At 62.1% G+C, this 114367-nt stretch carries 103 protein-coding genes and 1 other RNA gene (1 of these 104 running past the window's edge); 48 read left to right on the top strand and 56 right to left on the bottom strand.

The features are described from left to right. Nucleotides 1-113 precede the first annotated feature (113 nt). Complete coding sequence (locus RYH70_RS13665; protein WP_022995198.1) at nt 114-1766, top strand: methyl-accepting chemotaxis protein; 1653 nt, start codon at nt 114-116, stop codon at nt 1764-1766. Here the strand turns inward: RYH70_RS13665 and RYH70_RS13660 are convergent. The 3 genes from RYH70_RS13660 to RYH70_RS13650 all read right to left on the bottom strand — a co-directional run bounded on the left by RYH70_RS13660 (nt 1683) and on the right by RYH70_RS13650 (nt 6697). Then, on the bottom strand, nt 1683-2738 hold the full coding sequence (locus tag RYH70_RS13660; protein ID WP_316308321.1) for a 3-deoxy-7-phosphoheptulonate synthase: 1056 nt from the start codon (nt 2736-2738) through the stop codon (nt 1683-1685). The two genes, RYH70_RS13665 and RYH70_RS13660, sit on opposite strands and share 84 nt — an antisense overlap. A gap of 493 nt (nt 2739-3231) precedes the next feature. Then, a complete protein-coding gene (locus RYH70_RS13655; protein ID WP_317009262.1) occupies nt 3232-5502 on the bottom strand; it encodes a nitric-oxide reductase large subunit in 2271 nt (756 codons plus the stop codon). Nucleotides 5503-5599: 97 nt separating this feature from the next. Beyond that, on the bottom strand, nt 5600-6697 hold the full coding sequence (locus RYH70_RS13650; RefSeq protein ID WP_317009261.1) for an NnrS family protein: 1098 nt from the start codon (nt 6695-6697) through the stop codon (nt 5600-5602). Between the two features lie 91 nt (nt 6698-6788). Between RYH70_RS13650 and RYH70_RS13645 the strand changes: the two genes are divergently transcribed. Beyond that, entirely contained in the window at nt 6789-7961 is a 1173-nt protein-coding gene (locus RYH70_RS13645) for an NnrS family protein (RefSeq protein ID WP_284455850.1), read from the top strand. Continuing rightward, on the top strand, nt 7961-8401 hold the full coding sequence (locus RYH70_RS13640; RefSeq protein WP_063139905.1) for an Rrf2 family transcriptional regulator: 441 nt from the start codon (nt 7961-7963) through the stop codon (nt 8399-8401). Before RYH70_RS13645 ends, RYH70_RS13640 begins: the two co-directional genes overlap by 1 nt. A gap of 9 nt (nt 8402-8410) precedes the next feature. Here RYH70_RS13640 and RYH70_RS13635 read toward each other — a convergent pair whose 3' ends face one another. Next, the gene (locus RYH70_RS13635) at nt 8411-8860 is read right to left on the bottom strand and encodes an RrF2 family transcriptional regulator (RefSeq protein WP_317009260.1); all 450 of its coding nucleotides are present in this window, start codon (nt 8858-8860) and stop codon (nt 8411-8413) included. Between the two features lie 60 nt (nt 8861-8920). On the opposite strand from RYH70_RS13635, the gene RYH70_RS13630 reads away from it, so the two are divergent. The 3 genes from RYH70_RS13630 to RYH70_RS13620 all read left to right on the top strand — a co-directional run bounded on the left by RYH70_RS13630 (nt 8921) and on the right by RYH70_RS13620 (nt 11247). Further along, a complete protein-coding gene (locus RYH70_RS13630; RefSeq protein WP_317010172.1) occupies nt 8921-9307 on the top strand; it encodes a SirB2 family protein in 387 nt (128 codons plus the stop codon). Between the two features lie 441 nt (nt 9308-9748). Further along, a complete protein-coding gene (locus tag RYH70_RS13625) occupies nt 9749-10114 on the top strand; it encodes a GreA/GreB family elongation factor (RefSeq protein ID WP_167374857.1) in 366 nt (121 codons plus the stop codon). A gap of 380 nt (nt 10115-10494) precedes the next feature. Next, complete coding sequence (locus tag RYH70_RS13620; RefSeq protein WP_317009259.1) at nt 10495-11247, top strand: Crp/Fnr family transcriptional regulator; 753 nt, start codon at nt 10495-10497, stop codon at nt 11245-11247. Between the two features lie 10 nt (nt 11248-11257). Here RYH70_RS13620 and RYH70_RS13615 read toward each other — a convergent pair whose 3' ends face one another. The 7 genes from RYH70_RS13615 to RYH70_RS13585 are packed head-to-tail and all read right to left on the bottom strand — an operon-like array spanning nt 11258 to nt 21809. Further along, the gene (locus tag RYH70_RS13615) at nt 11258-11635 is read right to left on the bottom strand and encodes a putative zinc-binding protein (protein ID WP_055099226.1); all 378 of its coding nucleotides are present in this window, start codon (nt 11633-11635) and stop codon (nt 11258-11260) included. Continuing rightward, entirely contained in the window at nt 11632-12408 is a 777-nt protein-coding gene (locus tag RYH70_RS13610) for a peptidylprolyl isomerase (protein WP_063139907.1), read from the bottom strand. Before RYH70_RS13610 ends, RYH70_RS13615 begins: the two co-directional genes overlap by 4 nt. A gap of 3 nt (nt 12409-12411) precedes the next feature. Further along, nucleotides 12412-13101: a respiratory nitrate reductase subunit gamma gene (narI, locus tag RYH70_RS13605; protein WP_022995212.1), complete on the bottom strand. Its 690-nt coding sequence runs from the start codon at nt 13099-13101 to the stop codon at nt 12412-12414. A 4-nt stretch (nt 13102-13105) separates the two neighbouring features. Beyond that, nucleotides 13106-13864 (bottom strand): nitrate reductase molybdenum cofactor assembly chaperone, encoded by a 759-nt coding sequence (narJ, locus tag RYH70_RS13600; RefSeq protein WP_022995213.1) that lies wholly within the window; start codon nt 13862-13864, stop codon nt 13106-13108. Further along, nucleotides 13857-15413: a nitrate reductase subunit beta gene (gene narH / locus RYH70_RS13595; RefSeq protein ID WP_317009258.1), complete on the bottom strand. Its 1557-nt coding sequence runs from the start codon at nt 15411-15413 to the stop codon at nt 13857-13859. Before narH ends, narJ begins: the two co-directional genes overlap by 8 nt. After that, nucleotides 15410-19156, bottom strand: coding sequence for a nitrate reductase subunit alpha (locus tag RYH70_RS13590; protein WP_317009257.1), 3747 nt, complete (start codon nt 19154-19156; stop codon nt 15410-15412). Before RYH70_RS13590 ends, narH begins: the two co-directional genes overlap by 4 nt. Nucleotides 19157-19166: 10 nt before the next feature. Continuing rightward, nucleotides 19167-21809 (bottom strand): nitrate/nitrite transporter, encoded by a 2643-nt coding sequence (locus RYH70_RS13585; protein ID WP_233916602.1) that lies wholly within the window; start codon nt 21807-21809, stop codon nt 19167-19169. 140 nt (nt 21810-21949) lie between these two features. Here RYH70_RS13585 and ubiT point away from each other — a divergent pair, with 140 nt between their 5' ends. Then, entirely contained in the window at nt 21950-22417 is a 468-nt protein-coding gene (gene ubiT, locus RYH70_RS13580) for a ubiquinone anaerobic biosynthesis accessory factor UbiT (protein ID WP_116027226.1), read from the top strand. An 84-nt stretch (nt 22418-22501) separates the two neighbouring features. On the opposite strand, the gene RYH70_RS13575 is transcribed toward ubiT, so the two are convergent. The 7 genes from RYH70_RS13575 to cydD form a co-directional block, all read right to left on the bottom strand. Then, nucleotides 22502-23212 carry an anaerobic ribonucleoside-triphosphate reductase activating protein gene (locus RYH70_RS13575; RefSeq protein ID WP_317009256.1) on the bottom strand — a complete coding sequence of 237 codons (711 nt, stop codon included), beginning with the start codon at nt 23210-23212 and terminating at the stop codon, nt 22502-22504. Then, the gene (gene nrdD / locus RYH70_RS13570; RefSeq protein ID WP_022995219.1) at nt 23205-23396 is read right to left on the bottom strand and encodes an anaerobic ribonucleoside-triphosphate reductase; all 192 of its coding nucleotides are present in this window, start codon (nt 23394-23396) and stop codon (nt 23205-23207) included. Before nrdD ends, RYH70_RS13575 begins: the two co-directional genes overlap by 8 nt. Nucleotides 23397-23441: 45 nt before the next feature. Continuing rightward, complete coding sequence (locus tag RYH70_RS13565) at nt 23442-25172, bottom strand: ribonucleoside triphosphate reductase (RefSeq protein WP_022995220.1); 1731 nt, start codon at nt 25170-25172, stop codon at nt 23442-23444. Between the two features lie 278 nt (nt 25173-25450). Beyond that, nucleotides 25451-26338 carry a U32 family peptidase gene (locus RYH70_RS13560; protein ID WP_284455856.1) on the bottom strand — a complete coding sequence of 296 codons (888 nt, stop codon included), beginning with the start codon at nt 26336-26338 and terminating at the stop codon, nt 25451-25453. A gap of 11 nt (nt 26339-26349) precedes the next feature. Continuing rightward, nucleotides 26350-27357, bottom strand: coding sequence for a ubiquinone anaerobic biosynthesis protein UbiU (gene ubiU, locus RYH70_RS13555; RefSeq protein ID WP_317009255.1), 1008 nt, complete (start codon nt 27355-27357; stop codon nt 26350-26352). An 88-nt stretch (nt 27358-27445) separates the two neighbouring features. Further along, the gene (gene cydC, locus RYH70_RS13550) at nt 27446-29101 is read right to left on the bottom strand and encodes a thiol reductant ABC exporter subunit CydC (protein WP_022997142.1); all 1656 of its coding nucleotides are present in this window, start codon (nt 29099-29101) and stop codon (nt 27446-27448) included. Then, nucleotides 29094-30794: a thiol reductant ABC exporter subunit CydD gene (cydD, locus tag RYH70_RS13545; protein ID WP_317009254.1), complete on the bottom strand. Its 1701-nt coding sequence runs from the start codon at nt 30792-30794 to the stop codon at nt 29094-29096. The genes cydC and cydD overlap by 8 nt, the downstream gene beginning before the upstream one ends. Before the next feature lie 378 nt (nt 30795-31172). Between cydD and RYH70_RS13540 the strand changes: the two genes are divergently transcribed. Genes RYH70_RS13540 through cydX form a run of 3 tightly spaced genes read left to right on the top strand, consistent with a single transcriptional unit; the run spans nt 31173 to nt 34030 of the window. Continuing rightward, entirely contained in the window at nt 31173-32753 is a 1581-nt protein-coding gene (locus RYH70_RS13540) for a cytochrome ubiquinol oxidase subunit I (RefSeq protein WP_022997139.1), read from the top strand. Nucleotides 32754-32766: 13 nt separating this feature from the next. Next, complete coding sequence (cydB, locus tag RYH70_RS13535) at nt 32767-33897, top strand: cytochrome d ubiquinol oxidase subunit II (RefSeq protein ID WP_022997138.1); 1131 nt, start codon at nt 32767-32769, stop codon at nt 33895-33897. 10 nt (nt 33898-33907) lie between these two features. After that, complete coding sequence (gene cydX, locus RYH70_RS13530; protein WP_317009253.1) at nt 33908-34030, top strand: cytochrome bd-I oxidase subunit CydX; 123 nt, start codon at nt 33908-33910, stop codon at nt 34028-34030. Nucleotides 34031-34416: 386 nt separating this feature from the next. Here the strand turns inward: cydX and RYH70_RS13525 are convergent, their stop codons facing one another. The 9 genes from RYH70_RS13525 to RYH70_RS13485 all read right to left on the bottom strand — a co-directional run bounded on the left by RYH70_RS13525 (nt 34417) and on the right by RYH70_RS13485 (nt 42058). Next, the gene (locus tag RYH70_RS13525; protein WP_022997137.1) at nt 34417-35025 is read right to left on the bottom strand and encodes a hypothetical protein; all 609 of its coding nucleotides are present in this window, start codon (nt 35023-35025) and stop codon (nt 34417-34419) included. 44 nt (nt 35026-35069) lie between these two features. Further along, entirely contained in the window at nt 35070-35789 is a 720-nt protein-coding gene (locus RYH70_RS13520) for an RNA polymerase sigma factor (protein ID WP_179746524.1), read from the bottom strand. Between the two features lie 281 nt (nt 35790-36070). Further along, nucleotides 36071-36448 (bottom strand): DUF488 domain-containing protein, encoded by a 378-nt coding sequence (locus RYH70_RS13515; protein ID WP_022997135.1) that lies wholly within the window; start codon nt 36446-36448, stop codon nt 36071-36073. A 9-nt stretch (nt 36449-36457) separates the two neighbouring features. Then, a complete protein-coding gene (locus RYH70_RS13510) occupies nt 36458-37471 on the bottom strand; it encodes an NAD(P)H-dependent flavin oxidoreductase (protein WP_317009252.1) in 1014 nt (337 codons plus the stop codon). Beyond that, nucleotides 37459-37839: a DsrE family protein gene (locus RYH70_RS13505; RefSeq protein WP_022997133.1), complete on the bottom strand. Its 381-nt coding sequence runs from the start codon at nt 37837-37839 to the stop codon at nt 37459-37461. The genes RYH70_RS13510 and RYH70_RS13505 overlap by 13 nt, the downstream gene beginning before the upstream one ends. A 5-nt stretch (nt 37840-37844) precedes the next feature. Further along, nucleotides 37845-38258: a DsrE/DsrF/TusD sulfur relay family protein gene (locus RYH70_RS13500; RefSeq protein ID WP_022997132.1), complete on the bottom strand. Its 414-nt coding sequence runs from the start codon at nt 38256-38258 to the stop codon at nt 37845-37847. A gap of 8 nt (nt 38259-38266) precedes the next feature. Further along, nucleotides 38267-38593, bottom strand: coding sequence for a DsrE family protein (locus RYH70_RS13495; RefSeq protein ID WP_022997131.1), 327 nt, complete (start codon nt 38591-38593; stop codon nt 38267-38269). Between the two features lie 14 nt (nt 38594-38607). Continuing rightward, nucleotides 38608-40305, bottom strand: coding sequence for an NADPH-dependent assimilatory sulfite reductase hemoprotein subunit (locus RYH70_RS13490; RefSeq protein ID WP_284455859.1), 1698 nt, complete (start codon nt 40303-40305; stop codon nt 38608-38610). Nucleotides 40306-40315: 10 nt separating this feature from the next. Continuing rightward, nucleotides 40316-42058, bottom strand: coding sequence for a diflavin oxidoreductase (locus RYH70_RS13485; protein WP_163126079.1), 1743 nt, complete (start codon nt 42056-42058; stop codon nt 40316-40318). A 121-nt stretch (nt 42059-42179) separates the two neighbouring features. Here RYH70_RS13485 and RYH70_RS13480 point away from each other — a divergent pair, with 121 nt between their 5' ends. Then, entirely contained in the window at nt 42180-43025 is an 846-nt protein-coding gene (locus RYH70_RS13480; RefSeq protein ID WP_026949516.1) for a LysR family transcriptional regulator, read from the top strand. On the opposite strand, the gene RYH70_RS13475 is transcribed toward RYH70_RS13480, so the two are convergent. After that, entirely contained in the window at nt 43017-43649 is a 633-nt protein-coding gene (locus RYH70_RS13475) for a response regulator transcription factor (RefSeq protein WP_022997127.1), read from the bottom strand. The genes RYH70_RS13480 and RYH70_RS13475 overlap by 9 nt on opposite strands. Continuing rightward, a complete protein-coding gene (locus tag RYH70_RS13470) occupies nt 43646-45961 on the bottom strand; it encodes a PAS domain-containing sensor histidine kinase (protein WP_063139918.1) in 2316 nt (771 codons plus the stop codon). The genes RYH70_RS13475 and RYH70_RS13470 overlap by 4 nt, the downstream gene beginning before the upstream one ends. 154 nt (nt 45962-46115) lie before the next feature. Here RYH70_RS13470 and RYH70_RS13465 point away from each other — a divergent pair, with 154 nt between their 5' ends. From RYH70_RS13465 to RYH70_RS13435, 7 genes are all read left to right on the top strand, one after another. Continuing rightward, nucleotides 46116-47744, top strand: a complete 1629-nt coding sequence (locus RYH70_RS13465; protein ID WP_022997125.1) for an acyl-CoA synthetase — start codon at nt 46116-46118, stop codon at nt 47742-47744. A 153-nt stretch (nt 47745-47897) separates the two neighbouring features. Beyond that, nucleotides 47898-49253: a solute carrier family 23 protein gene (locus RYH70_RS13460; protein WP_022997124.1), complete on the top strand. Its 1356-nt coding sequence runs from the start codon at nt 47898-47900 to the stop codon at nt 49251-49253. Between the two features lie 94 nt (nt 49254-49347). After that, entirely contained in the window at nt 49348-50526 is a 1179-nt protein-coding gene (locus tag RYH70_RS13455) for an acetyl-CoA C-acetyltransferase (protein WP_022997123.1), read from the top strand. A 231-nt stretch (nt 50527-50757) separates the two neighbouring features. After that, on the top strand, nt 50758-51645 hold the full coding sequence (locus RYH70_RS13450) for a LysR family transcriptional regulator (RefSeq protein WP_063139921.1): 888 nt from the start codon (nt 50758-50760) through the stop codon (nt 51643-51645). A 94-nt stretch (nt 51646-51739) separates the two neighbouring features. After that, nucleotides 51740-52519, top strand: a complete 780-nt coding sequence (locus RYH70_RS13445) for an aldolase (protein ID WP_063139922.1) — start codon at nt 51740-51742, stop codon at nt 52517-52519. 47 nt (nt 52520-52566) lie between these two features. Continuing rightward, entirely contained in the window at nt 52567-53895 is a 1329-nt protein-coding gene (locus tag RYH70_RS13440; protein WP_233916614.1) for an MFS transporter, read from the top strand. Continuing rightward, complete coding sequence (locus tag RYH70_RS13435) at nt 53892-54509, top strand: 2-hydroxychromene-2-carboxylate isomerase (protein WP_080531231.1); 618 nt, start codon at nt 53892-53894, stop codon at nt 54507-54509. Before RYH70_RS13440 ends, RYH70_RS13435 begins: the two co-directional genes overlap by 4 nt. 74 nt (nt 54510-54583) lie before the next feature. On the opposite strand, the gene RYH70_RS13430 is transcribed toward RYH70_RS13435, so the two are convergent. The 6 genes from RYH70_RS13430 to RYH70_RS13405 form a co-directional block, all read right to left on the bottom strand. Beyond that, nucleotides 54584-55156, bottom strand: a complete 573-nt coding sequence (locus RYH70_RS13430; RefSeq protein ID WP_317009251.1) for a hypothetical protein — start codon at nt 55154-55156, stop codon at nt 54584-54586. A gap of 115 nt (nt 55157-55271) precedes the next feature. After that, complete coding sequence (locus tag RYH70_RS13425; RefSeq protein WP_316308278.1) at nt 55272-56825, bottom strand: acyl-CoA synthetase; 1554 nt, start codon at nt 56823-56825, stop codon at nt 55272-55274. 22 nt (nt 56826-56847) lie between these two features. Further along, nucleotides 56848-58182: a TRAP transporter large permease gene (locus RYH70_RS13420; RefSeq protein WP_022997120.1), complete on the bottom strand. Its 1335-nt coding sequence runs from the start codon at nt 58180-58182 to the stop codon at nt 56848-56850. An 82-nt stretch (nt 58183-58264) separates the two neighbouring features. After that, on the bottom strand, nt 58265-58807 hold the full coding sequence (locus RYH70_RS13415; RefSeq protein WP_233916615.1) for a TRAP transporter small permease: 543 nt from the start codon (nt 58805-58807) through the stop codon (nt 58265-58267). 3 nt (nt 58808-58810) lie between these two features. After that, nucleotides 58811-59902 carry a TRAP transporter substrate-binding protein gene (locus RYH70_RS13410; protein WP_022997118.1) on the bottom strand — a complete coding sequence of 364 codons (1092 nt, stop codon included), beginning with the start codon at nt 59900-59902 and terminating at the stop codon, nt 58811-58813. Between the two features lie 226 nt (nt 59903-60128). Then, complete coding sequence (locus tag RYH70_RS13405; protein ID WP_081744297.1) at nt 60129-61220, bottom strand: TRAP transporter substrate-binding protein; 1092 nt, start codon at nt 61218-61220, stop codon at nt 60129-60131. A gap of 217 nt (nt 61221-61437) precedes the next feature. Between RYH70_RS13405 and RYH70_RS13400 the strand changes: the two genes are divergently transcribed. The 8 genes from RYH70_RS13400 to RYH70_RS13365 all read left to right on the top strand — a co-directional run bounded on the left by RYH70_RS13400 (nt 61438) and on the right by RYH70_RS13365 (nt 69895). Next, on the top strand, nt 61438-62184 hold the full coding sequence (locus RYH70_RS13400) for a DUF4336 domain-containing protein (protein ID WP_026949522.1): 747 nt from the start codon (nt 61438-61440) through the stop codon (nt 62182-62184). Nucleotides 62185-62323: 139 nt separating this feature from the next. Beyond that, nucleotides 62324-63361 (top strand): dihydroorotase, encoded by a 1038-nt coding sequence (gene pyrC / locus RYH70_RS13395; protein ID WP_026949523.1) that lies wholly within the window; start codon nt 62324-62326, stop codon nt 63359-63361. 2 nt (nt 63362-63363) lie between these two features. After that, nucleotides 63364-64362, top strand: coding sequence for a CobW family GTP-binding protein (locus tag RYH70_RS13390; protein WP_233925336.1), 999 nt, complete (start codon nt 63364-63366; stop codon nt 64360-64362). A 28-nt stretch (nt 64363-64390) separates the two neighbouring features. Then, nucleotides 64391-64966 (top strand): DUF2796 domain-containing protein, encoded by a 576-nt coding sequence (locus RYH70_RS13385; RefSeq protein WP_181950531.1) that lies wholly within the window; start codon nt 64391-64393, stop codon nt 64964-64966. 25 nt (nt 64967-64991) lie between these two features. Then, complete coding sequence (locus RYH70_RS13380; protein ID WP_022997112.1) at nt 64992-65675, top strand: ABC transporter ATP-binding protein; 684 nt, start codon at nt 64992-64994, stop codon at nt 65673-65675. Beyond that, nucleotides 65660-66916 carry an ABC transporter permease gene (locus RYH70_RS13375; RefSeq protein WP_284456075.1) on the top strand — a complete coding sequence of 419 codons (1257 nt, stop codon included), beginning with the start codon at nt 65660-65662 and terminating at the stop codon, nt 66914-66916. The genes RYH70_RS13380 and RYH70_RS13375 overlap by 16 nt, the downstream gene beginning before the upstream one ends. A 92-nt stretch (nt 66917-67008) precedes the next feature. Further along, entirely contained in the window at nt 67009-67533 is a 525-nt protein-coding gene (locus tag RYH70_RS13370) for a DUF3299 domain-containing protein (protein ID WP_022997110.1), read from the top strand. A gap of 196 nt (nt 67534-67729) precedes the next feature. After that, nucleotides 67730-69895 (top strand): acetyl-CoA hydrolase/transferase C-terminal domain-containing protein, encoded by a 2166-nt coding sequence (locus RYH70_RS13365; RefSeq protein ID WP_317009250.1) that lies wholly within the window; start codon nt 67730-67732, stop codon nt 69893-69895. A 147-nt stretch (nt 69896-70042) separates the two neighbouring features. Here RYH70_RS13365 and RYH70_RS13360 read toward each other — a convergent pair whose 3' ends face one another. The 5 genes from RYH70_RS13360 to RYH70_RS13340 form a co-directional block, all read right to left on the bottom strand. Next, the gene (locus RYH70_RS13360) at nt 70043-70582 is read right to left on the bottom strand and encodes a DUF4282 domain-containing protein (protein ID WP_022997108.1); all 540 of its coding nucleotides are present in this window, start codon (nt 70580-70582) and stop codon (nt 70043-70045) included. After that, nucleotides 70576-71613: a DUF2804 domain-containing protein gene (locus RYH70_RS13355; protein ID WP_022997107.1), complete on the bottom strand. Its 1038-nt coding sequence runs from the start codon at nt 71611-71613 to the stop codon at nt 70576-70578. Before RYH70_RS13355 ends, RYH70_RS13360 begins: the two co-directional genes overlap by 7 nt. Continuing rightward, nucleotides 71591-72367 (bottom strand): DUF1853 family protein, encoded by a 777-nt coding sequence (locus tag RYH70_RS13350; protein ID WP_022997106.1) that lies wholly within the window; start codon nt 72365-72367, stop codon nt 71591-71593. Before RYH70_RS13350 ends, RYH70_RS13355 begins: the two co-directional genes overlap by 23 nt. A gap of 49 nt (nt 72368-72416) precedes the next feature. Further along, nucleotides 72417-72959, bottom strand: coding sequence for a PadR family transcriptional regulator (locus RYH70_RS13345; RefSeq protein WP_022997105.1), 543 nt, complete (start codon nt 72957-72959; stop codon nt 72417-72419). Nucleotides 72960-73193: 234 nt separating this feature from the next. Beyond that, the gene (locus RYH70_RS13340; protein ID WP_317009249.1) at nt 73194-73871 is read right to left on the bottom strand and encodes a hypothetical protein; all 678 of its coding nucleotides are present in this window, start codon (nt 73869-73871) and stop codon (nt 73194-73196) included. A 181-nt stretch (nt 73872-74052) separates the two neighbouring features. Here RYH70_RS13340 and RYH70_RS13335 point away from each other — a divergent pair, with 181 nt between their 5' ends. The 10 genes from RYH70_RS13335 (at nt 74053) to RYH70_RS13290 (ending at nt 82696) form a co-directional block, all read left to right on the top strand. After that, nucleotides 74053-74523 carry a YbjN domain-containing protein gene (locus RYH70_RS13335; RefSeq protein WP_022997103.1) on the top strand — a complete coding sequence of 157 codons (471 nt, stop codon included), beginning with the start codon at nt 74053-74055 and terminating at the stop codon, nt 74521-74523. A gap of 174 nt (nt 74524-74697) precedes the next feature. Continuing rightward, nucleotides 74698-75294 (top strand): 2OG-Fe(II) oxygenase, encoded by a 597-nt coding sequence (locus RYH70_RS13330; protein WP_022997102.1) that lies wholly within the window; start codon nt 74698-74700, stop codon nt 75292-75294. A 199-nt stretch (nt 75295-75493) separates the two neighbouring features. Further along, on the top strand, nt 75494-75910 hold the full coding sequence (locus RYH70_RS13325) for an Hsp20 family protein (protein WP_080531218.1): 417 nt from the start codon (nt 75494-75496) through the stop codon (nt 75908-75910). 203 nt (nt 75911-76113) lie between these two features. Continuing rightward, nucleotides 76114-76632: a hypothetical protein gene (locus tag RYH70_RS13320; RefSeq protein ID WP_014995344.1), complete on the top strand. Its 519-nt coding sequence runs from the start codon at nt 76114-76116 to the stop codon at nt 76630-76632. A gap of 66 nt (nt 76633-76698) precedes the next feature. Next, nucleotides 76699-76795, top strand: an RNA gene (gene ffs / locus RYH70_RS13315) — signal recognition particle sRNA small type. A gap of 409 nt (nt 76796-77204) precedes the next feature. Beyond that, the gene (gene dnaX / locus RYH70_RS13310; RefSeq protein ID WP_317009248.1) at nt 77205-79115 is read left to right on the top strand and encodes a DNA polymerase III subunit gamma/tau; all 1911 of its coding nucleotides are present in this window, start codon (nt 77205-77207) and stop codon (nt 79113-79115) included. A gap of 34 nt (nt 79116-79149) precedes the next feature. Then, the gene (locus RYH70_RS13305) at nt 79150-79470 is read left to right on the top strand and encodes a YbaB/EbfC family nucleoid-associated protein (RefSeq protein WP_026949535.1); all 321 of its coding nucleotides are present in this window, start codon (nt 79150-79152) and stop codon (nt 79468-79470) included. Between the two features lie 12 nt (nt 79471-79482). Continuing rightward, complete coding sequence (recR, locus tag RYH70_RS13300; protein ID WP_022997097.1) at nt 79483-80100, top strand: recombination mediator RecR; 618 nt, start codon at nt 79483-79485, stop codon at nt 80098-80100. Nucleotides 80101-80183: 83 nt separating this feature from the next. Next, a complete protein-coding gene (locus tag RYH70_RS13295; RefSeq protein WP_022997096.1) occupies nt 80184-81338 on the top strand; it encodes an iron-containing alcohol dehydrogenase in 1155 nt (384 codons plus the stop codon). A gap of 215 nt (nt 81339-81553) precedes the next feature. Then, nucleotides 81554-82696: an acyl-CoA dehydrogenase family protein gene (locus RYH70_RS13290; protein WP_026949197.1), complete on the top strand. Its 1143-nt coding sequence runs from the start codon at nt 81554-81556 to the stop codon at nt 82694-82696. A 63-nt stretch (nt 82697-82759) separates the two neighbouring features. Here the strand turns inward: RYH70_RS13290 and RYH70_RS13285 are convergent, their stop codons facing one another. Next, complete coding sequence (locus tag RYH70_RS13285; protein WP_026949196.1) at nt 82760-83755, bottom strand: putative solute-binding protein; 996 nt, start codon at nt 83753-83755, stop codon at nt 82760-82762. Nucleotides 83756-84014: 259 nt separating this feature from the next. Beyond that, the gene (locus tag RYH70_RS13280; protein ID WP_022996415.1) at nt 84015-85016 is read right to left on the bottom strand and encodes a lipase family alpha/beta hydrolase; all 1002 of its coding nucleotides are present in this window, start codon (nt 85014-85016) and stop codon (nt 84015-84017) included. Nucleotides 85017-85381: 365 nt separating this feature from the next. Between RYH70_RS13280 and RYH70_RS13275 the strand changes: the two genes are divergently transcribed. Then, nucleotides 85382-86386, top strand: a complete 1005-nt coding sequence (locus RYH70_RS13275) for a lipase secretion chaperone (RefSeq protein WP_022996416.1) — start codon at nt 85382-85384, stop codon at nt 86384-86386. 34 nt (nt 86387-86420) lie between these two features. Here the strand turns inward: RYH70_RS13275 and gpmA are convergent, their stop codons facing one another. Next, nucleotides 86421-87167 carry a 2,3-diphosphoglycerate-dependent phosphoglycerate mutase gene (gene gpmA / locus RYH70_RS13270; RefSeq protein WP_055099251.1) on the bottom strand — a complete coding sequence of 249 codons (747 nt, stop codon included), beginning with the start codon at nt 87165-87167 and terminating at the stop codon, nt 86421-86423. Between the two features lie 138 nt (nt 87168-87305). On the opposite strand from gpmA, the gene rnd reads away from it, so the two are divergent. From rnd to RYH70_RS13245, 5 genes are all read left to right on the top strand, one after another. Continuing rightward, complete coding sequence (rnd, locus tag RYH70_RS13265; protein ID WP_022996418.1) at nt 87306-88370, top strand: ribonuclease D; 1065 nt, start codon at nt 87306-87308, stop codon at nt 88368-88370. After that, nucleotides 88367-88675 carry a YcgL domain-containing protein gene (locus RYH70_RS13260; protein ID WP_022996419.1) on the top strand — a complete coding sequence of 103 codons (309 nt, stop codon included), beginning with the start codon at nt 88367-88369 and terminating at the stop codon, nt 88673-88675. Before rnd ends, RYH70_RS13260 begins: the two co-directional genes overlap by 4 nt. Further along, on the top strand, nt 88672-89130 hold the full coding sequence (locus RYH70_RS13255) for a YcgN family cysteine cluster protein (RefSeq protein ID WP_022996420.1): 459 nt from the start codon (nt 88672-88674) through the stop codon (nt 89128-89130). Before RYH70_RS13260 ends, RYH70_RS13255 begins: the two co-directional genes overlap by 4 nt. Nucleotides 89131-89228: 98 nt before the next feature. Continuing rightward, nucleotides 89229-89591 (top strand): hypothetical protein, encoded by a 363-nt coding sequence (locus RYH70_RS13250; protein ID WP_231504719.1) that lies wholly within the window; start codon nt 89229-89231, stop codon nt 89589-89591. Next, nucleotides 89578-90048, top strand: coding sequence for an HIT family protein (locus tag RYH70_RS13245; RefSeq protein WP_022996422.1), 471 nt, complete (start codon nt 89578-89580; stop codon nt 90046-90048). The genes RYH70_RS13250 and RYH70_RS13245 overlap by 14 nt, the downstream gene beginning before the upstream one ends. A gap of 26 nt (nt 90049-90074) precedes the next feature. Here the strand turns inward: RYH70_RS13245 and RYH70_RS13240 are convergent, their stop codons facing one another. The 7 genes from RYH70_RS13240 to RYH70_RS13210 form a co-directional block, all read right to left on the bottom strand. Continuing rightward, a complete protein-coding gene (locus tag RYH70_RS13240) occupies nt 90075-90818 on the bottom strand; it encodes a class I SAM-dependent methyltransferase (protein ID WP_055099253.1) in 744 nt (247 codons plus the stop codon). Further along, nucleotides 90811-91155 carry a PilZ domain-containing protein gene (locus RYH70_RS13235; RefSeq protein ID WP_022996424.1) on the bottom strand — a complete coding sequence of 115 codons (345 nt, stop codon included), beginning with the start codon at nt 91153-91155 and terminating at the stop codon, nt 90811-90813. Before RYH70_RS13235 ends, RYH70_RS13240 begins: the two co-directional genes overlap by 8 nt. 5 nt (nt 91156-91160) lie before the next feature. After that, nucleotides 91161-91319 (bottom strand): hypothetical protein, encoded by a 159-nt coding sequence (locus RYH70_RS13230; protein ID WP_014995326.1) that lies wholly within the window; start codon nt 91317-91319, stop codon nt 91161-91163. A gap of 85 nt (nt 91320-91404) precedes the next feature. Then, nucleotides 91405-93777 (bottom strand): TRAP transporter large permease subunit, encoded by a 2373-nt coding sequence (locus RYH70_RS13225; RefSeq protein ID WP_317009247.1) that lies wholly within the window; start codon nt 93775-93777, stop codon nt 91405-91407. A gap of 136 nt (nt 93778-93913) precedes the next feature. Further along, complete coding sequence (locus tag RYH70_RS13220; protein WP_317009246.1) at nt 93914-96259, bottom strand: TRAP transporter large permease subunit; 2346 nt, start codon at nt 96257-96259, stop codon at nt 93914-93916. 164 nt (nt 96260-96423) lie between these two features. Continuing rightward, a complete protein-coding gene (locus RYH70_RS13215; RefSeq protein ID WP_163126017.1) occupies nt 96424-97437 on the bottom strand; it encodes a putative solute-binding protein in 1014 nt (337 codons plus the stop codon). 72 nt (nt 97438-97509) lie between these two features. Then, nucleotides 97510-98535, bottom strand: a complete 1026-nt coding sequence (locus RYH70_RS13210) for a hypothetical protein (protein ID WP_163126015.1) — start codon at nt 98533-98535, stop codon at nt 97510-97512. A 426-nt stretch (nt 98536-98961) separates the two neighbouring features. Here RYH70_RS13210 and RYH70_RS13205 point away from each other — a divergent pair, with 426 nt between their 5' ends. Next, complete coding sequence (locus RYH70_RS13205; protein ID WP_205475416.1) at nt 98962-100320, top strand: ABC1 kinase family protein; 1359 nt, start codon at nt 98962-98964, stop codon at nt 100318-100320. A gap of 7 nt (nt 100321-100327) precedes the next feature. On the opposite strand, the gene RYH70_RS13200 is transcribed toward RYH70_RS13205, so the two are convergent. The 6 genes from RYH70_RS13200 to RYH70_RS13175 form a co-directional block, all read right to left on the bottom strand. Beyond that, nucleotides 100328-101386, bottom strand: a complete 1059-nt coding sequence (locus RYH70_RS13200; RefSeq protein ID WP_022996430.1) for a putative solute-binding protein — start codon at nt 101384-101386, stop codon at nt 100328-100330. Between the two features lie 22 nt (nt 101387-101408). Then, nucleotides 101409-102590 carry a putative solute-binding protein gene (locus tag RYH70_RS13195; protein ID WP_063139833.1) on the bottom strand — a complete coding sequence of 394 codons (1182 nt, stop codon included), beginning with the start codon at nt 102588-102590 and terminating at the stop codon, nt 101409-101411. A 185-nt stretch (nt 102591-102775) separates the two neighbouring features. Continuing rightward, nucleotides 102776-103552: a YciK family oxidoreductase gene (locus tag RYH70_RS13190; RefSeq protein ID WP_022996432.1), complete on the bottom strand. Its 777-nt coding sequence runs from the start codon at nt 103550-103552 to the stop codon at nt 102776-102778. After that, nucleotides 103549-104229 carry an HAD-IA family hydrolase gene (locus RYH70_RS13185; protein ID WP_026949181.1) on the bottom strand — a complete coding sequence of 227 codons (681 nt, stop codon included), beginning with the start codon at nt 104227-104229 and terminating at the stop codon, nt 103549-103551. The genes RYH70_RS13190 and RYH70_RS13185 overlap by 4 nt, the downstream gene beginning before the upstream one ends. A 15-nt stretch (nt 104230-104244) precedes the next feature. Next, nucleotides 104245-104958: a bifunctional 2-polyprenyl-6-hydroxyphenol methylase/3-demethylubiquinol 3-O-methyltransferase UbiG gene (gene ubiG / locus RYH70_RS13180; RefSeq protein ID WP_022996434.1), complete on the bottom strand. Its 714-nt coding sequence runs from the start codon at nt 104956-104958 to the stop codon at nt 104245-104247. Beyond that, the gene (locus tag RYH70_RS13175; protein WP_317009245.1) at nt 104955-106283 is read right to left on the bottom strand and encodes a TRZ/ATZ family hydrolase; all 1329 of its coding nucleotides are present in this window, start codon (nt 106281-106283) and stop codon (nt 104955-104957) included. Before RYH70_RS13175 ends, ubiG begins: the two co-directional genes overlap by 4 nt. A 380-nt stretch (nt 106284-106663) precedes the next feature. Between RYH70_RS13175 and gyrA the strand changes: the two genes are divergently transcribed. From gyrA to RYH70_RS13150, 5 genes are all read left to right on the top strand, one after another. Continuing rightward, nucleotides 106664-109363 (top strand): DNA gyrase subunit A, encoded by a 2700-nt coding sequence (gyrA, locus tag RYH70_RS13170; protein WP_022996436.1) that lies wholly within the window; start codon nt 106664-106666, stop codon nt 109361-109363. Nucleotides 109364-109439: 76 nt separating this feature from the next. Continuing rightward, nucleotides 109440-110519 carry a 3-phosphoserine/phosphohydroxythreonine transaminase gene (serC, locus tag RYH70_RS13165; protein ID WP_026949179.1) on the top strand — a complete coding sequence of 360 codons (1080 nt, stop codon included), beginning with the start codon at nt 109440-109442 and terminating at the stop codon, nt 110517-110519. Nucleotides 110520-110715: 196 nt separating this feature from the next. Further along, entirely contained in the window at nt 110716-111798 is a 1083-nt protein-coding gene (gene pheA / locus RYH70_RS13160) for a prephenate dehydratase (RefSeq protein ID WP_022996438.1), read from the top strand. A gap of 39 nt (nt 111799-111837) precedes the next feature. Then, entirely contained in the window at nt 111838-112950 is a 1113-nt protein-coding gene (gene hisC, locus RYH70_RS13155; protein ID WP_022996439.1) for a histidinol-phosphate transaminase, read from the top strand. Then, on the top strand, nt 112950-114367 hold the 5' portion of the coding sequence (locus tag RYH70_RS13150; RefSeq protein WP_022996440.1) for a bifunctional prephenate dehydrogenase/3-phosphoshikimate 1-carboxyvinyltransferase. It continues 826 nt past the right edge of the window; only the first 1418 of its 2244 coding nucleotides appear in the window; its start codon is at nt 112950-112952; its stop codon lies beyond the right edge, outside the window. The genes hisC and RYH70_RS13150 overlap by 1 nt, the downstream gene beginning before the upstream one ends.

The raw sequence follows: 114367 nt of genomic DNA, 5'->3' as shown, positions 1-114367 counted from the left end.
TCTCCATGGTCCTCTCCATACAGAAAAGGGCTGAGATCGGGTTCAACGGTTACCGTTCCGTCACATTGAGTCTCTATCCTTCCTTCTTCCTGGATTTTGAGTAAGGGGAAAGAATGAAATGGCTCGATGACATGACGGTGAAGCGCAGCTGGGACTGGGTGCTGCTTGGCTTCAGCGTGATGATTCTGGTGCTTGGTGGGGTGAGCCTGTACGCCTCCCATTTCAGCCGCCAGGCATTCGGTACCCTGGAGCAGATTCACGTCCGCCAGACCAGCGCCCTGAACCGCACCTACATTGATCTGCTACAGGCCCAGGTGGCCATGGATCGGGCGGCGGAGTTGATCCGCGTGCCGTCCTTCGATGAACCGGAGCCGGTGATCGACGAGGCCGAGTCCTTGATGAAGGACGCTCGTCAGGCGTTCCAGCGCTTTTTGGAAATCCCCCCGCAACCGCAACAGCAGGAGGCCATCGATGCGTTGTCCGAGCAGTTGTACGCGTTGCTCAATGTTGGCCTGAGTCTGCAATTGACGGTGCTCAAGGAAGGGGATTTCGCCAGTTATCGCTCCGGTCGCGGTCGGGTCAGCGACATGAATTACGCTTTCGCCACTGGCGCGGACGCTTTTCTGGAAGCTTCGGAGGAGAGCGCCCGGCGTCTCACCGAAGGTTTCGAAGGACTGGTGCGACAGGGCGTGGCGGTGTTGGCGGTGACCGTGGCGGCGGCGCTGCTGCTGGTTTTGCTGGTGCGCTGGGGCGTGACAGTGAACGTGATCCGGCCGCTGCAGCGTTTATTGACGCATTTCGAGCGCATTGCCGAAGGGGATTTGTCCGCCCGTCTGGAACGTCGTGGCGGTAACGAAATCGGCCAGTTGTACTCCGGCCTGAGCGCGTTGCAATCGGGATTGGCCAATATCGTGGAGCGGGTGCGCAAAAGTTGCGAGACGCTGCACCGGGGCAGCGCCGGTATTGCCAACGGCACCGGCAATCTGTCCTCCCGCTTCGAGCAACTGGCCACGTCATTGGAAGAGACCGCCTCCAGCATGGAACAGCTTACCGCCACGGTGCGGCGCAATGAGGACCACGCCCGCCAGGGGCATGGCCTGGTCCGCGATGCGCACCGGGTGGCTTCGGAGGGTAGTGAGGTGATGGGCGCGGCGGTGAATCGCATGGAGCGTTTGCGCGCCGCCGCCGGGCAGATCGCCGAAACCACCAGCGCGATCCAGGGGATTGCCTTGCAGACCAGTATTCTGGCGCTCAACGCTTCGGTGGAGGCGGCCCGGGCCGGGGAAGAGGGCAGCGGTTTCGCGGTGGTGGCCAAGGAGGTGCGGGATCTGGCGCGGCGCAGCGCCACTCTGGCGAAGGACATCGAAACCCGTATGGAGCAAGCCCTGGTGGAAGTGGACGATGGTGTGGCTCTGGTGGGCAAAGCGGGAGGCACCATGGAGCACATTGTCGAGGCGGTGACGCGGGTCACCACCATCATGGATGACGTGGCCGTGGCTTCCACTGAACAGGCTCGGGGGATCGAGCAGATCGGCGAAGCGGTGGCGCAGATGGATCAGGTCACCCAGCAGAACGTTTCGGTGGTGGCCCGCGCCGCTGACCACGCGGACCATCTGCGCCGCCAGGCGGATGAGCTGATGGCGGCGGTGGCGTCCTTCACCCTGACGTCCGACGGCCCGGCGTCACCCCCGGGCGAGCTGGAGCAGCCGCGCCTCGGTGTCCGCCCAGCTCAGGCACGCATCGGTAACGGAAACGCCGTAGCGTAGCGATTCGGAAAGGGGTTGGTTGCCGCCGTTGAGGTGGCTTTCCAGCATCACCCCGACCACCGTGCTGTCACCCTGGCGCCGCTGGCGCAGCACCTCTTCCAGCACCAGCGGCTGGCGGGCCGGGTCCTTGCCGCTGTTGGCATGGCTGCAATCGACCACCAGGCGTGGATTGAGGCCGGCGCTTTCAAGGGCGTTACGGGCGGCCAGTACCTGTTCTTCCTGGTAGTTGGGGCCCTGATGGCCGCCGCGCAGCACCAGGTGCGTATCGGCATTGCCCGGTGTTTGCACCAGGGCCGGATGGCCGTGATCGTCCAGCCCCAGGTGGGTGTGGCCGTGGGCGGCGGCGCCCATGGCGTCGCGGGCCACGGTGACGCTGCCGTCGGTACCGTTCTTGAAGCCCACCGGCAGCGGCAGGCCGCTGACCATTTCCCGATGGATCTGTGATTCGGTGGTGCGCGCGCCGATCGCCGCCCAGGCCAGCAGATCGCTCAGGTAGGAGGCGGCCAGCGGGTTCAACAACTCCGTGGCCAGTGGCAGACCGAGCCGCGCCAGGTCGCGCAGCAGCTCCCGGGACAGACGCAGCCCCGTGGCCAGGTCGTGGCGGCCATCCAGATGCGGATCATAGAGCAACCCTTTCCATCCCACCGTGGTGCGTGGCTTCTCCACGTAAGCGCGCATGACCAGCAGCAATGAATCGCTCACCTGCTCGGCGAGGCCGGCCAGCCGCTGGCCGTATTCGAGAGCGGATTCGGGATCGTGCAGGGAGCAGGGGCCGGTGATCACCAGCAGGCGATCATCCTCGCCGTTGAGGATGGCGCGGACTGCCTGGCGTTGCTGGCGGATGCGAGTCTGCAACCCGGTTTCCAGGGGCAGCGCCTCACGCAGGGCGACAGGGCTGGGCAGACGTTGGTGGCGGGTTTCCTGGTCCTGGGCTTCGCCGGTTTCGGCCAGGGTGGCGACGGAGGCGTTCATAATCCTTTCCTTGAGCAATCAGGCGCCGATCACCGGCGCAAGGGTGTCGATGGTGGTGTCGAGTCGTGGCGGCGGCCGGCGGTAAGGCCGGCGCCGCTAAATCGCCAGTAGCAAAACAGCGCGAAGTTACGGTAGTAGCGGTTCATGGCGTCTCTCCATCCTGTTTTCAGTAAAAAAATCCGTGAAAAATGTTATGCCCGAAAATGAAAAACCCCCGGTTGGGAAGCCAACCGGGGGTTCAGGGGTTTGGCAGGCGTCCCGGATCCGGGCGCCTGGGCGGGTGGGCTCAGGCGCTCGAGCGGCTAAACCAATACCCGTAAAAATAACCGCCACACGCCATCGCCACCGGAGTACCGGCGGTGAATAAAGCGTTGTCAGGGCGTGCGATGGTCATCGGAATCTCCAGAACAATGGACGAAGACTAACCCAGCCCTGGCGCCACCGCAATCCCCGGAGGTGGCTCCCGGGGACCGGCGGCGACTCAGGCATTGATTCAGGCGTTGGACTCCGCCGGCTCCAGGGCAGGGGCTCGGGAGCCGAACAGCACCCCGGAGACCACCTGCCAGGCCACCGCCAGGGCGCCGATGATGAACACCACATCGCCGAAGGTGCGCACCCAACGCAGCGTTTGCAGCAGGTCTTGTTGCATGAACGCCTCGCCGCGGGCGTACCACATGCCTTCGCTGACACTGGCGTGGAACTGGATCAGGCCCACCGGCAGCAGACTGGTGGAGATCATCAGCACCAGACCGATATTGAGCAGCCAGAAGCCGTTGCGCATCAGACGGTCACTGAACCGCAGTTGCGGGCGGATATAACGCAACACCAGCAGCGTGAAGCCCAGTGCCAGGAAGCCGTAAACACCGAACAGGGCGGCATGAGCATGCACCGGCGTGGTGTTCAGACCCTGGATGTAGTACAGGGAAATCGGCGGGTTGATCATGAAGCCGAACACCCCGGCGCCGAGCATGTTCCAGAACGCCACCGCCACGAAGCAGGCTACCGGCCACTTCATCTGCTCCATCCAGGGGGCCCGCTCGCGCAGCTTGCTGTGTTCCCAGGCTTCGTAGCCGAGTACCACCAGCGGTACCACTTCCAGAGCACTGAAGGTCGCCCCCACCGCCATCACCGGTGTGGTGGTGCCGGCGAAGTACAGGTGATGGAAGGTGCCGGGCACGCCGCCGAGCAGGAACAGGGACGCGGAGGCCAGGCTGGCGCCGGTGGCGACGGTGCGGGATACCAGCCCCAGGTTATAGAAAATGAAGGCCAGGGCGGTGGTGGCGAATACTTCGAAGAAGCCTTCCACCCACAGATGCACGATCCACCAGCGCCAGTACTCCATGATGGAAAGGTGAGTGCGCTCGCCGTAGAAGAAGCCGGCGCCGTAGAACAGACCGATGGCGGTCACCGAGGCGGTGAGCAGCACCAGCAGATGTTTGTCGCCGGGTTGGCGCAAGGCCGGGCCGATACCGCGCAGCATCAATACCAGCCAGAAGGCGACGCCGGTGAACTTGCCGATCTGCCACAGACGGCCCAGATCCACGTACTCATAGCCCTGATGACCGAGCCAGAAGTTCAGGTTCTCCGGCATGATCTGGGCGATGGCGAGGTAGTTGCCGACGAAGGAACCGACCACCACAACCACCAGCGCCCAGAACAGAACATCGACGCCGAGCTTCTGGAACTTCGGATCCTTGCCGCCGTTGATGATCGGCGCCAGGAACAGACCGGCGGCGAGGAAGCCGGTGGCGATCCAGAACAGCGCACTCTGGATATGCCAGGTGCGAAGCAGCGAGTAGGGGAAGTATTGAGACAGCTCGAAGCCGTAGAAATGCTGCCCTTCCACGGTGTAGTGCGCCACCGCTCCCCCGAGGAACACCTGGAAGGTGAAGAGAGCCACCACCAGGAACAGGTATTTCCCCAGTGCCTTTTGCGATGGCGTCAGAGAGACCAGACTGAGCGGGTCGCGGGCGGGGGCCGGCGGCTCATCATCATGGCGACGCAGGAAGGCCCAGCCCAGGATCAGGAAACCAACACCGGCGATCAGCAGGATGACGCTGACGATGGACCAGATGATGTTCTCGGCGGTGGGCACGTTGTCGATCAACGGCTCGTGGGGCCAGTTGTTGGTGTAGGTGGCTTCCCCGTCGGGGCGCTCGGTGGCCGCCGCCCAGGCGGTCCAGAAGAAAAATTGAGTGAGCGCCCGCCGGCGGCTTTCACTGGGCAGAGTGCCTTCCTTCATGGCGTAGCTTTGCCGTGTGCCACGCAGTTCCGGCGCGTCGCCGAACAGCCGTGAATAATAGTCCGCGGTCAGTGCCATGGCTTCGGCGCGCCGATTGCTGACCGTCAGGGTACCGTCACTTTGCTGGAAGGTGTTGGTGCGGTAGGCATCGCGCAACGCTCGTTGCAGCATCGCCTGATGTTCGCTGTCCAGGGCGTCATAGGACTGGCCGTAACGTTCCCGGGCGGCCAGCTCCAGCCAGTGGATCAGCTCCCGGTGCAGCCAGTCGGCGGTCCAGTCCGGTGCTTGATAGGCGCCGTGTCCCCAGATTGATCCCAGTTGCATGCCGCCCACGGATTGCCAGGCGGTTTGGCCGTCGAGAATGTCGTCCCGGGTCATCAGTACGGTGCCGTCCTCGGTCACCACCCGATCCGGGATCGGCGGCGCCTTGCGGTAGACCTCGGTACCGAAGTAGCCGAGCAGCGCGAACGTGACCGCCAGAACGGCGATCAGCGTCCACCAGAGTTTGCGGTAGTGGGCCATGGTCGGGTCCTCCTGTTGATCCATGGGCATGGGGTTGGCGAACAAGCCTTAAAGGTGCATATAAAATATATCTTTAAAGATGTATTAACAATACATGTTAAGGAGAATTTTCTGTCTTCAGTGGTCTTGGTCTTCCATGGAGCAGAAGCAGCAGGGTCAGATAGGCGAGGCTCCAACAGAGAGAGGCCGCCGGCAGCAGCCACGACGGCGCTATCTCCGCGCCCCAGCGGGCCGCCGCGGCGGCGTTCAGCAATACCATCACCGCCACCATCGGGCGGTGCGGCGGAACCCAGCCGCGATGGCGCGGCCCGGCCTGACGGGCCATGACGCCGCAGGAGAGCGAGCCAAGGGCGCCCACGGTGATGCCGTGCAGCGGCGTGGTGATGGCATGGCCGCTGATCAAGGCGAGCCCTATGCCACTGAGCCCGAGCGCCAGCCAGCCGTATCCCTGGCCGAGTAGCCATAGATCCGGCCGGGGCACCGACCACAAGCGCCAGCGCCACAGGCGCGCCAGCACCAGAGCGCCGAGGGCGTTCAGCAATAATCCAGTGAGTACGGGGTAGCGCCAGGCGCTACCCCAGGCCAGTCCGAAGATGATCAGCAACAGGCCTTCCAGGCGTGGCTGCACCCGCGCCCGCAACACTTCTCCCCGTTGCTGCCAGGCTGCCGCGGCCAAAGGCGCGATGATGCGCCCGCCCATGAAGGTGAGCAGAGCGGCGAGGATGATTACGGTAGCCAAACGCGGCCAAGGGGGCGGCAACCACCACACCAGCAAGGGGGTCAGGCACAACCAGGGAACCAGACCCAGGCCAACCCGGTTACGCCATTTCCTGGCATGACGCAGGCGGGGCAGCAGCAGCGCGGCCAGCAGCATACCAGCAAGCAAGTCCCAGCCGGATAGCGCAAATGGCGCGCTGGCAAACAGCCTTTGCCAGCGGCCCAGGGCCCATGGCAGCGTAAGCCCCCATAGCCGTGCCGGCGTCTGCGGGCCGAGCAGATAGCCGGCGATCAACATCGGCGCCAGCCCGAACAACATTTCCATGCCATGACCGGCACCCAGCAGGCCCGGGGGGCCGCCATCGAGTTGGGCCCAGGTGGAAAGCGGCACCATCACCACGGCCTCGGCGCAGGCGAGAGAAAAGAACAGCCGGGAGCAAGGCCACCGGCGCGACGGGGAAGAGGTTGCAGTGGACATGGACTGGTATTTCCTTTAAAGATGCATATAAAATACATCTAAAGTCTCATGATCACCCACTGTCATGCCGGTGGTATCGAGGAATCTTGTCATGGATCAAATATCGCGATCACCAAGACGACCATGGGCGGTGTTGTTCGCTTTCCCGTTTCGTATTTTCTTCGTTTCCACGGGCGTTGCCGCCGTACTGCTATTGCCGCTGTGGCTGTGGTGGTTGCTCGGCGGCGGCGGACCGGCGATGTCGGCGTTGCTATGGCATCAACATGAGATGACGGTGGGGCTGCTTAACGCGGCCATCGCTGGCTTTCTGCTCACCGCGGTATGCAACTGGACCGGCACCGCGCCGGTGTCGGGGCGCGCGTTGCTGGCGCTATGGGGGTTGTGGTTGTCGGCCCGTCTCGGATTGTTGTTGGGTGACGCTTGGCAGCTGCTGGCGGTGTCGCTGGATCTGGCTTTCCTGCCCGTGGTGGCGATGCTGGTCGCAAGGCGCGTCTGGACCGCGCGCCAGGCGCGCCAAGCGCCCCTGATCGGAGTATTGCTTGCCCTGTGGGGATTGGACGTGGCGTTTCATTGGAGCGGGGATCCCCGTTTCCTGCATGGGTTGGTGCTGCTGGGCGCGTTGCTGATCCTGATGGTGGGCGGCCGCATTACCCCGGCTTTCACCGCCAACTGGCTGCGTTTGCACGGCGATGATCCGGAACGGGTCCGGCGTTGGCCGGCGCTGGATATCGCGGGCCTGGTATGCGGATTGGCCGTGGTGGTGTTGGAATTGACCGCGTGGCGGGGGCTTGCGGTGGCTCTGGCGGGGTTGCTGGCGGCACTGATCGCCGCCGTCCGGCTGGCCGGTTGGGCCGGTTGGCGGGTTCGGCGCGAGCCGTTGTTATGGATTCTGCATCTGGGGCATCTATGGGTGGTGCTGGGATTCGGGCTCTGGGCGGCGGCCAAGGCCGGCTTGCCGGTGGCCCCCACGGCCTGGGTGCACGCCTTGGGTGCCGGCGCCATCGGCACCATGATTCTGGGCGTGATCACCCGTGTCGCCATGGGGCATACCGGACGTCCCATGCGCCTGTTGCCGGGCATGCGTTGGGGGTTCCTGGCGATCCTGGCCGCCGGTCTGGTCCGGGTGCTCGCCGGGCTCGGTGTGGTGCCCTGGCTGCCGGGGCTATGGCTGGCGGCGGCCTTGTGGCTGCTGGCCTGGTTGTTGTTCCTGTGGCTTTATACCCCGGTGCTGGCGGCGCCGAGGGCGGATGGACGGCCGGGCTGATGCGGATTACCCGCTACACCGACTATGCTCTGCGCGTGTTGATTCAACTGGCGCTGCAACCGCGGCGTCTGACCATCGCCGACATGGCCAGGGCTTACGGCATCTCCCGCCACCACCTGACCAAGGTGGTGCATCAGCTGCAACGTCTGGGTTATGTGGAGACCCAGCGTGGACAAACCGGTGGCGTCCGTCTGGCCCGCTCGGCGGCGGATATCCGGGTGGGTAAGGTGGTGCGGGATATGGAGCCGGACCTGGCTCTGGTGGAATGCTTCCATGGCGAGGACCGCTGCGCGATCACGCCATACTGTCAGCTGCGGGTGGTGTTCGAGCAGGGGCTGAGGCTGTTTCTGGAAACGCTGGACGACTATACCCTGGAAGACCTGGTCCGTGGTGAGCGTCGGCAACTGATTCGGATTCTGGAACCGCCATCCTTTGGTTGACGGGCCGGCTCAGGCGCTCCGCTCGGTGACGGTCGGCAAAAGCCGCTTGTGCAGCGCCCGCCGCGGTTCGATGAGATCGGCCAGGGTGTAGCCATCAAGGACGTGCAGGAACGCGTTCAAGGCTTCGTTGAGGGCGCCGCGTAGCACGCAATTGGGAGTAAGGACACAGGCATTCTGGTCGCCGAAGCACTCCACCAGGCTCATATTGGCCTCGGTGTAGCGAACCACCTCGCCCACATTGATGTCTTCGGGGCTATGAGCCAGGCGCAGGCCGCCGTTCTTGCCACGCAGGGTTTCCACGTAGCCCAGTTGTCCGAGCTGATGCACTACCTTGACGATATGGTTGCGGGAAATGCCGTAGCTTTCCGAAATGGCACTGATGGTGCTCAGTGTCTCTCCCCGCAGGCCAAGATAGATCAGTACGCGTAAGGAGTAGTCACTGTATTGGGTCAGCTTCATGGTCCCGCTTCCAAACGATGAACAATGGATTAGCCGGCAGTATAACGGAGTCTCGCAATGATGTTGGATTACCTGTTGATCAAGCACCTGCACATGACCTTGGCGGCGTTGAGTCTGGGGTTGTTCGTGCTGCGTGCCGGCTGGTCGGTGGCCGGCTCGCCGATGCTGCGGCGGCGCTGGGTGCGCGTCACTCCCCATATAGTGGACACGCTGTTGCTGACCTTCGGGGTCACGCTGATGATTCTGCTGCGCGCCTGGCCTCACCAAACGCCCTGGCTGGCGGCCAAGCTGCTGGCTCTTCTGGTTTATATAGGCCTGGGCACCATGGCGATAAAGCGGGGAACCACGCCCGCGCGAAGGGCTGGGTATGCGTTGGCGGCGATAATGGTATTTCTCTATATGGTGGGGGTGGCGGTTCGGCACCACCCCGGATCCTGGCTGACGTGAGAGCGAAAACAACAGCGATATTGCTGTGAAAAGCACGGGAGCGGCAGTGTTGGACGGGCACGTAATTGGCTGGCACGCTCCATTCGCGGCCAAGGCCGCTCCCACAGCAACTCTGCAGAACCTGTGTAGTGCGTGTCAGCGGGCCGGCGAATAATGGCGTAGCGGTGACGCCCGGGGGTGTTCAGGGCTTGCCTTATTACACCAATGGGCTATGGTCATGGCTTCCATTGGTACTGAATCCTGATTAGCTCAACGCGATGACTCTCTTCTTTCGTTTTACCTCTCTGACCTTTCCGGTCTAAGCCGGACGGCCTCTGGCTGTTCCGGCATCCCTCGTTTTATTCGATAACTGTCTGTCGTTAAGCGACATTTCCATGATGACGTGGAGGCACGCTAATGAAGCCTGTTCGTGGTTCATGGCTGGAAAGGCGATTCGTACCCATGGTTCGCAAATATGCGGTGAGAAATCCTTGCTGCTTCCCTCCCGGGCCCGGCGAGATCAGTGCCGTGCTCGGCAAGCTGGAAGCACTGAATCATGCCGGTGGAGAGCCTCGGGCTTCCGTTGGCACAATCGTGCGGATGGAGGATCTGCTCAGCGGTGAGCAGGGGTGTTTTCAATTGGTATGGCCGGACGAGGCGGCGCCGGAGCAGGATCGGCTTTCGATTCTCTCGCCGCTGGGCGCGGCTTTACTGGGCGCTCGCCGTGGTGATGAGGTGATGGTGACCTTGTTCGGCTGCCGCTGTGATTTTCGAGTTCTGGCCCTGTGGGAGGCGGAGCCTCGGGAGGGTAGCGCCGTGCCGTTATGAGTGCGCCGGGCGGGATACCGCGAATCGCCGAACCCCTGCCGGGGCCCCGTGACCCACCTCCCGTCATTGGCGGCGCGGCGGGGGGCGTCTCGTTCACCATGAGTGATGATCATGAGTAAAGAGAAACCCAGAAAGAAGGCACAAAAATCCCTCAAGGAAAAACGCCGCGACAAGCGGGAAAAACGTTGAGGGAAGGGTGACGGGGCCATGGCGGCCCCGTTCTTCCAGTTGGTGTGAAACCGGGGCTGAAAGCCACTGAGCCCGAGGTGCCGGGAAATTGAGTTGCATCATAATCCGTACAGACACTTCTTGGTTCAATGGAGACTGGGCCGGACCATTATGCCGGCGGATCGTCAACCATAATCAAAGAAGAGAGGACGATGTCAGCGATCATTGACGTGTTGGCGAAGGCGGCGCTGTTCTCGACCCTGGACGAGGACGCTCTGGGGACGTTGTGCGAGGAAGGCCGAACGATAAACCTGGACTGTCGCGGACATCTGTTTCAAGTGGGCGAGAGGGCCAATGCGTACTATCTGATGACGAGCGGTGTCATGCGCTTGTACCGGCCCGGTCTGGACGGCGAAGACAAGGTGTTTCAGGTGGTGGGTGAGGGGGACCTGGTGGCGGAAACCGCCATGTTCGCCGAGCCCTGCATCTATCCTCTGTCGGCCGAGGCGGAAAGCGCTTGTACGTTGATCCGCTTGCCACGCCATGGATTGCTGAGTCTGGTCCGGGCGCAACCGGATTTTGCCCTGCGATTGTTGGGGGAAATGTCCCTCCGGCTTTATCAGGCGGTAAATCGCTTGGATCAACTCACGGTGACCAATGCCGGCCAAAGAGTGGTGATGTATTTGTTGGAGCTGACCGAGTGGCGCAGGGAGCACTGGGTGGTGCTGCCGGTAAGTGCCAAGGTTCTGGCGCGACAGCTGAATGTCACACCGGAAACGCTATCGCGCCTGCTCACCCGTTTTCGCCAGAGCGGTTTGATCAGCGGGCGCGGACGCAAGTGGGCCGTTGTTGATCCTACGGAGTTGTGCCGGGCCGCCAATCTGCCGTTACCGGACGCCCAGTGCCACTGTGCCGGCTCGCAATTCTTTCGCTGTTGTAATTTCAGTCATCGATCCTGTTCATAAGGCGGGTCCCTTAGTGGTCCAGGGTATGGATCAGGGTGACGACCTGATCAACCACCTGATCGATATCCTCTTCACCGTAACGCCGCCCGCGTCTTTTTCTCAGTCCGTTCTGATAAAGACGAACGTGGTGGTCTGGCCGTACATCCGCGCGTTTGAGGCAATGTTCGGCGCAGTGCATCTGGCAGCCGTCGATGGCGATGATCACCCGCCCGGAACGGGCCTTGCGCACCAGGCCGGGCACGCCGCCGCCGACGCCGGCGATACAGGACATTTCGGCGTGCCCGGCGTGGTCCAGACGCACCGCCACTTCGTTGGCGAGCTGAGCCACGTCGGAGCAGCCGGAACAGGAATACAACAAGGGCGGTTTGCGTGAACGCTGGCCGGTCATGAATCCTCCTCGAGGTGGAATCCGCGCACGCCGATATCGTTCTCCAGCGCCAGAAGATACTGGTGCAGGGCGCGTCGGCTGGCTTGCTCGAGCAGTTCGTGACGCACGCGTTCATTGACGTGTTCATAGGGCAGGGGGCGCGCTGGCCGCAGCTCTCTGATGTGTACCAGATGCCAACCGTAACGGCTGGCCAGCGGTCTCCCGTGCAGCCCTGTCGGCAGCCGCGCCAGCACCCGGTCCAATTCGGCGACGGTCTGTCCCGGCCCCAGCCAGCCCAGTTCACCGCCCTGGTCCCGGGAGGGGCAGTCGGAATAGCGCTGGGCCAGTTCCGTGAACCGATGCTCTGACGCGTCCAACTGGCGCAGCAGTTTCTGTCCCAGACGATACTGCCGGTCCCGGGCCCGGGCGTCGTCCGGCGCGGCGGCCAGAAGGATGTGCCGGAGATGCCAGCCGGGAGGGGTTTGGAAGCGCTCCGGGTGGCTGTGATAGTAACGCCGGCAATCAGCCGGGTGTGGCTCCGGGACCTGCAGGTCCTGCTCCAGCAGGGCGCTGATGCAGGCTTCTTCATCGGTCGGATCCAACCCGCATTGCGCTGCCCGTTGCAACAGCAATTGGCGAATCACCAGGGCCCTGGCTGCCTGTCGCCGGGCCCGATCAAGGTCGCCAGCGGGATGGTGCTGGGTTTCCCGGGCGATCTCGCTCTCCTCGATGAGGGCCTCGCCAACCTGAATCACGCCGCCGCCGGGGCGTTCCACCATATCGATGCGTTGCATGGCTCAGGCCCGCCTGCGGACGATTTGATAGCGACGGAAAAGATAGCCCAGGGGCAGGCTCCAGACGTGCACCAAACGGCTGAACGGAAACACCAGGAAAATGGTCAACCCGATGAAAATGTGCACCTTGTAGATCCAGCCCACGCCTTCCAGATAAGCGGCGGCGCCACCCTGGAAGAAAGCGATGGCCTGAGCCCAGTGCGCCAGCTGCAGCATCAGGCCACCGTCCAGATGCCCAAGGGCCGGGCCGATGGTGGCCAGCCCGAGGGTAACCTGTACCACCAACAGAGCAATGATGAAGGTATCCATGGCACTGGAACTGGCCCGCACGCGGGGGTTGAACAGGCGCCGCCACAGCAGCATGACGCCGCCGATAAAACAGAGCACGCCGGCGATGCCGCCCACCAGGATCGCCATGATCTGTTTGGCCCCAGCGCTGATAATCCAGGCGTAGGCCCAGTGTGGCGTCAGTAACCCCACCAGATGGCCGAAGAAAATCACCAGGATACCGATGTGAAAGCTGTTGCTGGCCAGCCGCATGTGCCGCGACGACAGCATCTGGCTGGAGCCGGTTTTCCAGGTGTACTGGCCATGATCGAAGCGGATCAGGCTGCCCACCAGAAAGACGCTGACGGCGATATAGGGATAGATGCCGAACAGCAATATGTGCAGATGATGCGACAAGGATTCCATCAGCTCACTCCTTGGCGCGACCGCTGACGGCCGCCGCTGTGGGTGGGACGAAACGGACCGGTTGTTCCTCGGCCTGTTGCCGTTGTCGGGTCCGGTGACGGCCTTGGGCGGATTGCAACTGACAGTCCTGATCGGATTCGGCGGAGAAGCGCACGGCTTCCTCTTCCCACACCGCGTCCAGGGCCTGGGGAGTGTGGTCCGGTGCTTCCCGGGATACCTCGGGCCGATGCGCCTGGATTTCCGATTCCGCGCCGATCAGAGCCAGCAAGGCGGTGACGGCCAGAGCCTGGGGCGCCTCCCGGCTTTCCAACCGTGCCGCCAGCCGGGCGAGAATGGCGCGGATTTCACCGAGCCAGCGGCCGATTTCCGCTTCCCGGCGGGTGGACAGAAACTCCAGAAACAGGGGCAGATAATCGGGCAATTCCCGCGCTTGCAAACGGAAGCCGGCCTGTTGGTAGTGATCGAGCAGATCCACCATGGCCTGACCCCGGTCCCGGGATTCACCGTGGACATGCTCGAACAGCAGCAGTGAAGTGGCGCGGCCACGGTCGAACAAGGCCACGTATTCGGCTTGCAGATCCAGCAAATCGGCGGCGGCGATCCGTTCGCACCATTGGCCAAGCCGGTCCCGCATCGACAGGGTCCAGCGTCGTTCCGCGCTCAGGGCGGCGGCCAGTTCCGGCGCCGCCTGTTGCAAGGCGATTTCGGGATACTCCAGCAGGCGGGCGAGGGCACGCAGGCTCCGTTGGGTGATCTCAGTCATGACGCGCCTCCTGCTGCTCCGGTTCGAAACGTCGCGGTTTTACCAGGGTGGCGGTCTGCTTGCGCCCGCCGAACAGACTGGTATCGTCGTCGCCGCCCTGACAACCATTGCCGAAGGTGAAGCCGCAGCCGCCGCGTTCCGGAAACGCCTCACGGGCCTGTTCGCGATGGCTGGTGGGGATGACGAAACGGTCCTCGTAGTTGGCGATGGCCAGATAGCGGTACATTTCCATGACCTGGGCTTCGCTGAGACCCACCTGGTCGAGTACGGTGGTATCGGTTTCGCCATCCACCTGTTTGCCGCGCATATACAGGCGCATGGCGAGCAGCCGTTTCAATGCCAGCACCACCGGCTCTTCCTCGCCGGCGGTGAGCATATTGGCCAGATACTTCACCGGGATGCGCAGGGATTCGATTTTCGGCAGCACACCGTCGAATTCCAGATGGCCCGCCTCGGCGGCGGACTGGATCGGCGACAGTGGTGGCACATACCAGACCATGGGCAGGGTGCGATACTCCGGGTGCAACGGTAGCGCCAGCTGCCAGTCCACCGCCAGCTTGTACACCGGCGAGGCCTGGGCGGCGGTGATCACACTGTCGGGAATGCCATCGGCCCGGGCCCGTTCGATAACATCCGGGTCATGGGGATCGAGAAAGATGTCTCGCTGGCGGTGGTACAGATCCCGCTCATCCGGGCTTTCCGCCACTTCCTTGATACGGTCCGCGTCGTACAGCAGCACGCCCAGATAGCGGATCCGTCCGACGCAGGTTTCCGAACACACGGTGGGCTCTCCGGCCTCGATACGCGGGAAACAGAAAATGCATTTTTCTGATTTTCCGCTTTTCCAGTTGTAATAGATTTTCTTGTACGGACAGCCGGACACACACATGCGCCAGCCCCGGCATTTGTCCTGGTCGATCAGGACGATGCCGTCCTCCTCCCGCTTATAGATGGCGCCGCTGGGACAGGAGGCCACGCAGGTCGGGTTGAGGCAGTGCTCGCACAGGCGCGGTAAATACATCATGAAGGTGTGCTCGAACTGCCCGTAGATGTCCGCTTGTATCTGATCGAAGTTGCTGTCCTTGCGGCGCCGGGCGAACTCGGTGCCGAGAATCTCCTCCCAGTTGGGGCCCCATTCGATCTTCTTCATACGCTCGCCGGAAATCAGCGAGCGCGGCCGCGCCACCGGTTGATGCTTGCCAGGCTTGGCCTGGTGGAGATGCTCATAGTCGAAGTCGAAAGGCTCGTAGTAGTCGTCGATTTCCGGCAGATCCGGATTGGCGAACAGATTGGCCAGCACCCGCCACTTGCCACCGATGCGTGGTTCGATGCGGCCGTCCTTGCGACGCAGCCAGCCGCCTTTCCATTTGTTCTGGTTCTCCCATTCCTTGGGGTAGCCAATGCCGGGCTTGGTTTCCACGTTGTTGAACCAGGCGTATTCCACGCCCTCGCGGCTGGTCCAGACGTTCTTGCAGGTCACCGAGCAGGTGTGGCAGCCGATGCACTTGTCCAGATTGAGGACCATGCCGACCTGGGATCGAATAGTCATTTCGCGGCCTCCTGAACGAAGTCCTGGCCTTCACCGTCCAGCCAGTCGATGTGTTTCATGCGCCGTACCATGACGAACTCGTCGCGATTGGAGCCGACGGTGCCGTAATAGTTGAACCCGTAGGCAAGCTGCGCGTAGCCGCCAATCATGTGGGTGGGTTTGGGACAGACCCGGGTCACCGAGTTATGGATGCCTCCCCGGGTACCGGTTATTTCCGAGCCTGGCACATGCACATTGCGCTCCTGAGCGTGGTACATCATCACCATGCCCTCTTTCACCCGCTGGCTGACCACCGCCCGGGCGGCGATGGCGCCATTGGCGTTGTACAGCTCGACCCAATCGTTGTCGGCCACGCCCAGATCAGCGGCATCGGATTCCGACAGCCACACCACCGGTCCGCCCCGGTTCAGGGTCAGCATCAGCAGGTTGTCACTGTAGGTGGAATGAATGCCCCATTTCTGGTGTGGCGTCAGGAAGTTCAACGCCTTGCTGGGATAGCCGTTGTCCGCCGGTGGCGTGACGCTGCTGGCGGCGCGGGTGTCGATGGGCGGCCGGTACACCAGCAGGCTTTCGCCGAAGGCGCGCATCCAGGGGTGGTCCTGATAAAGCTGCTGACGACCGCTCACCGTGCGCCAGGGAATCAGTTCGTGCACGTTGGTGTAGCCGGCGTTGTAGGACACATGTTCGTCTTCCAGGCCGGACCAGGTCGGGCTGGAAATGATCTTGCGCGGTTGGGCGACGATATCGCGAAAACGGATTTTTTCCTCTTCCTTGGGATGGGCAAGGTGGCTGTGATCGCGGCCGGTGAATCGGGACAGCGCCTCCCAGGCCTTGACCGCCACCTGACCGTTGGTTTCCGGTGCCAGGCTGAGGATCACCTCGGCGGCGTCAATGGCGGTTTCGATGCAGGGTCTATCCTTGGCCGGGCCCGCTGTCTTGCGACGGTTAAGCTGGCCGAGAAAAGCCACTTCCTTATCCGTGTTCCAGCTGATGCCCTTACCGCCATTGCCCAGTTTCTCCAGTGCCGGGCCCAGAGCGGTAAAGCGTTCGTAGGTGGCCGGGTAATCGCGTTGCACCTCGATCAGCGAGGGCATGGTTTTCCCCGGCACCGGCTCGCATTCGTCTTTTTTCCAATCCTTCACCTGCGGCTGCGCCAGCTCCGCCGGAGAGTCGTGCTGCAGCGGCAGGGTGACCAGATCGGTTTCCTCGCCCAGATGGCCCTCGCACACTTGGGAAAAGGCTTTGGCGATGCCTTTATAGATATCCCAGTCGCTGCGTGACTCCCAGGCCGGATCGGTGGCGGCGGTGAGCGGATGAATGAACGGATGCATGTCCGAGGTGTTGAGATCGTCTTTCTCATACCAGGTGGCGGTGGGCAGCACCACGTCGGAGTACAGGCAGGTGGTGGACATGCGGAAATCCAGCGTCACCAAAAGATCGAGTTTGCCTTCCGGTGCCTCGTCGCGCCAGGTCACTTCCCGGGGCCGTTCACCGCCGTCGCCAAGGTCCTTGCCCTGAATACCATGGCGGGTACCGAGCAGGTACTTGAGCATGTACTCGTGGCCCTTGCCGGAGCTGCCGAGAAGATTGGAGCGCCACACGAACAGATTGCGCGGGAAGTTTTGCGCATCGTCCGGATCCTCGGCGGCGAATTTCAGCGCGCCGGATTTCAATTGCGATACCACGTAGTCCGCGGTGCTTTGTCCGGCTTGCTTCGCGGCTTGGGCCAGGCGCAGCGGATTGGTGTTCAATTGTGGCGCGGAAGGCAGCCAGCCCATGCGCTCGGCGCGCACATTGAAATCGATCAGGCTGCCGCCGTAGTCCTCCACTTTGGCCAGGGGCGAGAGCAGGCTCTTCACGTCCAGTTTTTCGTAACGCCATTGGGAAGAGTGGGCGTAGAAAAAAGAGGTGCCGTTCATATGGCGCGGCGGCCGGGACCAGTCCAGGCCGAAGGCCAGAGGCAGCCAGCCGGTTTGCGGTCGCAGCTTTTCCTGACCCACGTAATGAGCCCAGCCGCCGCCGCTTTGTCCCACGCAGCCGCACATCACCAGCAGATTGATCAGGCCCCGGTAGTTCATGTCCATGTGATACCAGTGGTTCATGCCGGCGCCGACGATGATCATGGATCGGCCACGGGTCCTGTCGGCATTGCTGGCGAACTCCCGGGCGATGCGGATGCACTGGTCCGCCGGCACACCGGTGATGTTCTCTTGCCAGGCGGGGGTATAGGGTTTGATTTGCCGGTAATCGGTGGCGCCTTGATCCTCGCCGAGTCCCCGATCGATACCGTAGTTGGCGCAGAGCAAATCAAACACGGTTACCGCCAGAATCTCGCCGCCATCGGCGCCGGTGAGCACTTTCACCGGCAGGCTGTGGGTGAGGGTGTCGTCGCCGCCATTTTCCACATGAGGAAAGTGTTCGTGGGGAATGCCGCCGAAATAGGGGAAGGCGACCTTTTCCACCCGGTCGTGATCGCCGGCCAGGCTGAGGCGGGGTTGGATGTCCTGGCCATCAGCGTCAACCGGCTCCAGGTTCCATTTGCCCTGTTCGCCCCAGCGGAAGCCAATGGAGCCGCGCGGTACCGCCAGCCGTTCCCCGTTCTCATCCCAGACCAGTGTTTTCCAGCCCGGATTATTGTCCTGGCCCAGATTGTTGGCGAAGTCGCTGGCGCGCAGTTGTCGGCCGGGCACATAGCGGCCATCGTCGCGGCGTTCCAGTTCCACCAGACAGGGCAGGTCGGTATAACGGCGCACGTAGTCGGTGAAGTAGGCGCTGGGGGAATCCAGGTGAAACTCCTTGAGGATCACATGGCCCATGGCCAAGGCGAGGGCGGCGTCGGTGCCCTGCCTGGCGCTCACCCACTCATCGGAGAGCTTGGCCACCTCCGCGTAGTCCGGCGTGATCGCCACGGTCTTGGTGCCCTTGTAACGCACTTCGGTGAAGAAGTGGGCATCGGGGGTGCGTGTCTGCGGTACGTTGGAACCCCAGGCGATGATGTAGCCGCTGTTGTACCAGTCCGCGGATTCCGGCACGTCGGTCTGCTCGCCCCAGGTCTGCGGCGACGCCGGCGGCAGGTCGCAGTACCAGTCGTAGAAGCTCAGGCAGACACCGCCGATCAGCGACAGGTAACGGGCGCCGGCGGCATAGGACACCATGGACATGGCCGGGATGGGCGAAAAGCCGATGATACGATCCGGCCCGTATTGCTTGGCGGTGTAGACGTTGGCGGCGGCGATCAGCGTATTGAGCTCATCCCAGCCGGCGCGAACGAATCCCCCCATGCCTCTGTTTTTCTTGTATTGGGCGGTCTTGTCCGGATCCTCGACCAGGCTGGCCCAGGCATCCACCGGATCACCGTGCCGCTCCAGCGCCTCGCGCCACAGCCGCCACAGGGATTGCCGCACCAGCGGATATTTGAGCCGGTTGGCGCTGTACAGATACCAGGAATAACTGGCGCCGCGGGGGCAGCCCCGGGGCTCGTGGTTGGGCAGGTCCGGGCGGGTACGGGGGTAATCGGTTTGTTGGGTTTCCCAGGTCACCAGGCCGTTCTTTACGTAGATCTTCCAACTGCAGGAGCCGGTGCAGTTCACCCCATGGGTGGATCGCACGATCCTGTCGTGTTGCCAGCGGGCCCGGTACCCGTCTTCCCAGTCCCGGTTTTCGTCGCGGGTCTCACCATGGTGATCGGAAAATTCGGTTGGCTTCTTTCCGAGATACCTCAGGCGGTCCAGAAAGTGGCTCATGGTGTTGCTCCTAACAGGGAATCACCGCTTTTTTGCGGGTGTAATAGAACCAGGTCAGTCCCAGACACAGGACGTAGAACAGCAGAAATCCGTACAGCGCCGGTTCGGCGCCGCCGGTGAGATCCAGGGCCGTGCCGAAGGCCTTGGGAATAAAAAAGGCGCCGTAGGCGGCGATGGCGGAGGTAAAGCCGACCACGGCGGCGGCTTCGCGGTCGCTTTCCAGTTGCTGTTGCCGGACATCCTGGTCCGGCATCAGCCGGGCCACTTCATGACGGAAGATGGCCGGCACCATTTGAAAGGTGCTGGAGTTGCCCACCCCGGAGACCAGGAACAGCCAGAGGAAGCAGACGAAGAAGCCGACAAAGGCACCGGGTTGATCGCGATGGTCGAGGAACCAGAGTAATCCGATCACCCCGGCGATCATGCCGACGAACACCCAGAAGGTAACGCGGCCTCCGCCAAGCCGGTCCGCCACGCCACCGGAGAAGGCACGGCTCAGCGCTCCGAGAAGCGGACCGAGGAACGCCAACTTGAGAGCGTCCACTTCGGGGAACAAATGGGAGCTGAGCAGCGGAAAGGCGGCGGCGAAACCGATAAAGCTGCCAAAGGTGCCGGTGTACAGCACGCACATCAGCCAGTTGTGCTTGCGCCGGAAAATCACCGCCTGATCCTGGAATGAGGACTTGGCGCTGGCGATATCGTTCATGCCGAACCAGGCGGCCACGGTGGCGGCAATAATGAACGGCACCCAGACGAAGCCCGCGTTCTGCAGCCATAAGCGCTCGCCGTCGGCGGTCGTTTGCGGATCGCCGACCGCGAAGGCAAACACGCCGGTGGTAATCACCAGCGGTACCAGGAACTGCATCAGGCTCACGCCCAGGTTACCGAGGCCCGCGTTGAGTCCCATGGCGGCGCCTTTTTCCTTTTTCGGAAAGAAAAAAGAAATGTTCGCCATGCTGGAAGCAAAGTTGCCGCCCCCAAAGCCGCACAACAAGGCCAGTACCAGCATTACCAGATAAGGGGTGTCCGGGTTGCGTACCGCGAAACCGATCCACAGCGCCGGCAGTAACAGCGATGCGGTGGAGAATGCGGTCCAGCGGCGGCCGCCGAAGATCGGTACCATGAAACTGTAGAACACTCGCAGGGTGGCGCCGGAGAGGCCCGGTAACGCCGCCAGCCAGAACAGCTGATTGGCGTTGTAGTTGAAGCCCACTTGCGGTAACCGCGCCACCACCACCGACCACACCATCCAGACGGAAAAGGCCAGCACCAGATTGGGAATGGAAATCCACAGGTTGCGGCGGGCGATGGCGCGACCCTGCTGCTCCCAGAAATCGGTGTCCTCCGGCCGCCAGTCCTGCAGTACCAGTTTGCTCGGGGTGGACAGTTCCGGCAGGTCGCCGGTTTCGCGTTGCTCCGTCCATTCCACCCGGTTGGCCTTGATGATGGCGTAATGCATCCACGCCAGCGCTCCCGCCACCAGCACGAACAGCAGCATGAAACAGCTTTGCCAGATGCCCACCACATCATTGAGCATGCCGAAGGTCAGCGGCAGGAAGAAGCCGCCAAGGCCGCCGACCATGCCCACCACACCACCCACGGCACCCACGTGTTCGGGGTAGTAGGTAGGGATGTGTTTGAAGACCGCCGCCTTGCCCAGAGACATAAAGAAGCCCAGCACCATGATCAGCAGCACGAAGGGCGGCAGGCCCATGATCAAGGAAAAACGCAGTTCACCATCAATGCCCTGAATGCGGTATTCGGTGGGGGGATAGCTGAGCAGGAAAGTGCAAACCAGGCAGGCGATGAAGGTCCAGTACATCACGCGCCGCGCGCCGTACCGGTCGGAGAGCCAGCCACCGAGAATGCGGAACAGGGAGCCGGGCAGGGTGAACAAAAGGGTGATCATGCCGGCGGTGGTGAGACTTACCCCGTAGACCCTCATCAGGTAGTGGGGCAGCCACAGCGCCAGGGCAACGAAGGCGCCGAACACAAAAAAGTAATAGAGCGAGAAGCGCCACACTCGAAGGTCGGCCATGGGCGCCAGCCGCTGGCTCAAGGTGAGGGACGGAGTCGGGTGTCGCGGATCCCGCGCGAACACCAGGAAGCCAAGGCCCATCAGCGCCAGCACCAGCGCATACACCTGGGCGGTGCCCTGCCAGCCCAGCGCCACCAGCAGTAAAGGCGCGGCGAAGTTGGTCAGCGACGAGCCCAGGTTGCCGGCGCCGAAAACGCCCAGGGCGGTGCCCTGGCGGTCGCCGCCAAACCAGCGGGAAACGTAAGCGGTGCCCACGGCGAAGGCGCCACCAGCCAGACCCAGGCCCAGCGCCGCCAACAGCAGCATGGGGTAACTGTGGGCCAGGGTCAGAAGATAGACGCAGCTGGCGCTGACCAGCAGCAGGATGCCCATAACCGGACGCCCGCCGAAGCGGTCGGTGAGAATGCCGAGAACCGGCCGGCTGATCGAGCCGGTGAGCACCGGTGTCGCGATCAGCAAAGCCAGTTCGGTGTCCGACAGATTCAGTTCTTTACTGAGAGGGATGCCAATAATGGACAACAAAGTCCATACGGCGAAGCACAGCGTGAACGCCAGGGTGGAAAGGAACAACGCCTGCCCCGAGCCGGGGGGTGAGACCGGTTCCGTTGATGCCACGGTGCCTCCTTGAGGTATGAGCCGTCCGTGTGTGGCAATCTGTCAGAAATAACTATCAAACGTATTGATTAGGGTCAACCTCTCTCCGACGAATGGCATGGAGTATGGGGTTTCCGTCATGACAGTCCGGGGACTGCTCAATGCGATATCCTTTCACGCCGCCGAAGCCGCCGTCGCCACTGGCGGTATTTCGCCATATCGATGCTCATGCGCCGTTGCCGCTGAAGCGCCCTTTTCTGGAGCCGCTGATGAACCGTCTACTGGCGGAACCGTTGGCGGCGGGGGAATTCGAACCCTTGCAGGGGCGTCACCTGACCCTTGATCTGGCCGACGGCGCGCCGCGTTTTACCGTGACGCTGCAGGCCAACCGTCTGCGATTAAGCGAATGCCCCGGCGAGGCGTGTATTCGTGGCGGCTGGCGTGAATTTTTGCAGCTCCTTGGCAGGGAGCAGGATCCGGACACCTTGTTTTTCCAGCGCCGTCTGTTGGTGGAGGGGGACACCGAATTGGGGTTGTGGGTGAAGAATCTGCTCGATGGTCTGGATCAGAGCGGCTGGCCGGGACCGGTGCGGGAGGGATTGCGGTTGCTGGCGTACGCAACACGTTGATCGCTGCCATGGCTGATTCCCACGATAGGATTACAAAGCTCTTGCAGTGCTCTTGAAGCGACCTTTGAATTCATATCCCCATTGTCAACGCACTCTGAGCGTTTCAAATAACGGCCGCAGCCGTTCCGCCAGTTCGGGCAGAGGATTGGCTATCGGCGACGGCTGTTGATAGGACGGTGACAGGCATTGTTGTGGTCGCGCCCATTGCAGGGCGTAGTGGCGCACTCCCTTGGCGGCCAGCCAGCGTGCCAGCCGTTCCACGGCGGCTTCATCGAAGTCCAGCCAGTGCACGGTGGTGCGGCACTCCAAAGCGAGATCGGCGGCCAGCAACTGATCCAGACTGTCGCACAATTGTCGCCACTGCCGGCCGCGCCCGGTGATGCGATCGATTTGAGCCGCATCCCCTTTCACGTCCAGACCCACCCAATCCAAATCCGGTATCAGTGTGCTCAGCCGGCGGGGGTAACTGCCGGCGGTGTGCAGACCGATGCCGAATCCTCGCTCACGGGCCCGCTGTATCGCCGGTAACAGGTGTGGATGCCGGGTGGGCTCGCCGCCACTGAACACCACCGCTTCCAACAGGCCTCGTCGTGTTTCAAGAAAGGATTCGACTTCAAGCCATTCCCGCACCTGGCCCCGCCGGGGCGGGATCATGTGCGGGTTATGGCAATAGCCGCAGCGCAGCGGGCAACCCTGCAGGAAGACCACGCACGCCAGCCGGCCTGGATAGTCCAGTGTGGTCAGCGGCGTCAGGCCCGCCACCGGCAGGGCCGGAACGGCATCCGCGTCAGCCATTCAGGCGTGCCTGTTGCTCACAAAAATGACGGCGCTGGCGATGCTCGGATTTTTTACCCGGATTGAACTGGCTCACCGGCCGGTGGTATCCCATCACCCGGGTCCAGACTTCGCAGCGCTGGCGTTGCTCTTCGGGCAGGGTGTCACGGGGATTCAGAGAAGCGGTGGAGAGAGAAGCGTTCATGGTATGTCTCCTTTTTGCGATGGAATAAAAATCAGCGTGAAAGTGTCAGGCCACGTGGGTGTCTTTCACTGTTGTTTGCTGGGCCAGCAGCGCGTCGTCGCAGCGCGGGCAGAATTCGTGTTCTCCAGCCAGGTAGCCGTGCACCGGGCAAATGGAAAAGGTCGGCGTCACGGTTATGTAAGGCAGTCGGAACCGGGACAGGGCGGTGCGTACCAACTGGCGGCAGGCGCGGGAGCTGGAAAGCCGTTCGCGCATGTACAGATGCAGCACGGTGCCGCCGGTATAGCGGGTTTGCAGCGGGTCTTGATGAATCAGCGCCGCGAACGGATCCTCGGTATGGCCCACCGGCAACTGACTGGAGTTGGTGTAATAGGGAGCCTCGGGCGTACCGGCCTGGAGAATGTCGGGATAACGGCGGGCGTCCTCCTTGGCGAAGCGGTAGGTGGTGCCTTCCGCCGGAGTAGCTTCCAGGTTGTACAGATGGCCGGTTTCTTCCTGGAAACCACGCATGCGTTCGCGTACGTGTTCCAGAAGACGCAAGGCCAGGTCACGACCCTGCTCGGTGGCGATATCCTGGCGATCATGGGTGAAATTACGCACCATCTCGTTAAGACCGTTCACGCCCAGTGTGGAGAAATGATTGCGTAACGTGCCCAGATAGCGCCGGGTGTAGGGATAAAGCCCCGCGTCCATCCAGCGCTGAATGCAATCGCGTTTGATTTCCAGACTGTCGCGGCCCAGTTCCAGCAGCCGATCCAATTCCCGGTAGAGCCCTTTTTCGTCGCCGGCGAAGCGATGACCCAGCCGCGCGCAGTTGATGGTCACCACACCCACGGAGCCGGTTTGCTCGGCACTGCCGAACAGGCCGTTACCACGTTTGAGCAGCTCACGGACATCCAGCTGCAGGCGGCAGCACATGGAACGCACCATGTGCGGTTGCAGATCGGAATTGAGGAAATTCTGGAAGTAGGGCAGGCCGTACTTGGCGGTCAGGGCGAACAGCCGCTCCGTGTTGGGCGCGTCCCAATCGAAATCCTCGGTGATGTTGTAGGTGGGAATCGGGAAGGTGAATACCCGGCCGCGTTGATCGCCGGCTTCCATCACTTCCAGATAGGCGCGGTTGATCAGATCCATCTCCGCCTGCAGCTCGCCGTAGGTGAACGGCTGCTCCTCGCCGGCGATCACCGGCACCTGTTCGCGCAGATCCTCCGGGCAGGTCCAGTCGAAGGTCAGGTTGGTGAACGGGGTCTGGCTGCCCCACCGGGAGGGCACATTGAGGTTGTAGATAAATTCCTGGATGGCTTGCCGTATCGCCGGGTAGTCCAGGTTGTCACGGCGCACATAGGGTGCCAGATAGGTGTCGAAGGAACTGAAGGCCTGGGCACCGGCCCATTCGTTTTGCAGTGTGCCAAGGAAGTTGACCATCTGGCCAAGCGCGCTGGAGAGATGTTTGGGCGGGCCGCTTTCGGCGCGGTCGGTGACGCCGTTGAACCCTTCCATCAACAGGCTGCGCAGGGACCAGCCAGCGCAGTAGCCGCTCAGCATATCCAGATCATGCAAGTGCAGATCGCCTTCCCGATGGGCGCTGCCGATCTCCGGCGGGTAAACCTGATCGAGCCAGTAGTTGGCGATCAGCTTGCCGGAGATGTTGAGGATCAGCCCGCCCAGGGAGTAACCCTGATTGGCGTTGGCGTGTACGCGCCAGTCGGCGCGACTGAGGTATTCCTCGACGGTGGTGCTCACTGCCACCGTGCTGTCCGGGCGGGGTGTGGTCATGGCGCTGTTTCCATATTTAGTGTGTTTTATTTGGTTTGGCACAATATATGGTGGTAAGCGTAAAGGTGAGACCGAGAGAAAGGGCTGATCTGGGTCAAGGAAAGTGAGGGTGGGGGCTCCAGCGGCCCGGACCTCGGGCACATGAAATCGGAGGTCGCTACGAGGCCGCTGTAGGAGCCAGCCTTGCCGGCGAAGAGGGCACAAAAAATTCGCCAGCAAGGCTGGCTTCTACAGCGGCTTCGCAGTTCGGCCTGTGGGAAACGGTCGCGATTGGCGTGCTACCGCCGGTCCATTCCGGGGGCGCCGTGCCAGTAGCCGTCACAGCGCGCTTCGTCCACCAGGGCAAGCGGGTCCCGGTGGTCCGGCTGGCCCCGGCGCACTCGATCAAAAGCCGCCACTATCTCCGCCATGGGCTCGTCGGCCACCACCAGGCGCGCGCTGCTTATCCCCATTTCAGCCATCACCGGCAGTTCCCGGCGCAGGTCCTGGGGCCAGGCGGAGAGGGTCTGGATGCCATTGAGAGTGAACAGTCTTCGACCATCCTGACTGAACAGAGGCAGCCCCTGAGGATCGTCCCGGCAAACAAACTGGCAGCGGTCCTTGGCATGGCCCCGCCGCCGGGCGGTGAAGCAACGGGCCGACCAGGCCAGCGCCAGATGCCCATAGGCGTGTACCTCGCACGGCAGAGCCAGATCCTGTTCCCGCAGTGCTGTCAGCAAAGCGGTGAGCGCCTGCCGGGACAGTTCCAAGGGCGCGTGCCAGCGCTGCATACCGGACCCAGCCAGCAAGCGGATGGCTTCCACGTTGTAGAGGTTCAGAGGCGCGCCGCCGATAAAGGGAATGCCGGCTTCGCTGAGCAAATGGACGGCGCTCATATCATTGGCTTCCACCGGCAGTTCGCCGTTATCGCACAGCCGGCGCAGCGCGCGCAGGTCGGCGCCGGCCTCGATCAGCGTTTGCGAGGCCAGCACCACGGTCTTGCCCTGAGCACGCAGTTCCCGGGCCAACCCGAGCCAGTGATCCAGTTTCATGTCCCGTCGCCGACCGCACACGGTCTCGCCCAGATAGATCCGTTCCACCGGCCAGTCCGCCGCCTGCGCATAGAAGCTCTCGTAATCCTGTTGGTGCCAATAAAACGGTACCGGTCCCAGGGCCAGTTCCAGCATGCCGATGCCTCCTATTTCCAGCGCCGCTCGTAGGCGCCCAGGGTGGTGGTGGTGCCTTCGGACAGGGCGCTCAACGCACGTTGCCAGTCCGGGTCGGACTGGAACATGGATGATGTCCGGGAGAGACGGTCCAACGCCTGGCGCCATACCCGGGTGACCTCCCGTACATAAGCGGGACTGCGTTGCCGGCCTTCGATCTTCACCGCGGCGATGCCGAGGGCCTGCAACTCCGGCAGCAGCTCCAACGTATTCAGACTGGTGGGTTCCTCGATGGCGTGATAGAGCTCGTTGTCCACCCGGAAGCGGCCCTTGCACAGGGTTGGATAACCGGCTTGTTCGCCAGGACCATAACGGTCGATGAGCACGCCGTTGAGACGGGAACTGAGACCGCCGTCCCGCTCTTCCCAGCGCACATGGGCGGCGGGTGAGCAGGCACCGTGGGTATTGGGCGATTCACCGGTGAGATAGGAAGAAAGATAGCAGCGCCCTTCCACCATGATGCACAGGCTGCCGAAGCCGAACACTTCCAGGGCCACCGGCGAAGCCGCCGCCAGCTGTTTTACCTGATCCAGTGACAGCACCCGGGGCAGCACCGCGCGGCGAATGTCGAAATGCCGATGATAAAAATGCAGGGCCTCGGCGCTGGTGGCGGAGCCTTGCACGGACAAATGCCGGGGCAGGTCAGGGTGGCGGCGGGTGGCATACTCGAGCAGGCCCAGGTCCGCCAGAATCAAGGCATCCGCACCGAGATCCGCGGCCTGATCCACGGCCCGGGTCCAGAGCGGCCAGCCCTCGTTTTGCGGATAGGTATTGATGGCGCAGAACACCCGGCAACCTTGCCGGTGGGCGTAGTCGATACCTTCCCGGGCCCGTTCCGGAGTGAAGTTGAGACCGGCGAAGCGACGCGCGTTGGTGATGTCCTTGAAACCCATGTAAACCGCGTTGGCGCCTTCGTCCACCGCGGTTTTCAGTGCCGGCAGATTGCCGGCGGGGCAGACCAGTTCCGGGGAACCGCTCATGTCTCCTCCCATGCCAGGTAGCGTGGCCGGTCAGGGTAAAGCCGCTGGGCCGCGCCGGGCTGACCTGGATCAAGGGGAAGGCCGGACTTCAGAGGTCGAGGACGAGCCGGTTCTCCATCCGTTCGGCATGGCGCCGGTCATGGGTGACCATGATCAGAACCCGGTCGTTCAAGGTGGAATGCAGCGTGTCGAACAGAGCGTCGGCGGTGGCCGGTTCCAGACCGGTGAAGGGCTCGTCCAGCAGGACGACCGGACTGTCCCGCAGCAGCACCCGGGCCAGCGATAAACGCCGTCCCTGTCCGCCGGAGAGGTGCATGCCGTTGGTGCCGATCCAGTGATCGAGACCGCCACGTTGCCGTACCAGATCCGCCAGCCGTGCCTGTTCCAGCACCTGCCAGAGGCGCTCGTCGCTGGCGTCCGGTCTGGCCAGGCGCAAGTTATCCCTGAGAGTGCCGGTGAATAGCTGCTGTTGCTGTAACAGCAGGGCGAAACATTGGCGCCAGGCGTCGCTGTCCGCCCGTTCCTGGCTGACACCGCCGAATCGGATCTCGCCAGCACTGATCCGTTGCAGGCCCATCAGGCAATGCAACAGAGTGGATTTACCACTGCCGCTTGGACCGACGATGGCCAGCGGAGCGCCGGCTCGCGCTTGCAGATCAAGACCGCTGAACAAGGCCGGTTGTCCAGGCCAGGCGAAACTCAGTCCGGAGACCTTCAAATCGCCGTCGGACCGGGGAATCCCGCTGCCGCCGGCGGCCGGCGGCGGGATCGGCGTGCCGGTCAGGGCCTCCAGGCGTGTCACGGTGGCACGGGTGTCTGGCCAGCCCTGCCAGGCCTGAGCCAGGGGCAGGGTCACCTCGGCGGCGGCGAGTACCAGCAGCATCAGGGCCAGCGCCATCGGCGCGTCGATCATCTCTTGCCGCACCGGCGTAATCAGTATCAGCAGCATCGCCACCGCCAGCCACTGCATCAGACTCTGAATCAGGGTCTGGGTGATGGCGTGCCGCAAGGCCAGCCGATGCTCGAGCGCGGCCAGATCGGCCAGGCGGCGGCGCCACTGCTCGAGTAATGACGGCCGCAGGCCATAGGCAAGCACATCGGGCAGTCCGTTGAGGGTTTGCACCAAATCCCCACGAAGCTGTTCGCGTTGCCAGGCCCGTTGTTCCAATGGTTCGGCGGAAACTTTCGACAAGTGCCGCAGTAGCAGGAACATCGTGATAAAACCGGCCAGCATGGCCAGGGCCGCCGCCGGTCCGGCGATCCAGAACCCGGCCAGCAGCAATACCACGGCGGTGGCGATGGCCACCAGGGCGGGCTGTCCCTGTCCCAGCCAGGCGTTCTCCAAGCGCTCCACATCTCCCAGCAGGCGCTCCAGCAAATGGCCGCTGCTCAGTGACGACAAGGGGCCGGGTATGCGCGGCAGAATCGCCGCGAACAATCGCGTGCGCAGGCGCTGCATCACATGGAAGGTGGCGTCATGGCTGACCAGCCGCTCGAAATAGCGGGACACGGTGCGGCCCACCGCCAAGGCGCGAATGCCGGCGCTGGGAACCAGAAGGTTGAACGCCACCGCCGGACCGCCCGCGGCCAGCCCGGCCAGCGCCGCGGCGCTGATGAACCAGCCTGACAAGCCCAGCAGCGCCATGGCGGCGAGGGCGGTAATCAGCGCCAGTAACCCGGCATTACGTAGCCGAGTGCCTTCCCCTTTGAATTGATGACGAAGCCAGGTGATGCGATCAGCCATGGGCCCGCCCTTCCATGGGCACCGGGGAAGGGCCCAGCCACAGGCTCTGGTCGGCCAGGGTGGCGAGCGCCGGGGAATGGGTGGCGATCACCAAGGTGCGTTGTCCCTTGCGGGCGCGCAGCGCCGCGATGATGCGTTGCTCCAGGGGGGCATCCAGCTCCGCGGTGGGTTCGTCGAGCAGCAGCAGTGGTGCCGGGCTCAGCAAGGCCCGGGCCAATGCCAACCGGCGGCCTTGCCCGCCGGAAAGACCGCCGCCGTTCTCGTCCAGCGCCGTATCCAGTCCGGCGGGCAAGTGTTCCAGACCACATTCGGCCAGTACTTGATGTAAGGCCTCGTCATCGGCATCCGGGGCGGCCAGACGCAAATTATCCGCCACCGTGCCGTGAATGAACCACGGATGCTGCCCGGCCCAGGCCAGATTGCCGGTCACCTGTGCCAGCAGTGGCGCCGGCCGGCGGTTATGGCGTACTTCGCCGGTGTCCGGCGCCAGCAAACCGGCGATCAGTTTCAACAGAGTACTCTTGCCCGTGCCGCTGTCGCCCCTGAGTACCAGGCACGTCCCGGCTGCTACGGTCAGAGAGCAGTCGTGAAGCAGGGCCTCCTCGCAGCCAGGGTAACGAAACGACACCTGGTCAAGGGTCAGCGTGGTGGCGGTGGTGGAGACGTCAGCGGAAACGGTGGTGGCGCCGCTATCCTGGAGCAGTGGCGCCAGGACCTCGGCGGCGGCGCGGGCAGCGGCGCGGTCATGATAGCCGGCGGCCAACTGACGCAACGGCTGATAGAACTCCGGTGCCAGCAGCAATAGCCAAAGTCCGGTGGCGAAATCGAGCCGGGGACCGGGACCGATGGCGATTAAATTGAGCAGGTGCAAACCCACATACAAGGCCACCAGGGCCACCGATAGCGCCGCGAAAAGCTCCAGCACGGCGGACGTAAGAAAAGCGATTCGCAGTACTTTCATGGTGCGTTTGCGGTATTCGGCGTTGACCGTATCCACTGCCCGTTGCTCCGCTGCTTCACGGGCGAAGGCTCGCAGCGTCAGCACGCCACGCAGACGATCGAGAAAATAGCCGCCGAGAAAGCGCAAACTTTCCAGCTGTCGATCCGCTGCCCGCTGCGCGCCACTGCCCACCAGCATCATGAAGACCGGGATCAAAGGCGCGGTACACAGGAAGATCACACCAACGATCCAGTCCATGCTGAACGCGGCCAATAAAAACAACACCGTGGCCACGCTGGCCACTCGCCGTTGCACCGCGAAACCGGCGTGATAGCGACCCACCGCGCCGGCTTGTTCCAGCAAAGCGGTGCTGGCTTCCCCCGCGGTCAAGGTACCGCCGGCACCGCGCAACAATGCCTCCGCCACGGCGCCGCGTACTGCCTGGCTGATATCGGCGGCGGCGCCGGCACTGAATCGGGCGCGGGCGGCTCCGGCCAGGGCCCGCGACGCCAGCGTCAACAACAGCAGGGAGGCGGGCAGCCATAAAGAGGGCTCGCCGTTGAGCAGACCAGCGGCGAGCCAGGCCAGCAGTCCCGCCTGAATGATCGCCAGCGGCGTATCCGCCAGCGCGCTCAGGTATAGCCAGCGCACCATGTTCTTGGCGTGTTGCCGTTGTGCATCCAGCCAGAGGCCCGGGCTGGCCGGGGGTTCCGCGGACGCCGCGGGAGAATCTTGATGTAAATCAATAGGCATGCCGGTTTTCAACTCTTCTCTGGACCGCCGACGTGAACAGGGGCAGGGCCGGTGCTATGCTTATAACGGTTTCACAAGCGCGAACAATAATGGGGATCAATGGTAGACCCGATTGCTCAGGCTTTCACCCACGGTACAGGTTTGTGGGGGCGAAAAGCCGGCTGACGGTTTTTTATCTTGAAGCGTTTCTTCGTTGACCCGGAAACGTTCCCCCCTATCGTTTGCGCGCACCGGTAAAAGAGGGCCACGGAGGGGCCTCGGCAGAGTATTTCTGCAGGCAAGGAGTGGCGAGCCGTCAATGTCCCCGCCCGGCGGGGCGGATCGGTTGGTCCGATCCGGTTGGCGACCCGCTGGTGTGTATTCAGGGGAGAAACGCAGATGATCGACGCTACTCTGGTTGAGTTGTCGCGGGCGCAATTTGCCCTGACAGCAATGTACCATTTCCTTTTCGTACCTCTGACTCTGGGACTGTCCTTCATGATCGCCATCATGGAGAGCGTCTATGTCATGACCGGACGCACCATCTGGCGTGACATGACCAAGTTCTGGGGGTTGCTGTTCGGCATCAACTTCGCCATGGGCGTGGCCACCGGTATCGTCATGGAGTTCCAGTTCGGTACCAACTGGGCTTACTACAGCCACTATGTCGGTGACGTGTTCGGCGCGCCTTTGGCGATCGAAGGCCTGATGGCGTTTTTCCTCGAAGCCACGCTGGTCGGTCTGTTCTTTTTCGGCTGGGACAAACTGGGCAAGGTCCAGCATCTGGCGGTGACCTGGCTGGTGGCCCTGGGGTCGAATCTGTCGGCGTTGTGGATTCTGATCGCTAATGGCTGGATGCAGAATCCGGTGGGCTCCTTTTTCAATCCCGACACCATGCGCATGGAAGTCACCGATTTCGCCGCGGTGATTTTCAATCCGGTGGCGCAGGCCAAGTTCGTTCATACGGTGGCCGCCGGTTACGTTACCGGCGCTGTGTTCGTATTGGCGATCAGTGCTTACTATTTGCTGCGTGGCCGTTATAAGGCGCTGGCCAAACGCTCCTTCACGGTGGCGGCTTCGTTCGGACTGGCGGCGGCGCTGTCGGTGGTGGTGCTCGGTGACGAGTCCGGTTATGCCATCACCGAGAATCAGAAGATGAAACTGGCGATGATCGAGGGGATGTGGCACACGGAAGAGGCGCCGGCGTCGTTTTCCTTGTTCGGTATTCCGGACCGCGAGGCCCAGGAAACGCACTATGAGTTGAAGATTCCCTGGGTCATGGGGTTGATCGCCACGCGCAGCTTCAGCAAGGAGATTCCCGGCATCACGGAACTGGCGGCCCTTTCGGAGATGCACATCCGTGATGGTTTGCTGGCCTACGACGCGCTGGAAACCCTTAAGGTCGATGAGGCCAACCCGGAGGCCAGGGAGACTTTTCTTCAGAACCAGGAATATCTGGGCTATGCGTTGCTGTTGAAAAAGTACGTGGAGGATCCCCGTGATGCCAGCGATCAGCAGATCGTCATGGCGGTACAGGATTCGCTGCCCAATGTGTTCGCGTTGTTCTGGTCGTTCCGTTTCATGGTGGCCATCGGTTTCTACATGATCGCTCTGTTTGGCCTGGCGTTCTATCTGGTGTCGCTGCGTCGCCGGGTGCCACGCTGGTTCCTGAGGGTGTCCTTTTACACCTTGCCGTTGCCCTGGATCGCCGCGGAGCTGGGTTGGCTGGTGGCGGAATACGGCCGGCAGCCCTGGGTCATCGAAGGGGTGTTGCCTACTTTCCTTGGCGTCAGTTCCATCGGCATCAGTGACATTCTCATCTCCCTGGGGGGCTTCATGGTGTTGTACACGGTGCTGGCGGTGATCGAGGTCCGTCTGATGCTCAAATACATCCGCAAGGGCCCGGAACAGGAAAGCGGTGACGATCCCGCCAAACTGGATGCCGGCCTGTCACCGGCCTTTGCCAAGTCCCAGGAATGAGGGAGGAAACGCCATGATTTTCGATTACGAAGTGTTGCGTTTGATCTGGTGGGCCTTACTGGGTGTTCTGCTGGTGGCCTTTGCCGTCACCGACGGCTTCGACATGGGCGTGGCGGCGCTATTGCCAGCGGTGGCCCGAAGCGACGGCCAGCGCCGCCAGGTGATCAATACCGTGGGACCGGTGTGGGAAGGCAATCAGGTCTGGTTCATCCTTGGCGGCGGCGCCATTTTTGCCGCCTGGCCCGCGCTTTACGCGGTCAGCTTTTCCGGATTCTATCTGGCCATGTTCCTGATCCTGTCGGCGCTGATTATCCGGCCGGTGGCATTCAAATTCCGCTCCAAGCGCGACGAGCCGGCCTGGCGCGCACGCTGGGACGCGGCGTTGTGCTTCAGCGGTGTGGTACCGGCGCTGATTTTCGGTGTGGCGGTGGGCAATGTGCTGCAGGGCGTGCCGTTTCATTTCGACAGCAGTCTGCGGCCGTTCTACACCGGTTCCTTCTTTGCGTTGCTGAATCCGTTTGCTCTGTTGTGTGGGCTGGTGTCACTGGCGATGCTGATACTGCACGGCGCCACCTGGCTGCAGATCAAGGCGGATGGTGAACCGGCGGAGCGGGCCCGAAAATTCGGCATGGTCGCGGCCATTGTCGTAATCGTACTGTTTGCCGTTGGTGGCTTCTGGGTCAGTCATATGGACGGCTACCGCATCGTCACGGCAATGGATCCGCAAGGGCCTAGCAATCCATTGCGCAAGGAAGTGGTGTCGGAAGCCGGCATCTGGCTGAACAATTACCGTGCCCAGCCGGTTCTATGGCTGGTGCCCCTGGCCGGTTTCGCCGGTGCCGTGCTGGCGTTGATGGGGTTGTTCTGGCGCGTGGGCGCTTTGAGCTTTCTCGGCTCAAAGCTCTCGGTGGCCGCTATCATCACCACGGTGGGAGTGTCCATGTTCCCGATGATTCTGCCGAGCAGCTCTGATCCGGGCCACAGCCTGACCGTCTGGGACAGTTCCTCCAGTCATTACACCCTGGGCGTGATGCTGTTCGCCACGGTGGTGTTCCTGCCCATCATCCTGCTGTACACCGCCTGGGTCTATAAGGTGTTGTGGGGCAAGGTGAGCGAAAGCGACGTCAACAAGGATATGTACTGAGGAAACGATTATGTGGTACTTCAGCTGGATTCTCGGTGTGGGCCTGGCCTGCACCTTCGCCATCCTCAACGCCATGTGGTTTGAGCTGTCCGAAGTGGACGAGCAGGCCCGTGAGGTTGAAGACGAGGGATGATTTCGGGGATTGTTACAAGGCAGTTGTAGGAACTAGCCTTGCTGGCGAATGAAGGGTTGTGGGAGCTTGCCTGTAAGCGAATATCGCAGCTCCCTTTTCGCTTGCAGGCAAGCTCCCACAGTGGCTTTGTAGTTCCCTGAGAGAAGGCGGGTCTGTGTATTGGGGAAAGCGGGGAAGGAAAAGTGCCGCCGCCGTACCCCCCAGCGACCGGACGGAGCGCGAACCAGGGGAAGGGGAGTGGCGACGGCAGAGTCAGGCTACCGGTTTGCTGTTGTATCGTCTTGATCTGCATCAAATATCCGTGATTCATTCTTGCCAGAGATGCTTGTCTCATTCGTATGGCCGCCTCTCCTAGTAAGAGGTAGAGGTCAGCATGACAAGGCGCCTTAATGTAGGTCGGCAAGCTTGGTACTTGTCATGCCCAAGGAATGGGCTACATCATACATGGCCTGGTTAAGTATTTTGTGAGTGATTTTATCGGCCTCGAACCCCGCTTCTGCGTTGATGTCCGCCATGACTTGGTTATGGAGTTCGTGCGAAATGGCTTTGTCGAATAAATAGCCACTCCAGAACGTGCCATCCGCGGTGGTGCCGGCTTCCACCAGGGTTCTGGCTAGTTCTGTCCCGGATAGTTCGGCGGGCTCAGGAAGAGTAATACCGGCTTCTTGTGCGCGTTTGAGTGCGTAGATGATGGCCATGTCCATACCCTTGATGAAAGTATCTACCTGATCTTTCCCATATTGCTTGTTTAGTTTGGCGATCTCACTTTTGACGGTGTGCTTTCCAAGCATTGCCGTCAGGGCCTGTGCGAAGCTGAATTCATCGCTACCTCCACCGGCCTGGATCAGGGCCGCAGTGACATCCAAAGCGGGCTCACCCTGATAGGATGCACCGCCAAACATGTTCATAGGCGTGGAATGGGGTTGCTCAGCCAGCGTCGTCCCAATGGCGGTTGCCAGGAAAAGGGCCGTTACGGCCAGGTTCTTTGTTTTCATGAGTATTATCCTCGCTATGCTTTCGGGGGTGATGGTGTGCGCTGTTACGACTTGCCAGTCCGCTGTCTTCTTGCCAGCTCCTCCATAACCGCCGCGGTCATGACGTCGCAGCGTTTTCCGGCAAACTCGAAGATGTCCGGTTCCAGGACTTCCATTGTTCGTAATAAGCGCTGGCGGAGCATCTCACGGGCCCGGGAGAGACGTTTTTTAACCAGCACTTCGCTTATGTCGAGACAGAGGGCACTGTCGGCCGAGGAGAGCCCTTCCACCTCTCTAAGGAGGAAGACACAACGGTATATTTCCGGAAGGGCGCGAATCGCTTCTTCCAGAAGCTGCCTTAGCTGTTGTCGACTTACCTCGGTTTCTGGGTTTGATACGTTGACCATGTGGGAGCCCATTGGGTCTCTCTCGTTCGACTCGCCATGCAGGTGAGTGATTTCATGATTCAGGGACATTTCTGGCCGTTGGCGGCGTTTCGAGCTGATGGCCTGATTGATGACGATGCGGGTTAACCAGGTCTTGAGTGATGCCCGGCCCTGAAAGGAATCAAGATTTGTGAAGGCGTTAAGATAGGCCTCCTGCATTGCTTCTCGGGCTAGGTCCTCATCATTGAGAACACCGATAGCGGCCCGAAAAAGGGGCTGATTGTGGCGTCGGATAATGAGTTCGAACGCGGCACTGTCGCCATGTCGAGCACGCTCCACCAGTCCGATGTCGCTTAGCTCAAACAAGCATTCATAAGGATTTGCCGCTGAAGAGGGCATGCTGGATTTTCCTATGGAAGTAGGTGGTTTTTGGCGCTTATATGAATAGACGCATCGCATGGAAAAAGGTGACAACGTTCCATCAGGAATGTGGGATCCAGTCTTCACTATTGCTTTTATAGGCGCATCTCCGATTCCGAGAATGGTCTCCGGTTGAGAGTGTGCCGAAGTTGAATATGTAGGTGTGCTGATTAATCAATTGTCGGATGAGAAAGTTCGAACCAGCGCGTTCTATGGGGAGGTCGAGCTCTGAGAATGGCTGCTGAATGATATGCCCTGGATCAGGTGCTACCTGCGTTGAACTGGTTTATCAGCCAGGCGCGCAACGCCACGGCATTGTTGTGTTTGGTGTCCCGTGCCGAGTACAGAAGCGTCAGCGGTTGACCTGCGGCGGCATCAAGCAGGGCGTCGATCGGATCGGGGTTGGCGTCCAGCTCCTCATGATAACGACGCTGGAATTCTTCCCAGCGCTGTGGATCGTGCCCGAACCATTTACGTAACGCAGTGGAGGGGGCCAGCTGTCGAAACCAGTTATTGGCGGCCACCTGTTCTTTCTTCATGCCCCGCGGCCAGGCGCGATCCACCAGTGCACGGTAGCCGTCGCTGTCGTCCCGGGCATCGTAGACACGTTTGCATTGAATCCGGGTGGGGCGCTGCATATTGAAACCTCATGGGTTGCCGGTTAACCGGGTCAGGGTTTCGGCGGCCTCTTCGATAATGCGGTTCAGGCGTTGCTCCGCCGTTAGGATTTGATGGAGCTGTCCGCAGGACTGACCGGCGTACAACGCCATGTCGTCCAGCTCTCCACGGGCATCGGCCAGCGGCGAGTCGGTGGAGAACAGATAAACCGGCTGGCCGTCCTGTTCTCCGATGATCTCGGAAATATTGGCCTGCCGCAAATCGTCGTATTCCCCTCGGGTCACGCGATTGCGCAATACTCGCACCGGGGCCGGCTCATGCCAGTTGCGGGTGAAATCACGGCAATGGACGGTATCGCCGGCGCCGGCCTGAATCAGCCGTTGTTGGTGGTGAGGGTGGGCGTTGGCTTCCTCGGTGACAAGGAAGGCGCTGCCGATGCTGGCGCCCTGAGCCCCCAAAGCCAGAGCCGCTACCAGTGAGCGGCCATTGGCGATGCCGCCGGACGCCACCACGGGAACCGGGCAGGCAGGAACGAGTTCGGCCAGCAGGCTCAGGGTGCCGATATGACCGCGAACATGACCGCCGGCCTCCCAGCCCTGGGCGATGATGATCTCGGCGCCGGCATCGATGGCCAGTTCCGCGTCCCAGGTGCTGCCGACCTGATGGATGACACGAATGCCTTCGCTGACCAGGTGCCGCACCAGGGCGGTGTCCACGTCCCAGAAAAGCACCACGAACGGCACCTGAAGAGTCAGGCAGGTTCGCACTTGTTGATGGAGCTGGGCGTTCTCGGTGGCGGCGGGAATCAGATTGATCGCGAACGGCTTGTCGGTGAGCCGGCGTAACGCGTCAACTTCGGCGCTGATTCGTTCCACCGGCTCGCGCACCATGCCGAGCACGCCAAAGCCGCCGGCCCTGCACACCGCCGCTGCCAGCCGGTGGCGGGCAACGCCCCCCATTCCGGCCAGCAGGATGGGGAAGGCGCAGCCCAGGTGATCACAAAGCGGGGTGCGTAATGCCGGTGGCGGTGTTACCACTGCCATATCTGATCGACCCGTTCGTACAGATCCGCCAGTCCGGCCCGGCTTACCAGTTCAACTCCGGCTTGCAGAGGAAGGCCGGCGAGCCCGCGTTCTTCCAGATCCTCGCGCACCGCGTACACGGGCACGCCGCTTTCGGTGAGATTGGTGAGGTCGCGAACCAGTTCCGCCGGTTGGCTTTGTTTCCAGGTGCCCAGGACCAGGGGTGGTTGGCGCTGATTCAGCACCGCGTAATGCACGCCATGGCCACTGAGCAGCACCTGCAGATCGCCACCCGCGCCGCGCATGGATTGGGTCAGCCAGAGAATGGTGTCGTCTTGTTCCTCCACCGTGGTGCGGAAGGCTTGATCGATAACCTGCAGTACTTTCATGGCGCTTACCTCGTGCCGATGGTCAGGGTGTTGAAGGCGTCACTGGCGTAGCGCCACAGGTCCGGCGGGCCGCCCCGGCCGCAACCGTCGATGACGTCATTGACGCCGCGCTCGTCCACGCACAGGCCGCAGTTGATCCATTCGAAGCTCAGGTCCTTGGCGGCGGCTTTTTCCTGCAGGGCGCGGATCCATTCCCGGGTCAGCGGATGATCTTCTTCCGCCGCGTCACGGCCGTGTACCGCGTTGCCATGAGGGGCTTGCCGGGCGAAGGCCAGGGCCACGGCACCCTCGTAAGCGAAGACGCGCACCGAAGCGCCACGTTCCAGAGCCGCGTCGAGTAAGCGAAAGAAGGTGACGGTCCGCTCGCTTTCAAAAGGCGGATCCATGAAGGCGAAGGTCAGGGTTTTCAGGTCGCTCATGGGGACTCCTAGTTCCAGATCACTTTGCTGCCGGCCAGCAGGGCATCGACGGCGTCGCCGACGTCGCCCACGGTGACTTCGGCTTTCAAATCGGACGCTTCGATTTCCCGCTGCTTCAGTGAGAAGCCGTCGGCGCTGACAGTGACACCGCCGCCGAGCAGTGCGTCGAAGACCTCGCTGCGGGCGCCTAACCGGGCCGGCGCCACACCGTTTTGCACCAGCAGGACATGCACCCGGTGGCCAGCATCGCGGAGTTGCCTGGCCAATTGGTATTGCGCCGCGCAGCGGACCTCGGTAAACGGGTCCTGGCTTTGGATGAACAGATAGTCGGACATGGACGTCTCCAGGATCAGGAAGAAAGGGAAGTCAGCGGACGTTCTTCCAGCAGCTGCTTGCGCAGCAGGAAGTCACCGAAATGTTCGCCGTCACGGCGTTGGCCGGCATAGCGTTCGAGCATGGGCGCGAGCAACGCGAGGAAGCGTTCTTCGTCCACGTTGCCGGCGTACAGTTGCGCTAGCCGGTCGCCATGAAAGCTGCCGCCCAGATACAGGTTGTACAGTCCTGGCGCGCGGCCGGTGAGCGCGATCTCGGCCAGATAAGGCCGGGCGCAGCCGTTGGGGCAGCCGGTCAGACGCAGGGTGATGGGTTCCTCGCGCAGTCCGTATTGAGCCTTGAGCCGCTGGAAGCGCTCCAGAAACGTGGGTAAGTAACGTTCCGCCTCGGCCATGGCCAGGCCGCAGGTCGGCAGTGCCACGCAACTGAGGGTATGGGCGGCCTGCGCTTCAGGATCGAGGCGCCAATCCAGTCCCAGGTCTTCAAGGCGCCATTGCACCTGTTCCAGTTCGTGCGTCTCGATATGGGTCAACTGCAAGTTCTGGTTGGTGGTCAGCCGCAGGCGGCCGCCATACTGTTCCAGAAAGCCGCCCAGTTGCGTGCGCAGGGCATCGTCCACGCGACCGCTTTCCACATAAAGGGTGGCGTGCCAAAGACCATCGTCGCCCTGTTGCCAGCCGAGTCGGTCGCCGTTGTGTTCGAAGTGGATGCCGCGGGCCGGCTCCAGCGGGCGACCACGACGGCGTTCCAATTCTTCCAGGAACCAGGGCAGGCCGAGACGGTCGAGGGTGTACTTGAAACGGGCCCGGTGGCGATCCCGCCGATCACCGAAGTCGCGTTGGATGCCCATTACCAGTTCGGCGAAAGCGGGCGCTTCATCGGCGTCGATAAAGCCGATTTCCTCCGCCAGACGGGGATAGCTGTCCTCGCGATTGTCCAACTGGCCCATGCCGCCGCCGACACAGACGTTGAAGCCGATCAGATCGCCGTTGTCCACCACCGCGATATAGCCCAGATCCTGGCCATAGATGTCGACGTCGTTCACCGGCGGCAGCACGAACCCCACCTTGAACTTGCGCGGCAGATACAACTCGCCGTAGACCGGCTCCTCGTCGTCGCGGACCGGCGTCGGTTGCCGGTACCAGATGTCCGCATAGGCGCCGGTTTTCGGAATCAGACGATCGCTGGTGATTTGCGCCAGTTTCTGTAGCCGCTCATGAGCCTGGGACAAGTACGGATTGGCGCCGCACACCACGCCGCGACTGTCGTCGCCGCAGGCGGCGATGGTGTCCAGCCCCAATGGGAGCAGCCCCTGGATCAACGGGCGCAGATGCGGTTTGCGCACACCATGCAATTGAAGGGTGCCACGGGTGGTGATGCGCAGACCCCGTTCGGCGTAAAGACGGGAAAGACAGTCCAGGCCCAGCCATTGGTGTTTGTCCAGCACGCCGCCGGGGATGCGCAGCCGCACCATGAACTGGTAGGCCGGTTCCAGGCGGCGCTGGCGGCGATCAGCGCGGCGGTCGCGGTCGTCCTGCTGATAGATGCCGTGAAACTTCATCAGCAGAGGGTCCTCGCCCGGCACCGCGCCGGTGAGCAGGTCGTCGAGCCCCTCGGAGATAGTGCCGCGAAGGTGACGGCTGCGGGCCTTCAGTTGTTCGTTCTCGTTCAGTCGTTCCAGCGGCTGACGGAGATCGGGGTGGGGATCGCTCATCACGCTCTCCTCAATACAGGTTGCGGTGCAGGCGCTTTTCCCGGCCCAGTTGTTTCCAGGCGCCGTCTCCCTGGCGCTGGTCCAGGGCGGTTTTCAGTCCGCTCTCAAGGTCGCTCAATCGACCCTTGTCGCCGCACAGGTAGAGGTGTGCGCCCCGGTCGATCCAGGTGCCCAGGCGATCGATCTGGTCGAGCAATGGGGTGATCAGGCCGGCGCCGGGCTGGTCTTGATAAAACACGGTATCCACCCGTTCCAGCACACCGTCGGCGCGGGCCTGCTGAATATCCAGTTGATAAAGAAAGTCGTCCTCGAAGCGCTGTTCGGCGAACACCAGCCAGCAGGGCGGACGTTGGGATTGTTGCGACAAGGCTTGCAGGAAGGCGCGATAGGGGGCGATGCCGGTACCCTCGGCGATCAGGATCAGCGGCGCGTCGTCGTCCGGCAGCCGAAAGCGCGCATTGCGGTGCGGATACAGACGGACCGGGTCGCCGGGCTGTAGGTCCAACAGGTATCGGGAGGCGATGCCCTGCTCATGCCGCTCCCGGAAAGGATAGTGGAAGGCCTTGACGGTAAGATGCAGCTCGTCGTCCAGCACCGCCAGACTGTTGGCCACGTCGTACAGACGCGGCTGCAGTGGCCGCAGGGCTTCCACCAGGGCTTGTGCCGGCGGGCGCGCCGGATACTGGTGGAGCAGGTCGAGCAGTTGATGGTCTCGCAGAAACGCCCGCTGCCGACGGCTCTCCGCCTGACACAGTTCGAGCAGGGCCGGAGCCTGGCTTTGCTCCGCCCAGAAAGCAAGAAAGCCGGTGCCGGCGATGGTCAGATCCCGCGTCTGACGCAGCGCTTGCACCAGGGGCTGAGCGTCATCGTTCACGGTCACCGGTTGCTCGCCGGACAGCTCGCAGGCGTCCAGCACCGCCGCCACCAGCTCCGGCGGGTTGTCGGCCAGAATGCCGACGGCATCGCCGGGGAACAGGTCCGGAATCGCCTGATCCAGGGCCAGTTCCAGATGGTGTATTGGCTGGGCGCGATCCGCGGCGCTCAGATTCTGGTTGACCAGTACCTCCACCGTTAGTGGATGGTGTTTGTCGTAGCTGGGAGGGCTGGAGGTGGGTGCCCGGGCCGGACCCTGTGCAGTGCCCGTGGTGTTGGCTTTGGGCAGTTTTTCCAACAGGCGGGCGATCCAGTCCCGGGCCGGCTGTTCAAAATCCACGTCACAGTCCTGCCGGGCGATCAGCCGTTCACCACCGAGGGCCTCCAGACGCTGGTCGAACTCCTGGCCGGTGACACAGAAGCGTTCGTAGCTGCTGTCGCCCAGGGCCAGTACGGCGAATTTCAGGTTCGCCAGTTGCGGTGCACCGTCACCCATCAGGCCCTGATAAAAGTCCTGGATGGGTTCCGGCGGATCGCCGTCGCCATGGGTGGCGGTGATGATCACCAGATGATCGCGCCGCGCCAGTTGTCGGGGACGCAACCGGGCCAGGTCGATCACCTCCGTGGCGATGCCGGATTCACCGCAATGTTCGCTCAGAGCCTGCGCCAGGCGGCGGCAGTTGTCGGTTTCCGTGCCGTAACCGATCAGTACCGGATTGGGGGAGGCTTTGGTCGAGGCGGTGGTGGACGGCTCGGTGTCGCTGGCGGCGAGATAGCCGCTCAACCACCAGCGTTGCCGGGCATCCAGCGTCGCCAGCAACTGCCGGACCTGGTGCCATTGAGGGTCGGAAAAAGGGGGCGGTGTGGCTTGCGCCGTCATTTCCGGCTCCGTGTTTCAACGTGGGGCCGACAGTATGGGCGCGTGTTTTGAATACGAATAATGAAATAGAATGTGGTTTAACTTTAAAGAAATTGATATAAATCATGGGCAGGCTTTAATTATGGACATCGATCTGGCCCGCACCTTTCTGGAGATCGTTCGCACTGGCAGTTTCATGGCCGCCGCCGAACGGTTGCACATCACCCAGACCACGGTGACCGCCCGCATTCATAACCTGGAAGGTCAACTGGGCTGCCGCCTGTTCGTGCGCAACCGGGCCGGTGCGCGGTTGACCTCCCATGGTGAGCGGTTCACCACCCATGCTAGCCAACTGGTGCGTACCTGGGAGGCGGCGCGGCGCGAGTTGCCGTTGCCGGAAGGGGCCGAGGACATGTTGGTACTCGGTGGCGAGACCAGCCTGTGGAATCCGCTGTTGCTGAACTGGGTAACGCGGTTACGGGAACAGCATCCGACCGTCGCCACCCGCGCCGAAGTGCATGACAGTGAAGCATTGCAGGAACGTTTGGAGAGAGGGGTACTGGACGCCGCGCTGGTGCACCGGCCAGCGTACTGGCCGGGATTGCAGGTGGAACAACTGCTGGAAGAAAAATTGATCCTGGTGCGGGCGGTCCGCACCGGGGAGCCCTATGTCTATGTGGACTGGGGCGCGGATTTTCGCAAGCAACACGACGTCGCTTTGCCGGAGCGGGCGCGCTCGCCGGTGTCCGCCAATTTCGGACCGCTGGCGATTCAGTTTCTGTTGCAGCAGGGCGGCAGCGGTTATTTCCGTACCCGCGTGGCCGAGCCGCATCTGCGCGAAGGCACCTTGGAACGGGTTGCCGATGCACCGGAATTCACCTATCCGGTGTACCTGGCCTACGCCCGGGGGAAACACAGCCCGCTGCTGGACCAAGCCTTTCGGGTGTTGCGGACGGTGGCGGGGGAAAGCGCCGAGTGGTCAGCGTAACCGCAACGGATCCACCAGCCCCGCCGCCACCGCCATGCCGACCAGATCGGGCAGGCGTTCGGCGCCCATGCGCTTCATTACCCGTGAGCGATACAGATCCACGGTTTTGACGCTGACATTTAACTGCGCGGCGATCTCCCGATTGGTATAGCCCTTGACCAGTGGCAGCAGCACATCCCGTTCCCGCGGGGTGAGCGTGTCCAGCTTATCATCCACCTGCTGACGGCCGGTTTCTTGCTGATATTCTTTTCGCTCACTGTTGAGTGCCTGTTGCACGCTGTCGAGCAGTAACTGCTCGTTATAAGGCTTTTCGATGAAATCCACCGCACCGGCCTTGAACGCCCGCACCACGATGGGAACGTCGGCGTGGCCGCTGACGAAGATGATCGGATAATCCAGGCCGCGTTCCTTCATCGCTTGCTGGACGTGCAGGCCACCCAGAGTCGGCATGCGCACATCCAGTAGCACACAGGCGTTTTCCCCTGTCGCGCAAGCGTCGAGAAAGTCACCGCCGTTGGTGAACGGGCGGGCATCAAGGCCAACCGATTCCAGCAGCCAGGCGGTGGATTCCAGCATGCCGGGGTCGTCGTCCACCACATAGACGATTTGTGCGCCGGTGGTCATGGGGTCTCCTCGTTATGGGCCAGCGGCAGCCGGCAGTACATTTCCAGTCCTTGCTCGCACGAGCGGGCATTCAGCTCACCGCCGAGCCCCTCGATGACCGAGCGGCTCATCGACAATCCCAGGCCAAGGCCGTCGGGTTTACTGGTATAGAACGGTGTGAACATATGCTTGAGCGTCTCCGGGTCGGCACCGGGGCCTTGATCGAGGACTCGGATCACCAGGAAATTGTCCGGCGCGCGCTGGGTGGCGACGGTGATTTCGGAGGGGTGCTCCCGCCAGCGTTCGCGGTTGGCGTCGAGCGCGTTACGCAGCAAATTCACCAGCACCTGTTCCAGCAGGATACGGTCGGCGTACAGTGGTGGCAGGTCCTTGGCAAACTGCCTGGCGATGGTAATACGATGACTCTCCGCTTCCCAGGCGCAAAGGTGAATGGCCTGACTCGCCACCGTGTTGATATCGAGCGCCTCCAGGCGGCGCTGGCCTTTGCGCAGAAAGGCGCGCAGCCGCCGGATCACCTCCGAGGCATGGTGGGCGTGTTCGCTGATCCGGCCCAGCCCCTGGGCGACCTTGTCAATTTTGGGCGCCAGATCGGAAGCCGTATCCAGTTTCGCCGGATCACCGTGGTGGGGCGGTTCAAGTGCGCGCAGATGGCGCAGGCTGGCGGCGGCGTAATTGCTGATTGCCGCCAGCGGCTGGTTGATTTCATGGGCGATGCCGGAGGCCAGTTCGCCCATGGCGATCAGCCGGCTGCTTTGCGCCAGTTCATTCTGGTGGCGGCGCTGTTGCGCTTCGCGCAAAGCCCTTTCGGTCATGTCCCGGGCGACCAGGGAATAGTACTGGTCGTTGCCGGCGCCGCGGTGGGCCAGCAGTACCAGGGACACCGGAAAGAATTCGCCGGAGTCGCCGGCGCGCAGTTGCGCCTCGCTGGTCCACACCCCTTGTTCCCGAGCGCTGTTCCAGCCATGTTCGCGTAGCCGCCGGATATCCTCGGCGGCGAACAATTCGGCCAGATCCGGCAACGGATCCGGGCCGATGGCGAGAGCCTCGCGGGCGGCGCGGTTGGCGTAGGTGAGGCGCTCGTCGAGCCCGACGAACAGCACCAGGTCGGTATTCGCTTCCACGACTTCGGCCAGACGGCGGCGATTCTCTTCCGCCCGGACCCGGGCGGTGATGTCGCGTGTGACACTGACCACTTCCACCACCGCGCCGGTATAGGTTTCACGGATGGCGTGGCTGGCGGTCTCGAACCACAGATAGTGGCCGCGCCGATGACGGATCTGATAGGTCATGGTGTGATAACCCAGTTCCTCCAGCGCCGCCTTGGCCTGTTGTTGTAACCGTTCGCGGTCCTGCTCATGAAACAGCGCCTGCACCGCCGTGCCGCGCAATTGTTCCGGCCAATAGCCCAACAAACCCCAGGAGGCTGGTGAGGCGTCAAGGAACACGCCGTCGGGCGTGTGCCGCGAGATCAAATCGGTGGTGTTCTCGGTGATCAGACGGTACAAGCGCCGGGCACGGTTGCCGGCCTTTTCGTTTCGCAACTGATCGGTAGCGTCACGGCCACGGGCCAGGATCCGCTGGCCGGGCGGGTCGGGGATAAAGTTCCACAACAGGATGCGATCGCCGAGCCGCGCCTCCACGTCGACGATGGCGCGGCCCTGGGACAGACAAGCGGCGGCCAGGGCCTGGTGGTTGATTGGCAAGCAGCTGTCGGCGTCGATGCGGTGCTCGCCGAGCAATTGTTGCAGTGCGTGGTTGGTATCGACGGGACGGCCCCGGGTATCGAGCACCGCCGCCGGTTGAGGGTCGTTGCTGAGCAGTGCAAAAGCCCCTTCCCGGTGAGTCAATGGACAGGCCAGTTGATTGAGCATGGCGGCCAGCCAGGGCAGCCACTGGCTGCCGCACTGCGGTGACAACTCCAGCAACAACAGGCCTTGGCTGTGGTCGTCCAGCGCCAGTGGCAGGATCGCGCCATGGTGCAGGGCGGCGCGACGGACCCGGCCGGCGAGCCAGCAGGGCAGAGCGCGTAATTCACTCAGCGATAGCACCGTCTCACCTGCCAGGCGCTGGTGCAAGGTGTGATCCGAAGCCTGAAACGGGTCGCCGGGGCCCGGCGGCAGGCCGGCCTGGCCGTCGGCGTGATCGTAGACGCCGGCGTCCTCCTGCCAGAACAGGTAGAAGGCGCGCCGCACTTCCGGGGTGCTGGCCATCATCCGGCACAAACCGGCGGCCCGTTGAGAACGGGGCATACGGTCCTGCTGCAATCGCAGCCAATCGCGCATCAACAGGGGAAAGGCGTCGTCCTGGTCCATTATGGGCTCATTCAAGAGATATGGTAAATATACTATAAGACTCTAGTTTTATTTCCATATTTGTTCTTTATGGTCTATAAATGCGCCCTGGGTTGCGGGCTAATGCTGGTAACTCTACCCGAAGAATACCGCGAACAACTACGGGACGGTCATTATGTCCATTTATGAGCAGGGCCTTTCGCCCACCGAAGTCAATCATGTTCCCCTGACCCCGCTGAGCTTTATTGAGCGTACCGCGGCGGTTTACCCCGACTATCCGTCAGTGATTCACGGTGATATCCGGCGCACCTGGCGGGAAACCTACCGGCGCTGCCGGCGGCTTGCTTCAGCCCTGGCGGGTCGTGGTATCGGCAAGGGCGATACCGTGGCCGCGATGTTGCCGAACATCCCGGCAATGCTGGAAGCCCATTTCGGCGTGCCGATGATCGGCGCCGTTCTCAATACGCTCAATGTCCGTCTGGACGCCGACGCCATCGCCTACATGCTGCGTCATGGTGAGGCCAAGGTTCTGATCGTGGATCGCGAATTCCACCAGGTGATCGGTGACGCCGTGGCCAAACTGGAGACGCCGCCACTGCTGATTGATGTGGATGATCCCGAATACGGTGAAGGTGAACCGGTCAGCGAGCTGGATTACGAGGCTTTCCTTGCCGAGGGTGATCCGGAGTTCCAGTGGCAATGGCCGGACAACGAGTGGAATGCGATTTCTCTCAACTACACCTCCGGCACCACCGGCGATCCCAAGGGCGTGGTCTACCACCACCGCGGCGCCTATCTGAATTCCCTGGGCAACCAGGCCACTTGGTCCATGGGGTTGCACCCGGTGTATCTGTGGACGCTGCCCATGTTCCACTGTAACGGCTGGTGTTATCCCTGGACCATCACCGCCCAGGCCGGCGTGCATGTGTGTCTGCGCCGAGTCGACCCGCAACGTATTCTGACACTGATCCGCCAACATCAGGTCTCCCATCTTTGTGGCGCCCCGGTGGTGTTGAACGCTCTGATCAATATGCCGGACGAGGCCAAGGCCGCCATTGATCATCCGGTCAACGCCATGACCGCTGGCGCGGCGCCACCGGCCAAGGTGATCGGCGCGGTGGAGGAAATGGGTATCAACGTCACCCATGTGTATGGGCTGACCGAAGTCTATGGGCCGGTCACCGTCTGTGCCTGGCACGGCCACTGGGATGAGCTGCCATTGGAGGAGCGGGCGACAATCAAGTCCCGCCAGGGTGTGCGTTACCCGACCCTGGAAGGCGTGATGGTGGCGGATCCCAAAAGCCTGCGGCCGGTGCCCAAGGACGGCGAAACCATTGGTGAAATCTTCATGCGCGGCAATACCGTGATGAAGGGCTACCTGAAAAACGAAGCCGCTACCCGCGAAGCCTTCGAGGGTGGCTGGTTCCATACCGGTGATCTGGCGGTGTGGCATGCGGACGGTTACGTGGAGATCAAGGACCGTCTCAAGGACATCATCATTTCCGGCGGCGAGAACATTTCCACCATCGAGGTGGAGAATACGCTGTACCGTCACCCTTCCGTGCTGGAAGCGGCGGTGGTGGCGCGTCCCGATGAAAAATGGGGTGAGACGCCTTGCGCCTTCGTCACCCTCAAGGCCGGGCAGGAGCACGCCGCTGTTACCGAGACGGATGTGATCGGCTTCTGCCGTGAACACCTTGCCGGATTCAAAGTACCCAAAACCGTGGTGTTCCAGGATCTGCCGAAGACTTCCACCGGCAAGATCCAGAAGTATGTTCTGCGGGAGTGGGCGAGAAACCTGTAGCTTTTGCCTCGCTCCGGCGCACTCAGCAAGCCGCCGGGGCGGGGTTTTTTTTGAGTAAGGCCCGATAGCCGGGGCCCGCCCGGCGTTTCCGGTAGCAAGCTTTCCGACAACAACAATGACCCTGCCGGCGCTCGCCGGTCGAGGAGAACGACAATGCAAATGTATCAACGCAAAGACGGCGAGCAGCAACCGTGCTGGCCGTTGGGGCCCTTCCGAATCCGCTTACCGTTCGTTCATTACCGCTGGGAAATGGCGGAAATGATTCAGGCGCTGATCATGTTCGTGGTCAGTCTGGCGATGATCCCGCTGCTACAGAAACACCTGGGCTTGCCTTATGACGTGGCACTGGCCTATGTGGTGATTTGTGGCATCGGCTTCATGTTGCCGGCGCTGCTGGGCGTGCCGCTGGTGCCGGGTTGGATCACCCCGGCGATACCGGTGGTGGTGTTGTATCTCGGCCAGTTCGAACCGGGGCCCGAGGCGATCCAGGGCCTGTTCGCGCTGCAGTTTCTGGTGTTTCTGATTTTCCTGATTCTCGGCCTCACCCGCCTGGGCAGCGCGCTGGTGCGCATCATTCCCAACTCGATGAAGGCGGGGATCATCATCGGCGCGGGTATCGCCGCCATCACCGGGGAGATTAGCGAGGGCGGCCGGGTCGCCAATACGCCGGTCTCCCTGGTCATCGGCGGACTGATCTGTCTTTATTTCATGTTCTCGGCTTCGTTCCAGGAGTACGTGAAGCAGTTTCCGCTGGCGCGCAAGATCGTCAACTACGGCATGGTGCCGGGTATGCTGGTGGCCATCGGGGTAGGTATCGCGGTGGGTGAGTACAAGATGCCGGAGCTGCAATGGGGGATTACCCGCCCGGCCTTTGCTCAGCTCTGGCAGTATCTGCCGTTCGCTCATGGATTACCGGACGCCAAGGTGTTCCTGTACGCGGTGCCCACGGCGGTGATCGCTTACGTGATCGCTTTTGGCGATATCATCGTCGGGCAATCGCTGATGCAGCGGGCGGATGAATTACGCAGTGACGAAGTGATCGAAATTGATCTGGACCGTGTTCATCTGGTGACCGCCATCCGCAACGCGCTGCATGCTTTCTTCGCTCCCTATCCGGGGCTGGCCGGGCCGCTGTGGACGGCGGTGGGGGCCACCATGGCCGAGCGCTATAAATATGGCCGGGACGCCATGGATTCGATCTACAGCGGTGCCGGGACTTTCTGGATCGCCGGCTTCCTGGCGCTGTTCATGCTGCCGCTGGTCAGTTTTTTCCAGCCGGTACTACCGATCGCCTTGTCGCTGACGCTGATTCTGACCGGCTATATCTGCCTGATGGTAGGTTTCGAGCAGCTCAACAACAACCTGGAGCGGGGCATCGCCGGCACCATGGGCGTGGTGCTGGCGGTCTATGGCGCTGGTTGGGGGTTGGCGGCCGGGGTCATTCTCTACCTGGCGTTGGAGCGGCCGCGTTTGCTGGGCGGCTGGAAGCAGGCCGGCGCCGCCGAGTGAGCAGACCGGGACGCGCCGCCCCGATCAAGCTATCATGCGAGGCCAATTTTCATCATTCCGCCGGGCCCGGCCCGGCGTGACCGGGAGAGAGATTATGCAAGACGTGGTCATCGTCGCCGCCACCCGCACCGCCGTCGGTGCTTTCCAGGGGTCCCTGGCCAATCTGCCCGCCACCGCCCTGGGGGAAGCGGTGGTGCGCAAACTGCTGGCGGATACCGGAGTGGCAGCGGATCAGATCAGCGAGGTGATTCTCGGCCAGGTGCTCACCGCTGGTGCCGGCCAGAACCCGGCGCGTCAGACCGCGATCAACGCCGGCCTGCCGCAGCAGGTGCCGGCGCTCACCATCAACAAGGTATGCGGCTCCGGCCTCAAGGCGGTGCACCTGGGCAGCCAGGCAATCCGCTGCGGGGAAGCTGATATCATCATCGCCGGCGGCCAGGAAAACATGAGCCTGGCACCTTATGTGCTGCCCAAGGCCCGCACCGGTCTGCGCATGGGCCACGCCTCGCTGGTGGATTCGATGATCCAGGATGGCCTGTGGGATGCCTTCAACGACTACCACATGGGCATCACCGCCGAGAATCTGGCGGAGAAATACGGCGTTACCCGGGAGGAGCAGGACACCTTCGCCGCAGCCAGCCAGGCCAAGGCGCTGGCCGCCATTGAAAGCGGACGTTTCAAGGATGAGATCACGCCGGTAACGATCCCCCAGCGCAAGGGTGACCCGAAGGTGTTCGACACCGACGAGCAACCGCGCGCCGGCACCACCGCCGAGACCCTGGCCGGCCTGCGTCCGGCGTTCAAGAAGGATGGCACGGTGACCGCCGGTAATGCCTCCACGCTGAATGACGGTGGTGCCGCGGTGATGCTGATGAGCGAAGCCCGCGCCAGGGAACTGGGGCTGCCGATCCTCGCGCGTCTGGCCGGGCAGGCCAGCGCTGGTGTGGATCCGGCGATCATGGGCATCGCCCCGGTGTCCGCCACCCGCCGTTGCCTGGAACGGGCCGGCTGGACTCTGGATCAGGTGGATCTGATCGAGGCCAATGAAGCGTTCGCCGCCCAGGCGCTGTCCGTGGGCAAGGAACTGGAGTGGGACGCGGAGAAGGTCAACGTGAATGGCGGCGCCATCGCTCTGGGACACCCGATCGGCGCGTCCGGCTGCCGAATCCTGGTCACTTTGCTGCATGAAATGCAGCGCCGTGACGTCAAACGCGGTCTTGCCACGCTGTGCATCGGTGGCGGTCAGGGCGTAGCTCTGGCGGTGGAACGCTGATCGAACCGAGTGCGGTGGCGGCTAATCGGCTACCGCACTCGACGCAAGAAATAATCGTCATTTCTTCTTTTTACGCTAGCAAGCCCCTCGACTCCCTCCTCGCCCCGGTTCAATGTTTTTTATATCCACAAAGCAAACCGGGGACGAGGGCTCAATCATGGGGGATTGGCCTATACGTTCCCTTCTGACATAGACTCATCCTGGACTCCCAATACCTGTAACAGGAGATTCATGGATACCCCGGACCGGCAACTTCGCTGTTTCGTTCACATCGCGGAACTCAAGTCACTTTCCAAAGCCGCTGAAGAACTGAATCGAACGCAGTCATGGATCAGTAAGGAACTGGCGGCGCTGGAGACGGGCCTGGGAAAGTCCCTGTTCACTCGAACCGGCCGTGGAGTGGTGCTGACCGAAGCTGGCGAGAAGTTGTACGAAGTTCTCAAGCTGTCTTATCAACAAATCGATCAGGCCGTGGATGCCATTCGCCAAGAGCACGGCATCACGCGGGGCACCGTGCGCCTGGCAACGGTGCATACGCTGAGCTATTACTTCATGTCGGATGTGGTGGCGAGCTTTGTTAGCAAACATCCCAGCGTCAATTTGTCACTGCTGGGGCGGAGCTCACCCGAAGTCGTGGAGCTGGTGGAAAGCGGAAAAGCGGATTTGGGCTTCGTCTACGACTCCGCTGTGGCGTCCCGTTCCTTGAACTCCCAACCCTTATTCGATGATGACATGTGCCTGATCACCCATCAGGAATCTGCCCTCGGTGTTGATGGCAGTATCGATCTGAATGATGTGGATCTCAGGCTTGTTGGCTTCCCGTCACATTATGCACTTCGGCGTATGCTGCAAAGTGGGGGACTGAAACCGATATATGTGGCGGAGGCGGAGACTATTGACGCTATGTTGAAGCTGGTTTCGTCGGACGTCGGTGCTTGCATTCTTCCCGGGCGTATTCCGGATGCGCTGCTTGCTGATTACCAGCTTCGAAAAGTCCGGATAGTCAATCCTTTGCTACGCCGGAAGGTCGTAGCTATCAGTCCGGGAAAACGATCATCCTTGCCTTTGGCGGAGGACCTTCTGCAATGTGCGTTACGCATATGCAGGCAATTGACATAAATCATGGAATAGCTGGTATGACTCTCACTCCATGGCTCTGAAAATATAGCCCTCCGATACTGACTCCTGATTATCAATGTACAAAGGAGTCAGCATGAATTCCTCCCTTAGAGAAAAATCCTATTTCGATCAGCGAGCGACGCAGGAGATGGAGAAGCATCTTCATGGCGTTGAGCGCGATGTTCGGGAAACCATGGCCTATGCCTGCCGCATCCTGGCGATGACCGAGCAAGAAGCCGGTCTGGCAGGGCAGATAAGCGTTCGCTCGCGGCGTCCTGGTGCTTATTGGACACTCCGGTTCGGGCTTGGTTTCGATGAGGCGACTCCTGATGATTTTATTGAGGTCGATCGCGATCTACATACCTTAACGGGAGAGGGGATGGCTAATCCCGCCACCAGATTCCATCTTTGGGTCTATGACGCGCGGCCGGACGTCAACGCCATCATTCATACTCATTCACCCTGGGCGTCGGCCCTTGCCGCGGCGCGGCAGCCGTTGGTGATTTCGCAGATGGATATGACGCCTCTGCACGATGATTGTGCCTTCCTGGCGGACTGGCCTGGGGTGCCTATCGCTGATCAGGAAGGAGTGATCATTTCCGAAGCTATCCAGGACAAGAAGGCGATTATCCTGGCTCATCACGGCTACTTAACGGCCGGCGTATCCTGTGAAGAAGCGACCTACCTATCCGTTTATCTGGAGCGCGCTGCCCGAATGCAGATCCGGGCGCGTGTATTCGGACCGCTAACTCCTGTGGACGACGAGCTTGCCCGGGAAGCCCACGATTACCTTCTCAAACCGTCGATCGTTAACGCCACCTTCAACTACTGGGCTCGACAGACACACGGCATTCCTCCATTGCCGACGAAATGAGCCTGGCTCTCCTCTGAAAACAACAAAAACGCATAAAGGAAACTAAAATGACTACGCATACGCCCGCGGCGGCGCGCTCTCGCCGCCAATACATCACCGCCGGACTGGCCAGCATGATGGGAACAACCATTGAATGGTACGATTTTTTCCTCTATGGCACCGCGGCGGCTTTGATCTTCAATAAGATATTCTTTCCTGAATTTGATCCCCTCATGGGTACTTTAGCCGCGTTTGCCACCTACTCGGTGGGGTTCTTTGCCCGTCCTCTCGGTGGTTTGATATTCGGTCATTTTGGTGATCGGGTCGGGCGCAAATCCATGTTGCTCATTACACTGTTCCTGATGGGTATTCCCACTATTCTCATCGGTCTTATTCCCACCTATGAAGATATCGGCTATTGGGCCGCCGTCCTGTTGGTTCTGATGCGCTTCCTGCAAGGCATCGCCGTGGGAGGCGAGTGGGGCGGGGCCGTACTAATGGCGGTGGAATCCGCACCTCAGGGTAAGAAAGGGTTCTTCGGTAGCTTGCCCCAAGCCGGCGTTGCTCCTGGTCTGATCCTGTCATCGTTCGCCATGGGATTGGTTGCCACCCTGCCAGAAAGCGAGATGTTGAGTTGGGGATGGAGACTGCCATTCCTGGCTAGCGTCGTATTGCTTTTGATTGGGTGGTTCATCAGGGTGAAGGTAGCTGAATCGCCGGATTTCGAAAAAATGGAAGAGAAGGGCAACAAGGTGGACGTGCCGGCATTGGAAGTCCTGCGGCGCTACCCGAAGGAGGTCCTCGTTGTGGTGGGAGGGCGCTTGGCGGAGGTTACCTGGTTCTACACGGTAGTTACCTTTGCGCTTACCTATGTTACCAGTACGCTGGGGTTGGAGCGCGGGATTATGTTGGATGCCACTATTTGGGGCGCCTTCGCGGCCTTGGTGTTCATTCCATTATTCGGGATGCTGGGGGATCGGGTAGGCTATAAATGGATCTTCATGGGAGGCTCTGTTGGAATAGCGCTTTTTTCGCCAGTGTTTTTCTCCCTGTTACAAACCCTGGAAGTGACTTACATCACGCTGGCCGTAGTGATCGCAATTGGTGGCGTGTATTCATCTCTGTACGGCCCCGAAGGCGGCTTGTTCTCCGCTCAATTTCCCGCGGAAGTGCGTTATAGCGGTATTTCCATTGCCGTTCAGGTGTCGGGGGCCATTGGCGGTGGGTTGGCTCCCATTATGGCGACGTCTTTACTTGGCCTTGGTGACGGTGACCCTCGTTATATTATTTGGTATCTGAGCGCACTCGGAGCCATCGCCGTAGTCTGCTCGTTCCTGATGCACGGTCCAGGGCGGTTTGTCATACCGGATCGTATAACGGAAGGAGTGGGTGCATGAAAGTCGAGACCATCGATTACTACTTCTGGATGAACTCGGATTGGGCCTATCTTGGTGCGGATCGTCTGGAAGCTCTGGCAGAGCGGCAAAATATACGGGTGTTATACAAACCAGTTGATTTGCCCAATATTTATTATAGAACAGGAGGGCAGCTCCTGAGTGATCGTTCACCCGAGCGGCGGGCCTATCGTGTATTGGAATTAAAGCGGTGGTGTCGCAAGCTGAAAATATCGATTAACGCGCAACCTGCTTTCATGTGCCCGAATGCTGATCTGGCGTCTTGCATCGTTATTGCCGCCGACCGTCAGGGACTCCCGGTGGGACCACTGTATAAGTCGATTCTCCATGCACAGTGGTGCCAAGACCGGGATATCTCTTCGGAGCGGACATTGCTTGATATCTTGAATGAGAGGGGATTGGACGGTGGTCGTCTGATCTCTCTGGCCAGACAAAGCGATATTGCCGATGTGTATCGTTACTATACCGATGAAGCGGTGAGTGCCGGGGTATTTGGTTCTCCGTCTTACGTTTTTCAGGGAGAACTCTTTTGGGGACAAGATCGCCTGGAGATGCTGGAGGAGGCTGTGGAGGCGGCAATGGGAAGAAGTGAGTAGGAGTACAGTGCGCTAGCGGCGATGCCGCTAGCGCACCCGGTATCCTCTCCAGACAGGGAAAACAGCCGCGTTGCTTAGCGGGTCATGCCCTTGTAGGCTTGATAACGCGACCCCTCTTCGTACTCTTTCACCCGCTCCTGCGCCAGAGCCTTGAAGCCGTCCGGCTCCCAGGTGTATTCCTTGCGGCCGTCGTCGCGGGGGATGCTCAGCGTTACCGGCTTGCCGGCGATCAGCGACGCGCTGATGTCGTGGGTGGCGTCCACGCCCTTGAACGAATAATGGGTGTGGCCCTCCAGGCAATTTTCCGAGGAGGGGAATTCCTGACCATTCACCTGCATCAGACGGGACGGATCCGGGGCGCTCAGGGTCATGGTCTTGCCGTCGCTCTGACCACAGCTCGCCGCCGGCGCATCGAATACGCCGAGGAACTGTTCGGTGCTGCCGATGATGGTTTCGAAGGTGAACACCATTTGCATCTCGCCGTCGGTGGACAACGCCGCCACGGACAGGCGGTTGTCTTCCTCGGCCTGGGCCACGGTTTTCCAGGTGGTGCCTTCGGCCTTGCCCAGGGGATACAGATCCCCGGCCAGGGCGGAGGGGCTGAACAGGGGGAGGGCGATCAGGGGGACGAGTACGCGTTTTTGCACGGGGGCTCTCCTTTGCGCGTCAAAAACGCGCAAGTTTAGGCATCGCGTGCGGCGTCTTCAAAGGCACCCTCTGGAACGGTGACCTGAGTCTCAAATGAGCGGATGGCACCCGGTGTCAGCTTACCCGCCGTTGCCGGCCTTCCCAGAAGGGTTTGCGCAGCTCGTACTTGAGGATCTTGCCGGCGCCGGACATGGGCAGGGCATCACGGAACTCGATGCTCTTGGGGCATTTGTAGCCGGCGATCAGGTCACGGCAGTGAGCGTCGATGCGCTGCTCGTCCAGTTGCTGACCGGGGGCCGTTACCACCACCGCATGCACGCGCTCACCCCAGCGTTCATCGGGTACGCCGATCACCGCGCATTGGGCGACCTCCGGCATTTTCAGTAAAGCGTTTTCCACTTCCGCGGAATAGACGTTTTCGCCGCCGGTGACGATCATGTCCTTGATCCGGTCGACCACGTAGATAAAACCGTCCTCGTCCATGTAGCCGCCATCGCCGGTGTGCATCCAGCCGTTGCGCAGGGCCTCGGCGGTCTGTTCCGGCTTGTTCCAGTAGCCTTCCATGACCATGGGGCCGCGCGCGATGATTTCGCCCACCTGGCCCGGCGGCACGTCGTTATCGTTTTCGTCGACGATGCGGACTTCCGCGTTGGGCAGCGGATAGCCGGCGGACTTGAGTTTGCCGGCGCGGCGTCCCTCGGCGGTGTGGTGCCAGCCGCTGAGGATCGAAATCACCGGCGACAGTTCGGTCATGCCGTAGCTTTGCGAGAATTCCGCGCCGGGCAGGACTTCCATGGCCCGCAGCAGCAGCGCCTCGTCCATGGGGGAAGCACCGTAACGAAGGTACTTCAGCGCTGAAAGATCGTGCCGGGAGAAGTCCGGATGATCCAGCAACATGCGCAGCATGGTCGGCACCAGAAAGGTTTCTTCCACGCCTTCCCGCTCGATGGTGTCCAGCACCACCGCCGGATCGAATCCCGGCAGAATCACATGGGTGCCCTGGCGCACCGCGATCTGTACCACGGAGGCCATGCCGGCCACATGAAACAGCGGCGAGGAGTACAGCGCCACCGGGTGATGACTGCGTTGCACCGCCGCCATCTGACCCAGGGTGCCGGAGTACAGATTGCGATGGCTGAGCATCACCCCCTTGGGCGCGCCGGTGGTGCCGCCGGTATATAGAATGGCGGCCAACTGTTGGTGGCTGGCGATCTGGTCGTCCAGTTCGGGCGCGTCGGCGATCCAGCTTTCATAGCCGGTGAGATCCGCCGGTGCGTCGTCGTCCAGATAGATCACTTCTTCCAGAGCCTCGGACAGCTCCCCCAATCGCGGCACCATGTGGACGAAGTTGCGGTCCACCAGCAGCACCCGGGTGCCGCAGTCGTCCAGGGAGTAGGCGATTTCCCTCGGGCTCCAGCGGATGTTCACCGGGTTGATCACCGCGCCGCGCCACCAGCAGCCGTAAATGGTTTCCAGATAACGGTCCGAGCCCAGGGCGAGAATACCGACGCGATCGCCGGGTGCCACGCCAAGTCCCTGCAGGGCTCCGGCCACCCGGGCCACCCGCGGGACCCACTCGGCGTAGCTGTGACGCCGCCCGTCGCAAACGGTGGCGGTGCGCTCGGGGCATTGTTGCAGGGCCTTGTGCAGGGATTGCGTGAGGTACATGAGGGATTTTCTCCAGGAACCATTACATGAGGTTGGGCAGGAAGGTGACCAGATCCGGGAACAGGATCAGGATGGCGACGGTGATGACATCCAGGACGATGAACCAGGTCACCCCGTGGAAGATCTGGCCGAGGCTGACGGAGCGGCCCACCACACCTTTTATGATGAAGCAGTTGATCCCCACCGGCGGTGTGATCATGCCGATTTCCAGATACTTGATCATGATGATGCCGAACCAGATCAGATCGTACTCCAGCCCCTTGATGATCGGGATCACCACCGGCAGCGTCAGCAGCATGATCTCGATGGAACCCATGAAGGTGCCCAGGAACACGTAGAGCACGGTCAGCGACAGCAGGATCACCACCGGTGGCACATCCAGATTGCCGGCCCAGGAGGTCAGCTCCGAGGCGATGCCGGTGAGGGCGGTGAAAGAGGTCACCATGTAGGCGCCGATCACCGCGGCGAACAGCATGGACGTGGTCTTCAGGGTTTCGTTCAGGGCATTGCGGGTTTTTTCCCCGTCCAGACGACGGGTGACGATACACATCAGGAACGCCACCGCGGCACCCACCGCGCCCGCTTCCGAAGGCGTGAAAATACCGCTGTAGAGACCGATCACGATCAACGCGATCAGCGCCAGCATGTTCCAGCTTTTCTTCAGCGCCGCCATCTTCTCGGCCATGTCGACCTTCGGCACTGGCGGCGCCAGGGCAGGATTCATTTTGCTGCGAAGCATGACGAAACCGACATAAATACCGAGGGACAGAATGCCGGGAACGATGCCGGCGATGAACAGCTTGGCGATGGACTGGTCGGTGAACACCGCGTACAGGATCATCAAAATGCTGGGTGGAATCAGCGAGCCGAGGGTGCCGGAAGCGGCCACCACGCCGGTGGCGAGGCGCTTATCGTAACCGTGCTTGAGCATTTCCGGAATCGCCATGCGGCCCATGGCGGCGGCGGTGGCCAGGCTCGAACCACTGATCGCGGCGAACAGCGCGCAACCCACCGAGGAGGCCACGGCCAGGCCGCCGGGGACCCGCGCCAGCCACAGCCGGGCGGTCTGATAGATATCACGGGTGAAACCGGCTTCGGTGGCCAGGTAGCCCATCAACAGAAACATGGGAATGGTGGTGAAGGTGTATTCCGCGGTGGAGGAATAGGGCAGATCCGACAGGAACTGATTGGCGGTGCTCAAACCGCGCGCCAGATCGAATTCGCCGGTGCGTACCGCCATGACCAGCACCAGGCCGACATAGCCGGTACTGACCAGTACCACGGCAATGGGAATACGCAGCAATAACAGGGCCACCATTACCACGGTGACCACAATGCCGATCGTAACCGGATCCATTGGATCTCCTGTTGTTATCGTTCTTGAAGGGGCGATGCGCCCGAAATATTCAGAGGACCCGTGCTATTCCGATAATGAACGGTCAAGCGTCCTCGGATTCGCGCAAAGTGCGTTCCACCTCGGACTCCGGCGGCTCGCGGGTCCAGGGCATCAGCAGTTGAATCAACATGCGCACGCACCACCAGGTCAGGCCCAAGGGAATCAAGGCGCGCACCGGCCATTCTGGTAACCCCAGCGTGCTGGCATAGGCGATTTCTCCCCACTCATAGGATTCCCAGGCCTTGCCGGCGCTGAGCCAGGCCATCCAGGCGAACATGACGATGCCGATGATCAGACCGATCGAGACCAGGGTTTCCTGCAGCCAGCGGGGCAGGTGATCGGTGAGCACGGTGACTTCGATGTGGGCGCGAATGGATTGGACGTAGCTCAGTGGCACGAACACGATCGCCACCATCAGCATTTCCGAAAGCAGCAGATCATCGGGGACCGGGCTGCGGAAAAAACTCCGCCCCACCACCGACACAAAGGTGATGCCGACCATGGCGGCGAGCAGGGCCTGGGACAGCCATACCAGGACCTGATCCACCCGGTCCATCACACGAACGGGCCACGGCATTCGAGACATGGATCAGTTCCCGGCGACTTTTTCGGATTGCCAGGGGTAGCCGTTATCCGCCACTTCTTTCTGCACCGCGCGCAACTCGTTCTGGAAGCTTTCGAAGATTTCCAGAGCGCGGGGGTCACGCTTCGCCAGTTTTTCCGCGTAGGCGCGTTCGACTGGTTCCAGGGCGGCTTGCCAGGCTTTTTGCTGCTCAGCGGTGAGGATATGGAATTCGGTGGGGAACTCCTTGTTGGTGCGCATCATCTCACGCGCATCCTCGGCCTCCTGGAGACCGGCGCGGGCCATGCGGGTGCGATACTCATCGTTCAACTCGGCAAAAACCTGCTGTTGTTCCGGCGTCAGGCTGTTCCAGGTATCCAGGTTCATGTTGACCACCACCATGGACTGGCCGATACCGGTTTCCACCGCGTACTTCGCTACTTCGTGGTGTTTGTAGGGGGGCATCAGATAGGTGTAGGTCTGGGCGCCGTTGATGGTGCCGCGATCCATGGCGGAATAGATATCGGCGAACGCCACCTGCACTGGTGTCACGTTCCAATTGGCTTGCTTGGCCGCCTGTACCGCTCTCGGTGTCATGCGGACCTTGTCGCCGTCGAAGTCATCCGGTGTCAGATAGGGGCGGCTGGTGCTGGCGTTGACGCGCGGGCCGCTGGAGTAAGCGATCAGATGCACCATGTTGTTCTTCTTCAGTTCCTCCGCCATGGCCGGGTTTTTTTCCAGTACACGGTGCCAGGCTTCGTTGGCGATGTAGTTGTCACCGGAGCCGATTTCGGTTTGCGACAGCGTCCACAGCGGGAAGCGGGATTCCACATATTCCGGGTTCATCGGCGAAATGTCGGCGAGTCCGGAGCTGAGCGCCTGGGCGGAGTCATGGTACTTGACCAGGCTTTGCAGCCAGTGGACTTCAATTTCGACTTCGCCGTTGGTGCGTTCCTTGACCTCATTGGTCCACCAGCGCAGCACCTCGTTGCTGGGGCGGTCGGTGGGCGGCGCGGGAGTGGCGTAATGAAGCGTACGGGTGTCCGCGCCGGCCAGAGCACTGGTGAGGGAGAAAGTGATGGCCGCGCCCGCGACCATCAGATGTTTTTTCAGCGACATTGGTAGGGCCTCCGCTATTACTATTCTTATTTAATGGGTCGATCCATTACATTCGAGGCAGGGGCGGCCAGCGGGCCACCCTATTCGAATTTCAGTCTGTCGGTCCCCCGGTTGGGCAACAATGACCTATCGCGACAAAAGATTTGGCGTAAAGCGCCAGCGCGATCATTGCTGATTGGTTTGTTTCGGCAAGACCTGTTCCGGCAAAAGCGGAGCGACCGCCGGTTCAGCGTTCCGCCACCTTATCCCGTTCCCAGGGGTAGCCGCTTTCCTTTACTTCCGCCGCCACTTCCCCGAGACGCTCCTGAAAACGCTCGAACACCGATACCGCCTGGGGCGCGCGCTTGCCGGTTTTCTCCGCGAAGGCACGCTCAACCGGCAGATAACCGGTTTCCCATTGGGCCTGTTGCCGGGCATTGAGAATGTGGTATTCGGTGGGGAATTCGCGATTGCTTCGGATCATCTCCCGCGCCTGTTCCAACTCTTCCAGGCCGGCTTCCGCCATTCGCACTTCCAGTTCCCGGTTTACTTCCTTGAATACCTGTTGCTGCTCCGGGGTCAGGCTGTTCCAGGTATCCAGATTCATCGCTTCCAGGATCATGGACTGGCCGTTCCCGGTTTCGACGATGTGCTTGGCGACTTCGTGGTGCTTGAACAGCGGCACCAGATAGGCGGCGGACTGGGCGCCGTTGATGGTGCCGCGATCCATGGCGGAGTAAATGTCGGTGAAGGTCAGATTGATCGGTGTCACCTCCCAGTCCGCCTGCTGCGCCGCCTGCACGCTGCGCGGCGTGAGCCGCACACGGTCACCGTCGAAGTCTTCCGGTGTCAGGTAGGGCCGGGTATTGCTGATCAGCACCCGTGGTCCGGTGGAGTACACAGCCATGAACGCCATGTTGTTGCGTTGCAGTTCTTCCCGCAGAGCGGGTGTGTCCGCCATCATCCGCCGCCACGCCTCGGCGGCAATATAATGATCCCCCGGACCCACCTCGGTTTGTGACAGTGCCCAGAGCGGAAAACGGGCGGCGGTGTAATCCGGTGTCATCCCGGCTATATCCGCCAGGCCGGAGCTGACCGCCTGGGCGGTATCCGCGTATTTCACCAGACTCTGCATCCAGTGGATTTCGATTTCGATCTCGCCGTTGGTGCGGGCCTTGATTTGCTCGGCCCACCAATGCCGCGCCCGATTGTTGGGGCGATCGGTGGGCGCCACGGCGGTGGCGTAATGCAGGGTCCTCGGCTCGGCCTGGATAGGCGAGGAAAGACACCACAGCGATAACGTGAAAAGAACGCACAAAACACGAACAAAAGGCGTCATGGCATGGCCTCCGGTATTGTTATTGTTCCAATCATCCCGGCGCTGTTCCGGCGATGAACAGAGTGTGTCGAGCGGCGGACGGCGAGGTTCCCCACTGCAGGCCTGATTCCAGTCTGAAGGGGCGGGGCGTCGCCACAATGGCCGGCTCCGACAAAGCCATTGGCGAAAACGATCAAGGCCGGTACGGTATGGTTTTGGCCAACCAGGAGCGTAGGCCGTGGATACCTCCAGGGAACCTGGGATTTATACCCCTTTGAATCAATTGAAACCGGTGGCCGACTCGGTCTGGGTGGTGGATGGCCCGATGATCCGCTTCGGGCCGCCGGGTATGAAGATGCCGTTTCCCACCCGCATGACGCTGGTGCGTTCGGCCGACGGCGGATTGTTCGTGCATTCCCCCACCGCCTTGACCGAGCCGCTACGGCGGCAGGTATTGGCGCTGGGCGAGCCGCGCTGGTTGATCGGTCCCAATCGCATTCACTACTGGTGGCTGCCGCAGTGGCAGGCCGCTTTCCCCGCGGCTCGCACGTTCGTGGCGCCGGGGGTGCGGGAGAGGGCCGGGGAGCGCATCGACTTTCCCGTGGAAATACTGGATCGTGGCGGGCCCTGGCCCTGGGATGATCTGCTGCGGACCTTACCGGTGACCAGCCGCTACATGACCGAAGTGGTGTTCTTCCATCCGCACAGCCGCACTTTGATTCTCACCGACCTGGTGGAGAATTTCGAAGCCTCCCGCCTGGCGCCAGCCCACCGCTGGTTGGCCCGTCTGGGCGGTGTACTGGACCCGGACGGCCAAATGCCCCGGGACATGCGCCTCACCTTTCTCGGGCGTCGATCCGCGTTGCGTGACGCGGTGCGGACGTTGCTTGGCTGGGAGCCGGAACGGGTGATCCTGGCGCATGGCCGGTGGTACCGGGAAAAAGGCGAGGAAGAATTGCGCCGGGCATTTCGCTGGCTGTTGTAAGAGAGCACGGGGTTGTGATTTATGTTGATTTTGTTATGTTATAACAGGTTGGCGTGACACCATGGAAAACCGGTTCTTCAGGGCAAGCGCCGGCGGTTTTTCGTATCATGGCACTTTTCCCGGACCCGACTGTTTTCCTATGACCGATACCCTGACACTTTGCCGGCCCGATGATTGGCATCTGCATTTTCGTGATGGCGCCATCCTGGCCGAAACCGTGCCGGTGACCGCGCGGGTGTTCCGCCGTGCCATCGTCATGCCCAACCTGACCCCACCGGTCACCACCGTGGCCCAGGCCGAGGCCTATCGTCGGCGCATCGTGCCCCACATTCCCGCCGGCGTGGAGTTCGAACCGCTGATGGTGCTTTACCTCACCGACGAAACGCCGGTGGAAGAGGTGGAAAAGGCCGCCGCCAGCGGCTTTGTTCACGCCTTTAAACTGTATCCCGCCGGCGCCACCACCAACTCCGATAGCGGCGTTACCGATCCGTCGCGGATCGTTCACCTCTATGAGGCAATGGAGAAGCACGATGTGCCGTTGCTGGTGCATGGCGAGGTGACCGAGGCGGAGATCGACGTGTTCGATCGCGAAAAGGTCTTCATCGACCGTTATCTCACCGGCATTCGCCGTCGCTTCCCGGCCTTGCGTATCGTCTTCGAACACGTCACCACCGGTGAAGCGGTGGATTTCGTCAAGGAATCCGGCGACGCCACCGCCGCCACCGTGACGCCGCAGCATTTGCTGATGAACCGCAACGATCTGCTGGTGGGCGGCGTTCGCCCGCACAACTATTGTCTGCCGGTGCTCAAGCGCCGTACCCACCAGGAACGCATTCAACAGGCGGTGCTGGAAGGGCATCCGCGCTTTTTCCTCGGTACCGATTCCGCGCCGCACGCCCGTGACAAGAAAGAAGCCGCTTGCGGTTGCGCCGGCTGTTATTCGGCGCGGGCGGCCTTGCCGTTGTACGCCACTTTCCTGGAGCGCCACGGCGCGCTGGACAAGCTGGAAGGTTTCGCCAGCCATTTCGGCGCCGATTTTTATCGTCTTCCGCGCAATCCGGACACCGTCACGTTGCGGCGGGATCCCTGGGCGGTACCGCAACAAGTGCGGGCCGCGGGAGAGGAACTGGTGCCGTTCCTGGCCGGTGAAACGCTGCCCTGGTCGGTTGTGCCGTGACCATGGTGCCGGTGGTGGTGCTGACCGGATTTCTCGGCAGCGGCAAAACCACGGTGCTGAATCACTGGCTGTCCAGACGCGATGATCTGGCGGTGGTCATCAACGAGCTGGGACAGGTGGGCATCGACCAGGCCCTGGTGGGTGAGGCATCGGTGCCGGTGAGTCTGCTGGCCGGTGGCTGCGTCTGCTGCACGGTACAGGGGTCGTTGCGCACTACCTTGCGCAACCTGTTCATGGCCCGGGCCGCCGGCGAGGTGCCGCGCTTTTCCACCGTACTGGTGGAAACCACGGGCGCCGCCGATCCCTTTGGCGTCACCTCGGTGTTGGAACAGGACCGCTGGCTGCGGCGCCATTTCCAGCTGCGATCGGTGATCACCACGGTGGACGCGCGATCCGGCATGGCGGGGTTGAGCCGGCATCCCGAAGTGATTGAGCAGGTGCGTGCCGCGGACGTGCTGTTGCTGACCAAGGCGGATCAGGTGGAACCGGAACAACGCGGGCCACTGGAAGCCGCCCTGGCGGAATTGAACCCCGCCGCCGAACGGCAGTGGAGCGAGCAGGGGCGGGTGGAACCGGCGTTGCTGGATCGCGCCTTTCCACGCCGTTGCCGGGTCACCGGGCAGCTGAGCGCGGTGGCCGGCGCCGCCAGCCCGCCATTGCTCGTGGCGTCCCAGGCAAGCCGGCATCGGCTGCATGCCGCCGACCTGCGTTGGCGCGGCGCGGTGGACTATTTCGCGCTGCAGTCCTTGTGGGCGGACCTGTTGGAACGGTGTGGGCCGCGTCTGGTGCGGCTCAAGGCGCTGGTGGCGGTGGATAAACTGGATGGGCCTTTGCTGGTCCAAGGTGTGGGTGGCCAGCCATTGGAGATGTCGCCGCTGCCGTCGTGGCCCGGTGATGATGATGACAGCCGGCTGGTGTTGATTACCGATGGCGACGACCCGGCCTTTCCCGGCCAGTGTCTGGCGGCGTTCCGCGCGGCTCTGGACCGCATACGGCACTGATATTCCGCATTTGAAGAGGAGCACCACCATGCGACGGTTGGCGATAGCGATGGCGTTGAGCACTTCGGTGGGGCTGGCCCAGGCGGCGGGCCCCCATGTGCACGGACAAGGCAATCTGGACCTGGCCATGGCCGGCGGCACGCTACTGGTGGAACTGTCGCTGCCGGCGGCGGACGTGGTGGGTTTTGAACATGCTCCCCGGGACGACGATCAGAAGGCGCTGGTGAAAGACGCCCTGGCCCGTCTGGGCAAGGGCACCAATGTGCTGGAGCCGGCGCCCGCCGCCGCCTGCAAGGTAACTCGCGAGAGCGTGCACAGTGGCCTCTCCGATTCCGAAACCGAAGAGCATGATCATGGAGAAGAAAGCCCTGATCATGACGCCGACCACGACCACGACCACGACCACGACCACGGTGGCCATGCCGACTTCGAGGCGCGCTATCGCTGGCACTGCGATCACCCGGAAAAACTGGAGTGGATCGATGTGCCATTACTGGAATTCCTTAACGGTGTCACGCTCAAGGTGCAACTGGTCACCGATCAGGGCGCCCGTGCTGACAGCCTGAAGGCGCCCCGTACCCGGTTGTCCATGGACTTGCGATAGTGGGACGTGCGATGAGGGAGGCGCAATGAGCACCGAAGTGTTGCGCTGCCAGGACCTGAGTTTTGGCTGGCGTGATAGCCCGGTACTGATACTGGAATCACTTTGCGTGGCCGCCGGGGAGAGAGTGTTTCTGGGTGGCCCCAGCGGTTCCGGAAAATCCTCGTTACTGGCCCTGATTGCCGGTCTGGTGCTGCCGCAAGAGGGCTGCATAACGGTGGCCGGCCAGGATCTGGCGAGCTTGTCCGCCGCCGGCCGCGATCGCTGGCGCGCGCGTCATCTGGGCATCATCTTCCAGCAGTTCAACCTGGTGCCGTACCTGAGCGGCCTGGACAACGTGCTGTTGGCCGCCGCGCTCTCCGGCATCGGCCGCGCGTCCGGCAGGGAACGCGCCCTGGCCCTGGCGGAACGCCTGGAACTGTCCGAAGCGCTGCTGGCCCGGAAAGCCATCGAGCTGTCGGTGGGCCAGCAGCAACGGGTGGCGGCGGTGCGGGCGATGGTCGCCGAGCCGGCGCTGCTGATCGCCGACGAGCCCACCTCGGCGCTGGACGACCGCCGCCGTGACCACTTCATGACGCTGTTATTGCGTGAGAGCGAGCGGCAGAACAGCGCGGTGTTGTTCGTCAGTCACGATCAACGGCTGGCGGCGCATTTCGACCGGCATCTCGATTTACCCACTCTCAATGGAGCGGCGCCATGCTCTGGCGATTAACCCTGCGCAGCCTCTGGCATCGCCGTGCCACCCTGGTGCTGGTGGTGCTGGCCATCGCCTTGAGTACCGCTTTGCTGACCGGAGTGGAGCGGGTCCGTCAGGAAACCCGTGACCGTTTCACCAGTACTGTTTCCGGGGTGGATCTGATCGTCGGCAAACCCAGTGGCGCTCTGAATCTGTTGCTCTACAGCGTGTTCCGCCTGGGCGAGCCGGTGGCGAACATGGACTGGGAAAGCGTCGAGGCGATCACCAAGCGGCCGGAAGTGGCCTGGGTGGTGCCGATCTCCCTCGGTGACAATCTGCGTGGTTTTCCGGTGGTGGGGACCACCACCGATTATTTCCGCTACTACCGTTATGGTCGCGATGAACCACTGCGTTTCAGTGATGGAGAACCGTTCGATGACGTGTTCGACACGGTGCTGGGCGCCGGGGTGGCGGCGCGGCTGGGGCTGAAGGTGGGGGACGAGGTGGTGCTGGGGCACGGTACCGGCACGGTATCGGTGCGCCGTCATGACACCATGCCGTTCAAGGTCCGTGGTGTGCTCGCCGCCACCAGTACGCCGGTGGACCAGTCGGTGCATATTTCTCTGGCGGCAATGACCGCGATCCACCTGGATTGGGTGGCGGGCACGCCGCTGCCGGGCCGCCACACCAGTCCGGATCAAGCGCGCTCCCGCGATCTGCAGCCGGATTCGGTGACGTCGTTGCTGGTGGGGCTGAATTCCAGGGTTGCCGTGTTCCAGATGCAACGCTGGATCAATACGCGGGCGCCGGAGCCGCTGCAGGCGGTGATTCCCGGCGTCGCCCTGGGCCAGATGTGGCGCATGCTGGGAATGGTGGAGCAGGCTCTGAGGGTGATCTCGGTGGCGGTGCTCGGCGTCGCCCTGCTGGTGATGCTCAGCGCCTTGCTCACCGCCCTCAACGAGCGGCGCCGGGAGATGGCGATTCTGCGGGCCCTGGGCGCGCGGCCCTGGCAGATCGGACTATTGATGGTGGGAGAAAGTGCTTTGTTGTCCCTGGTTGGCGTGGCGGCGGGCGTTCTGTTTTTGCAAGGTGTCGCTGCGTTGGCGATGCCGGTACTGAGTGAGCGTCTGGGCATGGCGCTGAGTCTGTGGCGGCCGGCACCGCTGGAGGCGCTGTGGTTGCTGGTGGTGCTGGTCAGCGGCACGCTGGTGGGATTGATTCCGGCCTGGCGGGCCTACCGTCACACCCTCAGTGACGGGCTCACGCCACGTTATTAGGGAGCCTCTGAATCAGTATTACTATGCCTCTGGCCTTCAGGCCTTGCAGAGGCGCCGTAATACTGATTCAGAGGCTCCTTAGAGGAGAGAGTATGAGATTCGCTTTGGTGGTGGTGTTGGCGATGCTGACGCTGATGGCGCGGGCGGCGCCGGTGACACTGGAATGGGACCATCTGATACCGGAAGACTGGAACCCGGAAAAGGAAGTCAACGAACTGGCCGAGCGTATCAACCGCACCGAGGACGAAGACCCCGAGGCGATGTCGATCATGGACGACATCCAGGCGCTGTGGAACAGCGCGCCGTTGCAGCAAAGTCTGGACGACAAGGACATCCGGCTGACCGGCTTCGGCGTGCCGCTGGAGGGCGACGCTGACTATGTGCGCGAATTTCTGCTGGTGCCGTATTTCGGCGCCTGCATTCATGCGCCGCCGCCGCCGCGCAATCAGATCATCCTGGTCCGCGCCAGCGGCAAGGGCGTGCCGCTGGATGCCATCATGGGCGCCTTGCAGGTTACCGGCACACTCAAGGTGACGCCGGAAGAAACCGAGTACGGCCAGGCCGGCTACAGCATGAAAGCCAGCGATGTGAAGATTATCTCCGAGCCGTTGTATTAGGCGGCAGTGCCACACGTCGATTCGCTGCCCAGGCAGCTTCCCACAGCGGCTCCGTAGGACCCCTTTTGGGAAGCTGCCTGGGCAGCGAATAACGGTTGCGCGAAACGCTCCCTCTCCGCAAAACAATGTCTAACGTGTAGGAGCGGCCAGACGGTCGCGATATGCTGTCGGCTGATCTGAAATGATGGAGTCAGCCATGCCGCAACACATGGACAACGCCGAGCAGGCGGTGGACCGGGTTCTTGAGCTCACCGGCGGCGAGGTGCGCCTGGGACTGCCGCTGGGTCTGGGTAAACCCAATCGCTTCGTGAATGCCTTGTACCAGCGGGTGAAGGCCGATCCGTCCCTGTCCCTGGAAATTTATACTGCTCTGTCCCTGGGGCGGCCCGGTGCCGGCAGTGATTTGGAGCGGCGTTTTCTCGAACCGTTCGCCGACCGCGTGTTTGCTGATTACGAGGAACTGGATTATCTGCACGCGGTGCGCAAGGACGCCTTGCCGGAGAACATCCGTGTGTTCGAGTTCTTTTTCCAGCCCGGCAGCCTGCTGAACAGCACGGATGCCCAACGGCATTACATCAGTGTCAACTACACCCACGCCGCCCGTGACATCAATGCCCGGGGCGTCAATGTGGTGGCGCAACTGCTGGCCACGCGAGAACGTGATGGGCGGCGCCAATACAGCTTTTCCTGCAACCCGGAGGTGACTCTGGAATTGCTGCCCATGCTCAAGGCGCGCCGCGACGCCGGCGAAACCATCGTCGCGGTGGGGCAGGTGCACCATGATTTGCCGTTCATGGAGAACGATGCGTCCCTGGGTCGCTGGTTGCCGGAGATGGACATTCTGTTGGATGACGAGCAGGCGCAGACCCGTTTGTTTTCCACCCCGAACATGCCGGTCAGCCACCAGGACCATTTCATCGGTTTGCATGCCAGCACCCTGGTTCGTGATGGCGGTACTCTGCAGATCGGTATCGGCGCCCTCGGCGATGCCCTGGTGCATCACACCCTGCGCCGGCAACACCACAACGATGAATACCGTGCCCTGCTGGGGCAACTGCCGATGTCCGACAGCCAGCGGCAACTGATCGAATGTGAGGGTGGGGTGGGGCCGTTTCAGCAGGGACTTTACGGCTGCAGCGAAATGATGACCCATGGGCTGCTGACCCTGATCGATGACGGCATCATCCGCCGTGCGGTGTATGACTGGCCGGCGCTGCAACGGCGGGTGCTGGCGGACGCGGCGCTGACGCCGACCCTGGCGTTGCTGGATGATTTGCGTGAAAGCGGTGATCTGCCGGCGCGCCTCGGCGCCGACGATCTGAGCCGGCTGCGCCACTACGGCATCGTCCAGGCAGACCTGACGCTGCGCGATGGCGGCGATAATCTGTCGCTGCCCAATGGCGTGGTGGTCCCCAACGATCTGGAGCAACGCGCCACCCGCGAGGCGCTCAAGTCGGTGCTGGGCCGCCGGCTGCTGGGCGGCATCGTCATGCACGGCGGTTTCTTCCTGGGGCCGCGGGCGTTCTACCAGCGCCTGCGTGAACTGGACGACGAGACCCGCGCGGCCATCAACATGACGCGGGTGAATTACATCAATGATCTGTTCGGTGAGGAGGCCATTTGCCGTTTGCAGCGGCGCGATGCCCGTTTCATCAACAGCGCTTTTTCCATCACCCTGCTGGGCGCGGCGGTCGCGGATCAGTTGGACGATGGCCGCGTCCTTAGCGGTGTTGGCGGCCAATATAACTTCGTCGCCCAGGCCCATGAGCTGGCCGGCGCCCGCTCCATTCTGATGGTCCGGGCCTGGCGTGAGCGTGGTGGGGAAGCGCAATCCAATGTGGTGTTCTCCTATGCCCACAACACCATTCCCCGGCACTTGCGCGATATCGTGGTGACCGAATACGGGGTCGCCGATTTACGCGGGCGCAGTGACGAGGAAGTGGTGATGGCGACGCTCAACATCACCGACAGCCGTTTCCAGGCGCAATTGTTGGAACAGGCCCAGGAAGCGGGCAAGTTGCGGCGGGATTATCAGATCCCGGAGCCGCACCGCCACAATACGCCGGAAGCGCTGGAGCGCCTGGCGGCCCGGGCCGGTGCCGGGGCTCTGCCGCCGTTCCCGCTGGGCAGTGATTTCACCAGTACCGAGCAGCGCGTTCTGGAAGCCCTGACCTGGCTCAAGGCCAAGGTCAGCCAGAAGGAATACCTCAAGCTGGGCCGCAAGGCGCTGTTCCAGGACCATCACGCGGAACGCCACGGCGAGGCACTGGAGCGGATGGGGCTGGCTGACCCGGACGGCTTGCGCGAGCGGCTGTATCAGCGTCTGCTGCTGACGGCGTTGGAGGCGACGAAGCCTCGCTAGTGTGAACAGGCCCTAGTGGACGGTCGACAGCGAGAAAGGACAATAACCGGATCTTTAGCCGCTGTGGGAGCTTGCCTGCAAGCGAATGGGGCACGCCCAGGCGTTTAGCGATATTCGCTTGCAGGCAAGCTCCCACGGAAAACCGTCTCAGCGGCCGTCGCCGCCGTTGTTGTCTTCGCTGTCCTTCTCCTTGCCCGGCCGGCCACGTCCGGACAGCACCCGCCAGAACGGGATGCGGCGGGTCACCGCCACCATTTCATCCACGGTATCACCGATGCCGGAGAGCCGGTCCACGGTATCGCGCAGTCCCACCAACTGGTCGACGTGCTCGGAGATCTTGAACACCACCATGTAGAACTCGAGCAGGGCGCGCAGGGCCGACGCCATGAACAGGAACCCCAGCGGCGCGCCGATGAACAAAAAGAACAGGCCGCGCCAGGTGGAGGTCATGAACGCTTCCACGGTGAGATACAGCAGCCCCAGGGCAATGGCGGTGAGCGCCACGCCGTACACGCCGGGAATCACCTGGATGATCATGTAACGGTCGAAGCGAAAGCTCACCAGTTCCTTCCAGTACTGCACCATCCAGAACAGGCCGCGGCGCAGCTTTTCATTGAACGGATCCTGAGCTGGCGGAGTGGTAGCACCGGCTTCGGGTGTGCTGTCTTCGTTATGCGGATCTACCATTTGGCGTATTGCTCCTCGACAAAGCCGGGCTGGCCGGACAGAGACAGGGTAGTGCCATCGGGCAGTTTCAGCTCACCGTGGAACACCCCGAAAAGTTGATGGAAGTTGCTGGCGAACAGTCCCAGATTGAGGCGCTCGCGGTGTTCACCGCGCGGCTCGAAACGCAGTTGCAGACGGCCGCAACGGCTGCGCATCCGCCACGGGGCCATGAGGTCGTCCCGCTGATAGTCGAAGCTGACGCCATCGAGCTTGATCAGGCGGCCGTCCAGCCACAGGCAGTTTTCATTGACGCTGGTTTCGTTGACGCCGCAGGACACGTTCAGGCCCACACGGTGACCGTCGATGCGGGCGGAAAAACAGGCCCAGTTCCAGAAGGTTTCCCGCCGCATGTAACCGGCGGAGAAATCGTGGTGGCCGCCGACGTTGACCAGATCCGCCAGTGACCATTCACGGCCGCGCCATCGCAGCTGGCCGCGCAGGCCGACGCCGGCCACCTTGTTGGCATAGACCCAGCCGTTGACGCCGGTGCGGGTGCACAGGGACATGGGTTGGTAGCCCGCCGGTTCTTCCAGCACCACATCCAGTTCCAGACCGGCGCCGCGCACGGTCAGGGATTTCTCCCGGGCACCGTCGTCGGTGCGGTAACCCAGGGCGATGTCGATGCCGCCACGGCGGAAGCGGCTTTCACCGTTCACCGGCGAGTCCGACATGCACAGACCGCGCCCCAGCGGCGCCCGCCAGGTGTGTTCTTCCAGGATGCCGGTGGCGGGTTCGTAAATATAGAGAAAAGCCACCCCCAGGTAAGCGGTGTCCGCCAGGGCACAGCCGATCAGGAGATCGTTGCTGATCACGCCGAGATACTGGAACTGCTTGTAATGGAAATGACGGGCCCGGCGCGAGGCGGGCGACCCCATCGGCGTTCGGTAGTCGCAGGCACGGCCGTTGATGGTGGTGACGGAATCGGGGAACAGGCCGAGCCGGACCTGTCCCCGCGGCCCGACCAGCGGTTCAGGCAGGGGATCGAAGTTCATTAAAAGGCCAAGTGTCCGGCACCAGAAAGCCCGGTGCGTTGTTATCGGTGAGAATCATCACCACGGATTGTTTGCGCTGAACATAGTCTTGCAGCTCCGTGGGAGCAACCGGCGAGGTAAAATTGTCCGACAACAGTTCGGGAATGGCCCAAAAGGCCCGGGGCACCGGGCGGGCCGGGGTGTTCCAGTGCCCGGCCCGGCACCAGAACCCGCGTTGATGCCCATGGGCCGCCTGTGCCGGTGGCGGGCAGGGTGGTGTCGGGTAAAACAAGCGCCCGCGAGTCAGGGCCTGCCGATGATCGACGGGGGCGATGGGAGGTTCCGCCGCGCTCACGTCCAGGCTGCGGGGCAACTGGCGCTGAAACAGGTGCTCGGCTTTGCTTTGCAGGGTGTCGCGTGGATTGGGGCCCGGCCATTGGCCGTCGTGGCCGAGGAAGAATTTCAGCGCCAGCTCCCAGTGCAGACGCCGCCCGCTGCCATGGTCGAACAGCACCATGTCCAGCTCTCCCAAAGTGCGTCCCTGCCGGCGTAGCGGAACATTGCGCGCCAGCAGTTCAAGGCGCTGACTATGGGCAAGCAGGGCGGCCACCAGGGCCTCGAACCAGTGGCCGAGCCGACCTTGCAGGGGAGGGATGCCCGCCGCCGCTGCCCGATGCGGCCAGTCGGGGTCCTCGGTCAGGCACTGCGCCAGCAGAACACCGGCATCCTGGTCGGCGCCCGCTGGTGTGGCGAAGAGAGGCGGGGCTTGGATCAACCATTGAAACAGGCGGATCGCAGGTGGCCCCTCGAACGGGGTGGAAGGATCAGTGTTGATGGCTCAGGGCGTCCTCCAGGACTTCCCGAACTTCCTCGGCCCAGGACAGCCAGGCCTCCTGGTCGAGAATGCCCCGGCGCAGGGTAAGATGTTGAAAGCGGCTGTTCCCCTCGCTTTGTCGCTCCAGTTTTCTGGCTTCGGCTTCAAAGTTGGCGAGTCGCTCCTTGCGTTGCTGGACCAACTGATCCAGTTCACCAAGCAGGGTTTCCGGATCGGCCAGGGCTCCCCCGGCGACCTTCACCATGAAGGCGTCCCGGACCCGGGCCGGCGCCGCCGGGCGGCGCAACCATCGCACCAGTTCCTGTCGCCCCTCATCGGTAATGCGGTATAGCTTCTTGTCTGGCTTTCCGTCCTGGGGCACATGGCGGTAATGCACCATGTTCTGTTCGTTCAATTTCCCCAGTTCCAGATAGATCTGCTGGTGGGTGGCATTCCACACCAGGCCGATGCTGTTGGCGAACTCCCGCGCGAGGTCGTAGCCGCTGGCTTCTTCGTCTTGTAACAGGACAAGAATGGCATGGCGCAATGACACGGCTGGCTCCTCGTTTTCGTTTATCGGTCTCTCTACTGCGATAGTAGAGAGCGAAATTGTGCCTGCGCAATCCGTTGTATAAGCAGTTTTGTAAAAACTTAGTGAGGTTATATCCCAGCCTGATACCTAGGTAATACTTTGTTATGAAAGCGTTTTATTGATGAGTACAACGGATACATTCAGTGACGACATGTGCACAAAAAAGAGGAATAAACAAGGAAGCAGAGCACAAAATCAGAACGTCATCTGCATGCCACAATAATAGTGCACGGAATGGAGCAACTGTTGGCGCTCCAATTTGGGGATGACCTTGCCGATCACGCCGAAGCTGGCCCGACGAGTGGTATCAATGCCAACGGCGGCCACTTTACGCAAAATAGGGCCAAAATGAAGCAGGGCCACCGGTTTTTCGAAATACCAGTCCAGGGCGACCTCGGTCATTTCACGCAAATAGGCGACCAAAGCGTCGCGGGCCTCGGCCTCCCTGCCTTCATCCGCCAGCCGCCGTGCCTGGCGGCCTTTTTCCGCCAGCGCCTCGTCGATGGGGAAAGCGACGTACCAGGTGCCGCCGTCCTCCGATTGGAAACGGATGTCATCCATATAGCGGGCGGCGGCCTGATTTTGCTCCAGATCCATCTTTCTGGCGCTGCGGCCCACCACCAGGCCGGTGGCCTTGGCGATGATGTCACAGGCCATGCGGATCAGGCGGGTCTGCCCGCTGCCAAGACCGGCCATCGCCGCCGGTTTGAGGAAAAAAGTCCCCAGCGCCTCCTCGACGAAGGTCTTCATGATCGTTTCCACGGTTTCAGGCTCCGCTTTCCGCGCGCCCTCGTTCATGCGGCGGATGAAGCCGTCGGTGGTCCGGTGGAGGGTTTCGCTGGAGGGAAAAGCCACGTAGGTCGTTGTTGTCATCGTTTGCTTCCGGTCTTCAATGAACAAGGACAGAATTGGCATGTTAGCGGTTCCCGGCCGGGGTGGGCACGGCTGCGGCGTCGTCATGCCGGGCCCGGATCGGCAAACAGCAGGCGGATAGGCTCTTTCTTTTGCCCGGCGAATGCCGGATGATGCGCCTCCTGACAAATCGGAGAGACGGATGATAACGGTGGTCACTCCCGACGCGGAACAGGTTACGCGTTGGCTGCAGCAGGCGAATATCCAGCACTATATTTGCGATCAGTGCCATGGATTACACCTGAGTGAATTGCAGTCCCGGGAAGGGGTGGTGGACGCGCGCTTGTTCGTCGAGGAAGACGGTTTGCTGCTGACCACCGAGCTGGAGATTCGCCCCGGCGCCTTGTTCGCGGTGCAGGCGGAGCTTTCCGCTCTGAACATGCAATATCCGTCCCTGAAGCTGTTCCTGGACGTCAATGATGATTCCATGCCCAGGCTGGTGGCTTGCGATCTGTTGCTTGGCCGTCAGGGCGTCACCTTCGATCAGTTCATCTATTTCGTGCAGGCCACCGTGGACGGCACGGTACAACTGCTGGAAGAATGCCAGCAGGCGGGCTGGCTGTTCTGGCCCGACGAAGAGGGCGCGCCCGCGGAGCCCGGCGCGCTGCACTGAGCGTTTCCACCCAGATCAGTATCCTGGGACGCTTGAGGATGAGCGTCTCTAGACGCTTGAGGATGAGCGTCCCAGGACGCTTGAGGATTCACCGAGGATCCTTCGCTGGAACCCACAATCAGCCCTTTCGATGCGCAAGCCGGCGAGCGGCGCGCGCAGCTTATCGACAGCCTGGTGGCCCGTCATTACGCGGTCATGCCGGGCTATTTCCCCACGCCTTTGATCCGCGCCCTGCGCCGCGAGGCGTTGTTGCGTGATGCCCGCGGCGAATTTCAGGAAGCCGGTATCGGCCGGCGCGAGGATCACCAGCATGACCAGCGCGTGCGCCGTGACCGCACCTGTTGGCTGAACGGCTCGACCCTGGCTCAGTGCCGCCTGCAGGAAGAGCTGGAACAGCTGCGGCTGGCGGTGAACCGGGAGCTGTTTCTCGGGCTGTTCGATCTGGAAGCGCACTTCGCCATCTACGATCCCGGCGCTTTTTATCGGCGCCACCTGGATGCCTTTCGCGGCAACTCCGGCCGCGTGTTATCGGTGGTGCTGTACCTGAATCAGAACTGGAGCAGCGACCTGGGCGGCCGCCTGCGCCTGTGGCCGGAACCGCACAGCCGCGCGGTGGATACGGAAGTGGAGCCCCTCGGTGGCACGCTGGTGTGCTTCCTGAGCGAGCACATTCCCCATGAGGTGCTGGAGGCCCAGGCTCAACGGATCAGCATCGCCGGCTGGTTCCGCTGCAATAACACCACCGCCGAACGGCTCGATCCGCCGCGTTGAAGGACGCTGGATTTCCATCTTTACAGCGTCCGGCGAACTCCCCCTTGAAATCTTTTCACCACCCCCCATTTATCTCCCCGTGACCACAGCCGGCTGAAGTGTCACGTCCCAAACAGGCGTTCCGATGAGCGGGATGCCCGGTAAATTGTCCACCCCTTTGCCTGCGGGGAACGGGTGGTATGAATCTGGAGACGACGTGATGAATACTTTGGCACCTCTTTTTCGACACAGTGTGGGTTTTGACCGCTTCGACGAATGGCTGGACGGCCTGCGTTCCGACCAGTCCGGCGGTTATCCCCCGTACGACATTATCCGTGACGCCGATGGCCGTTATCAGGTGGTGATGGCGGTGGCCGGCTTCCGTGAGGCCGAGTTGACCGTGACGGTGCAGGAGAATGTTCTGCGCATCACTGGCAAACCCGGCGCTGAGGAGCAGCAGGGCCGAACCTGGCTGCATCGCGGTATTGCCCGCCGTGCCTTCGAGCGTACCTTCCGATTGGCCGACCACGTGCAGGTGGACAGCGCCGCGCTGAACGATGGCTTGCTGGTGGTGCATCTGAAACGGGTGGTTCCGGAATCCGAGAAAGCCCGTCAGGTCCCGATCAACAAGGATTGATACCAATATACTCAGGGGCCGGTAACACCGGTCCCTGACATTCCCTTTCGTTATCAGGCTCCCCTCTATATAGCCAACTTGTCTATTCAACGCCCTGACACCGTTGTCGGTGGCGGCGCAGAATCGAAGACACAAGCCCGGAATGCGCCGCGCCCCCTGACGGGAGAGCGCGTGATTCCGGCTGCGGACAAGGAGGCGGACCCATGAAACGCTTGTACTACGTTACCGGCACTCTCGACAGTGTCCAGAATATCTCCCGGGATCTGGACGTGACCGGGATCGACGAAGGCCGCATGCATGTTCTGGGCAAGGACTCCGGCCCGGTGATCCGGGCCCAACTGCACGCCACCACCATCTGGGAAGATACCGAGATCATGCATGCCGGTTTTCTCGGCGCTCTGTTCGGCGCGCTCGGCGGTTTCATCATCGGCTCGGCGCTGGTGGCGATGGAACCCTGGGGCCAGCAACTGGCGCTGAGCGTGGTGGTCTTCAGCACCCTTTTCTGCATGTGCTTCGGCGCCTGGTTGGGCGGCATCTACGGTATTTCCAGCCGCAACCACCACCTGCAGCCCTACTGGAAAGACGTGGAGGACGGCAACTACCTGGTGATGGTGGATGCCGATACCGAAGTCCAGGCGCGCCGGGTGGAGCGGATGATGGAGCAGCGTCACCGCGAGGCCAGGGAAGTGGGTCACGAGGACGGTTTCAGTCCGTTCAATTGAACTTGCAATGGCATAAACGTTTGGCCACAATGCGCGCTCGCCTTTACGGGCGCGTTATGGCCGACCTGCCGGTCCCCTCGCAACGATAAATCGCGCAACCCGCCAGGCCCGGAAGGGAGCAACGGACGCGGTGGACTTGTGTGCCGAGGTGCGGCTGGCGGGAAGGCCTCCATCTCCCCCTTTTCCTCACCGCGTCATCACGGCATTCTCCTCCCGTGCTGTTGCAACCCGGCCAGATTCGCTAGCATACGGCATTCGCCTAGGGCCTGTTCACACTACTGTCGTCCCACCTGTTGTGGCTAAAAAGCCACCAGTGAAGGCGCGAGGAGAGACGTTTGGTGGCTCCAAATGAACGACGAGCAACGCGCAATGGTGGCTTTTTAGCCACAACCCGAAGGGCTGGAGCTTTTTTGCCTCCAGCGTCGTTGTCGGTCACTTATTTGGAATAACCAAACCGCGTTCCCTCCGCCTGGCTGGAGGCAAAAAGGCACCCAGCAGGCGGGACGACAGTAGTGTGAACAGGCCCTGACTTATCGCTTTTGCGAAGCCCGCATCCTTTTGGCTGGAGTACCATGAGTTACCAGGTTCTTGCCCGCAAGTATCGCCCGCGCACCTTCGATGAACTGGTGGGCCAGGAACACGTTTCCCGGGCGTTGATGCACGCGCTCGATCAGGATCGCCTGCATCACGCCTACTTGTTCACCGGTACCCGTGGTGTTGGCAAGACCACCATCGCCCGCATCCTGTCCCGCTGCCTCAATTGCGAGGAAGGCGTCAGCAGCCGACCCTGCGGCGTTTGTCCCACCTGTCGGGAAATCGGCGAAGGCCGTTTTGTCGATCTGATCGAGGTGGATGCCGCCAGCCGCACCAAGGTGGAGGATACCCGTGAGCTGCTGGAAAACGTGCAGTACGCGCCCAGCCGTGGCCGCTACAAGGTCTATCTGATCGACGAAGTGCACATGCTCTCCGCGCACTCGTTCAACGCGCTGCTGAAGACGTTGGAGGAGCCGCCGCCCCATGTGAAGTTCCTGCTCGCCACCACCGATCCGCAGAAACTGCCGGTGACCGTCCTGTCGCGCTGCCTGCAGTTCAGCCTCAAGGCGTTGCCGGCGGAACAGATCGCCCGCCACCTCAAGGATCTGCTCGAGCGGGAGATGATCCGCTTCGAGGAGCCGGCGCTGCTGGCGCTGGGCAAGGCCGCGCGCGGATCCATGCGTGATGCTCTCAGCCTCACTGATCAGGCCATCGCTTTCGGCGGTGAGCAGCTGACCACCGGAGCCGTGTCCGGCATGCTGGGGACCGTCGACCGCGCTCATGTGCGGACCTTGTTGCGGGCGCTGGCCGAGGATACGCCGGCGGCGGTGCTGAACGCGCTGGCGGCGGTGTCCGAACACGCCCCGGACGAGCTGGCATTGTTGGACGAACTGGTATCGGCACTGCATGAACTGGCGGTGATCCAGGCGCTGGGCGAAGGCGATGACGCCGACATGCAAGCACTGGCCGGGGAGTTCACCGCCGAGCAGGTGCAACTCTATTATGATGTGGCTCTGCGCGGCCGCCGTGATGTGCAGGACGCCCCGGACAGCCGCGCCGCGCTGGAAATGACGCTGCTGCGCATGGTGCTGTTCTCGCCCAAGGGCGTGCTCGCCGCGGGGGAGGGCAACGCCCCGGCAAAAAAGCCTCAGCCAGCCCGTAACGACGCCCCCGCGGCGTCGGGCCCCGGCGCCATGAAGGCCATGCTTGATGGCGGCACCGCCGGTGCCAACGAGCAACCCGGGGCGCAAGAGGCCGCCACGGTGAGCGCGCCGCCGGCTCAACAGGCGGTGGCGGCAAAACCGGAGCCCGAGCCTGCTCCGGCCCCGCAGCCTGAAGTCCGCGACCAGCCTCGGAATGAATCAGAGTGTCCGCCGGAGCCGGCACCGCAGCCGGAAGCCGGAGCGGCAGCGCTGTCGCAGGCTTTGGAGACCGCGCCAGCGGCGCCCGAACCCGAAGCCGAGCCCGAACCGGAACCGAAACCGGAACCCAAGCCAGCCGCCGCCGAGCGTCCCGCACGCCAGCAGCCGGATCCCGAGCCGTTGGGCGAGCCCCGGGACGACAGCGAAATCGGTTCCTGGTGGGCGGCGTTGTTGATGCGGCTGCCGCTGGATGGCGCCGTGCGCCACCTGGCCCGCAACGCGGTGCTGGCGGAGCGCGACGAGCATCAGTGGACGCTGGAACTGAGCAGTGGCCACCAGGTGCTGGTCAACAATGAGCGCCTGGAGGAACTGGGCGGCGCGCTCAGCGATTACTTCCATCGCCGTATCCGGGTCCAGGTGCGTTACCATGAAGCGGTGGCCGGCACGCCGGAGCTGCTGGACCAGCAGCGCCGTCAGGAGCGGCTGGAAGAAGCGCGGGCATCACTGCTCGCCGACGACACCGTGCAAACGCTGATGAGCCGTTTCGGCGGCCGCCTCGACGAAGACAGTATTCGCCCCCGCGACTAGCCGCCGCCGGGGCCCCGTAACAGGTACCAAGACGATGGATTTTGACATGAACGACCTTCTCAAGCAGGCCCAGGCCATGCAGGAGAAGATGAAAAAAATGCAGGAAGACGCCGCCAACGCCGAAGTCACCGGCGAGGCCGGAGCCGGTCTGGTCAAGGTGGTGATGAATGGCCGCCATGACGTCAAGAAAGTGGAGCTCGACAGCAGCCTGATGAACGAGGACAAGGAATTCCTTGAGGATCTGTTGGCCGCCGCCGTCAACGATGCGGTGCGCCGGGTTGAGCGCAGCCAGCAGGACGCCATGAAGAACATGGCCGGTGGCGGTCTTGGTGGTTTCCCGTTCCCGGGCATGTAACGGATTGATGTTATGAAGCATCCGCCCCTGGTGGAAACCCTGATTGAAGCCTTCACCTGTCTGCCCGGCGTGGGGCCCCGATCCGCACAGCGCATGACCTACGCGCTGCTGGAACGTGGCCGCGAGCAGGGGCGTGAGCTGGCCGGTGCATTGCAGGCGGCAATGGATGGCGTCAGCCATTGCGAGCGTTGCCGCAACTATGCTGAGCGGACCAATGCCGAGCAGAATCTGTGCGCGATTTGTCTGGATCCGCGCCGGGATCCGTCGCTGATCTGTATCGTGTCCTCGCCGGCCAATGTGCTGGCTGTGGAGCAGTCCGGCGAATTCCGCGGTCATTACTTCGTGCTGATGGGCGAGCTGTCACCACTGGACGGTGTGGGGCCCCGGGAACTGGGCCTGGATGTGCTGGAGCAGCGCCTGCGTGACGGTGAGATCCGCGAGCTGATTCTGGCCACCGGCACCACCGTGGAAGGTGAAGCGACCGCTCACTATATCCTTGATCTGGCCCGGGAAGCCGGCGTCAGTGTCACTCGTATCGCTCAGGGGGTTCCCATGGGCGGCGACCTGGAGTTCGTCGACGGCGCCACCCTGGCCCAGGCCCTGCGTGCCCGCCGCCCGTTCGCGGACTGAGCGCCGGCGATCCTTATTGCACCCCCTCGATCACCATGTAACAGTCTCCTTGGCTCGGCTACACACAGAACAAGGAGAACAGCATGGCCTCGATCATATTGCCCCGTGTGCTGGAGGTGGGCGCCGGCGCCATGGCGCGCCTGCCGGCGGTACTGCAAGGGTTCGGTTGCCGTAATCCACTGATCGTCACCGATCGGATGATGGTGCAACTGGGTTATCTGGAGCGCCTGCGGGGGCTGCTGGCGGAGGCGGGCATGGGCGGCGATGTGTTCGCCGATACTTTGCCGGAGCCCACCGCCGCCTCCCTGGAAGGCGGGTTGGCGATGGTGCGCGATGGTGATTATGACGCCGTGGTGGCTCTGGGCGGCGGCAGCCCCATCGACAGCGCCAAGGCCATCGCCGTACTGGGCAGGCATGGCGGCGTAATCAATGATTACCGCTTTCCGCGTCAGGTGGATGAAGCCGGCTTGCCGGTAATCGCCATTCCCACTACCGCCGGCACGGGCTCGGAAGCCACCCGTTTCACCATCATTACCGATGAACGCACCGACGAAAAACTGCTCTGCGTCGGCGCCGCCTTCATGCCGGTGGCGGCGCTGGTGGACTACGAATTGACCGTGTCGGTGCCCCCGCGTACCACCGCGGACACCGGCATTGACGCCATGACCCACGCTATCGAAGCCTACGTCAGCCGCAAGGCCAACGGTTACAGCGACAGCCAGGCCCTGGCGGCGCTGCGGTTGATCGGCCCTCATTTGCGCCGTGCCTATCACGATGGCGAGGACCGCGCGGCCCGCGAGGCGATGATGCTTGGCGCCACTCTGGCCGGAGTGGCTTTCTGCAACAGCTCGGTGGCGCTGGTGCACGGCATGAGCCGTCCCATTGGCGCTTTCTTCCACGTGCCTCACGGCTTGTCCAACGCCATGTTGCTGCCGGCGGTGACGGAATATTCGCTGCCGGCGGCCTCGGCCCGTTACGCGGATTGCGCCCGCGCGCTGGGGTTCGCCGGGCTGGATGATGACGATGCCCGCGCCAACGCCAAGCTGCTGGATACCCTGGTGGCGATCAACGATGAATTACAAGTGCCGACGCCGGCGGGCTTCGGCATCGACCGCGACCGCTTTTTCGAGGTGCGCCACACCATGGCGGAACAGGCCCTGGCCTCCGGTTCGCCAGGGAATAATCCGCGGGTGCCGGAAGCCGAGGAGATCGTGCGGCTTTATGAGGCGCTTTGGTGACCCGGGCTCTGCATCCGTGCGCATCGAATCAACCCTGAACCACGAAGCCGCTGTGGGAGCTTGCCTGCTGGCGAATCCCGGCCTTCCGTCGTTGACGAATTCGACCTTCAGATTGCGCATTCCGGTCTTTGTCCGGCCAGGCGGGTTTTGCTACCTTGTGAACCAAGCAAGCGCTAGGTATGGCTGAGGCCAAGGCGACAATCACAGGAGGTTCCGTGTCCGCACTCGATTATTTCAATGACACCCACCGGATGGTTCGGGAAACCGTCAAGGCCTTCGTCGAGCGGGAGATCCGCCCGCACGTGGATGAATGGGAGGAGGCGGGGACTTTTCCCCGTGAGCTGTACGTCAAGGCCGCTCAGGCGGGGCTATTGGGGATTGGCGCGCCGGAGCGTTGGGGTGGCACCGGCGAGGATGTGTTCATGAAGGTGGCGGCCTGTGAGGAGATGGTGCGCTGCACCTCCGGGGGCGTCGGCGCCAGCCTGGGCTCCCTGGACATCGGTTTGCCGCCGGTGTGGAAGTGGGGCAGTGAAGCGCTGCAGGAACGGGTGGTGCCGGCGGTGCTGGCGGGGGAGAAAATCTCCGCGCTGGCGATTACTGAGCCTGGCGGCGGTTCCGATGTGGCGAACCTGCGCACCCGGGCGGTCAAGGACGGTGATCATTACCTGGTGAACGGCTCGAAAACCTTCATTACCAGCGGTGTGCGCGCGGACTATTACACCGTGGCGGTGCGTACCGGGGATGCGGGGTTCGGCGGTATCAGTCTGTTGCTGGTGGAGAAGGGCACCCCCGGTTTCACCGTGGGCAGACAGTTGAAGAAGATGGGCTGGTGGGCGTCGGACACCGCCGAGCTGTTCTTCGAGGATTGCCGGGTGCCGGTGGAGAATCTGATTGGCCCGGAGAACGGCGGTTTTTACTGCATCATGAGCAACTTTCAGATGGAGCGTCTGATCCTGGCTGTCACCGCCAATATGACCGCCCAGGTGGCGTTCGAGGAAGCGCTGGCCTATGCCCGCGAACGTCAGGCGTTCGGGCGACCGCTGGCCGGTTTCCAGGTGACCCGTCATAAGCTGGCGGAAATGGCCACGGCGGTGAAAGCGAGCACTGAATTTACCTATCGGGTGGCGGCGCGCATCGCCGCCGGCGAGGATTGCGTGCTGGATGTCTCCATGGCCAAGAACCAGGCCACCCAGTGCGCGGACCGGGTGACCTGGGATGCGGTGCAGATCTTCGGTGGCAGCGGTTTCATGCGCGGCACCGTGGTGGAACGGCTGTTTCGCGACAACCGTATCCTCTCCATCGGCGGTGGTACCTACGAGATCATGAACGAAATTATCGCCAAGCGGTTGGGGTTGTAGGGAGTGTCGGTTATACGCCAATCGCGGCTCACGAGCCGCGATTGGATCGTCCGCCTACGACGTTCAGGTGCATTCCGCCCGTGACGGGTTGAGCTTGCAGCGAATCCGTTTTTGCAGGTTGAGCATGTCGGCATTGTAGAATCCCTGTTGCTGCAACTGAGCGCGGGCTTCCTGCATCATGACTTCGTATTCCTGCTTGTCGGCGTCGGGAATCTGTACCCACCACTTCTTGTTGACCGCCTCGGCCTCACGGTCCAGTTGCTCGATCACCCGATCCAGAGTGTTGTAGAAGTACTCGCGGGATTTCTGCGCCATCTCTTCCGGGAAACGGGCCTTGTTGCCGATCAACTGAATCGAAAGCTGCATCAACGGATAGTCGATGATGCCGCCGTCCGGGCTCAGGCCTTTGTAAAGCTCCAGTATTTCGTAGGCGATCAGGGGGGCGGCGATCACGTCGACCACGCCGTTATTGAATTTGGTGGAGAAATTGGTGATGTCCGAGGACACTGGCGTGGCGCCCACCTGAGCCACCATGATGGCCTGGGTTTCATCGAACTCCAACACGGCCACTTTCTTGCCCGCGGCCTTGGCCAGCGAATTGATTTCCCGATCGTTGACGAAGATATAGGCAGCGCCCGCCGGTGCCACGCCGAGCACTTCATAATCACCGCTGGTCATGGGTTTGGCGCTGCGCGGATCGGACAGAACCTGCAGCAGCACTTTCATATGATCCATGGTCGGCAAGCTGCCGATGGAATCGATGGTGCCACTGTATTGATTGAACTGGCGGCCTCGCAGGCCGGTGATCAGGGAAGCGTCGCAGACGCCGGCCTTGAGATCCTCGGCGGCGATGGCTTCATTGGTGTAAGCCACCAGTTTGGCTTTCAGCCCCCATTGCAGCGCGGCGGTTTGCCAGTCCTTCATGGCGGTCATCACCGGACCGACGTTACCGGCCAGATCGAACACGCAGATACGCCTCTCGATCGGATCGGCGGCCTGGGCCAAGGAGGTGGTCAGGGTGGCGCACAACGCCAACACAACGCGAAGACTTCTTATCATGGTTATTGTCCTGCTTTTAATTAAAGTTGGATCATCCCTAAGAGACAGATCATGGCGGTGGCGGGCATCACCGCTCAATACCGGAGCGACAGCCGGCGACGGCGCCCCGGTCTTCAAAATGACGGACGCTTCGGCAGGTGCGTAGACCGTGTTATTGAGGGCGTCCTTGGGAAGACGGCCACGCCGGCGTGGTTACCTCCGGCGTGGCCGTTGCGACTCTGAACCGCTGACTCGGAACTGCCGGTTCAGAACTGCCGGTTCAGAACTGATAGTTCCTGAGCCGGTTGGCATGCTGGCGATAAAGGGTGACCGGGTCGGTACTGAACAGATCGCGCAGCCCGAGAACCTGGTTCACCTCATCCAGATGGTTCATGCGATAGTCGTCGCGGATCACCATGCCCAGGTGGCTGGAGCAACTGCTCACCAGCCCATCGTTTTTCTCGCCGAGAAAAACAATGGAAGTGGCGCCGAGCAGGGCGTCGGAAGGGTCGAGGAAATTGGTCAGCGGTTTGGCCCCGCTCCAGGAGAAGTAAGAGACACCATTGCTGCCTATCCTGGGACCTTCGCCGCAATACTCGCTGGGCATGCCTTCCGGATACCGCTGATTGAAGGCGATGGTCTCCTCGGTGGTGAGCGCCTTCAAGGCCGCCAGGATGTCCTGTTCATTGCCGCCACCGGAGAACAGATCGATCAGCCCGGCCAGGGCATTGCCGAGAAAGCCGATCAGGTCACCGCTGAAAGGCACGTCGTCCACCACGCCCTGCAGCACGTCCGCCAGCCGGGCGCCCCAGTTGACGCCGCCAACACCGGTGGCGGAGGCGACCATGTCCGGGTAGACCGAGGCCACGTAACGGATGGTGGGGCTGCCGTGGCTGTGACCGATCAGGTTGACCTTCTCGGCGCCGCTGATGGCGAGAATATCCTCCACCTGTCGTGCCAGTTGCTCGCCGCGCACCTCGGTGTCCTGGGCGGCGGCGACCTGGGCCACGTAGACTTCGGCGCCGCTTCGTCGCAGTTCCTCGGGGATGCGATACCAATAGTCCACGCCGGCGGCGGTGTCGAAGCCGAACAGGCCGTGCACCAGTACGATGGGATAACGGGTTTCAGTGTAGTCGTCGGCATGAGCGGCGCCGGCCAACCACGCGAGCAGCAGGATGCCGAGCAGAGCCCTCAGCGGTTTTACTCCAAAAAATCGCCGGGAGCGATTTTTGACGTCGCGGCAGTGACGGTCCGGAGGATGGCCGCCATGGACGGCGGCCACAAAAAAAGCCCTCAGCGGTTTTGTTCCTGAGAAAGCGCTCAGAGGAGCTGCTCTCAAAAGAGTCTTTATTGACGTTTTCATAAGCTTCCCTGTTTATCTGTTGTTTTCGGAATCTTTTGTCGAGCCCGTGGCGGATGGACCACAACATCAATCGCGCCGCGCTCTTTCTTGCCAATGACCGATTCCATCGGCCACCCTTTACCAAAGGAACCCGATGGGTTCCGGACTGTTCGCCAACAGCCTGCTATGATCCTAACCAGAGCGGAACAGGTGTTCACTAATAAAAATGTCGTAATCCGACGAGCGGCACTTGCTGTCAGAGCGGCGGTGTGCGGGTCGGTAACGGTTGTCGTCGAGGACTGAACGTGAGCAAAGGACGCGTATACACAATCCTGATCGTGCTGCTGGCGCTGGCGGGCCTGGGCATGTGGGGATGGTCTGGCGAAGGCGATGGCTCCACGCCCGTGGCGGCGGCGCGCCAGGACCCGCTGCCTGCATCGGTGACATCGGTATTGCACGATTACGCCGTGCGTGGCCGGGAACTGGCCGACTCGCCGCCGCCGTCCTGGCGCGGCACCCGGCCGGATGGGGCTCTGGCCGAGGACGAGAATGGCAACCTGATCATCAACGAAGCGTTGCGGCGCCGCTTCGACTATGTGTTGTCGGCCTTGGGCGAAGAGGACCTGGAGACACTCAAGGCGCGCCTGGCGGCGGATTTCGAGGCGCGGCTGTCGCCGTCGGCGGCGGCCCGGGCCTGGGCGCTGCTGCAACAGTATCTGGGCTATCGCGAGGCGCTGGCGGAACTGACACCGCCGGGACAGGATCCGGCCGCGCTGCGCCAGAGTCTTGAACAACGTCAGGCATTGCGGGACCGCTTTTTCGACGCCGTCACCGCCGAGGCGTTTTTCGGCTTCGAGGACCGTTACGCGGACTTCGCCTTGCAGCGGCGCCGCATTCTTGAGGACGAGGACCTGGACGAAGCCACCAGGAGTGAGCGTCTGGATGCGTTGGAAGCCACCCTGCCGCCGGATTTGCGTGAGCAGGTGCGTGCCTCGCGGGAACCGATGCGAGTGCGTGAGGAAGTGCGGGCGTTGCGGGAGCAGGGGGCATCTCAGCGGCGGATCGACCAGTTGCGTGAGCAGCGGCTGGGCCGGGAGGCGGCGGACCGGCTGGCGGAGCTGGACCAGCGCCGGGCACTTTGGCAGGCCCGTTATCAGGATTACCGCGAGCAGCGCCGCGCCATTCTGGAAAGCGGTCTGGCGCCGAGCGACCAGCAGGCGGAAATAGAACGGTTACGGGAGCGTCTGTTCGAAGCGGGGGAACGGCGCCGGGTGGAAGTGCTGGACCGGAATCCGGCGCCGGATTCCTGAATTCCCCGGCGGCGGGCGCCACCGGGGGAGGCCGTCAGGCTTTGCCTTGATTGGCCACCGCTTCGGCCGCGGCCGCGGCGGCTTCGGCGTCGCCCAGGTAGTAGTTTTTGATCGGCTTCAGATCGTCGTCGAGCTCATACACCATGGGAATACCGGTGGGGATATTGAGCTTGACGATTTCTTCATCGGAAATATTGCCCAGGTGTTTGACCAGGGCGCGCAGGCTGTTGCCGTGGGCGCAGATCAGCACTTGCTTGCCGGCACGAATATCCGGTTCGATCACGCTCTGGAAGTAGGGGACGAAGCGGGCCACGGTGTCCTTGAGGCTCTCGGACAGCGGAATCTCGGCGTCGCTGAGACCGCGATAAACACGGAAACGGCCCGCGTAGCGTTCGTCATCGCGGTCCATCGGCGGCGGCGGCGTATCGTAGCTGCGGCGCCAAACCAGTACTTGTTCGTCACCGTATTTGGCGGCGGTTTCCGCCTTGTTCAGGCCCTGCAGGGCACCGTAGTGGCGCTCGTTGAGGCGGTAGTCACGCACCACCGGGATCCACATCTGATCCATGGTGTCGAGGATTGTCCACAGGGTGCGGATGGCGCGCTTGAGCACGGAAGTGTAGGCGATATCGAACTCGAAGCCCGCTTCTTGCAGCAGATCGCCGGCGGTTTTCGCTTCCGCCCGGCCTTGCTCGGTGAGATCCACGTCCTTCCAGCCGGTGAAACGGTTTTCCTTGTTCCAGACGCTCTGTCCGTGGCGGACCAGTACCAGTTTCGTGCTCATGGTTGATTCCTGTGCGGTTTTCAAGGCGCGCCAAGGTTAGCAGAAAGCGGATTGCGGGCACACCTCCAGACGCCTCCGCATGGAGCCGGCGGGGCCTTGCCCGTATAATGCGCCCCATTCGGACGAGCCGGGAGCGGCATGAGCTATATATGGTGTGACAAAGACGAGCAGATCCAGGACTGGGCGCCGCCGGCGGGGCCGCTGTACCTGGATACCGAGTTCATGCGGGATCGGACCTACTGGCCACGGCTGGCTCTGGTGCAGGCGCACGATGGCGACGCCATCCGTCTCATCGACACCACCGGGGTGAGCGCGCCAGTGTTGGGTGCGGTGCTGACGGATCGGTGTCTGGTGATGCATTCCTGTTCCGAGGATCTGGAAGCCTTGCAGTACTTCACCGGCGAATGCCCGGAGCACATCGAGGATACCCAGATCGCCGCCGCCCTGGTCGGCGAGGATATGCAAATGAGCTACCAGCGGCTGGTGGAACAGCAACTGGGGGTCGCTCTGCCCAAGGGCGCCACCCGTACCGATTGGCTCAGGCGGCCGCTCAGCGCCGAACAATTGAGCTACGCCGAGGACGACGTGAAGTACCTGCCCGAAGTGACCGGCCGTTTGCGCGAACGTCTCCGCGCCCTGGGCCGGGAAGCCTGGTGGCGAGAAGAATGCGATCGTCTGGTGGCGGACGTGCGCCGGCGCGGGCAGGGCGGTGAGCCCTGGCATGCGGTCAAAGGCGCCGGGGTGTTGCAGGGCGAGGAACTGGCCGCCCTGGCGGCGCTGGCGCGCTGGCGTGAAGAGACCGCGCGGCAGCGCGATCTGCCGCGCAGTTTCGTGCTCAAGGACCCGGTGATGCTGGAATTGAGCCAGCGCCGCCGCCTGGACCGGAGCACGCTGCAATCGCTGGGATTGCACCCCAAGCTGATTCAGCGCGACGGCGAGCGGATCATCGCCTGCCTGGAGCAGGGCCGCCGGGAAACGCCGCCGCGGCCGCTGCCGGAACCGCTGGCCCGGTCGCAGCGGGATCAGGTCAAGCAATTGCGCGACCGGGTGACCGCTGTGGCCAATGATCTGGGATTGCAGCCGGAGGTGCTGGTGCGGCGCCGCTGGCTGGAAGCGCTGGTGCGTGATCCGGAGTCCTTGCCCGAGCCGTTGCGCGGCTGGCGCCGGGAGCCGGTCGCCGAGCCGTTGTTGGAGATGCTATGACGCTGCAAGGCAAGTTGTTCTGTTCTATCTACCGGAGCAGCCGCCGGTCCGAGATGTACCTGTTCGTGGCCCGGGCCACTGGTCTGGACGCGGTGCCGAAGGTGTTGCTTGAGCAATGCGGCAAGCTGGTGCACGTCAGCGATATGATCCTGGACCCCAAGCGGCCGCTGGCGCGGGCGGATGTGAGCAAGGTCATGGATGAAATACGCGATAAAGGGTTTTATCTGCAGATGCCGCCGCCGCCGGACGAGGATCTGTTTCTGGCCGCCGGCCACCCCGACAATCCGCGCGGAAAGCCGTCGTGACGCTGACGGACCCGCCTTTGCGCGACCGGTTCTGGACGCTGCCCCTGGGGCAGCTCAATAGCCGGGAATGGGAAGCGCTGTGCGACGGTTGCGGGCGCTGCTGTCTGGTCAAGCTGGAGGACGAGGACAGTGGCGAGGTGGTGTTCACGGACCTCAGTTGCCGCTATCTCGATACCCGCCGTTGCCGTTGTCAGGTGTACGCACAGCGACGGCGCAAAGTGCCGGGTTGCCTTCAGGTAACCGAGGAGATGGCCCGGTCCGACTGGCTGCCGGCCAGTTGCGCCTATCGGCTGCGAGCCGAAGACAAACCGCTGCCTGAGTGGCACCCGTTGCTGTCCGGAGATCCGGGCTCGGTACGTGCCGCGGGAATCAGTGTTGCCGGCCGTGTGGTTCCGGAAAACCGGGTTGCGGAGCGGGACTGGGAAGACCATGTCATCCATTGGGTGGAAAACTGATGCGGACGGACCCGATAGAGAGGCGAGCTCGGGACGTATAGAATGGCTCTAAGAGCCTGTGTAGGCTTGAGAGCGTGAATGGGCTCCAGGGAGTAACTGTGACAACGAATGCCTATATGATGGGATGGCTGGCTTACGTTTTGGGAAGTCTGGGAGTGCTGGTGGTACTGTGGTATCTGACCCGCCCCCTGATGTCCTGGTTGAAAACCCTGCTGCGGGGGCTGGCGACCGCCGTACTGCTGACCCCGTGGCCAGTGGCGGCGAATCAGGAAGAATGGGCGCCGGCCTGGGTGGTCAGTCTGTTCGACGGCCTGTTCGCCGGTAACGACAGCGGTCCCTGGCGGGCGGTGGCGCCGTTGGTGGCGGTGCTGCTGGTGGCGTTTATCGTTGCCTTGCTGGAGTCCTGGCGCCAGCGCCGCAAAGCGGTGGCCGGGGCCGATGAGGATTATGACGACGACTGACTGCATTTTCTGCCGGATTCTGAACGGGGATGCCCCCGCCAGCGTGGTGTACCGGGATGAGCGGGCCGTGGTGTTGCTGGACCTGTTCCCGGTCCGCGAAGCCCATTGCCTGGTGATTCCGGTGGCGCACCATGCGCTACTGGAAGAGCTGGAGCCGGATCTGGCGGCCCACCTTTTTGAACTGGCGCGGCGCACCATCCGTGCGCAGAAGCGGGCGGGGCTGGATGTCAAAGCTCATAACGTGGTGGTCAATGATGGCCGCGAAGCCAATCAACACGTACCCCATGTCCATCTCCACGTGATCCCCCGCCGTGGCGGCGATACCCTGGCCACGGCCCTCACCTGGGGGACCCGCATGATGAATGTGTTCGGCCTGTCGAAACGGCGCCATCGTCTGGATCGCCTTGCCGGTCTGCTGGCCGAGCATTTCCCAGGTACTGAAAGCTCCAGGTACTGAACCGGGTCGGAACATAGCGCTCCGCTTCAATACTCCCTGGGCCGGCGACAGGCGCGGACTCTCAACGGCCAGCGTACCTTGCGCGTCTTTTCCCCCCATGCTTGTTCCAGTTGCGGCAGGAAATCCCGCAACGGATCCTTGCCGAAGCTGCGCGCTTTCGCCAAAGCTGACCAGGTGTCCAGATAGGCGGCCAGATCGCGCCAGTGCCAGTGACGTTCGATGCCCAGGCTTTCCGGCGCCTTGTGTTCCGGCCATGGCAGGGTGACGTTGCGATAGCCGCTGACCACGCTCCAGCGCGCCGCCGGCCACCAGGGCGCCAGCACCCGGTCGTGGAAATCGTCGATCAGGTCCGGCAACCCCTCCACCTGACACAAGCCATAGCTGATGATGGCCAGCAGTGCATCCTCGCGCAGCACCCGTTCCGCTTCCTTGAAGAACATCGGCAATGGAAACCAGTGCAGTGCCTGGGCCACGGTGATCAGATCGAAGCTGCCATCGGCGAAGGGCAGGGCGTCGGCGCGGGCGGCCAGATAGTGGCTGGCGCTGGCTGGAGCGCCCCGCAGTTGAGCGAGGCTGAGGTCGGCGCCGATGACGTGCTGGAAATGACCTTCCAGGGAGCGGCATGCCTGCCCCGTGCCGCAGCCCAGGTCCAGCGCCCATTGGTGCTCGAAACATTGATCGCCGAGCCAGCGGAATAAATTTTCCGGGTAGTCCGGCCGGTACAGATGGTATTGCCCGCCCCGTTGAAACAGCGACGGACGGTCAGACATCGGGATCGTCGAACCGGGCCGCCCAGAGGGCACCGTCGGTTCGCTCCAGATCAAGGGCTATGCCCGCGGACCAGCGCTGAGCTCCCTCGGCGCACCAGGCGATGGTGCCGAACAGATGCAGGGCCTCACCCTGGTTGGGTAGCTGCAGCCACAGTTCCACGTCGGTATCGGGCCGGATCGAATAGGGCAGTTCCACACCCAGACCGGCGCGGGATATATCCCGGCATGTCAGCGTGAGATCGTCGTCCTCCGTTGGTGGATCCTGGCGCAGACGCATGTTCAGGCCGCTCGGAGCGCGGTGGCGCGAATGACGACGTTGTTCCTTTACGTGCTTCATCGGCTTCACCCATAGATGAGACGGTCCACCAGGGCGGCGGCACCGGCGATGCACAGGGTTACGGCGACCAGAAAGAGCAACAAGAATAAGGCGGGACGAACGCTTTTTGGCAACGGCTCCGTGGGACGGCGCCGGTACTGTTCTTCGCGGGTCTTGTCATTCATAAGCCGGACCTGCTTTTTTCGTATCAGGGGGCCCGATTATCCGCTATCGGCGCGATGAAGCAAGGCCGATAGCGGAAGCGAGTGGTCACATGGCGATCTGGATTTTCTGGAACAGCCACTGATGCAGGCCTTCCGACAATAACGGCAGATAGCTCACCAGCAGCAGTGCGGTGAACATTACCGCGATCGGCAGCAGATACTTCTCGTAGCGGCGGAAGAAGGAGCCGTGCTGAAGTTTGGCGCTCTCCACTTCATCATCGCCCACCACCTGGCGGGTGAGCAGATGGTTCACCGCCACTGGCGGAGTCAGATAGCCCAACTCGAACGCCACCAGGGTGATCATCCAGAAATGCAGCGGGTCGATGCCGTTGTTGAAAGCGACCTGGGCGACAGTGGCATTGACCAGCACCACGGCGCCGAAGGGCTCCATGATCATGCCGAGAATCACCATGGTCACCACCAGAATACTGGTGGCGATCCAGATCGAGGAAAAGGACTCCGGCAGCATTTCCACCAGCCCCGAGCGTTCGATCAGCCCGCCGGTGCCCACCGACAGGGCCATCAGCATCAGCATGGCGCCGATGTGGGTGGTGGTGTCATTGGTGGCGAAACGCAGGGACCCTTCCAGCTTTTCGGAGACCCCTTCCTCGGGGGCGTAGTGAGGATCCGTGGCCTCGCTCTTGGCCATGCGTGGCGCGATCAGATAGTGCACCAGCAGAAAACCGGCCAGGAACAGGTTGCGCGAAAGCAGGCCCCACAGGTGGTTTTGCAGCGTGATATGAGTCCAGCCGGTGGGGAGCTCGCCGCTTTGAAGAGCCTGGTAACCCTGCCAGAGATCGTTGAATGACAGCGCTATCATGGGCACCAGGAACAGCGCGAACAGATGCAGCAGGTGGTGGCTGAGTTTTTCGTAGAACAGCACGGCCAGCAACATCACCGGCAGGATGATGGGCGCGGAAAACTCATCCAGTTGACGGTCCAGCACGTCGCTGAACAGTACCAGTACAGCGCCGACAACAATGGCGTAAGGCAGCAGTGGCACCAGACGTTTGAGACTGGCGGGAACGGCTTCGGAGAACGGCGCGATGCGGGCCGGCGAGGTGCGCGCGAACTGACTGTAAATGAAGAACAGCAGCAGGCTGAGCATGAATACCTTGAGGCCGGAACTGAACAGTTCGGTGGTGGTGACGTTTTTGTTAAGCGCGGCGATAATCACCACCAGCAGGCAGGGACGCAACACCACACCCATGGAACCGGACATGGCGGTGGTGGCCAGGGCCAGCTGTTTACGGGCGCCGGCCCGGATCATCTCATTGTAGACGGTGGCCCCGGCGGCGATCACGAAGATACCGGAGGCGCCGGTGTAGGCGGTGGGCACGGCGGTGACCGCCAGTACCACGAAGGCCATCAGTTCCGGTGACATGCGCCAGGGCCGCAGCACGTCGAACACCAAATGGGTCAGCCGGGTCTGTCTCAGCATCATGCCGATCCAGATGTACAGCGCCAGATTCAGAAACATGGTGGACATTTCCATCATGATTCCCAGGTACACGGCGATGCCGTGGTAGTAGCCCTGGCTGATGAACTGGGAGGACGCCGACAGACACATGAAGGTGTAAAGCGGAATGGTCAGCAGGGCCTTACCCCAGGAGCCGCCGGATTCCAGTCCCTTGGGAAAGCGGATCAACTGATACAGCGACGCCGCGGTCAGCACGGCGAAGCCGGCGATCCAGAACTGATGCAAGTAGAAGTGACCGACCCGTACGCCGGATTCCATGGCCGCCGCTTCCTCGACGCGGTAGACGGTGGCCGAAAGCAGCAGCAGGGCATTGGCGGCCAGTTGCGCGCTGGTGGAAACAATATGGTCCTTTACCGTACGCTGCGGGCGCAGGGCGATATGATGCCGGCCCAGCGTGGTGCGGGTGGCGCAGATCATCAACAGCAGGCAAAGCAACAGACGTTTGTAATCGCCCAGTGAGGACACCACCCAGGCCACGCCGCCTTCCACATTGCGAAACATCACCACCGAAGGGGTGACCCTTTCCTGAATGATCTGGTAGCGGTCCCATTTTCCCCGGCAGTTCTCCCGTGACCGCTGCAGTGACTGACGGATGGCGTCTTCGTTGACGCTGGGTGTGCCCAGCACGCCGGCAAGTGGATCGTTGGCGGCTTCGGCCTTCCGCCTTTGCAGGGTTTCCCGGGTCAGCCGGTTGATATCCGGATCGGGATTGCAGGTCGGTTCCTCCATGAGACCGGCGCCACGCAGCAGGAAATAACTTTCCCAGGTGTTTTCCCCGATCTTGAGCAACTGTGAATGGATGATCTCTCCGGATGAGAGAAACAGTGCCAGCAACAGTACCAACAGGGTTGGTAATGAAGAAAACCATTCCGCCGGCGACCGCTGAAGCCAGTGCCCGCTGTCTCTCTTCACGGTTTCCCCCATGGCTCTTTCTTCCATCGCCCCTTCTCCTTCTTATTGGTATGGATTGTTTTTATCGGTGTTGCGTTCCGTCTTTTTGTCTTTTGGCGTTTAACACAAAAGGGGCCCGCGAGAGCCCCTTCCTGTGGTTACGGTGTTTATTTACACCGGGTGATTACATGGCCACCTGTATCTTGTGGAACAGCCATTGGTGCAGCCCCTCGGACATCAGCGGCAGATAGCTTACCGCCAGCAGCGCCGTCAGCATCACCGCGATGGGCAGCAGGAACTTCTCGTAGCGGCGGAAGAAGGAGCCGCTGTGAAGTTTGGCGCTTTCCACCTCGTCGTCACCCACCACCTGCCGGGTCAGCAGATGGTTGAGGGCCACCGGCGGGGTCAGATAACCCAATTCGAACGCCACCAGCGTAATCATCCAGAAGTGCAACGGATCAATACCGTTGTTGAACGCCACCTGAGCGATGGTCGCGTTCACCAGAATCACCGCGCCATAGGGATCCATGATCATACCGATGACTACCATGGTCACTACCAGAATGGTCATCGCGATCCAGATCGAGGAGAACGCTTCGGGTAGCATTTCCATCAGACCGGAGCGTTCGATGATACCGCCGGTGCTCACGGACAGTGCCATCAGCATCAACAGTGCGCCGATGTGGGTGGTGGTCTCATTGGTGGAGAAGCGCAGAGAGCCTTCCAGTTTTTCCGAGACGCCTTCCTCTGGAGCGTAGTGAGGGTCGGTATCGCCATTGCCTTTCATGCGGGGCGCCACCAGGTAGTGAACGACGATAAAGCCACCGAGAATCACATTGCGCCAGAACAGTCCCCAAAGATGATTTTGCAGTGTCACGGTGGTCCAGCCGGTGGGGATTTCGCCGCTCTGCAAGGCCTGATAGCCGTTCCAGGTGTCCATGAAGGACATCGCCAGCATGGGGATTAGCGCCAATGCGAACAGGTGCAGAAAATGGCGGCTGAGTTTTTCGTAGAACAGCACGGCCAGCAGCATCACCGGCAAAATGATCGGGGCGGAGAACTCATCCAGATGACGGTTAAGAACGTCGCTGAAGAACACCAGCACGGTGCCGACCACGATGCCGTAGGGCAGCAGCGGTATCAGACGTTTCAGACTGTGCGGCAGAGCCTCGGAGAACGGCGCGATGCGGGCCGGGGAGGTGCGCGCGAATTGACTGTATATAAAGAACAGCACCAGGCTGAGAATGAAGATCTTGATACCGGAATTGAACAGCTCGGCGGTGGTCACGCTCTTGTTCAGCGCGGCGATGATTACCACCAGCAGACAGGGGCGCAGTACCACCCCCATGGAGCCGGACATGGCGGTGGCGGCCAGGGCCAGTTGTTTGCGCGCGCCGGCGCGGATCAGCTCGTTATAGATAGTGGCCCCGGCGGCGATCACGAAGATACCGGAAGCGCCGGTGTAAGCGGTGGGGATGGCCGCCACGGCCAGCACCACGAAGGCCATCAGTTCCGGTGACATTTTCCATGGTCGCAGTACATCGAACACCAGATGGGCCAGCTTGGTCTGCTTGAGCATCATGCCGATCCAGATGTACAGCGCCAGGTTCAGGAACAGCGTGGACATCTCCATCATCATGCCCAGGTACACGGCGATGCCGTGGTAATAACCCTGGCTGAGGAACTGCGCCGACGCGGTCAGAGCCATGAACGTGTAAAGCGGAATGGTGAGCAGGGCCTTGCCCCAGGAGCCACCGGATTCCAGATCCCTGGGGCGGCGTATCAACTGATACAGGGAAGAGGCGGTGAGAATGGCAAAGCCGGCGATCCAGAATTGGTGCAAATAGAAATGGCCGACGCGCACGCCGGACTCCATGGCGGCGACTTCCTCCATGCGATAAACGAAAGCGGAGGAAAGCAGTAGCGCATTGGCTATCAACTGTGCCGTGGTGGAAACAAGATAGTCCTTTACCGTCCGTTGCGGCCGCAGAGCGATATGGTGCCGGCCCAGTGTGGCAGTGGCGGCGCAGATTAGTACCAGCAAACACAATAAAAGGCGTTTGTAGTCGCCAAGCGTGGAGACGATTTTCGCCACGCCGCCCTCGACGGTGCGGAAGGCGATGACACCGGGTGTAACCCTTTCCTCTATGGTCTGGAAGCGCTCCCAGCGAGTCCGGCAGTTTTCCCTGGAGCGCTCCAGAGACTGACGGATCGCGTCCTCGTTGACCTCCGAGGCGCCGAGCACGTCCGCCAGCGGATCATCAGCGCTTTCCTGTTGGCGCTTGCGTACCGTTTCCCGGGTGAGCTGATCGATGTTCGGGTCCGGGTTACAGGTTGGCTGTTGCACCATGCCGGCGCCACGCAGCAGGAAATAACTCTCCCAGGTATTTTCACCTATCTTCAATAACTGGGAGTGAATAATTTCACCGGAAGAAAGAAAAATCGTCAGCAGAAGGATGATCAGGGTCGGCAGGGAGGATACCCATTCCTTGATGGAACGGTTCGCCACGGTAAAGGTTGGTTTATCCATTTTTCACCCGGTTTTTGTTATGCCAGCAATGAGATCGCCGCGTATGAAAACGACCTTTTCGAGCGAGCATATACTTCACCCCTTCGCGCCGGTATGGCCGAAGCGCCGGAAGTGGTGGAGGGAATGGAGAACGGGGCCGGATGCCGGCCCCGCGGTTTCAGCTGTTACTCTTGAGGGTTGGCGCATTCCGCGCGGGAAGGGTCGTACTTGCAACGTACCTTCAGCAGAAGGTTGGTCAGGTCCTTGCTGTAAATACCGTCCTGGGTCATCTCGATACGAGCCTCACGCAGCATCTCGTCATAGCCACGCTTGTCTTCCTCGGGCAGCTCGATCCACCACTTCTTGTCCACCTCGTTTTCCGCGTTGTTGATGATGGTCATGGCGCGGTCAAACTGGCCGAACATGAATTTGCGGGACTGCTTGACGAAATCCTCGGAGAAGCGGTCCTTGCGCAGCACGATCTGATTGGTGAGCTGGCCCAGCGTATAGCGGATGATGCCACCGTCGGGTTGCAGCCCCTTGTACAGTTCGAGCGCGGAATAAGCCACCACCGGAGCGAAGCAGATATCCACGGAGTTGTTGTTGAAGCGGCCGGCGAAGTTGGTGATGTCCGACAGTACCGGAGACATGCCCACCTTGGCGGCCATTTGCGCCTGGGCGGGGTCGTATTCCATTACCGAGATGGACTTGCCGGACAAAGCGTTGACGTTGTTAATGGCCCTGTCCTTGACGAAAAGATAAGCCGCGCCCATCGGCATCAGGCCGCCAATGGTGTAGGGCCCGGAGGTCATTTTTTCGTTGATGGACGGGGTGTCGCTGGACAGCACCTGGATCACGGTGCGCAGATGCTCGTAATCCGGAATCGCGCCGATCGCTTCCATGCTGCCGGAGTAGTGGTTGAACTGGCGTACCCGCAGACCGGTCAGCACCGCGCCGTCGCACTGCCCGGCCTTGAGGGCCTCGGCGGTGATCTTCTCGTCGGTGTAGGGCTTGAGGTCGATGTCGGCTCCCCAACCGGCGGCGGCGGTACGGTAGTCCTTCATCACGTTGTAGACGTCGCCACTGGCACCGATGATGTCAAAGACACACAAGGTCCGTTTCTCGGCGGCATTGGCGCCGGCCGCGGCCAGGCCCAGTACGGTCGCCATCACGGCGGTTAACGCTTTCTTGTAGCGCATGAGATCGTCTCTCCTGGTTTTTTTGATTATCGGGAGGAGAGCCTTCCAGCGGGGAAAGGCCCTCCGGTCCCGTTACAGCAGATCGTCGATGTCAACTTTGGAACCCGAGGAGGGCTGGTCATCCCAGAAGGTGCCCAGGCCGTTCACCGGAGTCCGCTTGCCGGTGGCTTCGGTCCACATGCGATCGGACAGGCCCTGTATCAGGACACCGGCGATGGCGTCGATCATGGCGTAGTCCGGGTCCAGGTTTTCGTCGTTGGCGGCGAAATCGCGAATCGCTTTGCGCAGACGATCATTGTCGCCCTTGCTGTAAGCGCTCAGCGCCAGGAAAGCGCTGCCCAGACGCACGCCTTTTTCGAAGCCCATTTCGGCGGATTGTTCCAGCTTCGGCCAGGGTTGGGCGCCTTCCGGAGCCAACTGCGGCAGCAGGTTCCAGATCGTGGCACGCAGGCCTTCCGGCGCGCCCCACCAGTTCTCGTTGCTCAGGCAGGAGGCGTTACGGGCGACTTTGCCAACGATATCGCGCGGTACACCGACCACGCCGTCGGCGGCACCGTCGGCCACCAGCGCCTGGGCGCCGGCAATGTTACCCACCAGCCAGACCAGTTGATCCAGTTTGCGATTCAGTTTGGGGCACTCGCCTTCGTTCTGCTTGCCGTATTCCACTTCCAGGCGCTGGTAGGCAGTGAGCAGGCGCTCGGCGGCCAGGGCGGACCAGCGTTTTTGCTCGATGCGGGCATCCTGGGCTTCGGCGACCCGGCCTTCCTTCATGGCACGCAGGTAGCGCAGTTCGGACTCCAGGGCAAGCTGTTCGGCGCACACCGCCGAGGTGACGAAGGTCATCACGCCCAGGCGGCCGGGATGGGAACCCACGGTTTCGAAGGACATCAGGAGAGGCGTCTGGGCTTCACCCATGATGCAGCCCATGCGGACATCGTCGTAGGCCAGCATATAGGGCAGTAATTCCGCCTGGCCAAAGCTGACCAGAATATCCCCGGTGGTTTTATAGATCATGCCACAGCCCTGCAGCGCGAGTAGGGCGCCGCCGGCAATCAGTACACGCGCGGGTCGCAGCACTTTGGTTATTAGAGAACGCATTCCTTTTAGCTCCTTTTTATTGTTCTCGACGTGGAAAATTTGACGGTACACAACGCACGCCCGTTGACACAAGCGCCAATTACAAAAATGCATGTAAGCCATTACATATGGACGCCAGCAAGGGGATCATGGATTTGCACGGGACCAGGGGAAATGACCGTACGTCGGCGCTCTCCTGTCGGAACAGCCAATGAAGTTTACCTAAACGCTGGGCCTTCCGGGATCTTGGTAATAAAATCAGACGGTTACCCTTTAACCTCTGGATCTTTGAGTGGACACTCGTGAACCAGGTAAAAAAAAGGGGACAGAAAGACCGGCTGGTCATAATTAACCTCGAGGTAAAAACCGTCGTGGTTTTTATGGTTACCCTTTTCCGGTAGTTTACCGACCCAGGGCGATTCATTTTTAAACAGGGACACAGACGTGATGACACAGCCTTCTTCGGTTACCGGCGCTCGCGCCGATCTGCTGCGTGAGCGCTCCGGCCTGGCGCTGGCGAGGAACACCGCCCGAGGCGCCCTGCGCATCATTGAGACTCTCGGTGTGGTGGGCCGTCAGGGGCTGGGTTGGGCGCTTGGTGATCGTGACGCCCTGCCGGAACGGTTGCGCGCTACTTTTGAATCCCTGGGCGCGACGTACATCAAGCTGGGGCAGTTCATCGCCAGTTCACCGTCACTGTTTCCGGAAGAGTACGTGGAGGCGTTCCAGAAATGCCTGGATCGGACCCCGCCGCTGTCTTTCCACTATATTCGCGGGATGGTGGAAGAGGAACTGGGTGGCAGCCTGGAGCAGCATTTCGAATGGGTGGATCCGCGTCCGCTGGCCAGCGCTTCCATTGCCCAGGTGCACGCGGCGCGCCTGCACAACGGTGCCGAGGTGGTGATCAAGGTGCAGCGTCCCGGAGTACGCAATGTGCTGCTTACCGATTTCAACTTTCTCTATTTCTCCGCCCGGGTGATCGAATCACTGGCGCCGGGGCTGAGCCGTTCGGCGTTGTCCGGGGTCATCGAGGAGCTGCAGGCGGGGATGATGGAGGAGTGCGATTTCCTGCAGGAAGCCCGTAACCTGGAGCAATTCAATGACTTCTTGGCGCAGACCGGTAATCGTGCGGTGGTGGCGCCCCGGCCGATCCGTTCCCACACCACCACCAGGGTATTGACCATGGAACGGCTGCACGGCATGCCGATCACTGATCTCGGCGCCTTGCGTGAGTATACCGACGACCCCGCCGGGGTGCTGATCACCGCGCTGAATACCTGGTTCTCCAGTCTCATGCTGTGCGATTTCTTCCACGCCGACTTGCACGCCGGTAACCTGATGGTGCTGGAAGACGGCCGTGTCGGCTTCATCGACTTTGGCATGGTCGGGCGCATTCGCCGTGAAGCCTGGGAGGGCATGTCCAGTTTCCTTGAGGCGATTGGCAATGGCGACGTCCAGACCATGGCCCGGTCCATGGTGATGGTGGGCATGACCCGGGAAGAAGTGGACGTGGACGCGCTGGCGCGGGATATCACCGCTTTACAGGATCGTCTCACCCGGGTGGATCCATCATCGCTGGTGCAGGCCGATCGCAATGATCGTGAGGTCAATCGTTTGCTGATGGATCTGGTGCGCATCGGCGAGGATCACGGTATCCGGTTCCCGCGGGAGTTCGCTCTGCTGCTCAAGCAGTTTCTCTATTTCGACCGCTATGTGCAGGCGTTGGCGCCGGAACTCGATCTGTTCAATGATCAGCGCGTGGATATGTTTGGCGCTCTGGAGCAGATACCCACGGAAGATTCCTAGAGCCGGTTCACTCCACCGGATTGGCGCACTCGGCGCGGCGTGCGTCCAACTTGCAACGGATCCGTTGTTGCAAGTTGAGCATGTCGCCGTCGTAGTAGCCCTGCTCGCGCAACTGCACGCGGGCATCGCGCATCATCACCTCATAGTCCTGCTTGTCCCGGGCCGGAATCGGCACCCACCAATGGTCCTGCACCTGGCGGGATTCCAGATGCACGCGATCCATCATCTTCCGGTACCCCTCGAAGAACAGCTCCCGCGAGATCTGCGCCATATCCGCCGGGAAGCGGTCCTTGTGGCCCACCAGCTGCAGGCTGATCTGCGCCAGCGGATAGTCGATGATACCGCCGTCCGGCGTCATACCCTTGTACAGCTCCATGATCTGATAGGCGGCTAACGGCGCCGCCAGCACATCCACCACGCCGTTGTTGAACTTGTTGGGCGCGCTGACCAGATCCGATGGCACCGGTGACGCTCCCACCTGGGCGACCATCTCCGCCTGCGTCGGGTCGTAATCCAGAACCGCTACTTTCTTGCCGGCGGCCTTGGCCAGGGTATTGATGCGTTTGTCGTTGACGAAAATATAGGCGGCGCCGGCGGGAGCGATGCCGAGGATCACGTAGTCACCTTCCACCATGCGCGGTGCCGATTTCGGATTGGCCAATACCTCCAGCAGGATGCGCATGTGCTCTTCACTGGGCACGCCGCCGATGGAATCGATGGTGCCGGTGTACTTGTTGAAAAGCCGCGCGCGCATGCCGGTCATCAGGGCCGCGTCGCACTGGCGTGCCTTGAGCGCCTCGACCATGACCCGCTCATTGGTATAGGGCTCCAGATCAATGTTGAGGCCATACTCCAGGAAACGGGCCTTCTGATCCTGGGCCACGGAGAAAATCGGCCCGTTGCGGCCGACCAGATCCCAAATGCAGATGGTCAGATGGCGGCGCTCCTGGAACGCCTTGGTGACCGCGCCGGGAGCCGGTTCTTCGCTCTGTTGAGCCATCAGAGCGGGGGGCAGGCCAAGCAGCGCCAGCAGGGGCAGGGCGGTATACAGCCAGCGGTGGATCATGGTTCGCGTCTCCAACTGGCGCTCAGGAATTGGAACACTCACCGCGAGACGGCGTGTATTTGCAGCGGATCCGCTTCTGCAGGTCGAGCATGCGGCCGTCGTAGTAGCCTTGCTTGCGCAATACATTGCGGGCGTCCTGCATCATGCTTTCGTAAACGCGGCGCTCCTTGTCCGGGATATGGATCCACCAGCGGTCCGGTACCCGGTCCTCCTCGACCTTCACCCGTGCGCGGATGCGGTCGTAGGCCTCGAAAGACGCCTCGCGCACCAGTTGGGCGATCTCGTTGGGAAATTTGTCCAGCCGGCCCACCAACTGCATGCTGATCTGCGCCAGCGGAAAATCGACGATACCGCCGTCCGGCGTCATCCCCTTGTACAACTCCAGAAGCTCGTAGGCGATCAGCGGGGCGGCCAGAATATCCACCACGCCGTTGTTGAATTTGTTCGGGGCGCTGACGATATCCGAGGGCACCGGCGTGGCGCCGATACCGGCGACCATCTCCGCCTGGGTCTTGTCGTAGTCCAGCACCACCACTTTCTTGCCGGCGGCCTTGGCCAGGGAACTGATCTGTTTGTCGTTGACGAAGATATGGGCGGCACCGCCGGGGTACACGCCCATGATCACATAGTCGCCATGCACCATTTTGTCCGCCTGGCTGGGATGGGCGAGTACTTCCAGCAGGGTGCGCATGTGGTCGTTGTCCGGCACCCCGCCGATGGAATCGATGGTGCCGGTGTAGACATTGAAATCACGGGCACGAAAGCCGGTCATCAGCGCCGCGTCGCAGCGGCCGGCTTTCAATTCATCCACCATGATCGACTCATTGGTGAACGGGATCATTTCCAGATTGATGCCGTACTCCAGCGCCAGAGCCCGCTGCTCCATGGCGGCGTGAAAGATCGGTCCATTGCGGCCGGCGATGTCCCAGATACAGATTTTGCGCTTGAGCGCGGTGCCTGGCGGCATCTGGTCGATGCCCACCAACTTGCTGATCGCCTTGAGCCGCACCCGCACCGGCATGTCCCGTGAATAAAAGACACTGGCCAGTTCTGATACCAGCGAATCACTGATGGTGACCCCGGGCAGCAGCTTTTCCATTTTCGCTTTCTGTTCCGGTGACAGGCGCAGGTCTTCGGCACTGACGGTAGCGATACCGGTGAGCAGAACGAGAAGCGTGGCGGCCCTTATCAATAAGGCTTTCATAAAGGTCCCTTTTTGTTGTTGGCGTGGGCGCTATGACAGGAGGGCCGCTTTCTCGGGCCCGTGCAAAAAGTAATAGCACAGTTGTTCCGGTCGCCGGGCACCATGACGACGTTTGGCTTTGTCGCTATAGCCAAGGGGATGTTGCATATGGGGAGGGGCGCGGCCCGTGAGTGGGCCGCGATTCGTTATTTGGGCTGCGCGTCCAGAGAAACGCCGTTTACGTTGCTGCTGTCCGGGCCCAGCAGATAAAGATAGACCGGTAACAGCTCTTCCGGGGTTTTCAGCGTCATCGGGTCTTCGCCGGGGTAGGCGTTGGCACGCATGGCGGTACGGGTGGCGCCGGGGTTGACCGTGTTGACGCGGATCTTGGAGGTGTTTTCCAGTTCCTCGGCGAGCACCTGGGCCAGATTCTCGGTGGCTGCCTTGGACACCGAATAGGCCCCCCAGTAGGCGCGCCCGCGCCGGCCCACACTGGACGAGGTGAACAGGATGCGGGCGTCATCGCTGTTGCGAAGTAACGGCAACAGGGCCTGGGTCAGGTAGAAGGCGGCGTTGACGTTCACCTGCATGACCGAGTCCCAGGTGTCGGCGCTGTAACCGTCCATGGGGGTGATGTCGCCAAGCAGCGAGGCGTTGTGGAGCACGCCATCCAGACGCCCGAACTCTTTCTCGAACAGGCTGGCCAGCTCCAGATAATCGCTGGGGCGCGCCACCGTCATGTTGACCGGCGCCAGGGCCGGTTCCGGGCCTCCGGCGGCTTTGATTTCGTCGTACACCGCTTCCAGTTTCGATTGGGTACGGCCGAGCAGAATCACGGTGGCGCCGTGCCGCGCCAGCCCCAGGGAGACGGCCCGGCCGATGCCGTCGCCGGCGCCGGTCACCAGGATAATGCGATCCTTGAAGGCGTTATCCGGACATTGATACGTCACCGCTTGGCTATTCAGGGACTGCAGATCGTTCATGCCAGGCTCCCGCTTGTCAGGGTTTTCAGTAAGGGTAACAGGTCGTCGCCCCGTTCCAGCAGATGGTCCGCCTGCCAGCCGCGAGGGTCGTCGTCGGCGTCGATGTAACCGAACGCGGCCACCGCGGTGGCCATGCCGGCGTTTTTGCCGGCCTGAATGTCGCGCAGATGATCACCGACGTAAAGGCAGGCAACCGGGTTGACCCCATCCCGCCCGGCTGCCATCAGCAAACCTTCCGGGTCCGGTTTGCGCTGGCGCACGTGATCCGGACAGATCACCGCGCCAACCCGGGTCGCCAGACCCAGGCCCTCGAGCACCGGCAAGGTGAAGCGCTCCGGTTTGTTGGTGACGATGCCCCAGGGCAGGCCATGCTGGTCGAGCCAGTCCAGGGTGTCGGCCATGCCCTCGAACAGCCGGGTGTCCACCGCCAGATGACCGGCGTAGGCGTCGAGCAACTGATTCAGGTAATTGTCGAAGGCGTCGTCTTCCGGGCCCAGGCCAAAGCCCAGCTCGGTCAGCGCCCGGGCGCCGTTGGATACATTGGCGCGCACCGCCGCATAGCTCACCGCCGGGCGGCCGTGCTCCGCCAACAGGTTATTGAGCACGCTATAAAAGTCCGGCGCGGTGTCGATCAGGGTGCCGTCCAGATCGAAGTAGACGGCCTGCAGAGATGCCATGGAGCCTCGCTAGTGTCAGACCGCTTTAACCGCGTGCATCAGGTAATTGACCGAGACGTCCCGGTTCAGCTTGTACACCTGGGTGACCGGGTTGTAGGTCATGCCGGTGGTGTCGCGCACATCCAGACCCGCGTCGCGGGACCAGGCCGCCAGTTCCGAAGGACGGATCAGTTTGGCGTACTCATGGGTGCCCCGTGGCAGCAGGCGCAGCACGTATTCGGCGCCGACGATGGCGAACAGAAACGACTTCGGGTTGCGGTTGATGGTGCTGAAGAACACCTGGCCGCCGGGCTTGACCAGCGCGGCGCAGGCGCGGATCACGGAAGACGGATCCGGGACATGCTCCAGCATTTCCAGACAGGTGACCACGTCGTACTGGCCGGCCCGCTCGGCGGCGATGTCTTCCGCCGGGGTCTGCAGGTATTCCACCTCCACGCCGCTCTGTTCGGCATGCAGCCGTGCCACGGCCAGCGGTGCTTCGCCCATGTCGATGCCGGTGACGGTGGCGCCACGCCGGGCCATGCCCTCGGAGAGCAGGCCGCCGCCGCAGCCGATGTCGATCACGTGCTTGCCGGGCAGGTCCACCCGCTCATCGATGTAGTTCAGACGCAGCGGATTGATGTCGTGCAACGGCCGGAATTCGGAGTTGGGATCCCACCAGCGCTCCGCCAGGGCGTTGAATTTGGCGACTTCGCTGTTGTCCACGTTGCGGCGGGTTACTTCGTTCATTGGCTTTCTCCGGCAATTTTCCGTTGCCATTGTTGAGCATTGTGCACCAGTTGGGCCTCGTTGAGGGTGAGCAGGTTTCGCTCTTTCAACAGGGCGCGGCCGGCGACCCAGACGTCGGTGACCTGATCGCGGCTGGCGGCATAGACCAGTTGGGCCACCGGATCGTAAACCGGCTGGGTCTCCAGGCGGGCCAGATCCACCGCCACCAGATCGGCCTGCTTGCCCGCCTGCAAGGAACCGATCCTGCTCTCCTGTCCCAGGGCGCGGGCGCCGCCCAGAGTGGCCATTTCCAGAATCTCGGCGGCGGGCAGGGCGTCCGCGCGCAGGCTGACGCCCTTGGCCAGGAGGGCGGCGCCGCGCATCTCACCGATCATGTCCAGGTCGTTGTTGCTGGCGGCGCCGTCGGTACCCAGGGCGACGTTGACGCTGGCCTGGCGCAGTTTGTACAGCGGCGAGAAGCCGCTGGCCAGTTTCAGGTTCGACTCCGGGCAATGCACCACATGGGTGCCGGTCTCGGCCAGCCACTGGATTTCCTCGTCCAGTAACTGGGTCATGTGCACGGCCATCAGTCTCGGCGTCAGAAGGCCCAGCCGGCGCAGCCGCGCCAGGGGCCGGTCACCGTTGTGCTCCACCGCCTGCTGGATTTCGCCGGCGGTTTCGTGCACGTGCATCATGATTTGCAGGTCCAGTTCCTCGGCCAGGGTCAGAGCCTGTTCCAGCGGGCCGTCGGATACCGTGTAAGGGGCGTGCGGACCAAATCCCAGGGACAGTCGCGGCTCGTGGCGCCACTGATCGACAGCATCGGTGGCCAGCCGTAAATAGTCCTCCGGCCCGGACCCCATCGGCGTGGGGAAGTCCATCAGCGGACAGAAAATGGCCGCCCTCAGACCGCTTTCCAGGGTGGCCCTGGCTACCGCGTCGGGAAAGAAATACATGTCGGCGAAGCAGGTGGTGCCGGCGCGAATCATTTCCGCCGCCGCCAGCCGGGTACCCTCGTAAACGAACGGGTCACTGACCCAGCGTCCCTCCGCCGGCCAGATGTGTTTTTCCAGCCAGGTCATCAGCGGAAGGTCGTCGGCGAGGCCGCGAAACAGGTTCATGGCGGCGTGGGTGTGAGCATTGACCAGACCCGGGATCAGCAGATGCCGGTCCAGCCGGCGGACCTCCGTGGCCTGCCATTGCTGGTCCGCCAGCGCACTGGGCAGCAGATCAACGATGGTATCGCCGCGCACCACCACGGCGTGCTGTTCCAGTACCGTGGCGTCCGGCGCCACCGGCGCCACCCAGCGGGCGTGCAGGATCAGGTCGGCCTGATTGTCGCTCATTCAAGGCTCCTTGCTTCAACCGGGGCCGCCGCCGGACGGCGGTGGCCATTAGTGGTGGCGAGTATAGCCTGTCCGGAGGGCAAGGTTCGATGCGCAAGTGCGGTCCGTGGATCTCTATTGTCCCGCGATTCGCTGGCAAGCGGAGCCTCGCCCGGCGCGCTTCCCACGGAGCGGCGATGACGCTGCCGTGGGAGCGGCCTCGGCCGCGAATGGAGCGTGCTGGCGTGCAGGCCTGTCGCGGGACGCCAGTGGCTTATCGGCCGTCATGTCGACCATCGGCCCCCAGCCGGAATACTTATTCAGAGCTTCTCAAGCTGTGCTATCATCGTTGACTTTTCCAGGAGCGTCACCCACGCCACCGAGGATACAAAAGGAACGCCATGACGGACCTCGCAAAAGAAGTCACACCCGTCAATATCGAGGACGAACTGAGACAGTCGTACCTGGATTACGCCATGAGCGTGATCGTCGGACGCGCTTTGCCCGACGTGCGCGACGGCCTGAAACCGGTGCACCGGCGTGTGTTGTTCGCCATGCACGAGCTCAACAACCATTGGAACCGGCCGTACCTGAAGTCCGCCCGGGTGGTGGGCGACGTCATCGGTAAGTACCACCCCCATGGTGACTCCGCCGTATACGACACCATCGTGCGTATGGCCCAGCCGTTCTCGCTGCGCTACATGCTGGTGGACGGGCAGGGCAACTTCGGTTCCATCGATGGCGACTCCGCCGCGGCCATGCGATACACCGAGGTGCGCATGGCCAAGATCGCCCACGAGCTGCAGGCCGATCTGGACAAGGAAACGGTGGATTTCGTCGACAACTACGACGGCACCGAGAGGATCCCGGAAGTGATGCCCACGCGGGTGCCGAACCTGCTGGTCAATGGCTCCTCCGGTATCGCCGTGGGCATGGCCACCAACATTCCGCCGCACAATCTGGGCGAAGTGATCGACGGCTGTCTGGCGCTGATCGACGACGACAGCCTGACCCCGGACGACCTGATGCAATACATCCAGGGCCCGGACTTCCCCACCGCTGGCATCATCAATGGCCGCGCCGGCATCGTGCAGGCGTACCGTACCGGCCGGGGCCGTATCTACGTGCGCGCCCGCGCCACCGTGGAAGAGGCGGACAAGAGCGGCAAGGAAGCAATCATCGTCACCGAGCTGCCGTATCAGGTGAACAAGGCGCGGCTGATCGAGAAGATCGCCGAGCTGGTCAAAGAGAAGAAAATCGAAGGCATCACCGAGCTGCGCGACGAGTCCGACAAAGAGGGCATGCGCATCTACATCGAGCTGCGTCGTGGCGAGAACGGTGACGTGGTGCTCAACAATCTCTATCAGCAGACGCAGATGGAGTCGGTGTTCGGCATCAATATGGTGGCGTTGGAAGACGGCCAGCCGAAGACACTGAACCTGCGCCAGCTGCTGGACGCTTTCCTGCGGCATCGCCGCGAAGTGGTTACCCGCCGCACCGTCTATGAATTGCGCAAAGCACGGGAAAAGGCGCATTTGCTGGAAGGCCTGGCGGTGGCTCTGGCCAACATCGACCCGGTGATCGAACTGATCAAGGCGTCGCCGAGCGGCGCCGAGGCCCGGGAAAAGCTGCTGGCCAAGGGCTGGCAGCCCGGCGATGTGCTGACCATGCTCGAACGCGCCGGTGGCGAGGATATCGCTCGTCCGGACAATCTGGACGAGCAGTTCGGCCTGCGTGACGGGCTTTACTACCTGTCTCCGGAACAGGCTCAGGCGATCCTGGATCTGCGCCTGCAGAAACTGACCGGCCTGGAGCGGGAGAAGCTGGTCACGGACTACCAGGAGTTGCTGGAACAGATCCGTGAGTTGAGCCTGATTCTGGCCGACCCGGAGCGCCTGCTTGAGGTGATTCGCGAGGAACTGCAAGCGATTCGTGACGAGTACGCGGATGAGCGCCGTTCCGAAATTCAGACTTCCCGCTCCGACCTGAGCATGGAAGATCTGATCGCCGAGGAAACCGTGGTGGTCACACTCAGCCACGGCGGTTACGCCAAGATTCAACCCATCGACACTTATACCGCGCAGCGTCGCGGCGGTCGCGGCAAGGCGGCGACGACGGTGAAGGATGAGGACTATGTCGAGCAGCTGCTGGTGGCCGGCACCCACGATACGCTGTTGTGTTTCACCAGCATCGGCAAGGTGTACTGGCTGCGGGTGTTCGAATTGCCGCAGGGCGGGCGCAACTCCCGCGGTAAACCGATCGTCAATCTGATTCCGGCGTTGCAGAAGGAAGAGCGGATCACCGCTATCCTGCGGCTGGACGCGGAAATGGTGCGTCAGCAGGGCAATACCGACGACGAGGACGAGAACGAGGCGGAAGGCGCCGATGTCATCGAAGACGCCGAGGGTGTGGAAGAAGTGGATACCACTCCCGGCCCGTTCATCTTCATGGCCATTTCCAATGGTGTGGTGAAACGCACCGAACTGGCCAAATTCGCCCGGCCGCGCAGCAATGGTCTGATCGCGGTCAAACTGCAGGAAGGCGAGCACCTGGTGAACGTGGCCATTACCCAGGGCGCCGAGGATGTGGTGCTGGTGGCCGGCAACGGCAAAGTGGTGCGTTTCCAGGAATCCAAGGTTCGGGTCATGGGCCGCACCGCGCGGGGCGTGCGCGGCATGAAAGTCGCCGATGGCGAGGAAGTGATCGCGCTGATCGTACCGCAGGAAGGCGGCCAACTGCTGACCGCGTCCGAGCACGGCTATGGCAAGCGTACCGATCTGAGCGAGTTCCCGACCAAGGGGCGCGGCACCCAGGGTGTGATCGGCATGGTGGTCAATGAGCGCAACGGTTCTCTGGTCGGCGCCGCTCAGGTATTTGGCGAGGAGGACATCATGCTGATCTCCAACCAGGGCACGCTGGTGCGTACCCGGGTCGATGAGGTCAGCCATCTGAGCCGTAACACCCAGGGTGTGCGCCTGATCCGTCTTGGTGATGGTGAGGCGCTGTCCGGTCTGGCCACCATTCCCGAGCTGGAAGGCGCGGAGGACGTCGTCGACGACCTGGAAGAGAATCCGGAAGAAGACGGAAACGGAGAAGACTGAGGTTCCGTTTCCTGCTCCCGGCATGACCATTCCGGCCCGGTTCGACCGGGCCGTTTTATCGATACGGAGAAACTGAATGTCCCGCGCTTTCAACTTTTGCGCTGGTCCGGCGGCGTTGCCGGAAGCGGTGTTGCGTCAAGCCCAGGAAGAGTTGCTGGATTTTCGCGGCACCGGCATGTCGGTGATGGAAATGAGCCACCGTGATCAGGTGGTGGTGGAACTGGCCCAGCGTGCGGAGCAGGATCTGCGGGATTTGCTGGGTATCTCCGACGATTACGCGGTGTTGTTCCTGCACGGCGGCGCCAGCACCCAGTTCGCCATGGTGCCGCTGAACCTGATGGGGGACAACGGCAAGGCGGACTACGTCAACACCGGGCAGTGGTCCAGCAAAGCGATCAAGGAAGCGCGCCGTTACGGTGACATCAACGTGGCGGCCAGCAGCGAGGATCGCAACTTCAGCTATGTGCCGCCGCAAGCGGACTGGACCTTGTCCGCCGATGCCGATTACGTGCATTACTGTCCGAACGAAACCATCGGCGGCCTGGAGTTTGACTTCATTCCCGAGGTGGACAAGCCGCTGGTGGCGGACATGAGCTCCACCATCCTGTCCCGGCCCCTGGACGTGAACCGGTTCGGCCTGATCTACGCCGGCGCGCAAAAGAATATCGGCCCGGCCGGCATCACCCTGGTGATCGTGCGCCGCGATTTGCTGGGGCGCGCGGGGGCCAAAGTGCCGGCGATGCTGAACTATCAGATCCACGCCGACAACGATTCCATGTACAACACGCCGCCGACCTTCGCCTGGTATCTGGCCGGTCTGGTGTTCCAGTGGCTCAAGGAGCAGGGCGGCTTGACCGCCATGGCCACCATCAATGAGCGCAAGGCGACGCGGCTGTACGACTTCATTGATGCCAGCGATTTCTACAGCAACCCGGTGGAGAAGGCCAATCGCAGCTGGATGAACGTGCCGTTCGTGTTGGCCGACAGCGATCTGGACAAGGTTTTCCTGGCCGAGGCGGGCGCCGCCGGTTTGCACAATCTGAAAGGTCACCGCAGCGTGGGCGGCATGCGGGCCAGCATTTATAACGCGGTGCCGGAGGCCGCGGTGGAGGCCCTGGTGGCGTTCATGGCGGATTTCGAGAAGCGAAAGGGGTAAAGCGCTAACGCGCGAAACGCCGGCACGCGTATAACGCGCTGGCACGCCATGTTGGGTGGGGGTGTCGAAAGCGGCGGATATGGCGATTGCCGGTGGTGCCCGCAAAGACGATGGGAAACAATGGTGGCACAATCCGGCCGTGCGCCCCCCGCGGTGCGCGGGCGTTATCCGTGCCGGCGTGCAAGCGAGAGAGACAATGACCGATTCGTTGGACAGCCTGAGGGATCAAATCGACGCTCTGGATCAGCAGCTCCAGACGTTGCTCAATCGCCGGGCCGAACTGGCCCATGCGGTGGCGGATGTGAAGCGCCGCGAGGACAGCAATCCGGTGTTCTATCGCCCTGAACGCGAGGCCCAGGTGCTGCAGCGTATCAAGGAGCGCAACCAGGGCCCCATCGACGGTGAGGCCATGGCCCGGCTGTTCCGCGAGGTGATGAGTATTTGCCTGGCGCTGGAACAGCCCATGCGGGTGGCATTCCTGGGACCGGAGGGCACCTTCACCCAGCAGGCGGCGATCAAGCACTTTGGCCACGCGGTGGAAAGCGTGCCGCTTGGCGCGATCGACGAAGTGTTCCGTGAAGTGGAAGCCGGGGCCGCCCATTACGGCGTGGTGCCGGTGGAAAACTCCACCGAGGGCATGGTCAGCCATACCCTGGACACCTTCATGTCCTCCAGCCTGAAAATCTGCGGCGAGGTGGAGCTGCGCATCCACCACCATTTGCTGGCGGGACCTCACACCCGCCGTGACAAGGTCACCCGCGTTTATTCGCACCAGCAAACCCTGGCCCAGTGCCGCCAGTGGCTGGATGCGCATCTGCCCACGGTGGAGCGTATTCCGGTGAGTTCCAATGCGGAGGCCGCGCGGCGGCTGCGTGACGAATGGAACGCGCTGGCCATCGCCGGCGACATGGCGGCCGAGCTTTATGGGCTGGAGCGGGTACAGAGTAATATCGAGGACCGTCCGGACAACACCACACGGTTCCTGGTGATCGGACGCCAGGACACGCCGCCGTCCGGCCGTGACAAGACCAGCATGCTGGTCACCGGCAAGAATCGCCCCGGGCTACTTTCCGATATGCTGCTGCCGTTCCGCGAACAGGGCGTCAACCTGACCCGTCTGGAAAGCCGTCCGTCACGTACCGCCAACTGGAGCTATGTGTTCTTCATCGATTGCGAAGGGCACAAGGAAGATCCGCTGTTGAAGAGCGTGCTGGAAAAGCTGGAAGGGGATGGCAACACCATCCGTATCCTGGGCTCCTACCCCAAAGCGGTATTGTAGAAAAGGCCGTGGATTCGGCCTGAACAAACAGGAAACACCATGACCTGCGATTACATCAAACTGGCTAACGGCGGTGTGCAGCGGCTGCAACCCTATTCTCCCGGTAAACCGATCGAGGAACTGGAGCGGGAACTGGGTATTCGCGACATCATCAAACTGGCCAGTAACGAGAACCCTCTGGGGCCCAGTCACAAAGCGCTGGAAGCGGCGAAGCGGGCGCTGGAGCAGGTTCACCTCTATCCTGACGGCGCCGGCTTCGGCCTGAAGACGGCGCTGGCGGAAAAGCTCGGCGTCAACAGCAATCAGATCACCCTGGGTAACGGCTCCAACGATATTCTCGAACTGGTGGCCCGGGCTTATCTGCAGCCCGGGGAAGAGACGGTCTACGCGGAATACGCGTTCGCCATCTATCCATTGGTGACCGTGGCCTGCTCGGCCAAACCGGTGATGGTGCCGGCGCATCTCTATGGCCACGATCTGGCCGCCATGGCGGACGCCATCAACCAGAACACCCGTATCGTGTTCCTGGCCAACCCGAACAACCCCACCGGCACCTGGTTCAATGATGTGGCGCTGGACCGTTTCCTTGAGCGGGTGCCGGAAGATGTACTGGTGGTTTTGGACGAGGCCTATTTCGAGTATGTGGAAGAGGCCCATTACCCCGACGGTCTGCGCCGGCTGGCGCGCTATCCGAACCTGATCGTCACCCGCACCTTTTCCAAGATTCACGGGCTTGCCGGGCTGCGGGTGGGCTATGCGGTGTCGCATCCGGACGTGGCCGATATCCTCAACCGGGTGCGTCAGCCGTTCAACGTCAATATCCCCGCCCTGGCCGCCGCCGAGGCGGCGCTGGACGATACCGACCATCTGGAGAACTCCCGCTGCGAGAACACCGCCGGTCTCGGCCAGTTGGTGGAAGGGCTGAATCAGCTCGGGCTGGAGCATATTCCCTCGGTGGCCAACTTCATTACCGTGGATTGCGCCGGTGAGGCCTTGCCGGTGTACGAGGCGCTGCTGCGTGAAGGCGTCATCGTGCGCCCGCTTGGCGGCTATGGTCTGCCCAACCACCTGCGCGTCACGGTGGGCACGGCGCGGGAAAACGAACGTTTCCTGAAGGCCCTGGGCAAGGTCATCAAAGCGGGGGCGCGCTGATGAGCCGTGACGCCCCGCTGTTTCGACGGGTGGCGATCATCGGGCTGGGCCTGATCGGCGGCTCTTTCGCCGCCGCTTTGCGGGAGCGGGGCCTGGCGGGCACGCTGGTGGCCGGCAGCCGTTCCGCCCGGACCCTGGAACAGGGCCTGGCCATGGGGCTGATCGATGAAGGCAGCCAGGATCTGGCGTTGGCGGTGCGTGGCGCCGATCTGGTGTTGCTTTCGACGCCGGTGTCAGCAATGGAGCGCTCCCTGGCGGCGCTGGCGCCGGGGCTGTCGGAGCGCGCCATCGTCACCGACGGCGGCAGCGTCAAGGGCAGTGTCATCGCCGCTGCTCGCCGGACGCTGGGGGGGCATTTTTCCCGCTTCGTGCCCGGACATCCCATCGCCGGCAAGGAAACCAGCGGCGTGGCCGCCGCCGACGCCGGCCTCTACCAGGATCACCGGGTGATTCTCACGCCGCTGGCGCAGACCGATCCGGCGGCCACCCGCGCGGTGCGCGAACTGTGGACCGCGCTGGGCAGCGAAGTGCTGGAGATGACGCCGGAGCATCACGACCGCGTGCTGGCGGAAACCAGCCATTTGCCCCATCTTCTGGCGTTTTCCCTGGTCGATACCCTGGCACGCCAGGGCGATTCCACGGAGATCTTCCGCTACGCCGCCGGGGGATTCCGCGATTTCACCCGTATCGCCAGTTCCGACCCGGTGATGTGGCACGATATCTTTCAGGAGAACCGGCGGGCGGTGCTGGATGCTCTGGCCCTGTTCCGGGATGGCATCGACGGTTTCCGTGACGCCATCGAGGCCGGTGACTCCGACGCCCTGATGGGTATCATGACCCGCGCCAACACGGCACGGGCCCATTTTCTGGCGCTCAATGCGAGGACCTCCTATACGCAGGCGCGCCATTCGGATAACGAGAGCAGCATGAGCGATCAGCACGATCCCACCTTCGTGGTTCAGCCCGGTGGCAGCCTGCGGGGCCGCGCCCGGGTACCCGGCGACAAATCCATTTCCCACCGGTCCATCATGCTCGGCGCTCTGGCTGACGGCATCACGGAAGTGGAAGGGTTTCTCGAAGGGGAGGACGCGCTTGCCACCTTGCAGGCGTTCCGTGACATGGGCGTGGTGATCGAAGGCCCCCATAACGGCAAGGTCACCGTGCATGGGGTCGGTTTGCACGGCCTGAAGGACCCGGGCAAGCCGCTCTACATGGGCAACTCCGGCACCTCCATGCGCTTGCTCACCGGGCTGCTGGCCGGTCAGGCGTTTGACGTTACCCTCACCGGTGATGCTTCGCTGTCCAAGCGGCCGATGGAACGGGTGGCCAAACCGCTGCGGGAAATGGGCGCCAGTATTCAAACCGGCGACGGCGGCCGCCCGCCGGTGCGGATCCGTGGCGGGCAGACACTCAAGGG

The sequence above is a fragment of the Alloalcanivorax xenomutans genome, from assembly GCF_032810065.1.
Taxonomy (GTDB): domain Bacteria; phylum Pseudomonadota; class Gammaproteobacteria; order Pseudomonadales; family Alcanivoracaceae; genus Alloalcanivorax; species Alloalcanivorax xenomutans.
Note: the sequence above shows the minus strand (reverse complement) of the source record. Positions and strands in the feature narration are given on the sequence as shown.

Excerpts from the sequence above, each read along its gene's own strand:
- RYH70_RS13665 (WP_022995198.1), top strand. The coding sequence starts at position 114 with ATGAAATGGCTCGATGACATGACGGTGAAGCGCAGCTGGGACTGGGTG.
- RYH70_RS13660 (WP_316308321.1), bottom strand. The coding sequence starts at position 2,738 with ATGAACGCCTCCGTCGCCACCCTGGCCGAAACCGGCGAAGCCCAGGAC.
- RYH70_RS13655 (WP_317009262.1), bottom strand. The coding sequence starts at position 5,502 with ATGGCCCACTACCGCAAACTCTGGTGGACGCTGATCGCCGTTCTGGCG.
- RYH70_RS13650 (WP_317009261.1), bottom strand. The coding sequence starts at position 6,697 with ATGTCCACTGCAACCTCTTCCCCGTCGCGCCGGTGGCCTTGCTCCCGG.
- RYH70_RS13645 (WP_284455850.1), top strand. The coding sequence starts at position 6,789 with ATGGATCAAATATCGCGATCACCAAGACGACCATGGGCGGTGTTGTTC.
- RYH70_RS13640 (WP_063139905.1), top strand. The coding sequence starts at position 7,961 with ATGCGGATTACCCGCTACACCGACTATGCTCTGCGCGTGTTGATTCAA.
- RYH70_RS13635 (WP_317009260.1), bottom strand. The coding sequence starts at position 8,860 with ATGAAGCTGACCCAATACAGTGACTACTCCTTACGCGTACTGATCTAT.
- RYH70_RS13630 (WP_317010172.1), top strand. The coding sequence starts at position 8,921 with ATGTTGGATTACCTGTTGATCAAGCACCTGCACATGACCTTGGCGGCG.
- RYH70_RS13625 (WP_167374857.1), top strand. The coding sequence starts at position 9,749 with ATGGTTCGCAAATATGCGGTGAGAAATCCTTGCTGCTTCCCTCCCGGG.
- RYH70_RS13620 (WP_317009259.1), top strand. The coding sequence starts at position 10,495 with ATGTCAGCGATCATTGACGTGTTGGCGAAGGCGGCGCTGTTCTCGACC.
- RYH70_RS13615 (WP_055099226.1), bottom strand. The coding sequence starts at position 11,635 with ATGACCGGCCAGCGTTCACGCAAACCGCCCTTGTTGTATTCCTGTTCC.
- RYH70_RS13610 (WP_063139907.1), bottom strand. The coding sequence starts at position 12,408 with ATGCAACGCATCGATATGGTGGAACGCCCCGGCGGCGGCGTGATTCAG.
- narI (WP_022995212.1), bottom strand. The coding sequence starts at position 13,101 with ATGGAATCCTTGTCGCATCATCTGCACATATTGCTGTTCGGCATCTAT.
- narJ (WP_022995213.1), bottom strand. The coding sequence starts at position 13,864 with ATGACTGAGATCACCCAACGGAGCCTGCGTGCCCTCGCCCGCCTGCTG.
- narH (WP_317009258.1), bottom strand. The coding sequence starts at position 15,413 with ATGACTATTCGATCCCAGGTCGGCATGGTCCTCAATCTGGACAAGTGC.
- RYH70_RS13590 (WP_317009257.1), bottom strand. The coding sequence starts at position 19,156 with ATGAGCCACTTTCTGGACCGCCTGAGGTATCTCGGAAAGAAGCCAACC.
- ubiT (WP_116027226.1), top strand. The coding sequence starts at position 21,950 with ATGCGATATCCTTTCACGCCGCCGAAGCCGCCGTCGCCACTGGCGGTA.
- RYH70_RS13575 (WP_317009256.1), bottom strand. The coding sequence starts at position 23,212 with ATGGCTGACGCGGATGCCGTTCCGGCCCTGCCGGTGGCGGGCCTGACG.
- nrdD (WP_022995219.1), bottom strand. The coding sequence starts at position 23,396 with ATGAACGCTTCTCTCTCCACCGCTTCTCTGAATCCCCGTGACACCCTG.
- RYH70_RS13565 (WP_022995220.1), bottom strand. The coding sequence starts at position 25,172 with ATGACCACACCCCGCCCGGACAGCACGGTGGCAGTGAGCACCACCGTC.
- RYH70_RS13560 (WP_284455856.1), bottom strand. The coding sequence starts at position 26,338 with ATGCTGGAACTGGCCCTGGGACCGGTACCGTTTTATTGGCACCAACAG.
- ubiU (WP_317009255.1), bottom strand. The coding sequence starts at position 27,357 with ATGAGCGGTTCCCCGGAACTGGTCTGCCCCGCCGGCAATCTGCCGGCA.
- cydC (WP_022997142.1), bottom strand. The coding sequence starts at position 29,101 with ATGGCTGATCGCATCACCTGGCTTCGTCATCAATTCAAAGGGGAAGGC.
- cydD (WP_317009254.1), bottom strand. The coding sequence starts at position 30,794 with ATGCCTATTGATTTACATCAAGATTCTCCCGCGGCGTCCGCGGAACCC.
- RYH70_RS13540 (WP_022997139.1), top strand. The coding sequence starts at position 31,173 with ATGATCGACGCTACTCTGGTTGAGTTGTCGCGGGCGCAATTTGCCCTG.
- cydB (WP_022997138.1), top strand. The coding sequence starts at position 32,767 with ATGATTTTCGATTACGAAGTGTTGCGTTTGATCTGGTGGGCCTTACTG.
- cydX (WP_317009253.1), top strand. The coding sequence starts at position 33,908 with ATGTGGTACTTCAGCTGGATTCTCGGTGTGGGCCTGGCCTGCACCTTC.
- RYH70_RS13525 (WP_022997137.1), bottom strand. The coding sequence starts at position 35,025 with ATGAAAACAAAGAACCTGGCCGTAACGGCCCTTTTCCTGGCAACCGCC.
- RYH70_RS13520 (WP_179746524.1), bottom strand. The coding sequence starts at position 35,789 with ATGCCCTCTTCAGCGGCAAATCCTTATGAATGCTTGTTTGAGCTAAGC.
- RYH70_RS13515 (WP_022997135.1), bottom strand. The coding sequence starts at position 36,448 with ATGCAGCGCCCCACCCGGATTCAATGCAAACGTGTCTACGATGCCCGG.
- RYH70_RS13510 (WP_317009252.1), bottom strand. The coding sequence starts at position 37,471 with ATGGCAGTGGTAACACCGCCACCGGCATTACGCACCCCGCTTTGTGAT.
- RYH70_RS13505 (WP_022997133.1), bottom strand. The coding sequence starts at position 37,839 with ATGAAAGTACTGCAGGTTATCGATCAAGCCTTCCGCACCACGGTGGAG.
- RYH70_RS13500 (WP_022997132.1), bottom strand. The coding sequence starts at position 38,258 with ATGAGCGACCTGAAAACCCTGACCTTCGCCTTCATGGATCCGCCTTTT.
- RYH70_RS13495 (WP_022997131.1), bottom strand. The coding sequence starts at position 38,593 with ATGTCCGACTATCTGTTCATCCAAAGCCAGGACCCGTTTACCGAGGTC.
- RYH70_RS13490 (WP_284455859.1), bottom strand. The coding sequence starts at position 40,305 with ATGAGCGATCCCCACCCCGATCTCCGTCAGCCGCTGGAACGACTGAAC.
- RYH70_RS13485 (WP_163126079.1), bottom strand. The coding sequence starts at position 42,058 with ATGACGGCGCAAGCCACACCGCCCCCTTTTTCCGACCCTCAATGGCAC.
- RYH70_RS13480 (WP_026949516.1), top strand. The coding sequence starts at position 42,180 with ATGGACATCGATCTGGCCCGCACCTTTCTGGAGATCGTTCGCACTGGC.
- RYH70_RS13475 (WP_022997127.1), bottom strand. The coding sequence starts at position 43,649 with ATGACCACCGGCGCACAAATCGTCTATGTGGTGGACGACGACCCCGGC.
- RYH70_RS13470 (WP_063139918.1), bottom strand. The coding sequence starts at position 45,961 with ATGGACCAGGACGACGCCTTTCCCCTGTTGATGCGCGATTGGCTGCGA.
- RYH70_RS13465 (WP_022997125.1), top strand. The coding sequence starts at position 46,116 with ATGTCCATTTATGAGCAGGGCCTTTCGCCCACCGAAGTCAATCATGTT.
- RYH70_RS13460 (WP_022997124.1), top strand. The coding sequence starts at position 47,898 with ATGCAAATGTATCAACGCAAAGACGGCGAGCAGCAACCGTGCTGGCCG.
- RYH70_RS13455 (WP_022997123.1), top strand. The coding sequence starts at position 49,348 with ATGCAAGACGTGGTCATCGTCGCCGCCACCCGCACCGCCGTCGGTGCT.
- RYH70_RS13450 (WP_063139921.1), top strand. The coding sequence starts at position 50,758 with ATGGATACCCCGGACCGGCAACTTCGCTGTTTCGTTCACATCGCGGAA.
- RYH70_RS13445 (WP_063139922.1), top strand. The coding sequence starts at position 51,740 with ATGAATTCCTCCCTTAGAGAAAAATCCTATTTCGATCAGCGAGCGACG.
- RYH70_RS13440 (WP_233916614.1), top strand. The coding sequence starts at position 52,567 with ATGACTACGCATACGCCCGCGGCGGCGCGCTCTCGCCGCCAATACATC.
- RYH70_RS13435 (WP_080531231.1), top strand. The coding sequence starts at position 53,892 with ATGAAAGTCGAGACCATCGATTACTACTTCTGGATGAACTCGGATTGG.
- RYH70_RS13425 (WP_316308278.1), bottom strand. The coding sequence starts at position 56,825 with ATGTACCTCACGCAATCCCTGCACAAGGCCCTGCAACAATGCCCCGAG.
- RYH70_RS13420 (WP_022997120.1), bottom strand. The coding sequence starts at position 58,182 with ATGGATCCGGTTACGATCGGCATTGTGGTCACCGTGGTAATGGTGGCC.
- RYH70_RS13415 (WP_233916615.1), bottom strand. The coding sequence starts at position 58,807 with ATGTCTCGAATGCCGTGGCCCGTTCGTGTGATGGACCGGGTGGATCAG.
- RYH70_RS13410 (WP_022997118.1), bottom strand. The coding sequence starts at position 59,902 with ATGTCGCTGAAAAAACATCTGATGGTCGCGGGCGCGGCCATCACTTTC.
- RYH70_RS13405 (WP_081744297.1), bottom strand. The coding sequence starts at position 61,220 with ATGACGCCTTTTGTTCGTGTTTTGTGCGTTCTTTTCACGTTATCGCTG.
- pyrC (WP_026949523.1), top strand. The coding sequence starts at position 62,324 with ATGACCGATACCCTGACACTTTGCCGGCCCGATGATTGGCATCTGCAT.
- RYH70_RS13390 (WP_233925336.1), top strand. The coding sequence starts at position 63,364 with ATGGTGCCGGTGGTGGTGCTGACCGGATTTCTCGGCAGCGGCAAAACC.
- RYH70_RS13385 (WP_181950531.1), top strand. The coding sequence starts at position 64,391 with ATGCGACGGTTGGCGATAGCGATGGCGTTGAGCACTTCGGTGGGGCTG.
- RYH70_RS13380 (WP_022997112.1), top strand. The coding sequence starts at position 64,992 with ATGAGCACCGAAGTGTTGCGCTGCCAGGACCTGAGTTTTGGCTGGCGT.
- RYH70_RS13375 (WP_284456075.1), top strand. The coding sequence starts at position 65,660 with ATGCTCTGGCGATTAACCCTGCGCAGCCTCTGGCATCGCCGTGCCACC.
- RYH70_RS13370 (WP_022997110.1), top strand. The coding sequence starts at position 67,009 with ATGAGATTCGCTTTGGTGGTGGTGTTGGCGATGCTGACGCTGATGGCG.
- RYH70_RS13365 (WP_317009250.1), top strand. The coding sequence starts at position 67,730 with ATGCCGCAACACATGGACAACGCCGAGCAGGCGGTGGACCGGGTTCTT.
- RYH70_RS13360 (WP_022997108.1), bottom strand. The coding sequence starts at position 70,582 with ATGGTAGATCCGCATAACGAAGACAGCACACCCGAAGCCGGTGCTACC.
- RYH70_RS13355 (WP_022997107.1), bottom strand. The coding sequence starts at position 71,613 with ATGAACTTCGATCCCCTGCCTGAACCGCTGGTCGGGCCGCGGGGACAG.
- RYH70_RS13340 (WP_317009249.1), bottom strand. The coding sequence starts at position 73,871 with ATGACAACAACGACCTACGTGGCTTTTCCCTCCAGCGAAACCCTCCAC.
- RYH70_RS13335 (WP_022997103.1), top strand. The coding sequence starts at position 74,053 with ATGATAACGGTGGTCACTCCCGACGCGGAACAGGTTACGCGTTGGCTG.
- RYH70_RS13325 (WP_080531218.1), top strand. The coding sequence starts at position 75,494 with ATGAATACTTTGGCACCTCTTTTTCGACACAGTGTGGGTTTTGACCGC.
- RYH70_RS13320 (WP_014995344.1), top strand. The coding sequence starts at position 76,114 with ATGAAACGCTTGTACTACGTTACCGGCACTCTCGACAGTGTCCAGAAT.
- dnaX (WP_317009248.1), top strand. The coding sequence starts at position 77,205 with ATGAGTTACCAGGTTCTTGCCCGCAAGTATCGCCCGCGCACCTTCGAT.
- RYH70_RS13305 (WP_026949535.1), top strand. The coding sequence starts at position 79,150 with ATGGATTTTGACATGAACGACCTTCTCAAGCAGGCCCAGGCCATGCAG.
- recR (WP_022997097.1), top strand. The coding sequence starts at position 79,483 with ATGAAGCATCCGCCCCTGGTGGAAACCCTGATTGAAGCCTTCACCTGT.
- RYH70_RS13295 (WP_022997096.1), top strand. The coding sequence starts at position 80,184 with ATGGCCTCGATCATATTGCCCCGTGTGCTGGAGGTGGGCGCCGGCGCC.
- RYH70_RS13285 (WP_026949196.1), bottom strand. The coding sequence starts at position 83,755 with ATGATAAGAAGTCTTCGCGTTGTGTTGGCGTTGTGCGCCACCCTGACC.
- gpmA (WP_055099251.1), bottom strand. The coding sequence starts at position 87,167 with ATGAGCACGAAACTGGTACTGGTCCGCCACGGACAGAGCGTCTGGAAC.
- rnd (WP_022996418.1), top strand. The coding sequence starts at position 87,306 with ATGAGCTATATATGGTGTGACAAAGACGAGCAGATCCAGGACTGGGCG.
- RYH70_RS13260 (WP_022996419.1), top strand. The coding sequence starts at position 88,367 with ATGACGCTGCAAGGCAAGTTGTTCTGTTCTATCTACCGGAGCAGCCGC.
- RYH70_RS13245 (WP_022996422.1), top strand. The coding sequence starts at position 89,578 with ATGACGACGACTGACTGCATTTTCTGCCGGATTCTGAACGGGGATGCC.
- RYH70_RS13240 (WP_055099253.1), bottom strand. The coding sequence starts at position 90,818 with ATGTCTGACCGTCCGTCGCTGTTTCAACGGGGCGGGCAATACCATCTG.
- RYH70_RS13235 (WP_022996424.1), bottom strand. The coding sequence starts at position 91,155 with ATGAAGCACGTAAAGGAACAACGTCGTCATTCGCGCCACCGCGCTCCG.
- RYH70_RS13230 (WP_014995326.1), bottom strand. The coding sequence starts at position 91,319 with ATGAATGACAAGACCCGCGAAGAACAGTACCGGCGCCGTCCCACGGAG.
- RYH70_RS13225 (WP_317009247.1), bottom strand. The coding sequence starts at position 93,777 with ATGGAAGAAAGAGCCATGGGGGAAACCGTGAAGAGAGACAGCGGGCAC.
- RYH70_RS13220 (WP_317009246.1), bottom strand. The coding sequence starts at position 96,259 with ATGGATAAACCAACCTTTACCGTGGCGAACCGTTCCATCAAGGAATGG.
- RYH70_RS13215 (WP_163126017.1), bottom strand. The coding sequence starts at position 97,437 with ATGCGCTACAAGAAAGCGTTAACCGCCGTGATGGCGACCGTACTGGGC.
- RYH70_RS13210 (WP_163126015.1), bottom strand. The coding sequence starts at position 98,535 with ATGCGTTCTCTAATAACCAAAGTGCTGCGACCCGCGCGTGTACTGATT.
- RYH70_RS13205 (WP_205475416.1), top strand. The coding sequence starts at position 98,962 with ATGACACAGCCTTCTTCGGTTACCGGCGCTCGCGCCGATCTGCTGCGT.
- RYH70_RS13200 (WP_022996430.1), bottom strand. The coding sequence starts at position 101,386 with ATGATCCACCGCTGGCTGTATACCGCCCTGCCCCTGCTGGCGCTGCTT.
- RYH70_RS13195 (WP_063139833.1), bottom strand. The coding sequence starts at position 102,590 with ATGAAAGCCTTATTGATAAGGGCCGCCACGCTTCTCGTTCTGCTCACC.
- RYH70_RS13190 (WP_022996432.1), bottom strand. The coding sequence starts at position 103,552 with ATGAACGATCTGCAGTCCCTGAATAGCCAAGCGGTGACGTATCAATGT.
- RYH70_RS13185 (WP_026949181.1), bottom strand. The coding sequence starts at position 104,229 with ATGGCATCTCTGCAGGCCGTCTACTTCGATCTGGACGGCACCCTGATC.
- ubiG (WP_022996434.1), bottom strand. The coding sequence starts at position 104,958 with ATGAACGAAGTAACCCGCCGCAACGTGGACAACAGCGAAGTCGCCAAA.
- RYH70_RS13175 (WP_317009245.1), bottom strand. The coding sequence starts at position 106,283 with ATGAGCGACAATCAGGCCGACCTGATCCTGCACGCCCGCTGGGTGGCG.
- gyrA (WP_022996436.1), top strand. The coding sequence starts at position 106,664 with ATGACGGACCTCGCAAAAGAAGTCACACCCGTCAATATCGAGGACGAA.
- serC (WP_026949179.1), top strand. The coding sequence starts at position 109,440 with ATGTCCCGCGCTTTCAACTTTTGCGCTGGTCCGGCGGCGTTGCCGGAA.
- pheA (WP_022996438.1), top strand. The coding sequence starts at position 110,716 with ATGACCGATTCGTTGGACAGCCTGAGGGATCAAATCGACGCTCTGGAT.
- hisC (WP_022996439.1), top strand. The coding sequence starts at position 111,838 with ATGACCTGCGATTACATCAAACTGGCTAACGGCGGTGTGCAGCGGCTG.